Origin of the sequence: Mucilaginibacter sp. Bleaf8, assembly GCF_018390515.1 — a bacterium.
Taxonomy (GTDB): domain Bacteria; phylum Bacteroidota; class Bacteroidia; order Sphingobacteriales; family Sphingobacteriaceae; genus Mucilaginibacter.
The window spans coordinates 114996-230338 of sequence record NZ_JAHBBK010000004.1 but is presented as its reverse complement, the minus strand read 5'-3'; the positions used below and the strand labels follow the sequence as shown (position 1 = coordinate 230338).

General features: G+C 43.8%; 104 protein-coding genes and 5 tRNA genes (2 of these 109 cut by a window edge). 38 read left to right on the top strand and 71 right to left on the bottom strand.

Features of this window, described 5'->3' with window-relative positions:
* The 12 genes from secE to KHS38_RS18660 form a co-directional block, all read right to left on the bottom strand.
* Nucleotides 1–172, bottom strand: the 5' portion of a protein-coding gene (gene secE / locus KHS38_RS18715) for a preprotein translocase subunit SecE (protein ID WP_213490080.1). The gene continues 23 nt to the left of window position 1, outside the view; only the first 172 of its 195 coding nucleotides appear in the window; it begins with the start codon at nucleotides 170–172; its stop codon lies beyond the left edge, outside the window.
* A 23-nt stretch (nucleotides 173–195) separates the two neighbouring features.
* A tRNA-Trp gene (locus KHS38_RS18710) sits at nucleotides 196–266 on the bottom strand.
* Between the two features lie 102 nt (nucleotides 267–368).
* Nucleotides 369–1556, bottom strand: a complete 1188-nt coding sequence (gene tuf, locus KHS38_RS18705; protein WP_213490079.1) for an elongation factor Tu — start codon at nucleotides 1554–1556, stop codon at nucleotides 369–371.
* Between the two features lie 55 nt (nucleotides 1557–1611).
* Nucleotides 1612–1686: transfer RNA gene (locus KHS38_RS18700), tRNA-Thr, on the bottom strand.
* Between the two features lie 83 nt (nucleotides 1687–1769).
* Nucleotides 1770–1842 (bottom strand) — tRNA-Gly (locus KHS38_RS18695).
* A 111-nt stretch (nucleotides 1843–1953) separates the two neighbouring features.
* Nucleotides 1954–2034 (bottom strand) — tRNA-Tyr (locus tag KHS38_RS18690).
* Nucleotides 2035–2136: 102 nt separating this feature from the next.
* A tRNA-Thr gene (locus KHS38_RS18685) sits at nucleotides 2137–2209 on the bottom strand.
* A 160-nt stretch (nucleotides 2210–2369) separates the two neighbouring features.
* On the bottom strand, nucleotides 2370–2720 hold the full coding sequence (hpf, locus tag KHS38_RS18680) for a ribosome hibernation-promoting factor, HPF/YfiA family (RefSeq protein ID WP_213490078.1): 351 nt from the start codon (nucleotides 2718–2720) through the stop codon (nucleotides 2370–2372).
* A 12-nt stretch (nucleotides 2721–2732) separates the two neighbouring features.
* Nucleotides 2733–3623, bottom strand: a complete 891-nt coding sequence (locus KHS38_RS18675; RefSeq protein WP_213490077.1) for a tyrosine-type recombinase/integrase — start codon at nucleotides 3621–3623, stop codon at nucleotides 2733–2735.
* A gap of 71 nt (nucleotides 3624–3694) precedes the next feature.
* Entirely contained in the window at nucleotides 3695–3886 is a 192-nt protein-coding gene (gene rpsU / locus KHS38_RS18670) for a 30S ribosomal protein S21 (protein ID WP_213490076.1), read from the bottom strand.
* Nucleotides 3887–4058: 172 nt separating this feature from the next.
* Complete coding sequence (locus KHS38_RS18665) at nucleotides 4059–4586, bottom strand: adenine phosphoribosyltransferase (RefSeq protein ID WP_213490075.1); 528 nt, start codon at nucleotides 4584–4586, stop codon at nucleotides 4059–4061.
* Nucleotides 4583–5458 (bottom strand): ComEA family DNA-binding protein, encoded by an 876-nt coding sequence (locus KHS38_RS18660; protein ID WP_213490074.1) that lies wholly within the window; start codon nucleotides 5456–5458, stop codon nucleotides 4583–4585. The genes KHS38_RS18665 and KHS38_RS18660 overlap by 4 nt, the downstream gene beginning before the upstream one ends.
* A gap of 66 nt (nucleotides 5459–5524) precedes the next feature.
* On the opposite strand from KHS38_RS18660, the gene KHS38_RS18655 reads away from it, so the two are divergent.
* Nucleotides 5525–7279 (top strand): bifunctional lysophospholipid acyltransferase family protein/GNAT family N-acetyltransferase, encoded by a 1755-nt coding sequence (locus KHS38_RS18655; RefSeq protein ID WP_213490073.1) that lies wholly within the window; start codon nucleotides 5525–5527, stop codon nucleotides 7277–7279.
* A gap of 161 nt (nucleotides 7280–7440) precedes the next feature.
* On the opposite strand, the gene KHS38_RS18650 is transcribed toward KHS38_RS18655, so the two are convergent.
* From KHS38_RS18650 to KHS38_RS18600, 11 genes are all read right to left on the bottom strand, one after another.
* The gene (locus KHS38_RS18650) at nucleotides 7441–8808 is read right to left on the bottom strand and encodes a beta-helix domain-containing protein (protein ID WP_213490072.1); all 1368 of its coding nucleotides are present in this window, start codon (nucleotides 8806–8808) and stop codon (nucleotides 7441–7443) included.
* Nucleotides 8809–8880: 72 nt separating this feature from the next.
* Nucleotides 8881–11727, bottom strand: coding sequence for a TonB-dependent receptor (locus tag KHS38_RS18645; RefSeq protein WP_213490071.1), 2847 nt, complete (start codon nucleotides 11725–11727; stop codon nucleotides 8881–8883).
* A 98-nt stretch (nucleotides 11728–11825) separates the two neighbouring features.
* Nucleotides 11826–12338: a DUF962 domain-containing protein gene (locus KHS38_RS18640; protein WP_213490070.1), complete on the bottom strand. Its 513-nt coding sequence runs from the start codon at nucleotides 12336–12338 to the stop codon at nucleotides 11826–11828.
* Nucleotides 12339–12406: 68 nt separating this feature from the next.
* Nucleotides 12407–13969: a ribonuclease Y gene (gene rny / locus KHS38_RS18635; RefSeq protein WP_213490069.1), complete on the bottom strand. Its 1563-nt coding sequence runs from the start codon at nucleotides 13967–13969 to the stop codon at nucleotides 12407–12409.
* 226 nt (nucleotides 13970–14195) lie between these two features.
* On the bottom strand, nucleotides 14196–14489 hold the full coding sequence (locus KHS38_RS18630; RefSeq protein ID WP_213490068.1) for a cell division protein ZapA: 294 nt from the start codon (nucleotides 14487–14489) through the stop codon (nucleotides 14196–14198).
* A 22-nt stretch (nucleotides 14490–14511) separates the two neighbouring features.
* Entirely contained in the window at nucleotides 14512–14802 is a 291-nt protein-coding gene (locus tag KHS38_RS18625; RefSeq protein WP_213490067.1) for a hypothetical protein, read from the bottom strand.
* A gap of 78 nt (nucleotides 14803–14880) precedes the next feature.
* Entirely contained in the window at nucleotides 14881–17283 is a 2403-nt protein-coding gene (gene pheT, locus KHS38_RS18620) for a phenylalanine--tRNA ligase subunit beta (RefSeq protein WP_213490066.1), read from the bottom strand.
* A gap of 449 nt (nucleotides 17284–17732) precedes the next feature.
* The gene (locus KHS38_RS18615) at nucleotides 17733–18317 is read right to left on the bottom strand and encodes a hypothetical protein (RefSeq protein WP_213490065.1); all 585 of its coding nucleotides are present in this window, start codon (nucleotides 18315–18317) and stop codon (nucleotides 17733–17735) included.
* Entirely contained in the window at nucleotides 18301–18780 is a 480-nt protein-coding gene (locus tag KHS38_RS18610) for an RNA polymerase sigma factor (RefSeq protein WP_213490064.1), read from the bottom strand. Before KHS38_RS18610 ends, KHS38_RS18615 begins: the two co-directional genes overlap by 17 nt.
* Before the next feature lie 112 nt (nucleotides 18781–18892).
* A complete protein-coding gene (locus KHS38_RS18605) occupies nucleotides 18893–20065 on the bottom strand; it encodes an FAD-dependent oxidoreductase (protein WP_213490063.1) in 1173 nt (390 codons plus the stop codon).
* A gap of 12 nt (nucleotides 20066–20077) precedes the next feature.
* Complete coding sequence (locus KHS38_RS18600; protein ID WP_213490062.1) at nucleotides 20078–20674, bottom strand: TetR/AcrR family transcriptional regulator; 597 nt, start codon at nucleotides 20672–20674, stop codon at nucleotides 20078–20080.
* Between the two features lie 336 nt (nucleotides 20675–21010).
* Here KHS38_RS18600 and KHS38_RS18595 point away from each other — a divergent pair, with 336 nt between their 5' ends.
* The gene (locus tag KHS38_RS18595) at nucleotides 21011–21382 is read left to right on the top strand and encodes a response regulator (protein ID WP_213490061.1); all 372 of its coding nucleotides are present in this window, start codon (nucleotides 21011–21013) and stop codon (nucleotides 21380–21382) included.
* A 54-nt stretch (nucleotides 21383–21436) separates the two neighbouring features.
* The gene (locus KHS38_RS18590) at nucleotides 21437–21979 is read left to right on the top strand and encodes a low affinity iron permease family protein (protein ID WP_213490060.1); all 543 of its coding nucleotides are present in this window, start codon (nucleotides 21437–21439) and stop codon (nucleotides 21977–21979) included.
* 50 nt (nucleotides 21980–22029) lie between these two features.
* On the opposite strand, the gene KHS38_RS18585 is transcribed toward KHS38_RS18590, so the two are convergent.
* Both KHS38_RS18585 and KHS38_RS18580 read right to left on the bottom strand, forming a co-directional pair.
* The gene (locus KHS38_RS18585; protein WP_213490059.1) at nucleotides 22030–22497 is read right to left on the bottom strand and encodes a MarR family winged helix-turn-helix transcriptional regulator; all 468 of its coding nucleotides are present in this window, start codon (nucleotides 22495–22497) and stop codon (nucleotides 22030–22032) included.
* A 37-nt stretch (nucleotides 22498–22534) separates the two neighbouring features.
* Nucleotides 22535–24127, bottom strand: coding sequence for a DHA2 family efflux MFS transporter permease subunit (locus tag KHS38_RS18580; protein WP_213490058.1), 1593 nt, complete (start codon nucleotides 24125–24127; stop codon nucleotides 22535–22537).
* A 123-nt stretch (nucleotides 24128–24250) separates the two neighbouring features.
* On the opposite strand from KHS38_RS18580, the gene KHS38_RS18575 reads away from it, so the two are divergent.
* The 4 genes from KHS38_RS18575 to KHS38_RS18560 all read left to right on the top strand — a co-directional run bounded on the left by KHS38_RS18575 (nucleotide 24251) and on the right by KHS38_RS18560 (nucleotide 28403).
* On the top strand, nucleotides 24251–25453 hold the full coding sequence (locus KHS38_RS18575) for a DUF763 domain-containing protein (protein WP_213490057.1): 1203 nt from the start codon (nucleotides 24251–24253) through the stop codon (nucleotides 25451–25453).
* A gap of 175 nt (nucleotides 25454–25628) precedes the next feature.
* On the top strand, nucleotides 25629–26834 hold the full coding sequence (locus KHS38_RS18570; protein ID WP_213490056.1) for an MFS transporter: 1206 nt from the start codon (nucleotides 25629–25631) through the stop codon (nucleotides 26832–26834).
* A gap of 138 nt (nucleotides 26835–26972) precedes the next feature.
* Complete coding sequence (locus KHS38_RS18565; protein ID WP_249665473.1) at nucleotides 26973–27656, top strand: hypothetical protein; 684 nt, start codon at nucleotides 26973–26975, stop codon at nucleotides 27654–27656.
* A 12-nt stretch (nucleotides 27657–27668) separates the two neighbouring features.
* Nucleotides 27669–28403 carry a hypothetical protein gene (locus tag KHS38_RS18560; protein WP_213490055.1) on the top strand — a complete coding sequence of 245 codons (735 nt, stop codon included), beginning with the start codon at nucleotides 27669–27671 and terminating at the stop codon, nucleotides 28401–28403.
* Nucleotides 28404–28493: 90 nt separating this feature from the next.
* On the opposite strand, the gene KHS38_RS18555 is transcribed toward KHS38_RS18560, so the two are convergent.
* Entirely contained in the window at nucleotides 28494–29489 is a 996-nt protein-coding gene (locus tag KHS38_RS18555) for a YhdH/YhfP family quinone oxidoreductase (protein WP_213490054.1), read from the bottom strand.
* Nucleotides 29490–29680: 191 nt separating this feature from the next.
* Between KHS38_RS18555 and KHS38_RS18550 the strand changes: the two genes are divergently transcribed.
* A complete protein-coding gene (locus KHS38_RS18550; RefSeq protein ID WP_213490053.1) occupies nucleotides 29681–30340 on the top strand; it encodes a hypothetical protein in 660 nt (219 codons plus the stop codon).
* A 17-nt stretch (nucleotides 30341–30357) separates the two neighbouring features.
* On the opposite strand, the gene radC is transcribed toward KHS38_RS18550, so the two are convergent.
* The 3 genes from radC to KHS38_RS18535 form a co-directional block, all read right to left on the bottom strand.
* Nucleotides 30358–31056, bottom strand: coding sequence for a RadC family protein (gene radC, locus KHS38_RS18545; protein WP_213490052.1), 699 nt, complete (start codon nucleotides 31054–31056; stop codon nucleotides 30358–30360).
* Nucleotides 31057–31139: 83 nt separating this feature from the next.
* Entirely contained in the window at nucleotides 31140–31394 is a 255-nt protein-coding gene (gene rpsT, locus KHS38_RS18540; protein WP_213490051.1) for a 30S ribosomal protein S20, read from the bottom strand.
* A gap of 141 nt (nucleotides 31395–31535) precedes the next feature.
* Complete coding sequence (locus tag KHS38_RS18535) at nucleotides 31536–32231, bottom strand: DUF4397 domain-containing protein (protein ID WP_213490050.1); 696 nt, start codon at nucleotides 32229–32231, stop codon at nucleotides 31536–31538.
* A 281-nt stretch (nucleotides 32232–32512) separates the two neighbouring features.
* Here KHS38_RS18535 and KHS38_RS18530 point away from each other — a divergent pair, with 281 nt between their 5' ends.
* On the top strand, nucleotides 32513–33418 hold the full coding sequence (locus KHS38_RS18530; protein ID WP_213490049.1) for a zinc dependent phospholipase C family protein: 906 nt from the start codon (nucleotides 32513–32515) through the stop codon (nucleotides 33416–33418).
* On the opposite strand, the gene KHS38_RS18525 is transcribed toward KHS38_RS18530, so the two are convergent.
* From KHS38_RS18525 to KHS38_RS18490, 8 genes are all read right to left on the bottom strand, one after another.
* Nucleotides 33389–34036, bottom strand: coding sequence for a DedA family protein (locus KHS38_RS18525; protein ID WP_213490048.1), 648 nt, complete (start codon nucleotides 34034–34036; stop codon nucleotides 33389–33391). The genes KHS38_RS18530 and KHS38_RS18525 overlap by 30 nt on opposite strands.
* 46 nt (nucleotides 34037–34082) lie before the next feature.
* Complete coding sequence (locus KHS38_RS18520; RefSeq protein WP_213490047.1) at nucleotides 34083–34658, bottom strand: DUF4397 domain-containing protein; 576 nt, start codon at nucleotides 34656–34658, stop codon at nucleotides 34083–34085.
* 145 nt (nucleotides 34659–34803) lie between these two features.
* Nucleotides 34804–35508 (bottom strand): DUF4397 domain-containing protein, encoded by a 705-nt coding sequence (locus KHS38_RS18515; RefSeq protein WP_213490046.1) that lies wholly within the window; start codon nucleotides 35506–35508, stop codon nucleotides 34804–34806.
* A gap of 121 nt (nucleotides 35509–35629) precedes the next feature.
* Nucleotides 35630–36754, bottom strand: a complete 1125-nt coding sequence (dnaN, locus tag KHS38_RS18510; RefSeq protein WP_213490045.1) for a DNA polymerase III subunit beta — start codon at nucleotides 36752–36754, stop codon at nucleotides 35630–35632.
* A gap of 33 nt (nucleotides 36755–36787) precedes the next feature.
* Nucleotides 36788–39187, bottom strand: coding sequence for a gliding motility-associated ABC transporter substrate-binding protein GldG (gene gldG / locus KHS38_RS18505; RefSeq protein WP_213490044.1), 2400 nt, complete (start codon nucleotides 39185–39187; stop codon nucleotides 36788–36790).
* A 54-nt stretch (nucleotides 39188–39241) separates the two neighbouring features.
* Entirely contained in the window at nucleotides 39242–39772 is a 531-nt protein-coding gene (locus tag KHS38_RS18500; protein WP_213490043.1) for a hypothetical protein, read from the bottom strand.
* 40 nt (nucleotides 39773–39812) lie between these two features.
* Nucleotides 39813–40520: an ATP-binding cassette domain-containing protein gene (locus KHS38_RS18495; RefSeq protein ID WP_213490042.1), complete on the bottom strand. Its 708-nt coding sequence runs from the start codon at nucleotides 40518–40520 to the stop codon at nucleotides 39813–39815.
* 168 nt (nucleotides 40521–40688) lie between these two features.
* The gene (locus tag KHS38_RS18490) at nucleotides 40689–41024 is read right to left on the bottom strand and encodes a magnetosome magnetite crystal formation protein family (protein WP_213490041.1); all 336 of its coding nucleotides are present in this window, start codon (nucleotides 41022–41024) and stop codon (nucleotides 40689–40691) included.
* A 241-nt stretch (nucleotides 41025–41265) separates the two neighbouring features.
* Between KHS38_RS18490 and KHS38_RS18485 the strand changes: the two genes are divergently transcribed.
* The 3 genes from KHS38_RS18485 (at nucleotide 41266) to KHS38_RS18475 (ending at nucleotide 45983) form a co-directional block, all read left to right on the top strand.
* A complete protein-coding gene (locus KHS38_RS18485) occupies nucleotides 41266–43152 on the top strand; it encodes a helix-turn-helix transcriptional regulator (protein ID WP_213490040.1) in 1887 nt (628 codons plus the stop codon).
* Between the two features lie 133 nt (nucleotides 43153–43285).
* The gene (locus tag KHS38_RS18480) at nucleotides 43286–44767 is read left to right on the top strand and encodes a glycine--tRNA ligase (protein ID WP_213490039.1); all 1482 of its coding nucleotides are present in this window, start codon (nucleotides 43286–43288) and stop codon (nucleotides 44765–44767) included.
* 118 nt (nucleotides 44768–44885) lie between these two features.
* Nucleotides 44886–45983 carry an AI-2E family transporter gene (locus KHS38_RS18475; RefSeq protein WP_213490038.1) on the top strand — a complete coding sequence of 366 codons (1098 nt, stop codon included), beginning with the start codon at nucleotides 44886–44888 and terminating at the stop codon, nucleotides 45981–45983.
* 5 nt (nucleotides 45984–45988) lie between these two features.
* Here KHS38_RS18475 and KHS38_RS18470 read toward each other — a convergent pair whose 3' ends face one another.
* The 3 genes from KHS38_RS18470 to KHS38_RS18460 form a co-directional block, all read right to left on the bottom strand.
* Entirely contained in the window at nucleotides 45989–46576 is a 588-nt protein-coding gene (locus tag KHS38_RS18470; protein ID WP_213490037.1) for a DUF4230 domain-containing protein, read from the bottom strand.
* A gap of 147 nt (nucleotides 46577–46723) precedes the next feature.
* Complete coding sequence (locus KHS38_RS18465) at nucleotides 46724–47146, bottom strand: OsmC family peroxiredoxin (protein ID WP_213490036.1); 423 nt, start codon at nucleotides 47144–47146, stop codon at nucleotides 46724–46726.
* A gap of 38 nt (nucleotides 47147–47184) precedes the next feature.
* Nucleotides 47185–48252, bottom strand: a complete 1068-nt coding sequence (locus tag KHS38_RS18460; protein ID WP_213490035.1) for an NADH:flavin oxidoreductase/NADH oxidase — start codon at nucleotides 48250–48252, stop codon at nucleotides 47185–47187.
* A gap of 121 nt (nucleotides 48253–48373) precedes the next feature.
* Here KHS38_RS18460 and KHS38_RS18455 point away from each other — a divergent pair, with 121 nt between their 5' ends.
* The 3 genes from KHS38_RS18455 (at nucleotide 48374) to KHS38_RS18445 (ending at nucleotide 53155) form a co-directional block, all read left to right on the top strand.
* Nucleotides 48374–49081 carry a dienelactone hydrolase family protein gene (locus tag KHS38_RS18455; RefSeq protein ID WP_213490034.1) on the top strand — a complete coding sequence of 236 codons (708 nt, stop codon included), beginning with the start codon at nucleotides 48374–48376 and terminating at the stop codon, nucleotides 49079–49081.
* A gap of 13 nt (nucleotides 49082–49094) precedes the next feature.
* Nucleotides 49095–50291 (top strand): cation:proton antiporter domain-containing protein, encoded by a 1197-nt coding sequence (locus KHS38_RS18450; RefSeq protein ID WP_213490033.1) that lies wholly within the window; start codon nucleotides 49095–49097, stop codon nucleotides 50289–50291.
* 122 nt (nucleotides 50292–50413) lie between these two features.
* Nucleotides 50414–53155, top strand: a complete 2742-nt coding sequence (locus tag KHS38_RS18445) for a M14 family metallopeptidase (RefSeq protein ID WP_213490032.1) — start codon at nucleotides 50414–50416, stop codon at nucleotides 53153–53155.
* A gap of 322 nt (nucleotides 53156–53477) precedes the next feature.
* Here KHS38_RS18445 and KHS38_RS18440 read toward each other — a convergent pair whose 3' ends face one another.
* Nucleotides 53478–54860 (bottom strand): pectate lyase family protein, encoded by a 1383-nt coding sequence (locus tag KHS38_RS18440; protein WP_213490031.1) that lies wholly within the window; start codon nucleotides 54858–54860, stop codon nucleotides 53478–53480.
* Nucleotides 54861–55271: 411 nt separating this feature from the next.
* Here KHS38_RS18440 and KHS38_RS18435 point away from each other — a divergent pair, with 411 nt between their 5' ends.
* Nucleotides 55272–55634 (top strand): response regulator transcription factor, encoded by a 363-nt coding sequence (locus KHS38_RS18435; protein ID WP_213490030.1) that lies wholly within the window; start codon nucleotides 55272–55274, stop codon nucleotides 55632–55634.
* A gap of 100 nt (nucleotides 55635–55734) precedes the next feature.
* On the opposite strand, the gene KHS38_RS18430 is transcribed toward KHS38_RS18435, so the two are convergent.
* On the bottom strand, nucleotides 55735–56853 hold the full coding sequence (locus tag KHS38_RS18430; RefSeq protein ID WP_213490029.1) for a hypothetical protein: 1119 nt from the start codon (nucleotides 56851–56853) through the stop codon (nucleotides 55735–55737).
* Nucleotides 56854–57064: 211 nt separating this feature from the next.
* Between KHS38_RS18430 and KHS38_RS18425 the strand changes: the two genes are divergently transcribed.
* Genes KHS38_RS18425 through KHS38_RS18400 form a run of 6 tightly spaced genes read left to right on the top strand, consistent with a single transcriptional unit; the run spans nucleotide 57065 to nucleotide 65228 of the window.
* On the top strand, nucleotides 57065–60115 hold the full coding sequence (locus tag KHS38_RS18425) for a tetratricopeptide repeat protein (protein ID WP_213490028.1): 3051 nt from the start codon (nucleotides 57065–57067) through the stop codon (nucleotides 60113–60115).
* A 30-nt stretch (nucleotides 60116–60145) separates the two neighbouring features.
* Nucleotides 60146–61957 (top strand): porin family protein, encoded by a 1812-nt coding sequence (locus KHS38_RS18420; protein WP_213490027.1) that lies wholly within the window; start codon nucleotides 60146–60148, stop codon nucleotides 61955–61957.
* A gap of 43 nt (nucleotides 61958–62000) precedes the next feature.
* On the top strand, nucleotides 62001–63293 hold the full coding sequence (locus KHS38_RS18415; protein ID WP_213490026.1) for an HU domain-containing protein: 1293 nt from the start codon (nucleotides 62001–62003) through the stop codon (nucleotides 63291–63293).
* On the top strand, nucleotides 63290–64003 hold the full coding sequence (locus KHS38_RS18410) for a MotA/TolQ/ExbB proton channel family protein (RefSeq protein ID WP_213490025.1): 714 nt from the start codon (nucleotides 63290–63292) through the stop codon (nucleotides 64001–64003). Before KHS38_RS18415 ends, KHS38_RS18410 begins: the two co-directional genes overlap by 4 nt.
* On the top strand, nucleotides 64000–64398 hold the full coding sequence (locus KHS38_RS18405; protein WP_213490024.1) for an ExbD/TolR family protein: 399 nt from the start codon (nucleotides 64000–64002) through the stop codon (nucleotides 64396–64398). Before KHS38_RS18410 ends, KHS38_RS18405 begins: the two co-directional genes overlap by 4 nt.
* 8 nt (nucleotides 64399–64406) lie before the next feature.
* Nucleotides 64407–65228, top strand: a complete 822-nt coding sequence (locus KHS38_RS18400; protein ID WP_213490023.1) for an energy transducer TonB — start codon at nucleotides 64407–64409, stop codon at nucleotides 65226–65228.
* A 53-nt stretch (nucleotides 65229–65281) separates the two neighbouring features.
* Here KHS38_RS18400 and KHS38_RS18395 read toward each other — a convergent pair whose 3' ends face one another.
* The 9 genes from KHS38_RS18395 to KHS38_RS18355 all read right to left on the bottom strand — a co-directional run bounded on the left by KHS38_RS18395 (nucleotide 65282) and on the right by KHS38_RS18355 (nucleotide 76839).
* Nucleotides 65282–65494, bottom strand: a complete 213-nt coding sequence (locus tag KHS38_RS18395; RefSeq protein WP_213490022.1) for a cysteine-rich CWC family protein — start codon at nucleotides 65492–65494, stop codon at nucleotides 65282–65284.
* 74 nt (nucleotides 65495–65568) lie between these two features.
* Nucleotides 65569–67947, bottom strand: a complete 2379-nt coding sequence (locus KHS38_RS18390; protein WP_213490021.1) for a ribonucleoside-diphosphate reductase subunit alpha — start codon at nucleotides 67945–67947, stop codon at nucleotides 65569–65571.
* 63 nt (nucleotides 67948–68010) lie between these two features.
* Nucleotides 68011–68985, bottom strand: a complete 975-nt coding sequence (locus KHS38_RS18385; protein ID WP_213490020.1) for a ribonucleoside-diphosphate reductase small subunit — start codon at nucleotides 68983–68985, stop codon at nucleotides 68011–68013.
* 488 nt (nucleotides 68986–69473) lie between these two features.
* Nucleotides 69474–69854 (bottom strand): methionine-R-sulfoxide reductase, encoded by a 381-nt coding sequence (locus tag KHS38_RS18380; protein ID WP_213490019.1) that lies wholly within the window; start codon nucleotides 69852–69854, stop codon nucleotides 69474–69476.
* Nucleotides 69855–70035: 181 nt separating this feature from the next.
* On the bottom strand, nucleotides 70036–72249 hold the full coding sequence (locus tag KHS38_RS18375) for a putative Ig domain-containing protein (protein ID WP_213490018.1): 2214 nt from the start codon (nucleotides 72247–72249) through the stop codon (nucleotides 70036–70038).
* 400 nt (nucleotides 72250–72649) lie between these two features.
* Nucleotides 72650–73528 (bottom strand): succinate--CoA ligase subunit alpha, encoded by an 879-nt coding sequence (gene sucD, locus KHS38_RS18370; RefSeq protein WP_213490017.1) that lies wholly within the window; start codon nucleotides 73526–73528, stop codon nucleotides 72650–72652.
* 143 nt (nucleotides 73529–73671) lie between these two features.
* Nucleotides 73672–74235: a PPC domain-containing DNA-binding protein gene (locus KHS38_RS18365; protein ID WP_213490016.1), complete on the bottom strand. Its 564-nt coding sequence runs from the start codon at nucleotides 74233–74235 to the stop codon at nucleotides 73672–73674.
* A 92-nt stretch (nucleotides 74236–74327) separates the two neighbouring features.
* Nucleotides 74328–75248: a 3-keto-disaccharide hydrolase gene (locus KHS38_RS18360; protein WP_213490015.1), complete on the bottom strand. Its 921-nt coding sequence runs from the start codon at nucleotides 75246–75248 to the stop codon at nucleotides 74328–74330.
* Between the two features lie 328 nt (nucleotides 75249–75576).
* The gene (locus KHS38_RS18355) at nucleotides 75577–76839 is read right to left on the bottom strand and encodes a dicarboxylate/amino acid:cation symporter (protein WP_213490014.1); all 1263 of its coding nucleotides are present in this window, start codon (nucleotides 76837–76839) and stop codon (nucleotides 75577–75579) included.
* A 256-nt stretch (nucleotides 76840–77095) separates the two neighbouring features.
* Between KHS38_RS18355 and KHS38_RS18350 the strand changes: the two genes are divergently transcribed.
* Together KHS38_RS18350 and KHS38_RS18345 are read left to right on the top strand one after the other, a co-directional pair.
* Nucleotides 77096–80020 (top strand): leucine--tRNA ligase, encoded by a 2925-nt coding sequence (locus KHS38_RS18350; RefSeq protein WP_213490013.1) that lies wholly within the window; start codon nucleotides 77096–77098, stop codon nucleotides 80018–80020.
* 303 nt (nucleotides 80021–80323) lie between these two features.
* Entirely contained in the window at nucleotides 80324–82885 is a 2562-nt protein-coding gene (locus KHS38_RS18345; RefSeq protein ID WP_213490012.1) for a TonB-dependent receptor, read from the top strand.
* Between the two features lie 99 nt (nucleotides 82886–82984).
* Here KHS38_RS18345 and KHS38_RS18340 read toward each other — a convergent pair whose 3' ends face one another.
* Nucleotides 82985–84799, bottom strand: coding sequence for a MutS-related protein (locus KHS38_RS18340; protein ID WP_213490011.1), 1815 nt, complete (start codon nucleotides 84797–84799; stop codon nucleotides 82985–82987).
* A gap of 64 nt (nucleotides 84800–84863) precedes the next feature.
* Here KHS38_RS18340 and rlmH point away from each other — a divergent pair, with 64 nt between their 5' ends.
* On the top strand, nucleotides 84864–85337 hold the full coding sequence (gene rlmH / locus KHS38_RS18335) for a 23S rRNA (pseudouridine(1915)-N(3))-methyltransferase RlmH (protein WP_213490010.1): 474 nt from the start codon (nucleotides 84864–84866) through the stop codon (nucleotides 85335–85337).
* A 143-nt stretch (nucleotides 85338–85480) separates the two neighbouring features.
* The gene (locus KHS38_RS18330; RefSeq protein ID WP_213490009.1) at nucleotides 85481–86416 is read left to right on the top strand and encodes a cation diffusion facilitator family transporter; all 936 of its coding nucleotides are present in this window, start codon (nucleotides 85481–85483) and stop codon (nucleotides 86414–86416) included.
* 18 nt (nucleotides 86417–86434) lie between these two features.
* Here the strand turns inward: KHS38_RS18330 and KHS38_RS18325 are convergent, their stop codons facing one another.
* Both KHS38_RS18325 and KHS38_RS18320 read right to left on the bottom strand, forming a co-directional pair.
* Nucleotides 86435–86878 carry a DUF5606 family protein gene (locus KHS38_RS18325; RefSeq protein WP_213490008.1) on the bottom strand — a complete coding sequence of 148 codons (444 nt, stop codon included), beginning with the start codon at nucleotides 86876–86878 and terminating at the stop codon, nucleotides 86435–86437.
* An 88-nt stretch (nucleotides 86879–86966) separates the two neighbouring features.
* Nucleotides 86967–87404, bottom strand: coding sequence for a peptidylprolyl isomerase (locus KHS38_RS18320; protein WP_213490007.1), 438 nt, complete (start codon nucleotides 87402–87404; stop codon nucleotides 86967–86969).
* A gap of 148 nt (nucleotides 87405–87552) precedes the next feature.
* Between KHS38_RS18320 and KHS38_RS18315 the strand changes: the two genes are divergently transcribed.
* Together KHS38_RS18315 and KHS38_RS18310 are read left to right on the top strand one after the other, a co-directional pair.
* Nucleotides 87553–88812: an asparagine synthetase B gene (locus KHS38_RS18315; protein ID WP_249665472.1), complete on the top strand. Its 1260-nt coding sequence runs from the start codon at nucleotides 87553–87555 to the stop codon at nucleotides 88810–88812.
* An 86-nt stretch (nucleotides 88813–88898) separates the two neighbouring features.
* Nucleotides 88899–90308, top strand: coding sequence for an alpha/beta hydrolase family protein (locus KHS38_RS18310; protein WP_213490006.1), 1410 nt, complete (start codon nucleotides 88899–88901; stop codon nucleotides 90306–90308).
* A gap of 73 nt (nucleotides 90309–90381) precedes the next feature.
* On the opposite strand, the gene KHS38_RS18305 is transcribed toward KHS38_RS18310, so the two are convergent.
* From KHS38_RS18305 to KHS38_RS18290, 4 genes are all read right to left on the bottom strand, one after another.
* On the bottom strand, nucleotides 90382–92541 hold the full coding sequence (locus tag KHS38_RS18305) for a putative porin (RefSeq protein WP_249665471.1): 2160 nt from the start codon (nucleotides 92539–92541) through the stop codon (nucleotides 90382–90384).
* A gap of 6 nt (nucleotides 92542–92547) precedes the next feature.
* Nucleotides 92548–93396: a purine-nucleoside phosphorylase gene (locus tag KHS38_RS18300; protein ID WP_213490005.1), complete on the bottom strand. Its 849-nt coding sequence runs from the start codon at nucleotides 93394–93396 to the stop codon at nucleotides 92548–92550.
* Complete coding sequence (gene lpxK / locus KHS38_RS18295) at nucleotides 93359–94423, bottom strand: tetraacyldisaccharide 4'-kinase (RefSeq protein ID WP_213490004.1); 1065 nt, start codon at nucleotides 94421–94423, stop codon at nucleotides 93359–93361. Before lpxK ends, KHS38_RS18300 begins: the two co-directional genes overlap by 38 nt.
* Before the next feature lie 75 nt (nucleotides 94424–94498).
* Nucleotides 94499–95065, bottom strand: coding sequence for a hypothetical protein (locus tag KHS38_RS18290; protein ID WP_213490003.1), 567 nt, complete (start codon nucleotides 95063–95065; stop codon nucleotides 94499–94501).
* Between the two features lie 160 nt (nucleotides 95066–95225).
* On the opposite strand from KHS38_RS18290, the gene KHS38_RS18285 reads away from it, so the two are divergent.
* Together KHS38_RS18285 and pruA are read left to right on the top strand one after the other, a co-directional pair.
* The gene (locus KHS38_RS18285; protein ID WP_213490002.1) at nucleotides 95226–95615 is read left to right on the top strand and encodes a nuclear transport factor 2 family protein; all 390 of its coding nucleotides are present in this window, start codon (nucleotides 95226–95228) and stop codon (nucleotides 95613–95615) included.
* A gap of 106 nt (nucleotides 95616–95721) precedes the next feature.
* Entirely contained in the window at nucleotides 95722–97356 is a 1635-nt protein-coding gene (gene pruA, locus KHS38_RS18280; RefSeq protein WP_213490001.1) for an L-glutamate gamma-semialdehyde dehydrogenase, read from the top strand.
* Between the two features lie 147 nt (nucleotides 97357–97503).
* Here the strand turns inward: pruA and can are convergent, their stop codons facing one another.
* The 3 genes from can to KHS38_RS18265 all read right to left on the bottom strand — a co-directional run bounded on the left by can (nucleotide 97504) and on the right by KHS38_RS18265 (nucleotide 99591).
* Nucleotides 97504–98172 (bottom strand): carbonate dehydratase, encoded by a 669-nt coding sequence (gene can / locus KHS38_RS18275; RefSeq protein ID WP_213490000.1) that lies wholly within the window; start codon nucleotides 98170–98172, stop codon nucleotides 97504–97506.
* Between the two features lie 25 nt (nucleotides 98173–98197).
* Nucleotides 98198–98959, bottom strand: a complete 762-nt coding sequence (locus KHS38_RS18270; protein ID WP_213489999.1) for a YoaK family protein — start codon at nucleotides 98957–98959, stop codon at nucleotides 98198–98200.
* A 338-nt stretch (nucleotides 98960–99297) separates the two neighbouring features.
* The gene (locus tag KHS38_RS18265) at nucleotides 99298–99591 is read right to left on the bottom strand and encodes a hypothetical protein (RefSeq protein ID WP_213489998.1); all 294 of its coding nucleotides are present in this window, start codon (nucleotides 99589–99591) and stop codon (nucleotides 99298–99300) included.
* A gap of 169 nt (nucleotides 99592–99760) precedes the next feature.
* Between KHS38_RS18265 and KHS38_RS18260 the strand changes: the two genes are divergently transcribed.
* The 5 genes from KHS38_RS18260 (at nucleotide 99761) to KHS38_RS18240 (ending at nucleotide 106407) form a co-directional block, all read left to right on the top strand.
* Complete coding sequence (locus tag KHS38_RS18260; protein WP_249665470.1) at nucleotides 99761–100174, top strand: GNAT family N-acetyltransferase; 414 nt, start codon at nucleotides 99761–99763, stop codon at nucleotides 100172–100174.
* 213 nt (nucleotides 100175–100387) lie between these two features.
* Nucleotides 100388–101503 carry a M42 family metallopeptidase gene (locus tag KHS38_RS18255; RefSeq protein WP_213489997.1) on the top strand — a complete coding sequence of 372 codons (1116 nt, stop codon included), beginning with the start codon at nucleotides 100388–100390 and terminating at the stop codon, nucleotides 101501–101503.
* A gap of 100 nt (nucleotides 101504–101603) precedes the next feature.
* Nucleotides 101604–102503, top strand: coding sequence for a nucleotidyltransferase family protein (locus KHS38_RS18250; RefSeq protein WP_213489996.1), 900 nt, complete (start codon nucleotides 101604–101606; stop codon nucleotides 102501–102503).
* A 190-nt stretch (nucleotides 102504–102693) separates the two neighbouring features.
* Nucleotides 102694–104049 carry a BamA/TamA family outer membrane protein gene (locus KHS38_RS18245; protein ID WP_349627939.1) on the top strand — a complete coding sequence of 452 codons (1356 nt, stop codon included), beginning with the start codon at nucleotides 102694–102696 and terminating at the stop codon, nucleotides 104047–104049.
* Nucleotides 104050–104145: 96 nt separating this feature from the next.
* On the top strand, nucleotides 104146–106407 hold the full coding sequence (locus KHS38_RS18240) for a glycoside hydrolase family 31 protein (RefSeq protein WP_213489995.1): 2262 nt from the start codon (nucleotides 104146–104148) through the stop codon (nucleotides 106405–106407).
* A 147-nt stretch (nucleotides 106408–106554) separates the two neighbouring features.
* On the opposite strand, the gene dnaK is transcribed toward KHS38_RS18240, so the two are convergent.
* A complete protein-coding gene (gene dnaK / locus KHS38_RS18235) occupies nucleotides 106555–108462 on the bottom strand; it encodes a molecular chaperone DnaK (RefSeq protein ID WP_213489994.1) in 1908 nt (635 codons plus the stop codon).
* A gap of 207 nt (nucleotides 108463–108669) precedes the next feature.
* Between dnaK and KHS38_RS18230 the strand changes: the two genes are divergently transcribed.
* From KHS38_RS18230 to KHS38_RS18220, 3 genes are all read left to right on the top strand, one after another.
* Nucleotides 108670–109197 (top strand): GNAT family N-acetyltransferase, encoded by a 528-nt coding sequence (locus KHS38_RS18230; protein WP_213489993.1) that lies wholly within the window; start codon nucleotides 108670–108672, stop codon nucleotides 109195–109197.
* Nucleotides 109198–109226: 29 nt separating this feature from the next.
* Nucleotides 109227–109796, top strand: a complete 570-nt coding sequence (locus tag KHS38_RS18225; RefSeq protein WP_213489992.1) for a Crp/Fnr family transcriptional regulator — start codon at nucleotides 109227–109229, stop codon at nucleotides 109794–109796.
* Between the two features lie 107 nt (nucleotides 109797–109903).
* Entirely contained in the window at nucleotides 109904–110338 is a 435-nt protein-coding gene (locus KHS38_RS18220; RefSeq protein ID WP_213489991.1) for a carboxymuconolactone decarboxylase family protein, read from the top strand.
* Nucleotides 110339–110417: 79 nt separating this feature from the next.
* Here KHS38_RS18220 and rplQ read toward each other — a convergent pair whose 3' ends face one another.
* From rplQ to secY, 9 genes are all read right to left on the bottom strand, one after another.
* Nucleotides 110418–110969 (bottom strand): 50S ribosomal protein L17, encoded by a 552-nt coding sequence (gene rplQ, locus KHS38_RS18215; RefSeq protein WP_213489990.1) that lies wholly within the window; start codon nucleotides 110967–110969, stop codon nucleotides 110418–110420.
* Between the two features lie 126 nt (nucleotides 110970–111095).
* Entirely contained in the window at nucleotides 111096–112088 is a 993-nt protein-coding gene (locus KHS38_RS18210; protein ID WP_213489989.1) for a DNA-directed RNA polymerase subunit alpha, read from the bottom strand.
* A gap of 120 nt (nucleotides 112089–112208) precedes the next feature.
* Nucleotides 112209–112817, bottom strand: coding sequence for a 30S ribosomal protein S4 (rpsD, locus tag KHS38_RS18205; protein WP_213489988.1), 609 nt, complete (start codon nucleotides 112815–112817; stop codon nucleotides 112209–112211).
* 66 nt (nucleotides 112818–112883) lie between these two features.
* Entirely contained in the window at nucleotides 112884–113273 is a 390-nt protein-coding gene (gene rpsK, locus KHS38_RS18200; protein ID WP_213489987.1) for a 30S ribosomal protein S11, read from the bottom strand.
* Between the two features lie 124 nt (nucleotides 113274–113397).
* Nucleotides 113398–113775 carry a 30S ribosomal protein S13 gene (gene rpsM / locus KHS38_RS18195; protein ID WP_213489986.1) on the bottom strand — a complete coding sequence of 126 codons (378 nt, stop codon included), beginning with the start codon at nucleotides 113773–113775 and terminating at the stop codon, nucleotides 113398–113400.
* 73 nt (nucleotides 113776–113848) lie between these two features.
* Nucleotides 113849–113965 carry a 50S ribosomal protein L36 gene (rpmJ, locus tag KHS38_RS18190; protein ID WP_074487407.1) on the bottom strand — a complete coding sequence of 39 codons (117 nt, stop codon included), beginning with the start codon at nucleotides 113963–113965 and terminating at the stop codon, nucleotides 113849–113851.
* Between the two features lie 7 nt (nucleotides 113966–113972).
* A complete protein-coding gene (gene infA, locus KHS38_RS18185) occupies nucleotides 113973–114191 on the bottom strand; it encodes a translation initiation factor IF-1 (protein WP_022833270.1) in 219 nt (72 codons plus the stop codon).
* 64 nt (nucleotides 114192–114255) lie between these two features.
* Nucleotides 114256–115047: a type I methionyl aminopeptidase gene (gene map, locus KHS38_RS18180; RefSeq protein WP_213489985.1), complete on the bottom strand. Its 792-nt coding sequence runs from the start codon at nucleotides 115045–115047 to the stop codon at nucleotides 114256–114258.
* Nucleotides 115048–115054: 7 nt separating this feature from the next.
* A protein-coding gene (gene secY, locus KHS38_RS18175; protein ID WP_213489984.1) for a preprotein translocase subunit SecY crosses the window boundary here: on the bottom strand, nucleotides 115055–115343 show its end. The gene runs 1070 nt beyond the window's last position; 289 of the gene's 1359 nt are visible here — the last part of the coding sequence; the start codon falls outside the window, past its right edge — the gene reads right to left on this strand; it ends in the stop codon at nucleotides 115055–115057.

Sequence of the window (115343 nt, the reverse complement as noted above, 5' to 3'; positions counted from 1 at the left end):
ACTTAAGCACATAACCGATTATCCAGTCCATACCAAATATCATCAAAGCGATAATAAGTGCTGCTACTAAAACGAGCACTGCGCTGCTTTGCAGCTCGCGCCATGTTGGCCAGGTAACCTTTTCGGTTAACTCGATGTATGACTCTTTGATATATTCAGCTACTGAAGACATTGGCTTGCTTGACTAAAAAGAAGCACGGGAACAAGGATTCGAACCCTGATCAAAGGTTTTGGAGACCTCTATTCTACCGTTGAACTATTCCCGTGTATGTTTAAGATTTTAAAACAAAGTACTTAGCTTTTACACCAAGTACTTTGTTTTTAAATTAACCTTACCTAATTGTTCTCGCTATGGAGTTAGGAGGCTATTATTTTAAGATTTCAGTTACCTGACCAGCACCTACTGTACGGCCACCTTCGCGGATAGCGAAACGTAAACCTTTTTCCATTGCGATAGCGTTGATTAACGATACAGTGATAGTAACGTTGTCACCAGGCATAACCATTTCTACGCCTTCAGCTAATGCAATCTCACCAGTTACGTCAGTGGTACGGAAGTAGAATTGCGGACGGTATTTGTTGAAGAATGGAGTGTGACGACCACCTTCAGCTTTTGATAATACGTAAACTTCTGCTTTGAAATCGGTGTGAGGAGTTACTGAACCTGGTTTACAGATAACCATACCACGACGGATATCAGTTTTCTCAATACCACGTAACAATAAACCTACGTTGTCACCAGCTTCACCACGGTCAAGGATTTTGCGGAACATCTCAACACCAGTTACGGTTGATTTTAAGTTCTCAGCACCCATACCCAGGATATCTACAGGATCACCAGAGTTGATAACACCACGCTCAATACGACCGGTAGCAACTGTACCACGACCAGTGATTGAGAATACGTCCTCAACTGGCATCAGGAATGGAAGATCAGTCAGACGTGGAGGAATTGGGATGTAAGCATCAACTGCATTCATCAATTCCATGATTTTTTCAACCCATTTAGGCTCGCCGTTAAGACCACCTAAAGCTGAACCTTGGATTACTGGAATATCATCACCAGGGAAATCGTAGAATGATAATAACTCACGGATTTCCATTTCAACTAATTCTAATAACTCAGGATCATCAACCATGTCAACTTTGTTCATGAAAACAGTCAAAGCAGGTACACCTACCTGACGAGCTAACAGGATGTGCTCACGAGTTTGAGGCATAGGACCGTCAGTTGCAGCAACAACCAAGATTGCACCATCCATCTGAGCAGCACCAGTAACCATGTTTTTCACATAGTCAGCGTGACCTGGACAGTCAACGTGTGCATAGTGGCGGTTTGAAGTTGAATACTCAACGTGTGCAGTATTGATTGTAATACCACGTTCTTTTTCTTCAGGAGCAGAGTCGATTGAATCGAAAGAACGAGCCTCAGATAAACCTGCATCAGCTAATACTTTGGTAATAGCTGCGGTAAGGGTTGTTTTACCGTGGTCAACGTGACCGATAGTACCGATGTTTAAGTGCGGCTTACTGCGGTCAAACTTTTCTTTTGCCATGATTTATAAAATATTTGTAGGTTAATTTATTCTTTAACTGCCGTAATTTAATACGTGGAGCCAACGAAGGGATTTGAACCCTTGGCCTCTTCCTTACCAAGGAAGTGCTCTACCCCTGAGCTACGTCGGCTAATATCTCTTTCTAAACAAAACCCATTCGTTAATTAATATTAGCAATTCACTAACACAAAATTAACTCCTGAGCACTACCGGAGCGGAAGACGAGGTTCGAACTCGCGACCTATAGCTTGGAAGGCTATCGCTCTACCAACTGAGCTACTTCCGCGGCTTTAATTTGCGAAGGAGTGAAAGATTGATTGGCTGGATTTAAAACAACCGGTGATTGTTTTTGTAATCTATTCAATCAATCCATCACTCCTTCACGCATTTTAACCTGTGGAGAGGGAAGGATTCGAACCTTCGTAGCCGAAGCAGCGGATTTACAGTCCGCCCCATTTGACCGCTCTGGTACCTCTCCAGGCTCTTTTATTTCGCTTTAGAGTTTTCAATCATGAACCCCTTGCGGAGCGCAAAGATAGATTCTTAATTGATATTCCAAAACTGAAATTTTAAAATTTTGAGCCTCCTATCGGGATCGAACCAATGACCTACTGATTACAAGTCAGTTGCTCTACCAGCTGAGCTAAGGAGGCTTTTATTTTTATATTTTAAAGAACCGTTTCCTTTTCGTTAATGTCCTTTCCGAAAGGGAATGCAAATATACACAGTTTTAAACCCACTCCAAATATTTTTCACAAAAAAAATCAGCGGGCTTGTAACCCGCTGATTTTGACGACTATTAATTTTTAGTTTTTAGAATTCATCTTCATCAACCAGCAACGTACTTGGTTTTACGCTGGCTTCTTCTTGCGCGGCTTTCTTCTCTTTATGTTTCTGTATTTGTTTACGGAGGCTTTCAATAGCTAAATCTGTTCCTTCCTCAAAGCTTTTACATTGATGGCGGGCAAATAATTGGTTACCCGGAATGTTAAGCCTGATTTCGGTTATTTTATTCGCAGCATCTTCTGTATTCTCTAACTTTAAAAACACTTCACCGCTAACAATCTTATCACTGAATAATTCGAGCTTATTCGTTTTTTTCTGGATAAAGTCTAATAATTTCTTGTCAGCACTAAAGTGCACAGCTTGAACGGTAATTTTCATGTTTCCTCCTTTTTACGCCTTTGGATGGGCTTGTTTATAAATAGATTTAAGTCGCTCAACGGAATTGTGTGTATAAACCTGTGTTGCACTTAAACTGGCATGCCCTAACAAATCTTTAATTGCATTTAAATCTGCGCCCTTATTTAGTAAACTGGTAGCAAATGTATGCCGAAGCACATGCGGGCTTCTTTTAGTTTGGGTTGATACATAGTTTAAATACTTCTGAACAATCAGGTAAACCATTTTTGCGTAAGCATTGGCTCCTGTATTTGTAACGATTAATTTTAAAGATTTGTTAGCAAAAACTTCACTTTTTTTTAACGCAAGGTATTCTTGTATGAGTTGCTTCAGCTCTTTATTCAGCGGAATTATACGTTGCTTGTTGCGTTTACCCAGCACGGTAACCGTTCCCTCATAGGTATTTATATCGCTTTCGACCAGGCCCAGTAGCTCGGCCAGGCGCATCCCGGTTCCAAACAACATTTCAACCACCAGCTTATCACGCATCCCTTTAAAATCATTTGTAAATATGGATTCATTATCCAACAGCCTGGAAAGCTTTTCTTCTTCTACTACTACCGGCAATTGCTTACCTATTTTGGGAGACTGGATACGTGCGGTTGGATTTACGGTGATGATACCTTCCTGTAACAGGAACTTAAAGTATTTGCGCAAGGTTGCCACCTTACGGTTTACAGACCGGCTGGTTAACTTATCATCCATCAACGATACCATCCAATTACGAATGTGATGATGTGTTACCTCCGATGGATGAGCAAGTACGCTATAAGGATGATTTAAAAAAGTGTGGAATTGAGCCAAGTCAGACTCATAGGCAGTTACGGTATGTGGGGAATACCGCTTTTCATATTTAATATACTGTATGAACTGCGCTAAAAACATAAAAACTATTTGAACAATGCCAGGGTGGCAAAGTACAAATAGTTTTATTATATCAAAACAGGAAGTTTAAATTAAACAGTTTCCTGGTTTAAGCCTTGTTTGTAGATGGCATGTTTCACCACATTTCTGCGGGTAACTGATTTCTTTTCAAAAGCCTGACGACTGCGTAGTTCACGCAAAACACCGGTTTTTTCGAATTTCTTTTTGAAACGTTTCAGCGCTTTATCTAATGATTCGCCGTCTTTTACATTGATAATAATCATAATCCTTCTATATACCTCCTTTCAGGAAGGGCAAAGGTAATAAGAAAGATGATTATTATAAAATCTTTTTTTATCAGTCGTTTATAATGTAATAACGAGTCAACTAACAGTAAATCAAAACACTATTACTTATAATCAGCTTAACTGATGTTATGTCTTTAATCAACAAGCATTAATACTCAGCCAATACAATGATTTTATCAGATAGCGGTGCAATCTTTTCGCGCCCTTTCAAAAAGCCTAAGCCTACTACAAATGAAAATCCGGCTACCTCGCCTCCCATTTCCTTGATAAGCTCACTGGCTGCAGTTACTGTACCACCGGTGGCCAGCAAATCATCGTGTATCAATACATGCTGACCGGGTGCAAAAGCATCGGTATGTAATTCAATAGTGGCTTGCCCGTACTCCAGCTCATAAACTTTTTGTTTAACACTATAAGGCAATTTGCCTGCTTTGCGTACTGGTATAAAAGGTACACCTAACCTGCAGGCCAATTGCAAACCAAACAGAAAGCCCCTGCTTTCAACTCCGGCAACTACATCTATACGGGTGCCGGCCAACTGCACAGCAAAAGCTTCAACTACAGATGTACACAGATCAGGATCTTTTAATATGGGCGTTATATCTTTAAAAACGATGCTTGGTTTTGGAAAATCAGGTATATCACGTATGGCCGATTTTATTCGTTGCTCTATCATTTAAACACAAAATAAGGCGCAATTTTACGCAAAATTTCATCATCCAGAATAGCAATGTTATGCAGTTCTTTTAATGATTCATAGTTGCCATGCTGTTTACGATACTGAATTACCGCATTGGCCTGCTTGTAGGTAAAGTATGGAAAATCTTTCAGCTCATCCAGCTCGGCACGGTTAATATCGATCTTATGCACCTTGCGGGCATTCACCGCAACGTTATCTTTTACATCCGCATACTTTCCCTCGTCAAATCCAAAAACTTCCTTGAGCTGTTGCTTACTATGAAAGCCGCCTAACCGCTGCCGGTAACGGATGATACGCATAGCGAAACCCGGACCAATTCCACGTAGTCTTGTAAGTTCGGCGGAATCAGCAGTATTTAATTCAACGGTTATATACAACCTGTTCTCTTTGCTCTTGCCAGCAGGTATATCAATGTACGGTTCTAAACGGCGATAGTCGGCATCAGATAGCGTATACATTTTCTGCACATCTGCCTTGGTGTAGAAACGGCCGCCTTTGGCCTCATAGTTTTTAATGCCCTTAATCTGCCGTTCGCTCAGACCCAGCTTTTGCCACCGTGCCGCCGATAAATGGTTAGGGTTAAAGTGAAACAACTCAACAGGCTGCTTGCTGTAATTGCTATTCGTTGCAGAGTCGGCTTCGTCATCCTGCATGTAGGCTTTGCCCCCGGCTTTATTAAGCTGTGCAGCAGCAGCTTCAAAGTCCTTAAAATTTATTATTGTATCTTTGTGATATAACCAACTCACATGAGGGATTGCCAATACCAGCCCTATTAGTATTACCAGTACAATTATACCACTCCATTCGGTTTTTGTTATCGACAGGTAATTTTTAACTGGGCTTTTCAAGATTAAGGCAATAAAGGCGTTAAAATATAAAAAATTAATAATTTTATACGGATACATCCCGATACCATGAAGATTATAACCACTGACGAATTCGCTAAAGCTACCAAACTGAATAAGTTAAGGATGCCCGGACTGGCAGCTTTACTGATGGAGTTAATGAAAATAAACCGGGTGAATGAATTGTTTGCCCAGGCACAGCCCAAGCAAGGTCCTGAATTTGTGGATGCAATTTTAGAAGGCTGCGGCGTAAGTATAGATTTTGACGAAAACGAACTGAAGAATCTGCCAGCGAATGGCAGCTTTGTTGCTATTGCCAATCACCCTTATGGCGGTATTGAGGGCATGGTGCTATTGAAACTGTTGTGTATGGTTAGGCCCGATGCCAAGCTGATGGCCAACTTTATACTGAAGAAGATCCCGAACCTGAGCGATTATTTTATTGCTGTAAACCCGTTCGAAAACATTGAACATTCATCCAGCATCAGTGGCATCAAAACCACGCTGGAGTTATTACGGGATGGCACACCTATTGGTATATTCCCAGCAGGAGAGGTTTCCACTTACAACTTGGACACCAAGCAGGTAACCGACCGTATGTGGCACCCTGTTGTGGGTAAAATTATAGCGAAAGCCAAAGTGCCTGTGGTACCTATTTACTTTCACGGTAACAATGGCCTGCTGTTTAATCTGCTTAGCCTCATCCACCCTACCCTACGCACAGCTAAGTTGCCTTCCGAATTGTTTAACAAACAAGGGCACACCATTAAGCTGCGCATAGGTAAGCCTATCTACGTGCAGGATATACCTTATTATAACAACACCACCAAACTGCTCAACTTTTTAAGAGCCAAAACATATGCTTTAGGAGCAGGCCTTGAAAATGAGAAAAGGATATTCAATCCGCGCGGACTGTTTAAAATATGGAAGAGCGCCAAGGATATTGTTCCGGCAACTGAGGCCGACCTGCTTGAGCAAGAGGTTGTGCCACTACGTGATAGTTACCGGGTATGGACCGAAAAGAACTACGAGGTGTTTATTGCGCCCACCGCATTGATTCCGAATATCATCCGCGAAATTGGCCGACTACGTGAAGTAACCTTCCGCGAAATTGGTGAAGGCACCAACAACAGCACCGATCTGGATGAATATGATATTTATTATCAGCACTTATTCATATGGGACGCCAAGACGCGTATGATTGTGGGTGCTTATCGCATAGGCATGGGCGATGAGATTTTTGACAGCATGGGCAAAAGCGGCTTTTATACTGCCAAGCTATTTAAAATAAAACCCCAGTTTACAGAGGTACTTAAAAACAGCCTGGAGCTGGGCCGTTCATGGATACGCAAGGAATACCAGCGCAAGCCATTGCCTTTATTCCTTTTGTGGAAAGGCATTTTAAAATACCTGATGGAAAACCCGCGCTACCGCTATTTGATTGGCCCGGTAAGTATCAGCAACACCTTCTCAAAATTCTCCAAGTCGCTTATAGTAGATTACATTACCCGCCATCATTTTGACCATGAAATGGCGCAGTATGTAAAGCCTCGTAAACAATTTAAGGTTGATTTTTCAAGTATTGATACCGATTTGTTGCTGGAAGGCGATGATACATTCAAAGCGCTTGACAGCCTGATATCAGAAATTGAAACGCATAATATTAAGGTGCCCGTGCTGCTACGCCAATACATTGCGCTAAATGCCAAGATTATATGCTTCAACATTGACCCAAAATTCGCCGATTGCCTGGACGGCTTTTTAGTACTTGACCTACAGAAAGTACCGCAGGATATTCTGGAAAAGCTGGGCAGAAGTATGTAAAGCAGCTTTAAAGTCTATAATAATAACAGCCGCTTACTGAAATAAGCGGCTGTTATTGTTTCTGTAAGATTTATCTTTTTTTAAAGCAACTATATGACTTTCACATACTAAAAAAGGCCGCCTCTTAAGAGACAGCCTTTTTTAGTATTGTTAGTGAATGATTATTTGTTAAATACTGCCCAACCTGAAGTCCAGTCGGTAGTACCTAAAGCACCTTTGAAAGCTACGTTAGTTTCGAAACCATTAGCTGTAGTGAAGTTACCTGTAAAGCTGGCACCTGCCAATAATGGAGAACCAGTTTGAGGCATCAATTTCGGTGATGCTACGTTAAATGCATCAGTTAATTTAGCATCAGCAGGGTTAGTTAAGATAGATAAACCAGTTGCCAAGCTTTGCATTTCCTCTACAGTGATACCTGCGTCAGCACCTGCATTGAATGGAGAAGCAGCACTTGACTGAATTACGTTGTTTTTGAAAATGCTGGTACCATTTTTATAAGCAGCACCTGTTTCAGCAACTTCTAATGAGAATGCAGCTAAACGAGTACCCAAAAATACTGAGTTTACTATTTCGAATTGTGAACCTCTTCTGAAACGGGCACCATAACCGTAGTTGGTTAAAACGCTTGATGAAACGTTGTTAGGACCAATAGCAGTTAAATTAGAGATACGTGCATGAGTGATAGGAGGCGTAGCATAACCTTTAGAGCTTGCACTTACGTTATCCCATTCCAGGTTATTTGAAAAGTCGCCGCCTGATTTAGTGTCGGTAAACGCAGGATCTTTGAATGAAATCAAATACTGTAAGTTACCATGGTAACCGTCATCAAAGTCAAAATCATCATCAGCACAGTTATAAGCGATCAGGTATTTAGCATTAAATGAACCACCGAAGAATTCGAAAGCATCATCCAAACCACGGCTTACCTGAATGTGATCAACAGTAGTACCGCTACCTACACCGTACATACTTAAACCATTAACCTCATCGTTAGGGTTAGCTGTTTTACCAGCATATTCAATACGGATATATTGCAAAGTACCTGAGTTATCGGCATCATTAGTACCACCAAATTTGTTATAATTAACATCGGTTACACCTTCCATCTGTGCGTGGTTACCGTTGGCAGTAGCACTACCGGCTACAACTACACCGCCTAAATCGCCTGGGATTGGGCTTGCCTCTGCAGAGGTAAACACGATAGGCTCAGCAGCTGTACCTTTAGCTTCAATTTTAGAACCTCTGGTAATAACCAGTACACCAGCATTGGCTCTTTTGCTCACAATTTTAGTACCTGGCTGAATAGTTAATGTAGCATTGTTAGTTACATATACAAAGCCGTCTAAAGTCCAAGTCTTATCTTTAGTCAAAGTCATACTTGACGAAATAGCGCCTGTCAAAGTAGTGCTTGTTGGTACAGGAGTTACTGGTTGAGTGCCGCCATTGTCATTGTTATCATCTTTACCACATGACGCCAGCATGCTGGTAGCAATTAAGCCAGTAAGTAAGTAAGAGCTAAATTTTTTCATTTTTATTTTTTTTACAATTTTCAAGTATTGTTGTTAACTGATTAGTAACTTGATATTAAGAATTTGTTACGATTAGAAGTTGTATATGAATTGCAAGCTGATATTACGACCAGGCTTAGTTGCCTGTATAGTCCTATCGTTTGTAGAATCAAATGTGGTTTTTGAATCGTAGTTATAGTACAACCTGATCTTTTGAGCAAAAATATCAGACACATTTAACTTGATTTCCCCTTTCGATTTGATAACACGCTTGCTGATTTGGAAATCAACTAAATCACGAGGCTTTTCATAAGTATCCAAGCCACCATTCTGTCCAACAAATGCCAGCCTTTGGCCAATGCGGTTGTATAATAAATTCACACCAAGTCCGCTTTTAGCGCCTACATAAGTCAATCCGCCGTTTAAAATATAAGGCGATTGTCCTTGCAGTGGTCTGATATTGTCTTCCCGGTCCAGTTCACTTGCTGGTATTTTAACGCGTGATTGAATAACTGAAGCATTAGCATAAAAAGTGAGGTTGTTAAAGAAAGCGCCAGCATCAAAGAAATTCAAGCGTCTTCTAAACTCAATCTCAGCTCCGTAGTCATAAGCATTGGCTGCATTAGCAAAGGAAAAGGTATTATTACCTTGGTTGGTTTGCTCAATGGCATTGCTAAATTTCTTATAAAATGCCGATACGGAGAAAATCTGGCCGGCATCTGGAAACAACTCATAACGTAAATCCAGGTTTGTATTTAATGACCTTTTCAGATTAGGATTACCAGTTACTACAAAGTCCGTAACGAAATCATAATACAGGAATGAGGCAAGTTCACGCAATTCCGGGCGGTTAACTGTTTGTGAGGCTGCAAAGCGTACGTTTGATTTAGTATTGATTGCATAAACCAGATTTAATGATGGTAATATATCTGTATTAGTATATTTCTGAGTTAATCTGGCTGGATTATACGGGAGGATCTTTTGTGAATAGCGTTCTACTCTTGCCCCTAAAATCATTTTTAACTGGTCGCCGAATTTGTTTTCGGTCATCAGATAACCTGCCTGTAAATCTACTTTACCATTATAGCCAAACGAATTATCGTTTATGGTATTCAGCACAATACGGTTTTGAGCTATGCTTGAAGAACTGAATATGTTTTCCAATGTCCAACCATCGCTTTCATAGAAATTGCTACCCTGTCCTTTACTAAACCCAGGCGCTAATGCATAACCTAATGCATCAATAGAGAAATTACGGTCACGATAGTTAGCTAAAACACCCGCTTTGACTTTGTTAGTTTGGTTAAACAATTGATAAGGAGCGCTTATATTGAATCTGCCACCATAGATATTTTCTTTTAAATCCGAAAAGAGGCGACCTGCGTGCTGTATAGCTGGCTGGTTAAATCCTGGGATATCAATGAACCACCTTGGGTCGCCACTGTTTGGACGCTGAGTTTGGAGAGCAATACGCTGATCCGGTTGGTTTCTGTAAGAATAACCATACGATACGTTATAATCAATATTGATTTTGCTCTCTGGCAAGAAGTGCTGCCCTTCGAATACAGAACTCAACAAGCCGTTTTGAGTAACCTCTGTCTGGAATCCTCTGATGTTAGCAATATTTTGAGAGGTTTCGTCGGATGACTCATTATACAAACCTTGGCGTTCTGTGAAGTTGTTGCTGAACGAATTGTTAAATAAGTTCTTTAAAGAGTATTTACTGTTCTTGTAAGAATAAGCAATGTTAAATAAGGCTCCCAGATTAGTCGTTGTATTATACAATACGTCGTTAAAGCTAAAAGTCTGATTACCATTGCGGTCATAGTTATCACGAGTACGGTAAAATCTTTCAAAGTTATTGCCGTAAGTTACAGAAGCAATGTAACCTAACTTACCTTCATTATTGTAGGTTTTAGTATTACCAAAGGTAAACTGCAGGTTTTGGCCCGGATAAGCGCTAAATTGATGCTTTACACCATAAGTGTTTTTAAACTGTTGAGTGATACCCACCATTTGATCATCGGAATAGCTTACATAACCAGTTTTGTCACGGTTTGCCCAAGCAGCAGGCTGTTTTCTGGAACCATTATCAAATCCCAAAAAATCAAGTTTAGCTCGTGAACCTTGTTTAAAATCTTTAAAGGTTGTTTGAGTATTAAACATAGTTCCAACCTGTAAAGTTATAAACTTACGATCCGGAAAGTCTTTGGTTGATACTTGCACGGCGCCACCTGCAAAATCGGCAGGTAAATCAGGCGTTGCAGTTTTACTGATTACAATGTTGTCTACAAGAGCAGAAGGTACGATATCAAAGGAAAAAGCTTTTTTATCCGGCTCTGAGCTCGGCATAACAGCGTTATTTAATAACGTGGTATTGTAGCGTTCACCTAAACCTCTTACAACTACAAACTTATTATCCTGCACGGTAGTACCGCTTACACGTTTTAAAACCTCACCGGCATTACGGTCTGGGCTGCGGCGTATCGCCTCGGCCGATATACCATCTTGTACACGGCTACTCACCTTTTGCTGCGCATATAGTGCATTAGCTGATTCCTGGCGGTAAGTAGCTGTTACTGTTACAGCTTTTAAGGTTTGCGATGAAGCTTCATCCAATGTTGCATTTAGCGGCGTTGTAGCACCTGCTTTTACATCCACATCAGATACTAATTTGTTTTGATAACCAACATATCTGATAAGAATATTATGTGGTCCGGCAGGTACATTATTAATAATATACTCACCATTTACGTTAGTGGCTGCGCCGATAGTAGTTCCCTGTACTAAAACAGTAGCACCAATCAGGCTTTCACCGGTTTTGGTATCGGTAATTTTACCAGCAATCTTTCCAATGGATTGCGCTTTAACCGAAATAAAGCTTACGCTAAAAACTAGAAATAAAAGAAAAGATAAAAGGCGGGGCGTTGAATTTTTCACTTTTAACTGATTAATTTCAGCAAAAGTATTACCTCAACATTAGGTGAATATTACTTTAACATTACGCGTACCTATACGAATTGTTAATTTAATGTTAATCAGTATCTGACTTTTAATTTCCTCAAAACAGAAGTTAGTATCCACAACGGCGCGATTATAAAAGTTTTTACTGAGAGCAGTGTTTGGTTGGCTATTCTGCTACTTCGAATAACTGAAACGTATACAGCTATACCTATGCCGATAGCAATAACACCTACAGACCATAAAGGCATTCCTCCTATCTTTTGCCACTTTTCTAACTGTATAATTATATAAGAGAAGCCAAACAGCATAAAAAGCATCAGGTAAGATACCGGCGGCGAGAGCCTTAAATAGTAATAAATAATAATTGCAATTAAAAACGATGCCCAATTAACAAAACCATTGTACTTGCCTAAAAATGCAAGATGCGGAAAAGGAATGGCCCATACAAAAGAGACCAGCCCAAACAACAATAATACAATACCTGTATACAACAATGCCGGGTAGCGTACCTGCCGGGCTAACTGATTATATGTTTCATAATACTGATCTATCGGTCTTTTTTCGGGCTCCTGCTTTTTAGGCTTCATAATACGTATTAAAAAAAAGCGACAAGGAGTGCCTTGCCGCTTTCGGTGTATTTAATTAATTGATGATGTTACTTGGCAAATGCTACCGAACGGGTTTCGCGGATAACGGTAACTTTGATTTGACCCGGATAGGTCATTTCGGTTTGGATACGGTTAGATATATCTGCCGCCAGTATCTCTGCCTGCGAATCGGTTACCTTTTCGCTTTCTACCACTACGCGCAACTCGCGGCCGGCTTGTATAGCAAAGGTCTTCTCAACACCAGGATATGATAATGCCAGCTCTTCCAGCTCTTTCAAACGCTTGATGTAACTTTCAACCACCTCGCGACGTGCACCCGGGCGGGCACCAGAAATGGCATCACAAGCCTGGATAATCGGCGAAATCATGGATGTCATCTCAATCTCGTCGTGGTGGGCGCCGATGGCGTTGCAAACTTCCGGGTGCTCTTTATACTTTTCGGCCAGTTGCATACCTAAAATTGCGTGTGGCAATTCTGGGTTATCATCAGGCACTTTACCAATATCATGCAGTAAGCCGGCACGTTTAGCCAGTTTCACATTCAACCCTAACTCAGCAGCCATGGTAGCACAGAAATTGGCCACCTCGCGCGAGTGCTGTAGCAGGTTTTGGCCGTATGATGACCGGTAACGCATACGCCCAACCATCCGAATCAGTTCTGGGTGTAAGCCGTGTATACCTAAATCGATCACGGTACGCTCGCCTATCTCTACAATCTCTTCTTCGATCTGCTTACGGGTTTTGGCAACAACCTCCTCAATACGGGCCGGGTGAATACGCCCGTCGGTTACCAGACGGTGCATGGCCAGGCGAGCAATCTCGCGGCGTACAGGATCAAAGCCTGACAAAATAATCGCCTCAGGTGTATCGTCAACAATGATTTCAATACCGGTAGCAGCTTCCAGTGCACGGATATTACGACCCTCACGACCAATGATACGACCTTTGATCTCATCATTTTCGATATTGAAGATGGATACCGTGTTTTCGATAGCGCTCTCAGTAGCCGTACGCTGAATGGTTTGAATTACTACTTTTTTAGCTTCTTTGGTAGCGGTTAGCTTAGCCTCGTCCACAATGTCTTTTATCTGCATCATGGCTTTGGTGCGGGCTTCTTCGCGCAGGGTATCCACCAACTGGTTTTTCGCCTCTTCGGCTGTTAAGCCGGCAATGGTTTCCAGTTGCTGTACGTGCTGTTGTTTTAAGTGCTCTACCTCTTCCTGCTTTTTAACAACTACTTCTGTTTGTTTTTCCAGGTTTTTGCGGGTATTATCCAGCTCATTCTCCTTGCGGTTGGCATTCTCTAATTTAGCATTCAGCGATTGCTCTTTTTGCTTCATCGAGTTTTCGCGCTGGTTCAGTGAATTGTTGCGGGCGTTTACTTCCTGCTCGTGTTCTGCTTTTAGTTGCAAAAACTTTTCTTTCGCTTCAAGCAATTTGTTCTTTTTCAGAATCTCCGCATTGTTTTCGGCATCCTTCAGTATCTTTTTTGCTTTGTTTTGTGCTGCTATGTCCCGCTCCTTGAATAATTTATTGAGCAGGTACCGCCCGACCGCGAAACCAATGATGGCTCCGATCAGCAGACCGATTATAATTTCCAGTATGTTCATATTTTAGTGTGTATATATAAAAAAACCGCAACTAAAATTTCAAGTATCATGTATACTAAAAATCATTGCTGCAAGTTAATATTACTACAATAGGGCCGAATATACACAAACCTGCCTATTTTGCCATATAGTAATAGCATCTTGCCCGCAAAGCTTTCAGCTTTTCAGTGAAACTCAAAAATTTAACTGCGGTTAAATTTCAAATGCTCTCTATTTTAAAGAACGTTTATTGCTTTGAAAAAAACTCGTTCAGCATATGGTCTAACTGATAAACTTTCTCGGCCACGGTTGTATCCTCAACCGTTACCTTGCGCTCTGCCTTTAATGATGCCGTTGCATAATGCAATACACACATTGACAGCAGATCCTGTTTATCTTTAACCGCATAATTTTCCTGAAATTCTTTTATGCGGTCGTTAATTAATTTTGCTGCTCTTCTAATCAATTCCTCTTCCTCCATGCTTACCTTTAAAGGATAAACACGATCAGCAATATTTATTTTTATGGAGATTTCTCCCATTTGAGCTGTTCACTTATAAGTATTACTTTTTAAGTAATACGATACATTTATCTATTTCCCGCACAAATTCGTTAATTTTTTGCTTGATGTCAAGGCTTTTTTCATTTGTATCCGCAAACGACTTGGCCAGCTTCAATACACGAATTTTCTCTTCCAAATCCGTAATTTTACCTTTGCTTACATCCAGCGCTGTGCTTAACGACTGGTTTTCAAGCTTTAACAGGTCATTTTCTTCCTGCAACGCACTACAGAGCTCTATCAGGCGCTCTGTTTTTTCAACTACTGTATTTAACTGTTCAGTTACTGAGGGCATTGTTAGTTATTAGTTATGGTTATTAAGTTATAATGTACCTGATCGTCTTAGCAACATGCTAACTCAATAACCCACCCCTTACTTCCGGATTTCAGCTCCGGCTTCTTTACCAAAATTATGGATTAACTTTTGCATAATGGCATCAATCGCTTTATCGGTAAGCGTTTTTTCTTCATCCTGCAAAACAAAGCTCAGCGCGTATGATTTTTTGCCGGCAGGTAGTTTATCACCCTGGTATACATCAAACACGTTGACATCTTTCAACAACTTACGCTCTGTTTTCTGAGCGATGCTTTTTAATTGGCCAAAAGTAACCGCAGTATCTACCAGCATGGATAAATCGCGACGCACAGCCGGAAACTTGGATATCTCCTGGCTTACAATGCGGTTTTTGCGTACCAGCGTCAGGATTGTATTGAAATCAAAATCTGCGTAGAACACCTCTTTTTCTACACCAGCTTTTTTCAACGCATCCGGATGCACGGCGCCAAACTTTACTAAGGTTTTGCTGCCGCGGAAATTATATTGCAGACCATAGGCAAGCTCATTATTCATAAGCTCATCAGTAGTATAATCTTTCAGATTAAGGCGGCTCAGCAAGCCATCCACAATTGCTTTCAGGTTATAAAAAGATACCGGCGTGGTTTGCTGATTCCATTGCTCGGCCTGGTTTGCACCGGTAATGAACAGCGCCACATGCTGGTTCTCGATATACTTGCCATCCTCATGCAGATAAGTTTTACCAAACTCGTAAAATTTCAGATCAGCAGCACGACGGTTTTGGTTGTAGGCAATAGCTTCCAGACCTGAATATAGCATCGTTTGGCGCATAATATCCAGATCGCTGCTCAATGGGTTAAGCACCTTTACCGCGTTATCCAAGCTACCTGCGTATGATGAACTGGTTAATGAGTTAGATAAAATTTCATTGAACCCATTAGCAGTCAGCAAATCAGAAATAGCATTTTGTACCGTATCCTTTTCCGGCCGCACTGAGGTGTTCAGCGATGCTCGGATTTGGGTAGGTATTTCGATATTGTTGTAACCGTAAATACGCAGTACCTCTTCTATCACATCTACCTCGCGGGTTACATCTACACGGTAAGGCGGCACTTTTAAGGATAAGCCTTCGGTCGTTTCGTTCACCACCTCAATATCAAGCGCCTGGATGATTGATTTAATTCTGTCGTTGCCGATAGCTTTACCAATTAGGCGGTCAACGTTACGGTAAGTAATATCAAAGGCAAACGGCTCGATAGACGTTGGATAGATATCTGATATCTCGGAAGAGATAACGCCACCGGCTACTTCCTGAATAAGTAATGCAGCACGCTTTAATGCATACACGGTAATATTCGGATCGATGCCACGCTCGAAGCGGAAAGAGGCATCTGTTTTTAAGCCATGCCGTTTGGATGTTTTACGCACGGATACCGGGTTAAAGTAGGCGCTTTCCAGAAACACCGCAGTAGTTGTTTCTTTAACACCCGAACTTATACCACCAAATACACCGGCAATACACATCGGCTCATCTGCATTACCTATCATCAAATCATCCGCAGAAAGCTTGCGCTCTGCTTCATCCAGGGTAACAAACGGCGTACCTTCTGCATAGGTTTTCACCAGTACCTGGTTACCTTTTATGGCATCAGCATCAAAAGCATGTAAGGGCTGGCCCAACTCGTGCAGTACATAATTGGTTATATCAACTATGTTGTTAATTGAACGAACACCAATAACCGCCAGGCGCTCTTTCAGCCACTTTGGTGAATCCTGCACCTTTACGCCACTAATGGTTAAGCTGGCGTAGCGCGGGCAGGCATTCTGTGCTTCAACAGTTACCGGTACAGTACGCTCCTGATTATCTACCTTAAAGGCCGATACATCAGGCTTGTTGATACCAATTTGCAGGAAAGCTGCAATATCGCGCGCCGAGCCTAAGTGCGAAGCCGCATCGGCACGGTTAGGCGTTAAACCTATCTCGAACAGGTAATCATCGTTCAGTTTAAAATATTCTTTAGCCGGGGTACCAATCTGGGCATCGGCATCCAGTTCCATAATACCGGCATGCGATTCGCCTAAGCCAACCTCATCTTCCGAGCAGATCATCCCTTCGGATACCTCACCCCTGATTTTAGATTTATTGATTTTAAAAGGTTCGCCATGCGTAGGGTGCACGGTAGTACCAACCACAGCAACCACTACCTTTTGACCGGTGGCTACGTTTGGCGCTCCACAAACAATTTGCAAATCTTCTGCACCACCAACATCAACTTTAGTTACACGCAGGCGGTCGGCATTAGGATGTTGCTGGGCATCTTTCACGTAGCCAATCACCAGGCCTTCCAGTCCGCCGGGAATAGCTTGTACCTTTTCCAGGCTTTCCACTTCCAGTCCAATGCCGGTTAATATATGTGATAATTCTTCAGGCGTTTTATCAGTTGTGATAAATTCCTTGAGCCAATTGTATGAAATTTTCATTTTACAGAGTAATCGGTCAAAGATAGGAATTTTTTAAAGTGCTGGCAGCGGTAATAAAGATGTTATGAAGCGGTGAGATAATGAATAAAGCATCTCTAATTTTATAAGATATTGAGATATCCTTCATGAAGCAGATCAGCCATAATTCAAGACCACTTCTAAATGCATAAAGCCGAACAATATCTTGGCCTAAACGCAAAGTATTAGTCGGCTTTATTAATCTTTCGTTGCTTAACAAACAGTCAGGGCTTTACACAGGCCTCGTTGCTTTTATGACGAGTATTTTTATGAGCGCAGTCATTTCAAGTGTTAAGCCCAATCCTATTGAAAAGCCTCTTACAAAATCGGGAATAGTAATGTATCGGCCAATAATAGGGATCAGGCTGGTTAATAACAGGCCCACTATCAAACAGGATATTGCTGTCTTAGGTATGGAATTCCGTTTCATATTATTCTAATTGCTTATGTATGTTTTTTAGACGTTCTTCAATGGCATTGAGCTTTTTTGCATCCTTTTTAAACGTGTAGGGCCGAACCCACAACCATATAACGAGCAGATAAATTACTGCCGGTACGTACACCCACATAAATAGCCCACCAGTTATAATCACAATTTCATATAGGTACAAGAGCCAGCCTATACAACAGGGCAGCATAATCATATACTCTTTCTTTTTATAATACTGAAGCTGATTTTGGCGGGTTTTTTCTATAAATGATACAAACTCCTTATTGCTGCAATTATCAAGCTGTTGAAAACGCTTCATCGACCTGATGTTATCAATCATCAAGGCTAAGCTTGACAATATAATGAGCACCTCTCCTGCCCAGGTTGTAAATAACTGTGAGCGATGGAACAACATTACGGCTACCATAGACAGTGCCGTTACACCGGCCAAAATGATAACCAGCCGCTTCTTTTTCAGCCTTTGCTGCCTGAACTTTTTTATGATTTGCAACATCTCGGCTGATGTGGGCAAATCGTCTGTTTTGGCTGTAAGCCACAGGGCCTTCAAATCATTCAAATTGTCCATACGCCTTAAATTTTTGAGCCAGTTTTTCTTTAATCCGATGAACTTTTACCCGTACGTTTACATTACTGAGACCAACAATTGCGGCAATCTCAGCCTGTGGCAAATCTTCCAGTACCAGCGATATAATAATCCGGTCAGTTTCTTCCAGTTCAGCAATACAGCGGTACAGGAAACCCAGCTTTTCTTCCGGCGATTCTTCTTTTACCTCTGCCAGGTTAATTGGCAATTCGCCGGCCGGCATGCGTTTGGCTACTTCAATTGCACGCAGGCAGTTGTTGGTAGCTATCCGGAAAATCCAGGTGCTGATATGCGACTGATTGCGGAAGGTTGACAAATTTTTCCATACCGAAATAAACGTTTCCTGCACCAAATCTTTAGCTTGATCTGCATCGTTAGTATAGCCCATGCATACCCTGTAAATCTGGGGTGCATACCGGTTATATATTTCGTCGAAATCTGTCATACTACCAAGGCCATTAAAGCCGTGCTATTCATTTTTGCCCGGTTAGATACGAGGTGCTACGGAATGTTACAGCGTAATTACAGGTATTAAATATATTCTGGATACACATTTCCTAATTGCCGCTAACAATCCGGCTCAGGAACGGAATGGCATCCGGAGAGTGCAAAGCTTTGGTGGATTCCAGTGTAATACCTGCTATTTCGGATGCTCTTGTCCGCATTTGCTGTTCGTAGGCTGCAATAGCCGATTGCAGGTCAGGATAGGCATCGCTCAGCAAGCACGCGCTTAACTCCAGCGCATCAAGCATAGCCATATTTACACCTTCGCCTGCATAAGGAGGCATTAAGTGCGCAGCATCGCCTATCATGGTCAGGTTTGGCAAAGCATCCCAGGTTTGATCGAGTGGCATACAATATTGCGGGCGGGGCGTAAACCTTACCGCATTTGCAAATAACTGCAGCCATAAATGATGCCAACCGGCAAACTCCTGTTTAAACCAAGCCTGCACTTGTTTCCCGTCGGTAAAATCAATACTGCTTTCGCGCACCCAGTTCTCGTTGGTTTTGCAGCCTGCATAGAAGTACAAACTACCATCACCTTTTGAACTTATGATTAGTGTTTTGCTATCACCCATGGCAAATATCTTTCCTCCTTTCAGCAAAGCAGCTATCTCCGGACAGTTTTTTTCCGCATCATATACCATGCCTTCTACCACCGTTACGCCTGCAAAAAATGGCTTGATGGGAGTGATATAAGGGCGAACTTTCGAATTGGCGCCGTCCGCTGCTATCACTACATCAGCAGTAACCGTATTACCGTTTTTGAATTCCAGCTGCCATTGGGTACCATTTGCCGCTATGCTTAGCAGGTGGCTATTCCACACTACTGTTTCTGGCTGCAACGAGTCCAGCAGGATGGTTTGCAGTGGGCCGCGATCTATTTCGGGCCTGAACCACGGATCACCTGCATCCAGCCGCGTTTGATCGTCTTCTTCTTTATCCTGGTCTTCCCATATAACGTTAGCCTGTTGATCCACAACGCGTAGCATATCGGCACCGGGCCGGTAGTGAGCCTTGAAAGCCTCCATTAAGCCTGCAGCACGCAGGGCTTTCAAACCCGATTCATCGTGCAGATCCAGTGTGGCACCTTGCGCACGCGCATTACGACTGGCGTCGCGCTCATAAACTTTAACATCGGCGCCTTGCATTTGCAATAAACGGGCAAGGGTTAAGCCGGCGGGGCCTCCGCCCACAATGGCTATCGTTTTATTTTGAATATTCTTCATGATAATTATCTGTTATTTAAGCATCCCTTTAATTAATATATTGCAGCAAGCCATCAGTACATCCGGTGTTATGATTTGCCGGTCGCGTGTTGCATAGTCAAAATACTCGCTCACCAAACTTATGAGCGGCGAAAACAGCATTGCCCGTTGTGCATCAAAAGGTAAATGGTGAATGCAGCCCTGCGCTTTTTGCTTTTCCAGAAATTGATGGATGGGGGCAAAAAAATCGCCTTGCTGTATGTTGGCCTGCTGAAATGCCTTATTGAGCAGAGGTGACGAATTACCATACTGCATCAATGCAAAATGAGGCCGGTTATTTGTGAGATAGGCAAAGGCATTTTGCCACAAGCATTGAACACCTTCTGCAAAATCCATATCTGAATTGAAGTTCTGCAAAACCGCTTTTTCGTAGTTACCAAGCACTTCTTCAATAAACAGCTTGATTAACAGGTCTTCCTTATTTTCGTATTTGATGTAGATGGTACGTGGTGATACATTCGCAGCTTTTGCCAGCTTTTGCATGCTTAAGTTCTCCAGCCCCTCTTCGGCAATAATTTGCAGGGCCATGGTACGTAAGGTGGCTTCCTTCTCCAGATTTTTAGGTCGCATAAGTTTATTAAATCGCTACAAATATAAATAAACGTTCATTTACTTATAGGTATTAATTTTAAATATTTTGTGAATAGTAAGGCTATGGCACCCGACCGGCTAATTGAATAAATTATTATTTAATACTATAATGATACAATACTCCTTACACTTAAAAAGCTCTTGGTTAGCTTATTTGATATCAAGCACTCAGATCTAAAAAAATCCTATTAACTTTTACTTAACAACACAGCCAGTTCCCCTACAACTAAAGCGACTAAAAGCTACTTTTATTTAAAATAATTTACCTATAGATTTATTTTATTTATTTTTGTAGAAATTTTACCCCCCTAATTAATGGCACTAAAAATACTGGTGATCGAAGATGATCAGGATATTTTGGACATACTGGAGTATGTACTGAAAGATGATGGCTATGAAGTAATATCTTCACTTAGCAGTTCGATCATAGCAGATATTGAAAGTATTCAGCCCGATCTGATATTACTGGACGAGTGGCTGAAAGCAGAAGAAAGAGGCAGCGAACTGTGCCGACAATTAAAAACCTGTCCCAATACCGCCGATATTCCGGTGCTTATTCTATCAGCTGTAAATCCAATTGAATTGGTAGCAACCGAAGCCATGGCCGATGGCTATATCAAAAAGCCTTTTGATATTGACGAGTTGAGCCGCAATGTAAGGCGGCACATGCAGGTATCCGAATCTTAATTTAAACCAACATATTAGCTATCGGACTGTTATTCGCGAAACAATATTCGCCGTATGACTAATTCAAAATCCGATACTAAAGAAAAGAACAGCTTCTTTGAGCGGTTTTCTAACAAAGTAACCACCTGGACAGGCAGCTCAACTGCATTTATTATGGCATGCTTGGTGGTTATAGTATGGGGTGCCAGCGGCCCGGTGTTTCACTACTCCGAAACCTGGCAGCTGGTAATCAACACCGGCACAACCATCATTACTTTTTTGATGGTATTTTTGATTCAAAAAGCGCAGAACAAAGAATCGAAAGCCATACAGCTAAAGCTAAATGAGCTGATTGCAGCTAACCGGTTTACCAGCAACCGCATGGTGGACATAGAGGACCTGACCGAAAAAGAACTGGACGACCTGCGTAAGTTCTATGCCAAGCTGTCGGACATGGCTGAGGAAGACGACGATATCCACCAATCGCACTCTATTGATGCAGCCGAAGATCTGCAAGAAAAGAAAGAGAAAATTCAGGCCGCCACTTCAAAACGTAAACGGCCTTTCAAGAGCAGGCACAGACCGAATAACGATACCGGGAATAACTCGGATAGTTAATCTCCCCTTGATAACTCAAATAACCTTTATGGGTTGGATGTAATAACCAATCACACCTCCACCTTTTTCAGGTTATCAATCATTTCCTTCAACACATTAACGCTGCTTTGCAGGTCTTCTAACCGAAGAGTTGCGGTAGCTTTAATATACTCTTCGGTTACCCAAGGGTATAATTGCTCCTTAACACGATTGCCATCCTCTGTTAAAAAGATGAGCTTGTTGCGCCGGTCTTTTTCATCTTCTACCCTTTTTACCAGCTTACGCTTCACAAGGTTGTCGATCAGATAGGTCATGCTGGATTTATCGCGCAAGGTAAGGTCGGCTATCTCCTGCTGGTTCCGCCCATCGCGTTTCCATAGTACTGACATAACTTCAAGCATTTCGAAAGTGATATCAATATTATGTTCTTTAATTTTGGTTTGTATAAAATGGCGGATCAGCATTCTTAGTTCATGCATTGCATGTCCAAGATCCAGCGCAAGCTGCGTTTTTTGATCTGCCTTCAAGTTTTCGGCCATTACAGGAACAAATCTAATATAATCTTACAAATTACTTTTAGTGGGCTGCGTCAGCGAGGCTAACTTTACTTTTCGCTGTTTTTATAAAAAACAACACAATCGGCACACATACCAAAAACATAACACCCACCCATAAAAATACATCCATATAAGACAGTAAGGTGGCCTGCTTGTTTACCGAACCATCCATAGCTGTAAGAGCCATTTGCCGGGCGGTATGCTCATCAAAGCCCCGACTTTTAAAACCAGCTGCTATTTGAGTGATGCGCTGTTGTACATCCAAGCTGTTTACATTAAGGTGGCTTACCAGCGTACTACGGTGCACCTGCGTTTGCCGGGATACAAAAGTAGATATCAGCGCCACGCCAAAAGACCCACCCAACTGCCGCATCATGCCCGAAAATGCAGCTCCCTGCCCTATCTCCTTACCTTTCAGGGTTGACAAAGACATAGTGCTTACCGGTACAGATAAAAGTCCTAAACCAAAACCGCGTACAATGAGCGGCCAAAAGAAGTCGCCACTGCTGGTATACGGCGTAATAATACCGTAAGACATATAACTATAGATAAAGAAAACGACCATACCCACTGCAATAAGGTACTTTTGCGGCACGCCCCGTTGTATTAGTTGGGCCACTACCGGCATCATGAAGGCCACAAACAATGTACTGGGCAGCTGCAGCATGCCCGATTGCTGTGCCGTCCACCCTAATAAGGACTGCGTATACAGCGGTATAACGAAAGTAGAACCGAATAAACCAAAGCCCATAATAAAAGATAGCAGCACTCCAATACGCAGGTTATTATCTTTAAGCACCCGCAATTCTACAATGGGGTAAGCATAAACCAGCTCACGCCATATAAATAACAGGATACCTAATACCGCGGTAACGGTAAGGATGGTAATTACTTCGCTGCTATACCAGTCTTCTTCCTGACCTTTTTCAAGCACATATTGTAAGGACGAGATACCGACGGTTAGTAAACCAATGCCCCACCAATCTACCTGGCTAATGGGCCGCTTTACGTCATATTTGGGGCTGCGTACATATTGCAGGGTAAGGATAGCTGCAATGATACCTACCGGGATGTTAATGTAAAAGATAAACGGCCACGAATAATTATCCACAATATAACCACCCAACGGCGGCCCTAATGTTGGGCCCACAATTACACCTAAGGTATAGATGGCCTGGGCCATTGCCCGCTTTTCAACCGGCCAGCTTTCGGTAATGATGGTTTGCGAAGTTACTAGCAAGGCACCTCCACCTATACCCTGTATAAAACGGAATACTACCAGCTCCCAGATATTAGTTGCATTACCACATAAAAAGGAACATATGGTGAATAAAATAACTGATGCTGCAAAATAGTTACGCCGCCCGAATTGCTGTGACAGCCAGCTGGTCATGGGAACAATGATTACGTTAGCCAGCGAGTAAGCGGTAATAACCCAGCTGATCTCGTTCAGCGTAGCGCCCAGGTTGCCGCGCATATCGTTTAGCGCCACGTTTACAATAGTGGTGTCAATAATTTCGAGCAAGGCACAAAACACCGCGGTGATGGTTATGATAACCCTGCGTGCGCCATACTCAACCAATGAATTAGATGCTACTTGAGCCGTTGCCATAGGTAAATAATAATTGCTCCAACAAAGTTAAATACTTAATAGTTTAAATTCAAACCATTTTTATTATTGAGTTATCAGGAGCACCTTAAAGCTGTTAAATCTTTTTTAACTAAATTTGTTAGCATGAAACGTTCGGGCAGTGCTGATTTACCTTTACATTATGGGCAGGTGCCGGCATGGCTGCACGAGCGCATGTCGAAACTTGGGCTGGCGGTGGTAGAGACCATGGCAATGGAATATGGCCCGGGCGAAGTAATAGCCCGCTTTAGCGATCCGTTCTGGTTCCAGAGCCTGGGTGCTGTAATGGGCATGGACTGGCATTCATCCGGCATTACTACTTCGGTGATGGGTGCACTTAAAAAGGCAATTAACCCGCATGCCAAGCAATTAGGTATTTATATATGCGGCGGCAAAGGCAAGCAATCTACCCAAACACCGGCCGAGTTACTTAAGCTTAGCGAGCTAACAGGGCTTGATGGCGATTACCTGGTTAAATGCAGCAAACTGAGCGCAAAGGTAGATAATACCGCCGTGCAGGATGGATTTCAGCTTTACCTGCATAATTTTATTGTTAGCAGCCAGGGGCAATGGACGGTGATACAGCAGGGCATGAATGCCAACAGCCGCACGGCGCGGCGCTATCACTGGCATTCAGGTGCATTGACCTCCTTTGTGAGCGACCCGCACACTGCTATCTGCGGGCAAAACACCGGCCGCATACTCAATATGGCCGATGCCCGTGCTGATAGTTCCCGCGCTGCCATCATGAGCATGGCAGCTGAAGATCCCGACCGCATGCTAAAGGAGGTTGCCCACTTGGTACTGCCTTCACACCATGAAGTAACAGCTAAAGATGTTGACCTAAAACGTTTGGGTGCGGTGTTGTGGCTGGCGCATGAAAAACAACCCAAAGATTTTGAAGAGTTACTGCTTCTGCAGGGCGTTGGTCCGCGTACGCTGCAATCATTGGCTTTGGTTAGCGAAGTAATATATGGCACACCGGCGCGCTTTACCGACCCAGCCCGTTACTCTTTTGCCCACGGCGGTAAAGACGGGCATCCTTTCCCGGTACCTACCCGTGTGTATGATGAAACCATCAGCGTGTTGCAAAAATCCATACAGCAAGCTAAAATAGGCAACACGGAAAAAGCCCAGGCCATTAAGAGCCTTACGCAGATAGCGCAAAAAGCAGAAGCCGGCTTTACACCGAACGCCGATTTTGATAAAGTTATAGAAAAGGAACGTGCCGAATCATGGCGCTATGGCGGTCGCACCGTTTTTGGTGAAGCTAAAAAGGCGGGCAGCCAGCAGTTAAAGCTATTTTGATCAATTATCAGACTAACAGCCTGATCACTCTATCAATAACGCAGTCTGCTATCTGCTCATTTATCCATAATATAATCACCTTTTGAAAAACAAATCCTTAACTATACGTTAATTAAACATAGTTTTTGCCGATAAGCGTTGTTATACCTACTGACCACACCTGTATGCTATTCAAATGTCAGACAAGCCGACAAAACGAAGCTCTATTGCCTTAAACTGGTTAAATTTTTTTGCTGCCGATGTTAGCGATGGCGTAGGCCCATTTTTAGCGGTATACCTGGCTACCAACCTCCATTGGAAATCCGGACAGATTGGTATGGCCATTGCCGCTACAACATTTTCAATGGTTATAGCGCAAGGGCCAGCTGGTTATATAGTAGATAAGATACGCCGGAAAAGACTGCCCATTATTATTGCTTCGCTTATATCAGGCGTGGTCGCATTTTGTTATCCGTTTTACCAAAGCTTTCTGCCTATCATTATTAGCCAGGTAGTACTTGGGCTATCGGCTTCTTTTTACATACCTACACTGGTAGCGCTGGCATCTGTTATGTCGGGCAAAGGTGAGTTTGACCGCACCATTAGTAAAAACCAAAGCTTTAACCATGCCGGCAACGTAGCCTCGGCCGTGTTTACCGGGGTGGTGGCCCGCTTTACCAACAATGCCGGTATATTTTATGTAATGATGGCACTAGCCGTCATGTGTACGGTAAGCGCATCCTTCATCGCCCAAAAAGATGTGGAAGATAAGCAGCCCAAAGCTGAGAACGCACAGGAAAAAGAAGACAAGAAGGGCTTTATAAAACAACTGTGGAGCAATAAGCCATTCCTTATATTTTTACTATTAACAGTTATCTTCTACTTTTCGAACGGTGCACTACTACCCCTGGTAGCGCAAGAGATCACCAAAACAGCCAAAGGAAATTCAACGCTCTACTTATCGGCCTGCATAATTATTGCCCAATTGGTGATGATACCCACCGTATACATATGCGGCAAACAAGCAGGCAAAGGCCGCAAAAAACTGCTCATGATTGCTTTTATGCTATTGGCCGCCCGTGCGTTTATTTATGCTTTTACCGATAAAACGTGGCACTTGCTGGTACTGCAGGTTATGGACGGCATGGCCGCAGGCGTATTCAGCGTGGTGGCTATTATGGTAGTTGATGATTTAATGGGCAACTCGGATGTTGCCAGCTTTGCGCAAGGCTTACTGGCCACTTCACTAAGCCTGGGATCAACACTCAGCAACCTATCAGCAGGATTTATAGTAGACGCAGCAGGATTTAAAATTGGCTTTATATTTTTATGCGCGTTAGCGTTAGGGGCACTTTTTTTGTTATGGAAAGTAATGCCTGAAACAAAAAAGGCAACTGATTAAAAGAGAGACAGCGACGATTACTTACAAAAACAAGAACCAAATGCTTATATCTGTTTAAACAAAAAACGAATAAATTTCAATATCTTCAACCCCTGTAAAATTTAATTGCAGATACTTTAAGCTAACAGGGCTTTTGATATGAGATTTTCAACCATCATTTTTCTTACCTTATTACTTTTTTGTCAGTACACAAAAGCTCAGTTAACAGAAGGTTACAATTCTTCACTATCACATAAAAAGCAAGTAACCCTTAACATTGGCAGCCAGGGTGCCGGTGCGGAGTTTGGTTATGGCATTGTGCCACGTGCTGCGGCAAGGCTGGGTGCTAATTTTATTCCGGTAACGGCTTATAATGTTTATCGTGTAACCGGTTTCAACTCCACCTCTAAGGCTTCAGCCAAATTTAACAACATTCACCTGCTGGGCGATTTCATTCCCTTTAAAACACATTCCGGCTTTCGGCTGGTTGGTGGTGTAGCTTACTTTTTTAAAGCAAGCGGCGATTTAACAATTATCCCATCCGAACACTATACGTATGGTGACATTGAACTTTCTGAAGAGCAGGTTGGCACCGTAACAGCCAGTGCCGATTGGGGCGGTATAGCGCCTTACTTAGGTTTAGGACTAGCTAATTTATTCCCTACCGGGCACTTTAATATTAATTTTGATCTTGGTACCTATTACTTAGGCAAGCCAAAAGCCCGCATGGTTGGCACTGGTATTTTAGAAAGCAACGCTTCGCAAACGGGCCAGTTTCAGACCAATATTAATAACTACCGCTTTATGCCGGTGCTGCAGTTAAATTTCAACTACAAACTTTAATTTTCCGTATTTATGCGCGTTGCTTACAAAATTATACTTTCCGTACTACTGTTAGTGGCTTCGGCCTGTACCAAGCCCACTGAGGATATCAAAATCATTGTTGATACCAATATCATCAAATACACGGCACTCATACATGTAACAGATGGCGCTACAGGCGGGATTGCACCTGCCGGCGCCCAAATTAAGATATCAGGCGGTGCCGCTCAGCAGGTATATGAGTTATCGGGTAAAAAGGATATTCATTTAACCGCAGGTACGGTTACCATTGGCTTGGGCCCCGATGTACACCCTGCTGCCAACCAGCCGATAAGCATCACGGTAGAAATCAGCGCTGCAGGCTACAAAACGGTTAGCCAGCAGGTTACATTTACAGCCAATCAATTGCAACAAATAATCAATATTGGCTTAATCAAAACCGGATCAAACCAGGAACCGGTTTCATTACCGCCACCGACTGTATACATGCCGGTGAGTTTAAATTTTACCGGCACTTGCGCCAGCCGAAACAATTTACAGATCAGGCCCAGCGTATATGTATTCTTTAAAGAAACCGGATCTGGCATGCCTTTCCAATATTTGGGATATGTAGATAAAGGCGACATCACGACTTCCTACCTGGCCTTGGGCAAAACCTATGATTTTCAGATTACCTATGGCGGCGAAAGCCACCAGGTACGTCAAAAAATTGAGCAGGCAAGCTATAACCTGACCATTGATATGGGCAATGCCTGCAATAACTTTTGATAGGCTTTGGTTTATAAGCCACTGCCAAGAGATTCAATAAAGGCCTGTAAGTAATATTACAGGCCTTTATTTTGGTTTATATTTTGGATTCTAATCGTGTACGAGTACATATCTGCCCTTAGCTTGTCCGTGCAAAATATCGTTTAGCTTAGCGGGTAATTCAGGTAGACGGATGTTTTGGATGAGGCTACTCAAGTTTGCGGGTTTCCACTCGCTGGCCAATAGTTCCCACAAAGGCCGGCGCTGCTCGAGCGGTACCATAACCGAATCAATACCGGCCAAATGCACGCCACGCAAAATAAACGGAAATATGGTAGTGCTCAGCTCTGTGCCTGCAACCATTCCGCAACAAGTTACTACTCCTCCGTATTGCGTAGCTTTCAACATGCCCGATAAAATAGCTCCACCCGTGGTATCTATTGCAGCAGCAAAGGCGGGTGTTGCTAAAGGCTTGACATTATATGTATCTGTAAATTCTGCACGGTTAATAATGCTACTGGCACCTAAAGTATTGAGCAAAAAGCTTTCGTCGTTTTTACCCGATATTGCCGTTACTTCGTACCCTAACTTAGCCAGTATAGCCGTGGCTAAACCACCCACCCCACCTGTAGCACCACTAACTGCAACAGGGCCACGCTCAGGCTTGATACCGGCTCTGATTACTTCGTGAACCGACAAAGCTGCTGTTAAACCGGCCGTACCGTAGCTCATGGCTTCATGCAGTGATAATCCGGCAGGTAAAGGCAAAGCCCAAGCAGCAGGCACGCTAATGTATTCGCCAAAACCGCCCCAGGTATTCATACCCATATCAAAACCTGTTATCAGCACTTCATCACCTTCGGCAAACTGAGCAGATTTAGATTTAATAACTATCCCGGCTGCATCCACACCCGGTACATGCGGGTACTTTTTGGTAACACCCTTATTACCCGATGCCGACAGCGCATCCTTAAAATTAATACATGAATACTTTACCTGGATCAACAAATCGTTGTCAGGCAGCTGTGCCAGGTCAAGCGGTTTAATTTCTTGAGTAAATTCGCCTTCTGCTTCGGTAACCAGCAGGGCATTAAATAATGTATACATAGGCGGTTGCTTGTTATAGCTAAAGTAGTTACTTTTTAATGCAACCTATATTATGGCTGGTCAGTTTGAATTCATTTTACAGCTTATTCATAAAAGGATTAGTTGTCATTCGATTAAACCCTAATTACCAAACATCATCTTACTGTTGTTTAATTAGCATTTCAACCACTTTATTTAACTTTACTCACACCATGAAACCTAAACATTCTATACTCCTTCTGTTAACGCTATGCTATTGCCAGCTCATTCAGGCACAAGCTTTACTTCATGTAAACCTGGTTGCAAAAAGCAATAACGCCTACATCCAGTCTATAGATTTCAAAACAGGAAGCCTATTGCTTCGACTTAGTTCAAAAGGAACTATCAAGCTGAATACTTTACGCAACAATGCCAGTTATGAGTATTGGGATAGCATAGATGGCGCTTACCGTAACGGAAAGTTAAAAGCTATAAACAATATTGCTATCGACTATTATGATGAATTCAATATGGATGGGAACACCGGAAAACTTAAATGCGTAGGTAGTTTGCCGGTTACTTATTATGATCGCTTTGATATGAATGGCAATACAGGTAAAGTAAAATCGATAGGAAACATCACCTTCACTTATTATGATCGCTTTGATATGAACGGCAATATCGGCAAGCTTAAATCAATTGGCGATATGGCTGTAACCTACTATGACAGATTTGACATGAATGGAAATGAAGGAAAACTCAAATCAATCGGTAACGCCACCATTGTCTATTACGACAGGTTTAGCAGCAGCAACGATTATGGTAAAATTAAATCCATTGATGGCAAGAATCCTTTTTTACATGTAATTGATCGCTCGGATAATCGATTTTGAGCTGATACTGTATTTGTCTACAGCAAGCCTTCATCTGCGAAGCTAAAGTAACCACCATCAGTAATAATCAAATGATCTAACACGCCGATATCGAGTATGCGGCCTGCCTGATGTATTTTTCGGGTGAGATCTATATCTTGCTGACTGGGTTTCAGGTTACCCGATGGATGATTATGTGCCAGGATGATGGAGGAAGCCTGGTGCTGTAATGCTATGTGGAAGATGATCTTAGGATCGGCAACAGTACCCGACAAACCGCCTTTGCTAATAAGTTCCTTTGAAATAATTTTACAGCTACGGCTCAATAGCAGTACCCAGAATTCTTCATGATTCAGATCAACTAAATGGCGGCGCAGTACTTGATATACACTATGGCTGCCGTTCACTACTTCAGGCACTTTTATTTCAGTATCATTACGGCGGCGGCCCAACTCCAGGGCTGCAATGATGGAGATAGCTTTAGCTTCGCCAATACCTTTAAATTTTGAAAGCTCTGCCACAGAAACCTTACCCAGCTTTTGCAAATCATTATCGTAATGGTGCAGAATGCGTTTACTCAACTCCACTGCCGACTCTGTTCGGCTACCCGAGCCAATTAGTATAGCAATCAGTTCCGCATCGCTTAATGCACGGCGGCCTTGTGCCGCCAGCTTTTCGCGCGGCCGGTCTTCCTCGGCCCATGCCTTGATACTGATTTTGGTTTCGCACACTTCCATGCCGTTAAACTATTTAAAAAACTGCACAAAACAAAAAAGGCTGCACTTTCGGGCAGCCTTTTAAAATGACACTAAAACTAATATTATTGTAAGCCGTTAACGAATTTAGTCAGTTTTGACTTATTGTTAGATGCTTTATTTTTATGAATAACGTTTTTCTTAGCTAAACGATCCAGCATAGAAATCACTTTAGTTAATAAAGGAGCAGCGTCAGCTTTGCTTGTAGTGCTTCTTAATTTTTTAATAGCGTTTCTGGTTGTTTTAGCCTGATACCTGTTACGCAGACGCTTCGCAGCGTTGGCTCTGATTCTTTTAATTGCTGATTTATGATTTGCCATTTTAGCTAATATTCTTTCTTTATTTTTCGGACTGCAAATATATAGCAAAAAAATATATTTGGCAAGTACATATTAAATTTTCTTAAAGCAACTTCTCACAGCGGTACCAGCGGCTGTAATTCTTTAGCGGTTAGCTATCAGCTAATTATTCTTAAATACGCCTACGCTAAAAGGTGCATTTGCACTACCGCCTATCAGTCCCTTAGCGTATACGGTGTAAATTTTGCCACTTTCAAGCGTAACATTGTTCAAAGTAGCCGAACGGGTATTGCCGTTAGCAACATTAAAAAAGTAAGTTCCCGCACTTAGTTCTGTATACGTGGTTGCCGCACGGTAGGGCTGATCTGTATACACGGTACTGTTATTAACCAATAAACGGGCCGATGTAGCACTTGGAGATGCATTTACAAAGCGAATTTTGACTTTCCCTGCTGCAGGCGCCGTTAAATCGTCAGTAACCGTAACCAAGCCTAAAGCCGAGCTTTGACCAACCATAAAAACGGTATAGTTTCCGTTGGCATCAAATTGTCCTTTTGAGCTAACCAAAGTATTTTCCGATGCGTTTTTTGCGGTAATGTCCTGTTCACCCAAAAATGTTTTATTGTAGCCTGATGCATTACCAAAGCTTACCAATTGTGGCGTTCTCAGAATATTTTCTACGTACAAACCGGCATCTCCGGCATCGGGGCTTGCATTAATAAAGTTTACATTTGCGGCAATGGTATCCTTAAAATCATAAGGGTCGTCCTTTTTGCACGACGAGAATAAAGTAATGCCTAAAAAGCCAAAGAGAGCGCAGATCATCACCTGCTTCAAGGTAATTGTAGATAATTTCATAGATAGGATTGATATGTTAACAATTGTTGGTATGTGAATACCACTGCGAATATATACGCGAAAATGTACGTTTTGGTACATGAGTTTCTTAATTTTATAGCATAACAAGTTGCCAAAAACTGTAAACAGGCCAAACATCCTCAAAACCAAACCATTAAAGCTTGATTAGATCTTTAATAAAATTTGCACTCAGTATATTACTAATAACCATTTGTTCGGCCTGGGGATTCTATGCGCATTACCGATTTAATAGGATGGCGGTATTTACTTTACCCAAGGGCATGAGCGATTTTTACCAGCGCCATATCGACTACCTGACTGAGCATGCCGTTACCCCGGATAAGCTACGTTATATAGATTCAACAGAAATACCGCATCATTTTTTCAATGCAGACCATTATGGTAAAGATCCGTTTCATACCGTTCCGCAAAAATGGAATGATGCTGTTTTGAAATACTCTGCCGATACACTGAACAAATACGGCACCTTGCCCTGGAGTATACAATACCAGTATTACCGGCTGGTGAATGCCTTTAAAAATCACGATACCAGTGCAATATTGCACGCTTCTGCATTTTTAGGCCATTATGTGGCCGATGCCTGTGTACCCCTGCACCTTACGCAAAATCATGACGGACAGCTTACCCATCAGGAAGGCATACATGCGTTATGGGAAAGCCGCCTGCCCGAACAGTTTGGCAATCAGTACAATTTTTATGCAGGCAAGGCTCACTATCTGGAGAATCCGCTGTGGCAGGCTTTTATTATTTGCCGCAGCTCATATAAATGTGTAGACTCAGTCTTGCGTATTGAACGACAGTTGAGCAAAACCTTTCCGGCCGACCAAAAGTATACTACCGTTATGCGTGGTAAGCGTAAACTTACCGATTACTCTCCTACCTATTGCCGCGCCTATCAAAAAGCTTTAAATGGGATGGTACAGCGGCGTGCACGCATGGCTATTGCAAACATCGGCAACTATTGGTATTCGGCATGGGTAGATGCCGGACAGCCCGACCTAAATAAACTGATTGATACGCCGCTCACGCTGTTGCACAAACAGGCCTTAGCCCATGAAGCTTTATTATACCGTCAGGGTAAAGCAGGCATGCTACCCAACCATGGCTTGGTTAATAAAACAATTGCAGATGAAAAATCAGGCAGACTTACGAAAACGGCCCCTTAACGCAGCATAAATTGGCGGCACGATGGATGCCAGCACAATAGCCAAAGCAATCAGCGAAAAGTTCTTTTTGAAAAATGGAACAGTACCCAGTAAATAACCCAAGGCCAAAAAAGTAACCACCCAGGCTACGCCGCCTACAATGTTATATAAACTGTACTTTCCAAGCGGCATACGGCCAACGCCTGCCACAAATGGAGCCACCGTACGAATGATAGGCATAAAACGGCTAAAGATAACCGCTTTACCACCATGCTTATCAAAAAAGGCTTGTGTTTGCAGGTAGTAATCTAATTTGAGAATTTTATTCTGCGGCTTAAATACTTTGGGCCCTAAGTAATTACCCAATAAATAATTTACAGTGTTACCGGTAAAGGCAGCCACAATTAACAGTAAAGCCAGTATAAAGATGCTTAACCCTGTATTACCACCAGCAATAAGTGCACCGGCTGCAAACAACAGCGAATCGCCGGGCAAAAACGGCGTAACCACAAAACCTGTTTCGGCAAAGATGATCAGAAAAAGGATGAGGTAAGTCCATCCGTGGTACTGGCTCATTATTTCGGCCAGGTGCTTATCAATATGCAGTATAAAGTCTATCAGGCTGTGTACGTATTCCACTGTTCAAAAATTTTCACCAAAAATAGAAATACATTTCAAACCGGCATCATTTATTCGTAATGTAAGCCAGGCTTAGCCGAGCCGTATCGTTTGTAGCACGGTTGGGAATCCCCTTTGAGTACATGGTATATAAACCGCCATCGCGAATGGTTACATTTTGCACATTAGCCAGTTCTGTTGAGTTACCCGCAGCATAGGCTTTAAAAGTGTAGTTACCGGCCGGCAGTACCACATAAGGAGATACAGTATTAAACTTTATTGCTTTAAGTACAGGCGTACCATTTGCCCATAAATCAAACGCCGTGGTTGTTGGCGATGCGTTAACAAAGCGAAGTTTACCACCCTTACCTATCGGCGCCAGCGTAGCCGTATCATCAGCTAAAAATAAATGATATATGGAATCCGTAAATAAACCGGTTACAAATAAGGAGTATCTGGTATTGGACCTTAGTGAGTCGGTGATATTAAACAAAACATTACCGTTACGCAAAGAGCGGATTTGCAGCCCCCGGTTAGTGATACCCACAGATGCATAAGCGGGTGTTGAATTGTAACTATAACCCGTAGTGGTTTGCCTTACATCATTAATAAATAAATTAACTGGGTATAAATCCGGACTCATATTAGCGATGAGTAACTGCACATTTGATGGACTGGCATTTGTATTTTCTTCCTTACTGCAAGATGCTGTAACTACGATGAAAAACACACAGCATCCGGTTGCTATGTAATACCAAAACCTACGTGTAATATGTAACATACAACTTTTATTGATTAGTGATCAATTTTGCTTCGAATGCAGCATCGCCTGTTCCGTTTAACGATCCTTTTACAAACAAAGTATATAACCGCTGCGCTGCTAATGTAGCAGTGAGGGTAGCAAGCGGCGATGTAGCACTGCCGTTATAAACTTTAATAGTTTTTAATCTGGCAGTTACCCGCTTAAATGTACTTACAGACTTGTACGTGGCATTGTCAAACACCAGCGTATCATTCATGGTAATGCGCAGGGCCGGAACATTAGCCGCCGCATGCACAAATCTGATTCTCGAAATATTCCGTGTTGTATCAGTAATTAACGTATCAACGGTAACTATGGCCCCACTACGATTGTTAGTACTGGCAAATACGGAATACCTGATATTTGGCAAACTATCAAGCTTAAGCGGTAACGTAAATAAAGTATCTGTATTGCTTAAGTTTACCCTGTCAAACCCTTCTTTAAAAGCGAATTGCTGATTACCAAATGGTACAGTTAAGTATCCTGTTGATCCAGCAGGCAAGATACCGGCCGTATTTTGCCGCACGCCGTTCACATAAAAATCAATGGTTTCACTGGTTGTATTAACCACGTTCAGTAATGGGCCGGTTGATACCCGAGGCACTGAATCATCACCTTTTTTACAAGACGAGATAATGCCGACAGCTATGAAAACAATTAGCAGATAATATATAGACGAGATACGGTTCATGCGGCTTTTAATCCTATAACTCCTTATTTTTTTATTTGTTATATGGAGTTAATTAAAAAGTCCGGCCATAAGGTGATGGGCCGGACTCAAAGTATGATTAGTTTTAAAATCGGTTTTATAATTATGCGTAGCTATTAAGCATTACCGGCATCACCAGCATTAATATATCCTCGTTCTCATCGCCTCCCTGTGGCAGCAATAAACCTGCACGGTTAGGTGTAGACATATGTAACGATACTTCTTCGCTGCCCAGGTTTTTCAGCATCTCGATCAGGAAACGTGCATTAAAACCAATTTCCAGATCGTCGCCCTCATACTGGCAGCTCAAACGCTCATGCGCTTCATTTGAAAAATCTATATCTTCTGATGAAATATTCAGTTCGCTCCCGCTTACTTTTAAACGCACCTGGTGGGTGGTTTTATTGGCATAAATAGCCACACGCTGCAATGAACCCAAGAATGACTGACGGTCAATAGTTAATCTGTTCGGGTTGCTTTGCGGAATAACGGCTTCGTAATCCGGGTAACGCTCATCAATCAAACGGCAAACCAGGTTGATATTTCCAAAACGGAAGAAGGCACTGGTATTGTTATATTCAACAGATACATTCACATCGTCACTCGGCAGGGCTGATTTAAGCAGGTTAAGTGCTTTTTTAGGCAGAATGAAGGAAGTATTGCTGGCTGCATGCGCATCTTTACGACGGTAACGCACCAGTTTATGTGCATCAGTTGATACGAAGGTTAATGATTGCGGAGCTAACTGACAGAATACACCTGTCATAGCCGGGCGCAACTCATCATTACTTACAGCAAAAATAGTTTTGTTTATGGCTTCGGCCAGTACCGATGCCGGCAGGTTTACCGATGAAGCATTTTCAACTACCGGAATCTTTGGAAAATCCTCGCCATTCTCGCCGCTCAGCTTGTACTTACCATCACCAGCGCTAATCTCTATTGCAAAAGTTTTATCGTCTACCGAAAACGCAATAGGCTGTTCCGGCAATGATTTTAAAGTATCCAGCAATATGCGCGAAGGTATAGCGATACGGCCGTTCTCTTTAGCCTCAACTGCCAGCGAGGTGGTCATGCTGGTTTGCAGATCGGTAGCTGATATAGTCAGGTTACCTTCTTTGATCTCAAATAAAAAGTTTTCCAGTATAGGCAATACGGTACTGTTGCTTAACGCGCCGCTTACCGACTGCAATTGCTTCAGTAAAGTTAATGTCGAAACAATGAATCTCATAAACTATAATTAATCAAACCAAAAGTAGGAAAATTAATGAGCATACTTTCGCTTACGGTAATAATGTTGAAAAATAGCAAATATTAACACTATACCCAGCGGCACAACCGTGTTCACTACCTGCCAGTATAATTTTTCGTTACGTACACGAGCACGGTTAAGCAAACGCAGCTTTACTTCTTTGGCGCGCAGGTCAATCAACTTGGCATTGCCGGCCAGATAATCAACCATATTTAACAGCAGGTTTTTGTTACCAAAAGTTTGCTGTGTATAGCGATCTAATCCTAACGGGAAAGGCGAGCCATCCGATGCAACCTGATTTTTAAACACGTCACCATCGCTGATTACGATTATTTGCCCCGGCTTAGCGCTGTTATTCAGAACCTGTATTTGTTCATTCAGCCCTTCGGGCATGGGGCGGTTTTGAAAAGCCGAAACAAAATTACCCTCCAGTAAAACACTCACTGTTTTAACCGGGCTGCGAAACTGGCGCGGGTCGGGTTCCTGCTCAAGCGATTGTAGCGACAATGTGTATGGCGTTGTGATACCTTTATTATATGGCGACGAAGTAAGCAGTATCGTTTTCGTAGTGCCTTTAACGGCCAGCGTATCAATAGTACCGGCAAATTCACTGCGAATACCTTCCAGGTTTTTAACCAGCGGATGTTGGGCTATAGGCACAAATATGGGGTAAAACAGCCAGGGCACCATTTGTATTTGTGCCTGCCCGCCTACGTTGCCGGTAGCAACGGGTATTTGCCCGCAGTTCAGGTCGGCAATCAGGTCATAATTCAAACGCACGCCATAGCGGAACAGTTGATCATCCAGATTCAGCTGCTTAGGGAAAGCCAGCTGCTCGCCGCCATGCCCGCGCAAACTGTCCAGCTCGGCACTTACCTGATCGATGGTCCACAAAATATGGCCGCCCCGCATCAGGTACTGGTCTATCTTAAACTTTTCAATTTCGGTAAAAGCTTTATCAGGCTTAGGGATCACCAGAAGCTTGAGCTTTTCCATACCAGCAAATGGGATAGTCTGCAAATTTACCCTTCCTACCTCAAAGCCATCCGCCATGCTTTTCATAGCATCATTCAGCTGAACATCATTCAGTTCATTATGCCCTTCGGTAAAACCTACACGCGGCTTGCCCCCACTGGTCACTTTTTGAATAGCGGATGCAAAAGCATATTCCAGGTTTTGGATAGAATTGTTCAGCACTTCATCTGGCGAAAGGCCGATGCGGGTTTGCAGCAGCTTCACTCCTATCTCACGGTCACCTGCTTTTATCACCGCGGCGGGGAAGATAATTTTTTGGGAGAGGCCATTATCTGTTTTAACACTCAGGTTGGTAGGCTCAATACCTTGTGCCTGCATGCTCTGTATGGTTTGCTCCTGCTCTTGCTGATTTAGTCCCTCGAGCGGGTTAGCAAATTCAAAACGCAGTTTGCGGTGGCTGTAAGCCTGCAAATCGTTCAGCATATCGCGGGTGGCACGTTGCAGACGTTTCATGCCGCCGGGCAAGTCGCTACCCTGCAAGTAAACGGTTACCTGCACCGGTTTTGGCAGGCTATCCATCACACCCCGGCTAACGTTGGATAGGGTAAACCGCTTTTCGCTGGTAAAATCAAAACGGGTAAAGGTTAGGGCTGATAATACCCCGATCAACACTAATCCGGCCAGCAGTGCAGGCAAAGCCGTATAGCGCAGGTTTTTTTGCCTTTGCCGGGTAATAACCAATAATGTTAACCCCAAAAATAAACCAGATAGAATAATAAAATAAACCAGATCACGCGTATCAAGCACGCCGCGGCTCACCGATTCATAATGCCGGGCTATACCCAGCTCCTGCACATCCCAGTTTTGCAGGGATAGCAACTGACTAATGGAATCGAACCCGCTATAAAAAAAGTAGCAGATAAAAACAGCAATGGTAAAAGCAATGATCTGGTTTTTACTAACAGATGAGGCAAATAGCCCTATGGCTACAAATGCGGCTCCTAATAAAAACAAACCGATATAAGAGCCAGTTACCGCTCCGGTGTCCAAATTTCCCTGCGGAGTGCCCAAAACCGATACCGAGTATACATATAATAATGTAGGCAGCAAGGCAAACAACACCAGCACCACGCAGGCCAGGTACTTACCCAAAACAATTTGCCAATCGGTAAGGGGGCGGGTTACCAGCAGTTCAAAGGTACCCTCACGGCGTTCTTCGGCCAGTGAGCGCATGGTAACGGCGGGTATCAGGAAAATAAACAGGTACGGCGCTGTACTAAACAGGCTTTCCAGGCTGGCGTACCCGTATTCCAATATGCTCGATTCGGGGAACACCCATAAAAACAAACCCAGCACCAGCAAAAACACGCCGATGGTTACATAAGCGACCAACGAACTGAGGTAGGATGATATTTCTTTTTTCAGGATACTGAGCATACCAATTATAAATAAATCAAAGCGTTAAGTTGTTTGCTGATTTTTTTCGACACCTTACCTACCGAGGCGGTAAGCCACCCGAATAGCCACCTGTTGCATACGGTTGCGCGACCAGCTTTCGTACCGGAAACTGATATCCAGCGCACTGGCACTGCCATCACTTTTTAATGGCGTAACAAAGCCCGGCCCTATGGCATAAGCAAACAGTTTATCATGATTGCCATTGATCTGAATAGCGGCACCTAATTCGCCCTCGCCGTAAAAACCGGGGCCTAAAAAGTAACGGGCGCCTGCCCTTACAGGCACATAGGTATCGGTGCCGCCGGTGCTTCGTACCTGACCAAAATTAAAACTTTTGATATGCATAAAGTCTATCCCGCCGGTAAGCGTAGCACTTAATGTAGCTGCCACCGGAATTTCGAGCTTGGCGATAGCGCCATAGCTGGTATTATACAAGCTACGCTGCACAAACCCCACCTCGGGCCCCAAGCTAACAGCCGGACGTACATGCGCCATATCACCGCTTTGCGCAAAGGCGGCACCAAACCAAAAGCAAGCGCTTATGATGAGTAAAAGTTTCTTCATGTATCAATACTAATTTCAGGGAATAAGGGCCAAATGTAGTTTATCGGTTGGTTAAATTAACAAAGATAGCTTCAAGGGATTGACCGGCATGCGCTGCTTTCAGCCCCTGTAAACTATCATCAGCTACAATATGCCCTTTATTGATGATGACTACCCGGTTGCAAACGGCTTCTACTTCCTGCATAATATGCGTAGAAAGCACTACCGTTTTTTTTGCACCCAAATCTTTAATTAACTGACGGATACCAATGAGCTGGTTTGGATCCAGCCCGGATGTGGGCTCGTCCAGTATTAAAACCTCAGGGTTATGCAAAATAGCCTGTGCCAGGCCCACCCGCTGCTTGTACCCTTTTGATAACTGCCCTATCTTTTTGTGCTGCTCGGGGCCTAAGCCGGTTTGCTCAATTACCTCGGCAATACGTGCAGCCGGATTATGCAAGCCATGCACATTAGCTATAAAACCCAACGACTCTTTCACGTACATTTCGGCATACAGCGGGTTACTTTCGGGCAGATAACCAATATGCCTGCGCACGTCTAACGATTGTTTAGCAATATCAAACCCGCATACGCTGGCCGTACCCGAAGTTTGCGGCACAAAGCCAGTGAGCATTTTCATGGTGGTTGATTTACCGGCGCCGTTGGGCCCTAAAAAGCCCAGCACGCCAGGCTTTGCACTAAAGCTAATGGCATCTACCGCTTTTTGCGTACCGTAAATCTTAGTCAAACCTTCAACCTGAATACTCATAGCTGGCTAAATTATAAATGTGATTCAATATAACTAAATCAAACAGGCGCTTTTTGTTTGATGTTTGGTTATAAACATCTTGCTACAGCATCAGGTAACTATGCCTTAAAGCAAAAAAGAGGATTCCTTACGGAACCCTCTTTTGTCCAGGATAAGATATTAGGTATGTTAACTTTTCGAAAAATCAAATTTGCCTTCAAATAATCTCCCAACTATAGGCAGCGGCTTAAATGCTTCATTGTTAGCTGCAATTACACCCATCAATAAAAGTACTAATGACAAAATACTGATGATATAAGAGACGATATACAATCCCGGTATTACTGCAACCAGCACGCCCATAACTATTCCAAGCGCAAAGGATAAAATAATTAACCCGAGCGACTGCCCCAGATGGTAATTAACCAAAGGACTTTTATCTACGCTTTTTTTATACTCCAGATAAGATACTACCCAACCGATGATAGTGATGTAGGCAACTACGGCCATTGTTTTTTTTGACATAGCTTTTGTTTTTTATGGTTAATGATGTCCAAAATTAAGCGCTTGCTTATTAACTGCTTAAAATCAGCCGTCTACACTGCGTCTACACCTTAGCAGGTCCGCGTCTACAAATTATCTACAACATTTTTGTAAACTACTGTGTTACAATTAGCAAAACCTTTAAAAAGTACTATACTTTAACTACAACCTTATTAATATGTGCTGTAAAAAGACTACTGCTTTCTTTTTTGTCCTTATCTGTATGCATGCTGTAAATGCTGCAGCACAAACACTTTATATTGACTCACTCAAAAAGGCATTATCCCAAGCACCTAAAGAAGAGAAGCCTGTAATTATGGCCGAACTGGCACGTGTTGGTTATGAGAAAGACATGAATCGTGCTATTAATTCTGCACAAAAGGCATTGCTAACAGCCCGGCAAAATAAAGATGAGGGCGCTACGGCATTTTGCTATGCCACGCTGGGCTACCTGTTCATCCAAAAAGACCAGCAGCGACGTGCCGAACTGTATATTGACAGTGCGGTAAAAGCAACAAGTAACACCTCAAATCCGGCATTAGCATCCTACGCCTGGCTTAGAAAAGGCTGGTTGGAGATGGTGAAAGGCAACAACGAAAAATCTATCGCCGGTTTTTTAAAAGCCGAACAACTGGCAAAACAGCAGAATGACCAGCGCTCTTTAAGTTACCGAACGTTGATATACCATTACATTGCCAGTATTTATGCGTATGGCAGCGATACACTTAAGCAGCGTAAATATGCAAAGGCCTGCATGGCAACAGCAAGGCTTAGTGGCAATGCCGATAATATGTTATTAGGCTACATGACCATAGCACACGGTTTCTTTTCTGCTTTTGAAAGAGATACAGCTAAACGAATGTTGCTTGATTCCTCTTTAGCTTATTACCGGCAGGCGATAAACCTTTACCGGCGAAACAAAGAGAAGGTTTTAATTCAAAGCAATGCCTCGGCTATTGCTTTAAACATGGCCAACAGCTACTTTAAATACTTCCCCACCAGCTGTAAAGATAGTGCCTACCGGTATGTTAACCAGGCCTTGACTATCGGACGGCAAACCAATAGCAAAGAAGTTATTGCAAACAGCTATGGCATACTGAGCGAGTATGCGCTGCGCGAAAAGAACTTTACCCGAGCCGAGCAATATTTGCAAAAAGGCATTGCTGAATTGAAGAGCGCAGCACCCGGCGTTGATCTTACCCGGAGCAGATTGATGCTTGGACTGGCCAACGTAGCCGAACAAAGCGGCAATACAGCTAAGGCTTTGGCCTACTACAAGCAATACACCGTCTTTTATACCAGAGTTTTTGATGCCCAAAAGCTGGCCATAACCCAGCAACTCGAAGAAGAATACCAGTCGGTACAGCGAGAGAATGAGATAGCCAGGTTGCGTGAACGTGCTGATTATAACAAACAACTGAATTGGTTGTATATAGCCATTGGATCGGCAAGCATTATCTTATTGATCTTGTTGCTTAGCTCATACCATTATAAGTTAAAGGCTTCGCTGCAGCAAAAGCAACTATCAGAACAAGAGAGAGAAGAAGCCAAGCTGCTGGCACTTTTACAACAAGCCGAAGCACAGCAATTAGCGCTCGAAAAGCAGGAAGCGGAATTAAAGGCTACCTTACGCGAAGAAGAAAGCGCACGCCTGCAGGCACAGCAGGAATTATTGCAAGACCGTACGGAATGGCTGGAAAAAGAACTACTGGCAGGTACGTTAAAGCTGGAAGAAAAGAATGTTATACTGGAACGGCTCAAGAAAAAATCGCTTGATGCGGATTCTCCTTCCGTAGCACGGCAGATTGGCCGTATTATAAACCAAAATTTGCGGATGGACAGAAATCTGACCGAGCAGCAACAGACATTAAGCCAGATCCATCCCAGCTTTTTTGATGCCCTGCAAGAACGCGCAGATAACAGCCTCACCCGGTTGGATCTGAAATACTGCTCCTACATTTTAATGGGGTTGGATAATAAAGAGATTGCCAACCGGCTGGGTGTCGAACCTAAAAGCATTCGCATGGCACGCTATCGGTTAAAGCAAAAGTTGAAGTTGAACAAAGATGACAATTTGGATCAGGCTGTACGTTCTATTGAAAAAGGCTGATACGTAAATACAGCTTTGTATTACACTCATAAATTGTATATAAGCTTGCCTGATAAACATCCTTTTTTATTTAAAATAAAATCCCTCAATCAAAATTCCGAATTCCAAATTCAAAAAATATCTTTGCAAGGTTATGAGTAAAAATACCGACGAACTGTTTAAGAATGTGATTGCCCATGCCAAAGAGTATGGTTTTGTATTCCAATCAAGTGAAATATATGATGGTTTAAGCGCCGTTTATGACTATGGTCAGTTTGGTGCCGAACTGAAAAACAACATCAAAACCTACTGGTGGAAAAGCATGGTGCAGTTGAACGATAACATCGTGGGTATAGACTCGGCCATATTTATGCACCCTAAAATATGGAAAGCCAGCGGCCACGTGGATGGTTTCAGCGACCCGATGATCGACAACAAAGATTCAAAGAAACGCTACCGTGCCGACCAGTTACTGGAAGACCGTATTGCCAGCTATGATAAAGAAGGTAAAACCGACCAGGCCGAAGCTTTACAGCTGGAAATGGACAAAGCCCTGAATGCAGAAGACCTGCCCCGCCTGCGCGAATTGATCATTGAGCAAAATATTGTTTGCCCGGTTAGTGGTACTGCTAACTGGACCGATGTACGCCAGTTTAACCTGATGTTCAGCACCCAAATGGGTGCCGTAGCGGATGATGCCGATGTAATTTACTTACGTCCTGAAACCGCCCAGGGTATCTTTGTGAATTACCTGAACGTACAGAAATCGGGCCGGATGAAAATCCCGTTCGGTATTGCCCAAATTGGTAAGGCTTTCCGTAATGAGGTAATTGCCCGCCAGTTCATCATCCGAATGCGTGAGTTTGAACAAATGGAAATGCAGTTCTTTGTACGCCCCGGCACACAGCGCGAGTGGTTTGACAAATGGAAAGAAACCCGTTTGAAATGGCACCTGGCCCTGGGCACCGCTCCTGAAAAATACCGTTATCACGAACACACCAAACTGGCTCACTATGCTGATGCTGCTTATGATATTGAGTTTGAATTTCCGTTTGGCTTTAAAGAGGTAGAAGGTATACACAGCCGCACCAATTTCGACTTAAGTCAGCACCAGGAATTTTCAGGCAAAAAGATGCAATACTTTGATCCTGAAGTTGACCCGGATACCAACAAGCCTTATGGTAACTATATCCCTTACGTAATTGAAACGTCTATCGGCTTAGACCGTATGTTTTTGCTTACGATGATCAATGCTTACGAAGAGGAAGACTTAAGTACTGAAGATAAGCAAGACAGCCGTACCGTACTGCGCCTGCACCCTTGCCTGGCACCTGTAAAAGCAGCCATTTTCCCGCTAACCAAAAAAGACGGCTTGCCCGAAAAAGCGCGTGAAATTATGGACCGGCTGAAAGTCGATTTTAATCTGCAGTACGAAGAAAAAGACGCTATTGGTAAACGCTACCGCCGTCAGGATGCTATTGGTACGCCATTCTGCATTACGGTTGATCACCAAACCCTGGAGGATAATACCGTAACCATCCGTCACCGCGACAGCATGGCCCAGGAACGTGTTCCTGCCGATCAGCTGGATAAGATTATTGGCGATCTGGTAAGCTGGAGAAATGTGCTGAAATAATAGCCTCTCCCCGGTAGAGAATACTTAAATAATAGAAAAAGCTGTTCTGTTCAGAGCAGCTTTTTCTATTTCAAAACTTTAGTAAATATTATTGCTTATGTAAATATCAACACACACTATGGAAACCAGAAAATACCCGTTTTTCCTTCAAGCCACCGTTATTTTATTCGGATTAATACTATTTGTTTATGTATTAAATAGCCTGGCCGATATATTAATACCATTGGCTTTTGCTGCCTTTATTGCGGTGCTGCTTAACCGGCTGGTGAATAAACTGCAAAAGGTGGGTATACCCAAAGTTTTTTCCATTATATTATCCATGCTGCTGGCATTAATTGTGATTGCCGGGCTGTTCTATTTCCTATCATCGCAAATTGCCTCATTCAGCGACACGCTGCCTACTTTGAAAGCCAAATTTGCACAGATAGTAAATGACCTGAAGAATTATGTTTATGCTCATTTTGGTGTAGATACCCAACGGCAGGCTACCTTCGTTAAGGATACCATGAACAACAGCAAGGCTTTGGTGGGCAAAACTATTAATACCGTGCTGGGTACCTTGAGTGTGGTGTTCCTGATACCGGTGTATGTATTTTTAATGTTGTTATATAAAACGCTCATCATCAATTTCCTGTTCGAGGTATTTTCGGAAGAAAACTCTATCCGCGTTGCCGAAATACTGCAGGAAACCAAGGCTGCCATACAAAGCTATATCATAGGGTTGCTTACTGAAACGCTGATTGTGGCCGTTATGAATTCCATAGCGCTTATGATCCTGGATGTGAAATATGCTATACTATTAGGCGTTATTGGGGCTTTACTGAATATGCTGCCTTACATTGGTGGTATTATTGCCATTGCTTTACCTATACTAATGGCTACTGTTACCAAGGATGGTTATTCGACCCAGCTGGGCGTAATTGCCGCTTACCTGTTTATCCAGTTTATTGATAACAATATATTGGTACCGCGCATCGTATCCTCTAAGGTGCAAATCAACGCTTTAATTTCTATCGTGATTGTACTGATGGGCGGCGCTTTGTGGGGCATATCGGGCATGTTCCTGTCTATCCCGTTTATTGCGGTGCTTAAGATTGTCTTTGACCGTATTGATGACCTGAAGCCGTGGGGTAAACTGCTGGGTGATAACGTGCCAACGCGCAACATAGGCCACATCTGGCTACGGCGACAACAGCGGGCGCAAAATGCCAGCTAAGCCGTTTACTTGAATTGCAGCATAACGGTTTTACCGGATATATTTTCGAGCAGGGGTTTAAAAATGGTTTGGGCATTTTGTCGGGCTTTGCCTGTTATGTCCATTTCACGGGCATTATCCAGCAAGCGTTTTTCGGCCACCTTGTAAATATCCTCTACCATAGCTTTGCTGGTGCTGGGTAAAATAACGCCGCTAATGTCGTAAACTTTAGACCGCTGATGGTCCAGTTTTACGTAGCATATCTCCGGCTTTGGCAGTTTAACTATAACGGTGTCTTGCCCCGCACTGCGGCTAATATCCTGCTTGGTGATTTTGGTTAAATCTATACACGCCGTTACCTCACCTACTGCCACAAACAGTACGCGCTCGTCGGGCAGCAGGGTGTGTACTTGTTTTTTTTCAATCACATCCTTCATGCTGTATTTAACCAGCTCCAGCTTGCCCATGCTGGTAATCTTCTCTACCATTACATCTTCAGATACCTCGGTACGCACGGCCGTAAACTGGTGCTTCATGTAAAAGAACATAAATATCAGGAAGCCGAAAATAGCAATAAAAAAAACGAGAGTTAACGAGATGCGTGAACGTGCCATAAAGCCCCCTCTAAATCTCCCCCGGTAGGGGAGACTTTCAATATTATAGTTTAGAAAAATTAATACCGAAGTGTAAAGCTTCGGTATTCTAATACATAACGATATGTTTTTCAAAGCCCTCCCCTTCCGGGGAAGGTTGGGTGGGGCTTACGCGCCGTAAGTTACATTCAGTGTAAATGGAACGCTTAGAGCTTTAGAAATGATACAGTTCTTTTTAGCTTCTTCGGCTACGGTTTTGAACTGCTCTTCTGATACGCCTTCAATTTGCGAAGCTTTCAGCTCCAGGTGAATACCGGTAATGCTCAGGGCAGCCATATCCAAGTCCAGGATTGCATCGGTGGTCAGGTCGCCGGGTGTAAATCCTTGTTGGCTCAAAGCAGCGCCAACCGCCATGGTAAAGCAACCGGCATGGGCAGCAGCGATCAACTCTTCAGGATTGGTACCTACGCCTTCTTCGAAACGGGTTTTAAACGAGTACTGTGTTTTATTTAAGGTGGTGCTTTGGGTGGTTAATTCGCCTTTACCATCTTTTAAAGTACCATTCCAATGTGCATTTGCTGTACGTTTCATTGTTTTTGTTTTAGTTTATGTATCGGTTTTAAAATTGTTTAATGCCATTTGGCGCGCTCGTACTGTACCGGCCATTTAATATCATAACCCAGCTCATGGGCTGCACGCAACGGAAAATGCAAATCGCGCAGAAACTCGCGGGCGATGAAAACCAAGTCGGCCTGGCCAGACTGGATAATTTCGTCGGCCTGTTGCCCGGTGGTAATCATACCTACGGCCCCGGTCATCAGACCAGTCTCTTTGCGAATCTGCTCTGCAAACTCCACCTGGTAACCCGGCCCTACCGGAATCTGCGCATGCACATTGCCGCCGGTGGAGCAGTCTATCAAATCTACACCTTTCTCTTTTAAAATACCAGCCAGCTTAACCGACTCTTCGGGCATCCAGCCGCCTTCAGTCCAATCGGTTGCCGAAATGCGTACAAACAGCGGATAATCCTGCGGCCAAACTTCCTGTATACTTTCAACCACTTCCAAAACCAGTCGTATCCGGTTCTCGAACGAGCCGCCATACACATCAGTACGCTGGTTGCTTAAAGGCGATAAAAACTGATGCAACAAGTAACCATGTGCAGCATGCACTTCAGCTACCTTAAAGCCAGCCTGTAAAGCGCGTTGGGCAGCCACCTTAAAATCAGCTTTTACTTTGGCTATACCGGCTTCATCCAGTGCAACGGGCGCTTCGGCATCATGGCCAAAAGCAATGGCACTTGGCGCTACTGTTGCCCAGCCGTTAGGCTCATTTGAAGGAATTTGCTTACCACCATTCCAGGGCTCTGTATGGCTGGCTTTACGGCCGGCGTGGGCCAGTTGTATACCGGCTACACAACCCTGCTGTTCTATAAAATCAACTAATTGTTTTAGTTTTGGCAGGTGCTCGTCTTTCCATATGCCCAGATCGGCAAAGGTAATACGGCCTTCGGGCGATACTGCGGCAGCCTCGGTGATAATTAAACCAGCACCGCCAACGGCCATGGAGCCTAAGTGCACCAGGTGCCAGTCGTTAGCAAAACCGTCGGTACTGGAGTACTCGCACATAGGCGAAACCACAATACGATTTTTGAACTCAATGTTCTTTATTTTTAAGGGAGAAAATAGATTGGCCATAATGTTGTCAAAGCTATAATCCAAACTAATATAAGGCTTTAGAGTTTTGTCAAAACAGTAATCTTGTCATTCAAATGATATTTTAAGCTGAACATTTAAATCTTTTCCCGGTTTGACCAGTATGACCCACACACAAGAAAGTTATATAAACCTACAGGTAAGTGACGGTACTACTATGGCTGCGTATGTAGCTTACCCACAGGAGCGTAACGAGCAAACACCAGCTATCCTGGTTTTGCAGGAGGCATTTGGTGTAAACAGCCATATCCGTAACGTGGCCGATAGGTTTGCGCGTGAAGGTTATGTTGCCATAGCGCCCGAGCTGTTCCATCGTACGGCACCCCAGGGCTTTACAGGCAGTTACAGTGATTTCCCGGCGGTAATGCCGCATATGCAGGCACTAACCAATGAAGGCATGTCAGCAGATTTGCAGGCTGCTTATAACTGGCTTGTACAGCAAGACATTAATAAAGATGCTATCTACAGCGTAGGGTATTGCCTGGGTGGGCGGGTATCGTTTTTAGCTAACGGAGTATTGCCGTTAAAAGCTGCGGTATCTTACTACGGCGGGCGCACTGAGCAACTGGCCGATCAAGCGGTTAACCTGCACGGGCCGCACTTGTTTTTCTGGGGCGGATTGGACAAGCACATCCCGGATGAAAGCATCAACACGGTAATTAAGGCTGTAAAAGATGCAGGTAAGGAATATGTGAATGTAAAAATATCTTATGCCGATCATGGCTTTAACTGCGACGAGCGCGACAGCTTTAACGAAAAAGCATCACGACAGGCATGGGCCCTGACGCTGGAGTTTTTGAGAAGCCAATAAACTTACCTGTAATTTGAGCACCTATACTATTTTAATTGTCCTGAGCGGACTGATTATATTTTCATACCTGTTTGATCTGTTTGCGGGCAAAACCCGTATACCATCGGTATTACTGTTGCTTTTTTTGGGCGTAAGCATCAAACAGCTGGTTACCTATTTTGATATTAAGGTATTTAACATAGGCGCCATACTACCTACGCTGGGTACCCTAGGGTTGATACTGATTGTATTTGAGGGCGCGTTGGAATTAAAGTATTCGCCGCAAAAAAATGCAGTGATAAAAAAGTCTTTCTTTTCGGCACTTATTATTTTGCTGTGCACTACGTTTACCATTTCGTGGATATTCTGGCAACTGAGCGGCAGTGATTATTACCGGTGTTTTCTGAATGCTATTCCGTTTTGTGTCGTAAGTTCGGCTATTGCCATTCCATCGGCCGCCAGCATCAATAAGCAAAAAAGGGAGTTTATTATTTACGAATCCTCATTCTCGGATATCCTGACGGTAGTGCTATTCAACTTCATACTCAGCAACAAGCATATCAGTATAGGGTCTTTCGCTAAATTGGGTGCCGAGCTGACTACCATACTTGCCTTTGCTGTAGGTGCTTGCCTGTTTTTACTGTACCTGATTGGCCGTATAACGCACCATGTTAAGTTTTTCCTGATTATTGCCATCTTGATTTTGGTTTATGCCATCGGGCAGTCGTACCACTTGTCGTCGCTTATCATTGTGCTATCATTGGGGTTATTTTTAAACAACGCCAATCAGATCAGGGTGCCCTGGTTCAGGAAATACTTTATCTACCCCGGCCTGTCTATCGACTTGAAACAACTGCACCAGCTTTCGGCCGAGAGCGCATTTCTGATGCGTACGTTCTTTTTTGCCATTTTTGGTTTCACCATGGATATCGATCAATTACAAAAATGGTCGGTACTAACCATTGGCGGGCTTATTTTACTGGCTATTTATGTAATCCGCTTTATATACATCAAGCTGGTATCCAAAACCGACCTGATGCCCGAACTGGTGATTGTGCCGCGTGGCCTGATAAGCGTACTGCTATTTTATAATTTACCTGCCAGTATGAAGCTGCCGGGTATTGAAACAGGTTTGCTGTTTGTAGTAGTACTGGCTACCAGCATTATTATGAGCGTTGGCCTGTTCTTTTCAAACCGCAGGGTGGGTAATAAAGAATTTGAGAATGTTTAAAATCCGGTAACTCTGCTTCTTTTTATATGCTGACATTCAACAGCATCTCACAAAAAAGTTACATACTATTGTAACTGCAGAAAGTTAAATTGTGCTTTCCTGATCACTCTTTAACTTTCTGAATGAAACACCGCTACTTAGTTACAATGGCTGTTGCTGCATTGCTGCTTTCGGCAGGCGTACAAGCACAAACCATACCCACACCAAAAGCACATTTTGGCTTCGACATTGGCGACGATTACAGCCTGGCCAACTATACACAAACCGAGGCTTATTTTAAAAAGCTGGCTGCATCCAACCGGGTTAAGTTGGTTGATATTGGCTTAACCGAAGAAGGCCGGCATCAGTACATGCTCATCGTATCCTCGCCCGAAAACATCAGGAACCTCGACAAATACAAGGATATTTCACGCCGGCTGGCACGCGCCGAGAACCTAACCGACGAGCAGGCCCACAGCTTGGCCGCGCAAGGTAAAGCCATTGTTTGGATTGACGGCGGTTTACACGCCAACGAAACCGTAGGTACACACCAACTTATTAAAACCGCCTACGAACTGGTTACCCGAACCGATGCTGAAACCATGCGTATACTGGATAACACGGTCATCCTGATGGTACATGCCAATCCCGATGGCCAAGAAATTATCTCGAACTGGTACATGGGGCAGCCTGATCCTAAAAAGCGGAATATGAACATTCCGCGGCTATATGAAAAATACATAGGCCATGATAATAACCGCGATTTCTATATGATGAACATGAAAGAAACGCAGAACATAGCCCGCCAGCAGTATTTGGAATGGTTGCCGCAGATTGTGTACAACCACCATCAAACAGGTCCGGCAGGATCAGTAGTGGCCGGGCCACCTTATCGCGATCCGTTCAATTATGTGTACGATCCTTTGCTGGTAACCAGTATTGATGCGCTGGGCGCTGCCATGAGCAGCCGCCTGAATGCCGAAAACAAACCCGGCTATACGGAACGGAACGGCACTATGTTCTCGACCTGGTGGAACGGCGGCTTACGTACTACCACTTACTTTCATAACATGGTAGGCCTGTTAACCGAGATAATAGGTAACCCTACGCCTGCCGAAGTACCGTTGGTATCCGAGCGATTACTCCCCAACAGTAACACACCTTATCCCGTTACACCACAGCCCTGGCATTTTAAGCAATCCATTGATTACTCGGTATCTTTGAATTATGCCGTGCTGAACTATGCTGCGCGCCAGCGCGATATACTACTGTACAATATCTACCGAATGGGCAAAAACTCTATAGAACGGGGCAGCCATGATAACTGGGCACTATCGCCCAAACGTGTAGACTCCATCAACGCAGCGTATAAAGCCGACCAGGCCGCTAACCCTTCCTCGGCAACAGCGGCCAACCGAGGTACCGTGCCGGTAAAGTATTACGAAAAAGTATTGCAAGATCCTACCTTGCGCGATCCGCGTGGGTATATCATACCGGCCAATCAAACTGATTTTCCCACAGCAGTTAAGTTTATCAATACACTCATCAGGGCGGGTATTGTGGTTCACAAGGCCAGCGCCGATTTTACGGTTGCCGGCAAAAAGTACCCGGCCGGATCTTATATTGTGAAAACGGATCAGGCATTCCGTCCGCATGTGCTGGATATGTTTGAACCGCAGGACCACCCGAATGATTTTCAGTATCCGGGGGGCCCGCCCGTCCGCCCGTATGATAATGCCGGATGGACGCTGGCCTTCCAAATGGGCGTGCAGTTTGACCGCTTGCAGAATGCTTTTGACGGACCATTTACCCGCCTGCCTTATGGCGAACTGCAATCACCATCCAAAGTATTGATGCCTGTCATTAGCAAAGGTGGCTATATGCTGAATACGGGTACAAACAACAGCTTTATTGTAGTGAATGACCTGATTAAAGCCGGGGCCGAAGTATACCGGATAAACAAAGCAGGCAAGGATGCAGGAGCTTTTTATATTCCCTACTCAGCCACGGCCAAAAGCACATTAGCAATGGATGCAGGTTTGGGTATGCAAATTAAAGCCGTAAATAAAGCACCTAAAGGCACCGTTAAAATAGCGCCGCTACGTATTGCGTTGTGGGACACGTATGGCGGCAGCATCCCGTCGGGATGGGTGCGGTGGATGATGGAGCAGTATCACTTTCCATTCAAATTGATTTATCCGCAGGAAATTGATGGCGGCAATTTAAAAAGCAAGTACGATGTAATTGTATTTGTGGGTGGCGCTATACCAGCCCCACGCCGTGAAGGCAATACTGCAAATGAATACTTTAACCGCCAGCCCGCAGCCCAGGACTTGCCACAGGAATATCGCAGCTGGACTGGCCGTATCACTCCCGAAAAATCAATTCCACAACTCAAAGCATTTTTGGAAGCGGGGGGTAACATCGTCACTATCGGCAGTAGTGCTAACTTGGCTTACCAACTAAACCTGCCTGTAAGCAATGCCCTTACAGAAACGGTAAACGGAAAAGAAAAACCGCTGCCGGGCGATAAGTTTTATATTCCGGGCAGCGTATTGCAGGTAAGCTATAACATTACGCAGCCTGCCACGTGGGGTATGCCTGCCATTGGCGATGTGATGTTTGATAACAGCCCAGTATTTAAATTAGGAGCAGACGCAACCTCACAGGGCATTAAACCTTTAGCTACTTATACCAGTGATAAGCCGCTGCGCAGTGGTTGGGCCTGGGGGCAAAAATACCTAAAAGGTAATGTGGCTGCTTTTGTAGCACCTGTTGGCAACGGAAAGCTATATGTGTTCGGGCCCGAAATAACTTTCCGGGCACAGTCGCACAGTACATTCAAGCTACTGTTTAACCAATTGTATACGGCTTCAGCTAAATAATGAACGGAAGCTTAGGAAATAAAATAGCACATCAGTATTTATTGGGTTCGATTTTGATCAGATGCAAAATAGACAATTAAAAAACTTTCTATTTAATTAAACAAAAGGCACACAGTTTGCATTTATATAAACAGTAATGTGGGTATGAATGAAGTGCAGAGTGAAGCAGTTGTGCAATTAGCATAACTGCTTTTTTTATGGTGCTATTTTACTGTTTAAAAGCTTATGTAAGCAGTTTACGTCAAAAGCTAAAACAGGTAATTACAGCAATTTATAATCAACAAAAAAGTCCGGCGCTATTGCGTACCGGACTTTTCTATTTTTACTTGCTTCCTGGCTTATTACTAAAAAAAGTATTGGAGCCGCTGTTAATATATTCGAATATCTCGGTCGGTTTAAACCGCTTATCTTCGGATACTACGCCACCGTTAATAATAGCACTTGAAACAATAAATCGCCCGGGACGCTGGTTGGCATTTCCTTGCAAATATATACTCCGGTCTGCAATCAGGTTAGAAATGGTTATAGAACCACAATTAGGCGCAATTGATAAGGCATATGCCAGGCGATCGCGGCTGTCACGCACGGTTAAAGCCGAAAAGTTCACCTCGTCGCAATTGTTTAACTGCACTGCTGCGTTAGCCGGGTTGTTTCCCGAACCTACACCATGCACTTTAAAGCCGGTTACATTGCTAAACTTTAAACCGTTAAAGGCTACTTTACCCTGCGCATCCAGGTTGGCTATATTCCAGTAATCGTTACTGAAATCTCTACCGCTCGATACAAATTCCACATTACCCGGGCCGCAAAACACATTGCTCATTTTACCAAACTGGCTCGACTGGATAGACATGTTCATGGGCGATTGCTCGAATACGCAATTTGCAATCATTGGCGTATACAGTCCTTTCATTTTTAAATTGTACTGGGTACTGGCGTTCGCAACACTGTTTACAATACACACATTACCGTCAGATCCGGCATTATTCACACCCTCCAGCGTAAAGGCCTTGTCGCAACTGTAAGCATGGCATCCATCAATGTAGCTGTCTTTGCAGCGGTAAGTTTTAATACCATCAACACAGCCCCAAAAATAGCAATCGTTAAACCGGCACATTCCAGCATAGTCAAACTTTACGGCAGTAGCCAACTGGTAAAAAACGCAGTTGTTGATACTTGTAAAACAAGCGTATGAATTATAGATGCCATTAGGGCGGTTTACATTATCGGTAAAGAACCAAATATTGTTGATATTGAACTTGGTATTTTGTTGCGGCCGCGCGTCGGTAAGGATATTAAATGCAAAATAACCACGATTGCCGCCTTTTACCGCCAGGAAAATGGATGCACCGTTTCCGTTTACCTGTACGCCTTTACGCTCCAGCTGGCCTTTACCACGATAATCAATATTTATACTTTCGCTGATGCGGTATTTTTTGCCGCTGCCCAGTTCTACAACAGATAAACCATGATCGCGGGCGTAAGTAAATGCGGCCTGAAATGCTTTGGTATCATCGGCTACCTGGTCGCCTACGGCACCAAAAGATTCAACGGTAATAGCATCAGTAGATTTATCGGGCAAAGCGGCTGTAACTTTAGCAGACCATTCTTTGTAACTTACTCCCTGTGCATAAAGCAAATCACTAAATAAGCAGCCATATACGGCAGCAATAAGATAAGCCAGGGCAAATTTTCTTTTTATCATAGTTTATATAAGTAGTTGTTACAACTGCAAAGCTATGCAATTGTTCAGTGTATATTAATTATACACCCCTTAAGCGGAAGTGTATGAAATAGCTGTCTAAAAAAGTGAACATCCAAGAATTACTCCTCTTACCGATAAAAATTCTACAAATGTTAATAACTCATCATTTCGTGTGAATAAACATGACCGTTATTACCAATATTTTTCAATAGGCGCCTATATAATAACGATATCACCTACAACGGCGGGTTCGGTTAATTATTTCGTTAGCAGCGGGTGTATAAAAGTGAGTTATTAAAATAATGTTAAAATCGTGGCTTACAATTTGTAAGAGTAGGCACAGACAACACTAAATACAGTGGTTTCAACCTATGCTGATTTAGTTATTATTAGATACATTTTCAGACCAATATGAGCAGAATATTAGCAGTGGATGATGACCGAGACATTTTAGAGGTACTGCAATTTATCTTGGAAGATTCTGGTTACGAGGTTGAGACGTTGTCAGACGGAACACAACTTTTAGACAAAATAAAACAGCGACTTCCTGATTTAATTTTGCTGGATATTATGCTTGGCAATATAGATGGCCGTGATTTGTGCAAAAATGTAAAGTTGCAAAACCATACACACAACATCCCGGTAATAATGATTTCGGCAAGCCACAACGTTTCGGATGTACTGAAACAAGATTGCGCTCCCGATGATTTCATTGCCAAACCATTTGATATCAACAATCTGCTAAATAAGATTAAACGGCAGTTAGCCGCATAATAAGTTTCTACATCCATCTACCTATAAAAAGTAAGGGTTAACTGGTAAGGTTAACCCTTTTATATTTTCTTGCAAATTTATCCATGCACCAGCGCTGAGGCTATTTGATAACACCCAGGCTTTTCAACTCTTTATCAATCCGCTCATTCCATTGCGCTTGAGCAGCCTGATTGATACCATGCTGGGTTTCATCATCATACTGTTGCTGCATATTATTCATGTCCCTAAAAGCATCCAGATAATCGGCATGTATGGCACCATCAAAATTGGTAATGGGCAGTTGTTGGGTAAGTAAGTGCCGCTTATAATGCTCGGCCGCCAGCTTTACAATATCAAAGTGCCGCTGCTCATGGTTCAGGGTGTAATCATCCCGGTAACCATTACGTACCCAGCTGGCACTTTTAGGCAGGTAAGGTTTCATGCGCAACCTAACTTCAATTACACTGTTTACAACCGCTACCTCTTCGTCAAAAGCAATACTTGGAAAAACCTCTGCAGCATACTTGCCACCTGTAGCTGGCCTGGCTTTAAAATCATCCCAGGTAAGCGGGCGCTTAGGGCTATAATAAATCGTATCAGGATCGGTGTTATCTGTATAGTCGGTAATGGTAAGCTTTACGCGCTTAGCCAGTTTTGGATTGGTATCAGCTTCCCGGTTCATCCAGGTGTTAAGGTATACCAGTCCGTTGACGAGGGTGCGGCGTAAGGTGGCCTCTATTACATCCTGCTGTTTATCGGGCCGAATGTACCGGGCCGAGCCTTTGTAGCTCAACAGATAAATATAATCATCGCCCAGCTTACGGTCAAAGGCCAGATTGATGCTTACTTTACCTTCTATCCTGCCCCCCGGCAAAGCCGTTTCGGTAATTTTGAGTTCGTTGATACGAACTACCACTGGCCTCAACGCGGTATTAGCCGGCAGGTTATGACTAATAAACTTACGTATCGCTACTGCCGTTCCGCCTTCCAAATCAACGGCTTGCTTTTGTGCCGTTGTGGCATCAGTAATTAAATTGGCCACTGCCCGGCCTGGGCCGCGCTCATCCGTTACCTGCTGTATGTAAAATTCCTGCGGATTTACCGTAAGGCGCTCGTCTTGTAAAATAATTGTATTTACAGGCTTAACAGGAATAACAAACGCACTGCAAAGTAAAATCAGTACCGGGGCTATCCATCGGCCCAGAAAAAATCTTTTAGGGGTGAAAATATTTTTAATCATTAATTAATATCATAACGTAACTGATTATAAATATGATACGCCACAAAAAATGCTTTACAAATTATTGACAAGAAAGGCACTTGCAGCAAAGTTTTTCATCATCTATACCATCTTATAATTACCTTCGTTTAAAAATATGCTTTGCGGTTTGTGATTATATGCCGCGGATTGCATTTTTGTATTTGCTACTTTGCAGTATTTACAGCCTATTATGATTAAACTCAAACCCATTGCTACATGTGCTTTGCTGCTTGGCGCTTATGCGGCCGAAGCCCAGCAAAATCCTTCAATTGAACTTTACAGAACCTATCATACGGCTACCACACTGCTCAATAATGGCCAGTACGTAGCTGCTGCCGAGCAGTTCAGGCAAATTGAGCACAACCGGATCAAGCCTGCCACACAGCCGCAGTTTGAATCGGAGATATCTTTAATTAAAGAAAACTCACAGTATTACGAGGCCGTTTGCGCCCTGGAACTGGGTAATGATGATGCGGAAAGCCTGCTATTACGCTTTATTAAGGAGCACCCTGAAAATCCGCTGGCCAAGCTGGCTTATTTCCAGATCGGTAAATCCTACTCTAAACAAGGCAAGTATGAGGATGCCCTCCGCTGGTTTAATAAGATTGATGCGAATGAGCTGAACGGCAAGGAGGCTACTGAGTATAAGTTCAGGAAAGGTTATGCTTACTTTTCATTGAATGACTATAAAAATGCACAGGTATTATTTAGCGAGGTAAAAGATAAAAAATCAGCTTTTACCGAAGATGCTACTTATTACTATGCCTACATCGCATACCTGAACAAAGACTATCATATTGCGCTGGTGAACTTCGAAAAACTTAAAAACTCGAAGAAATATGAAAACAGCTATCCGTATTACATCACCGCCGTTTATTTTTTAGATAAGCGTTATGATGATGTATTAAGCTACGCCATCCCGATCCTGAACACTACGCACCAGCAGCACGAAACTGAAATGCTGCGCATTGTAGGTGCATCATATTTTGCAAAAGGCGATTACGCAAAGGCACTTAAATACTACACCCGTTTTCAGCAGGGTGATAAAGGCCGTACCCAGAGCTCGCAGGACAGCTACCAGATTGGTTACGCCTATTATAAAACAGGCGACAATGCCAACGCAGCCATTGAGCTGGAAAAACTGATTGATAAAAGCGACGAATACAGCCAGAGTGGTAACTACACTTTAGGCTCTATATTTTTAAAGCTGAACAACAAACAAGGTGCACGCAACGCCTTCCAGGTGGCATCAAAGCTGGATTTTGACAAACAACTACAGGAAGATGCGCTGTATGAGTACGCCAAATTATCATACGAGCTGAACTTTAATACGCAGGCACTGGAAGCAGCCCGCCTGTATCTGAAAAAGTATCCGCGCTCTACCCGTACTGATGAGGTAAAAACCCTGCTAGGCGAAGCTTTACTGAATTCAAAAAATTACCGTGAGGCTGTTGAGATTCTGGAACCGATCGTAGCTACCTCACCGAACGCGGCTGAAGCCTACCAGCGTGTAACTTACTACCGCGGACTGGAATTTTATAACGAACGTGCTTTTGAAAATGCCATAGGCATATTTTTACGCTCGCTTAAATACCAGCGCGATGAGAATATCACCGCGTTAACCACCTACTGGCTGGCCGAATCTATGTTCGAGGTTCGCAAATATGGCGAATCTGTTGAGCAGTTCGAGTCGTTCTTGAGTATGCCTGCTGCTAAAAGCTCGGGCGTTTTCAACTACGCTAATTACGGCTTAGGTTATGCTGCATTTGGCGATGAGCAATATCGCAAGGCTGCAAACTACTTTGAACGCTTTTTAGCCAGCGAGCCGAAAGATAAAAACACCATCAACGATGCTACAGCTCGTTTGGGCGATAGCTATTTTGTATTGAAAAGCTACAGCAGCGCTTTGCAATATTATGACCGTATTATTGCCGGCGGCAGTCAGGGGCAAGATTATGCCTTATTTCAGCGTGGTATGATACAGGGCTTGCAAGGCTCGCCGGATGCCAAGATCAGTACGTTGAACGATGTACTGAGACGCTATCCTAACTCTGATTTTGTGGATGACGCTTCATTCGAGATTGCTTACACTTACTTCTTGAAAAATCAGGGCGATGAGGCTAAATCAGGCTTACAGAACCTGATTCAGCAACATCCGCAAAGCAGTTACATACCACGTGCGTTGGTTACTATTGGTTTGATAGATTACAACAACAACCAGGACGACCAGGCGGTTGAATCGTTCAAAAAAGTAGTACAAACCTACCCGCAAACCGAAGAAGCTAAACAAGCGCTTAAGCAGATCGAAAAGATCTATACTGATAAAGGTGATGCGCAAACATTTATTAGCTACGCAACCACTACACCTATAGGTAACTACAGCGCGGCCGAGCAGGAAAGCATCATGGCGAATGCAGCAAACAACCTGTACCTGAAAGGCGATTGGGCTGGTACCGTAGCTGCAGTAAATGCTTACTATGATAAAGCTACCAAGCCTATTTACGACAAGCAAATGCGCTTCATCAGGGCACAAAGCTTAGTGAACCTGAACCGTACAGAAGAAGCCGTAGCCGATTATAACGTGATACTGAATGACTGGACCAGTGCTTACACCGAGAAATCACTGATCAGCATGTCTAAGCTGTACATGGCACAAAAACGCTATAATGAAGCCGTAGTATTCTTGAAACGCCTGGAAACTAATTCGGAATACAAGGCCGACTACAGTTTCGCTATCAATAACCTGCTTACCTGCTATGCAGAAATGGAAATGGCTGATGATGTACTGCACTATGCGCAGTTGGTTCGCGAAAATGAAAAAGCATCAGAAGAAGATAAATTCAGAACCGGCTTATATGCAGGTAAAGCACAGCTAATGCGCAGTGACACCACTGCGGCGTTAAAAGAATTTAATTATACCGTTAACAATACCAAAACTATAGCAGCTGCCGAGGCTAAGTACAACGTTGCCCTTATTGAGTACTCAAAAGGACAATACAAAGCAGCACAAAAAACCTGCTTTGATATTGCTAACAAAATGTCTAACTACGATTACTGGGTAGCTAAAAGCTTTATACTACTGGCAGATTGTTATGCAGCGCAAAAAGATGCGTTCCAGGCAAAAGCCACCCTGCAAAGCTTAATTGACAACTACAAAGGCAACGATGATATTTTGCCTGCAGCAAAAGAAAAGCTGCAAAAGCTAAGCGCATTAGGCAGCACATCATCAGGCAAACAGTAATCATTGATAACGCATTTATACCGAACTGTAATGACAACCCGATATATTTATTTACTGCTTTCAGCTACTGTAACACTTGGTGCGGCCTCTGCGCAGGCACAGGTAAAACAGCCGGCTAAAACCACTACTACTAAAAAGCCGGTAGCTAAACCCGCTGCTAAAAAACTGGGCGATGCTGCGGCTAAAGTAAAACAAGATACCACTAAAAAAGGTGGGCAAAATGCGGCTAATCAACCGGCAAATAATGGTGGCAGCCTCTCGGAAGAGATTGTGGTAACCACCGTATATAAACCGGTACTGGCCGATGCGGTTAAGATTCGTCGCAACCCTAACCTGGAGGACACACAGCCTTACAAAGCGCCGTTAAGCTATACCACACTTGACAGGAGATTGGAACGCAACAGCGATATACGCCAGTTAGAGGCAATGAAAATGCCTGCCGAGCGCGACTCTATCCCTGCCAACAACTTTGTGCGTGCCGGTTTTGGCAGCCTTAAAACCACTTTTGGCGAAGCATTTATTAACAATGGCAACGACCCTGCCCTGCAGGTAGGCGCTTACCTGAAACATTTTGCTCAGCAGGGCAGCGACCTGCCAAAGCAAAATCAAAGCAAAACCGAGGTAGGTGCATTTGGTAAAGTAATTACCGGCGACAACACACTGCGTGGTCGTATTGATTACAGCCGCCGTGGAACCTACTTTTATGGCTATAACACATTCGGCGTAACACCGGTTACCGATCCGCTGAAACAGCATTTCAATACCTTGAGCGCTGAAGGCGAACTGGCCAAAAATTACCAGGATACCAGTCGTGCATTTACTTATGCATTGAAGCTGAACGGCTATATATTCAATAATGCTTATGCTGCCAAAGAGAACAACGTTGTATTAACCGGCTTTTTAAACCAAACCATTAACCAATTTTATGCTGGCTTAGGTGCATCATTGGATTTGAGCAGCCAAAAAGATAGTGCATATTCTTTCAACAACAGCTTACTGCGCCTTAATCCTTACCTGAAGTTTCAGGGCGATAATTACAAGATTGATGCGGGCCTGAACATCGTTAAAGAGTTTGGTTTTTCATCACGCTTTTATATCTTCCCGGCAGCCAAGCTGGAATTGCAGGTGGTACCAAAATACATACGCCTGTTTGCCGAAGCTAAAGGTGATGTAAACAAATCATCGCTGCGCAACTGGTCTGAGATTAATCCATTCATCGGCCAAAACCTAAGTATCAAAAACTCGGTAGATAAACTGGATATTACCTTGGGCTTAAAAGGACAAATTATCGCCGGCTTAGGTTTCAAGGCAGCCGTATTCCGCAACAGCATACAGGATTTGCCGCTGTTTGTGAGCAACTTTGATAACACCACCAGCTATAACCGTTTTGATGTGATGTATGCAGAAGGCCGTACCCGTGTAACCGGCTTTAACGGCGAGCTTGACTACAAAGCATCTGACAACCTGGACCTGTTTGGTCGTGTTGAATTTAAGGATTATAACCTGAAAAACGAGCAACAAGCCTGGAACCTGCCTAAGTTTAAACTGACTGCCGGAACCGCTATTCACATTGGTAAAAAAGTAGATATCAACGGCTCGTTAATGATACGCAGCGAGGTTAAGGACAGAATATTAGCCGACCCAAGCAGCGGTATAGCAACACCAACAATTGTTACCCTGAAATCATTTGCTGATTTGAATGGTGGCGTGAGCTACAAAGCAACCAAACAAATATCTGTATTTGTACAGGCAAATAACATCCTGAACACGAATTACCAAACCTGGTTATATTATCCTAACTATGGTTTTAACATATTTGGCGGTGCAGGCTTTACTTTTTAATTATATTTGCTGATACGTTTAATTTAAACAGAGGTAGAGTATAATGGATTTGGCTGTTTACATCAGTGAACTACTTAAAGAGCACGGCACAGTAATTATACCGGGATTGGGTATTTTTAATAAGGTGCGTGTAGCCAGCTATTATAACAAAACCGAAGGCCAATTTTACCCGCCTCATTATCAGGCCGGCTTTACGCATCAGCCCGGTGTTACAGATCAGGCACTGGCGCAGTACATTAGTGCTAAAAACAATGTATCCTCTGCCTCGGCCCGCTTTTTTATTAACAAGTGGGTGGCCGACGTAACACAACAGGCCGAAACGCAAGAGGTAGCTATCAGCAAACTTGGCGCACTATACAAACAAAACAACGAGCTAAAATTTAAACCCAATACGGCAGACATTACCATGTCTGCCATTTATGGCTTTAGTGCGGTGAGCTTACGCCAAGAGGCCGAAAAGCTGGCCATACCTGTTGCTCCTACGGTTATAGACGCGCCGGTGGAACAACAACCGCAAGCAACGCCAGTTGAAGCAGCGCCAGAGCCGGCACAACCAAAGGCTACTGAACCTGCCTTGCCAGTGCAACAGGCTGTAATACCACAACCAGAAATTGCAGCGCAAACAGTAATCATACCTCCTGCACCGGTAAAGCCGGCAGAAGAGCCGCTGCCTGAACCGCAAGCTGCAGCTCCCATTCATTCTGCGGAGGCGGTATCAGAAATTGCATCCCCTACTACGATCAGCGAGGAGACTGAAACAAACACACCATCGCGCAATAGCAGCAGCCGCTGGATTGTAATTGCTGTTATACTCCTTATTGCTATTGGCGCCGGCTTTGCAATTTACCAAACGCAGCGCAATCAAAAAGGCAGTGCTACAGAAGCTGCGGCTACATCATCTGCATCCGGAAACACCAAACCCGTAGCAGACACGGTAATCATTAACAAACCAACTGTAACTGATACGCCTGTAACCACAACAGTACCTGCAACAGATTCTGTAAACCAACATGCCCCAGCCCAGGTTGTGCAACCCACTGCCGCAAGCCAGGCATCGGCATTAATGGTTAACAATAAAAATTATAAGTATACGCTATTAGGCGGCGCGTGCAGCACCATGGCCGAGGCTACTGCTATCACCAACCGCTATAAGGTACAAGGTGTAAACGCAGGCGTTTTAAAAAATCCGCCGGGCGACAAATACTTTAAAATAAGCTTCGGCTTTTTTGAAACATTTACCGCAGGCCAGCAGGCCAAACAAAAGCTGGTAGAAACCAAGCACCTGGAAAGGTCAAAACTATACGTAGAAACCATAAGACAAAATCCTAAAAAATGATGTTATTACTGCAGATTACCGACACTGCTCAAAAACTAACTGATACTGTGAACCGCACGGCGCAAGCTGCCGCTGCTGCTGCACCTGCTGATGATTTACGTTTTGGCGACCTGCTGATTAAAGGTGGCTGGGTAATGATCCCGATTGGTATACTGGCCGTACTGGGCCTGGTTATATTTTTCGAACGCTTTTTTACTATCCGCAAAGCTGCCAAAGATGAATCGAGCCTGATGGCCCAAATTCGCAGCAGCATTACAGCAGGCAAGCTGGATTCGGCCATTGCCGTTGCCCGCAATAGCAACTCACCATTGGGCCGCATGCTGCAAAAAGGCTTACTGCGTATTGGCCGCCCTATTAAAGATATTGAGGCAGCTATTGAAAACGTTGGCAAAATTGAAGTAGCTAAGCTTGAGAAAAACATTGGCATTATTGGCATCGTAGCGGGTATTGCACCAATGTTCGGCTTCCTAGGTACTATTGCCGGGGTTATCAAGATCTTTTATGATATCTCCAAAACCGATAATATCAGTATGGGTGTAATTTCCGGCGGTTTGTATGTAAAAATGGTAACCTCTGCTGCCGGTTTGTTTGTGGGTATTGTGGCGTATGTTTGCTACCACATCCTGAACATGATGGTTGAGCGGGTTATTCTGAAACTGGAAACCGACGCTGTTGAATTTATTGACCTGTTAGAAGAACCCAGCAAATGAACCTGAGAAAAAAATCAAGCCGTGCATCAGCTGAGGTACATACCTCGGCCATGAACGATATTATGTTCTTCCTGCTGTTGTTTTTCCTGATTGCATCAACAGTAACCAACCCCAACGTAATTAAACTGATGCTGCCTAAATCGTCATCCGGGCAGGCTATGTCTAAAAAGACCATCACCGTTTCTGTTACACAGGATTTGCGCTACTATGTAGAGAAGAAAGAAGTGCCTGTAGATGCGCTGCAAGCAACGCTTGAAGGTTACAAGAATCTGGCATCTGAATTGACCATTGTATTACACGTGGACCGTACGGTTGCTATACAGGATGTAGTGCAGGTAATGGATATTGCACAAAAGCTGAACATTAAACTGGTACTGGCCACCGAGCCTAAATAACTAATGCTATGGACTACCGCCAGCAAGATAATAACTATCCCAAAGCCTTTTTAGCCACCGGTATTATACTGGCTGTGCTGATTGGCCTGAGTTATTTTATCGTATTTCAAACACCGCCAAAAGAAGAAGATGGCACCGGTGGTATACTGGTAAACTATGGTACTGTTGATGAAGGTATGGGCGATGATTATATGAGCACTGAAGAGCCATCAGTAGCTGAGCATGCCAATCATACCAAGCCTGATAAGGTAACCCCTGCCCCTCCTACCGAGGAGCCCACGCCTACCGAAAACAGCAGCAAGGATGTAGTTACACAAAACAACGAGGATGCGCCCGAAATTAATGCTACCAAAAAAGCAACCGCTAACGTAGCTACACAGCAGGAAGTAACTAAGGCTACACCAAAACCTACTGTAAATCAAAACGCTTTATACAAAGGCAAAACCAACAACGGAACCGGCGAGGGTGATGGTACAGGCAGCACGCCGGGCAACCAGGGTAAAACTACAGGTACTACACTTACCAATAATTACAACGGAACCGGTTCTGGCAATGGCGGTAACTTAACCGGTATGCCGCAACGCAACTTTTTGAGCAAACCGTCAGTTAGCGATGCTGGCCGCCATACAGGTAAAGTGGTGGTGGACATTCGTGTGGATAAAGACGGCAACGTAACCTATGCCCGTGGCGGTGCCCGCGGCACTACCATTACCGATCAGGATCTGATTGATAAATGTGAGGAAGCAGTAAAGCGTGCCCGGCTTAATGCACAGGAAACGGCTCCTGATATGCAACAGGGCACGGTGATATTTGTATTCAAGGTACAATAACGTTTATAAACTCCCTTATATACTAAAAAAGCCTGCATAACCTGCAGGCTTTTTTAGTATCCGGATTCTTGGTATTCTTTTTGGAGCTCGATCAGGCAGTTTACGCATAAACAGCCATCATACAACTCACTTACATACTGTACCTCGTTAATAGTAAGCTGTACTTTACTGCACTGGCATTTGGTATAAGCATTAGCCTTGCATTCAAAAGGCATACGGCAGCGCTCGCATTGAACAATTTCGTGCTTTTGAAAGGTAACAGACATGGGTACAAATATAAAAAGCCCCGAAGCATAAAGCTTCAGGGCTTAGTCATTTTAAAATTGAGAAAGGTATTTCGTTATGCAGAGCAGGTTACGCAACCCTCTTCCATTGAGCAGCTTGGACCGGCAGGCACATCATCAGCTACCTGAGCAACTTCTGAAGGAATAACCGGATCCATGTTTTTACCGCCCTGGTTCTCTACCGTAAATTTAACAGCTTGAGATGCAGCCTGGGTACGCAGGTAGTACATACCGGTTTTCAACCCTTTTTTCCATGCATAGAAGTGCATTGAAGTAAGTTTAGAAGCGTTAGGCGCATTGATGAACAGGTTCAATGACTGTGACTGACAAATGTAAGCACCACGATCGGCAGCCATATCAATGATGTTACGCATCTTGATCTCCCAAACGGTTTTGTACAGATCCTTGATGTTCTGCGGAATTTCTGCAATATCCTGGATAGAACCATTTTTGCTGATGATCTGATCTTTCATGCGGCTGTTCCACAGACCCAAGTCAACCAAATCGCGCAGCAGGTGCTTGTTTACAATAATAAACTCACCGCTCAGTACACGGCGGGTATAGATGTTTGAGGTATATGGCTCAAAGCACTCGTTATTACCCAAAATTTGCGAAGTTGAAGCAGTAGGCATTGGTGCTACTAACAGCGAGTTGCGTACACCATGGTTCATTACATCCAGGCGCAGGTTTTCCCAATCCCAACGGCCGCTCTCTGGCTTAACGCCCCACAGGTCGAACTGGAACTTTCCTTGAGATAATGGCGAACCTTTGAACGTTTCATACGGACCTTCCTTAATAGCCAGATCTTTTGAAGCTGTCATGGAAGCAAAGTAGATGGTTTCAAAAATCTCTTTATTCAGTTGCTTGGCCTCTTCACTTTCAAAAGGCATACGCAAACAGATAAAGGTATCAGCCAAACCTTGCACACCTAAACCAATTGGGCGGTGGCGCAGGTTTGAGTACTCAGCCTCTTTAACCGGATAATAATTATGGTCAATAATCTTGTTCAGGTTTAATGTAGCCTGATAAGTTACTTCGTATAATTTTTCGTGATCGAATTTATTATCGCGAATAAAGCGTGGCAATGCCAGCGAAGCCAGGTTACAAACTGCTACCTCATCAGCCGAGGTGTACTCCATAATTTCGGTACACAAGTTTGAGCTTTTAATAGTACCCAGATTTTGCTGGTTTGATTTGCTGTTGGCAGCATCTTTATATAACAGGTAAGGCGTACCAGTTTCAACTTGTGCATCTAAAACGGCAAACCAAAGTTCCTGTGCTTTTACTTTGCGGCGGGCACGGCCTTCTTTTTCGTATTTTTCATACAAAGCTTCAAACTCGGCGCCAAAGCAATCGGCCAGACCTGGTGCTTCATGCGGGCAGAACAAGCTCCAGTCTTCGTTGGCCTCTACGCGTTTCATGAACAGGTCAGATACCCACAGGGCGTAGAATAAATCGCGTGCGCGCATTTCTTCTTTACCATGATTTTTACGCAGATCCAGGAATTCAAAAATATCGGCATGCCAAGGCTCCAGGTAAATAGCAAACGCACCTTTACGTTTACCGCCGCCCTGGTCTACATAACGGGCAGTATCGTTAAACACGCGCAGCATTGGAATAATACCGTTGCTGGTACCGTTGGTACCGCTGATGTATGAACCAGTTGCACGCACGTTGTGAATGCTTAGACCAATACCACCTGCGCTTTGTGAAATTTGTGCAGTTTGCTTCAAAGTATCATAGATGCCCGAAATACTGTCATCTTTCATGGTCAGCAAAAAGCATGATGACATTTGTGGTTTTGGTGTACCAGCGTTGAACAGCGTAGGCGTAGCGTGAGTAAACCAGCGCTCGCTCATCAGGTGGTAAGTTTTGATAGCGCTTTCGATATCCTCTTTGTGGATACCAACAGATACACGCATAAATAAGTGCTGAGGGCGCTCGGCAATGCGGCCATCCAGTTTCAGCAGGTATGACTTTTCTAAAGTTTTGAAACCGAAGTAGTCAAATCCAAAGTCGCGATCATAGATGATGCTGCTGTCTAAAATCTCGGCGTTAGCTTCAATTACATCCCAAACATCATCAGCAATAAGCGATGCATTTTTGCCAGTTTTAGGGTCTTTATACTCATACAGCTTACGCATCGTTTCGGAGAACGATTTGATGGTATTTTTGTGCAGGTTAGATACCGCAATACGTGATGCCAGTAAAGCATAATCGGGGTGCTTGGTAGTTAACGAAGCCGCGGTTTCTGCAGCCAGGTTGTCCAGCTCTGAGGTGGTTACGCCATCGTACAAACCTTCAATTACTTTTTTGGCTACATCAACCGGGTCAACCAGGTTAGGATTTAATCCGTAGCACAATTTCTCTATACGTGCGGTAATTTTATCAAATTTTACCGACTCCGTTCTTCCGTCTCTTTTTATTACAAACATGGCAGTGAGCAGTTATGGATGAATAATGTCTTTAATTATAGATAGATGATATTTATACATTTTTTAGAAATCCTCGTCAAGTGAAAATGCCTGGCTGGATGGCTGTGCGTTCAATACGCCGCTCTTTTGATAATCGCCTACGCGTTTCTCAAAGAAGTTGGTTTTGCCTTGCAGCGAAATCATTTCCATAAAGTCGAACGGATTGGTAGCGTTGTAAACCTTATCATAACCCAGTTCTTGTAACCAGCGGTCGGCCACAAACTCGATGTACTGGCTCATCAGGGCGGCGTTCATACCAATCAGCTTTACCGGTAAAGCTTCGGTGATAAACTCTTTCTCAATTTCTACCGCATCAGTAATAATTTGGGTAGCTTCTTCCTTGCTCAGCTTGTTTTCTAACATGCTGTACAGCAAGCAGGCAAACTCGCAATGCATACCTTCATCTCTGGAAATCAGCTCATTACTAAAAGTTAAGCCCGGCATTAAGCCACGTTTTTTAAGCCAGAAAATAGAGCAGAAACTACCGGAAAAGAAGATACCCTCAACCGCAGCAAAAGCTACTAAACGCTGAGCAAAAGTACCGTTGTTGATCCATTTCAAAGCCCACTCCGCTTTTTTACCTACACAAGGCACTGTATCAATAGCGTGGAACAAACGATCTTTTTCAGTTGGGTCTTTTACGTAAGTATCAATCAGCAGGGCGTAAGTTTCGGAGTGGATGTTTTCCATCATGATCTGGAAACCGTAAAAGCAACGAGCTTCGGGCACTTGCACCTCACTCATGAAGTTTACGGCCAGGTTTTCGTTCACAATACCATCACTGGCTGCAAAGAAGGCAAGCACGTGCGAAATGAAGTGCTTTTCGCCGCTGTTCAGGGATTCCCAGTGTTTCAGGTCGTCCGACAGATCAATCTCTTCGGCAGTCCAAAAGCTGGCCTCATGCTTTTTATACATTTCCCAGATAGCCGGGTAATTAATTGGCAGAATTACAAACCGGTCCTTGTTCTCTCTTAATAATACTTCGTTTTCCTGACTCATATGCTTACCTCTTTAATATTTTTGTTCACTTCAATTTACTGACAGCCAGCCCACTTACCCAGCTTTAACTGAGCTTATCTGCATGCTGTATGGTATCGATTGTTCTTATCACCCACACTTTTCGCGGCCAGCAACAACAGATCGTTGTGCTACCTTTTTAATCTTAAGCCCCTTTCAAGCCCCTTGTAAGGGGCTTGTTTAACAAAAGTACAGACCGGAGGGCTTAGAAGTTTAAAAGAGTTATAAACACGGGCTGATAGTTATTAACATTGCTAAAAGATTAATTTAGACATCACCCAACATTTTGTTGGTAACTAATTAATAACTAGTCATTTAAATCCATCATCAGAATGTCAGGCCAGATACCCGGCAGCTTATCCACAGTTGGGTTGTTTTCAAAAGCCTGATGTTTTAAACCTAACCTGCTGAAAATTAAAACCATAAAAAAAGCCCGGCATGCCGGGCTAAATGTTAATAACTTTTGTGGATTATTTTGCGTCCGCAAGAGGTACAAATTTCATAGAAACGGAGTTAACGCAATGACGGGTATTTTTAGCCGTAAAGCGCTCGCCCATAAACACGTGCCCCAGGTGCGCTCCGCAGTTGGCGCACAATATTTCTGTGCGGCTACCATCTGCATCGGTTTCGCGACGTACTGCGCCCGGTATCTCATCGTCAAAGCTCGGCCAGCCGCAAAATGACTCAAATTTATCTTCCGAACGGTATAGCGGCGTATCGCAACGGCGGCATAGGTACAGCCCCTGCGCTTTGTTGTTCAACAATTCGCCAGTAAAAGGGCGCTCGGTGCCTTTGTATAAAATAATGCGTTCTTCTTCGGGTGTCAGGTCGTTATATTTTTGATCAGCCATAAATGTTTTTGTTTGGGGTGATTATTGGTCACGGATGTATAAATATACGATTTTATGGTGGCTTGGTTTTGAATACAAACGGCTATTTACATATCACTGACGCATTGTTACTACCCCATTCCATTTACGGGTAACACACCAATACTGGCAAAATAGTCTCAACAAAACGCACCCATGCCAACTACTGCACCTTTAGCATTACCGTTCCATGCGGCGCCAACATATAGCTAAAAGCTGGCTTTACTGCGGTCATATTTTTTTGCCGCCATAAATCACGTACCTGCTTTACCGAACCAATATGCAGATCACGCCAATTGACTGTTACAGGCTTATATTTTTCGGACAGGTTGAATATACCTACGGCTTTACTTCCATCAGCAAGTTCTTTTACATAAACCTGGTAATCAGCACCCTTAAAAGCCAGGTGTGCTTGTTTTCCCAGCACATCCTGGTTAACGGCTATTACCTCGTCGTTAGTAAGCAGGCTGATGGTAAAATCATCTATTTGACTAATGTCGCAGCCTATCAGCAGCGGCGAGGTCAGCAAGCTCCATAAGGTTATGTGCGTATATTGCTCATTGGGTGTAAGCCTGGTTGTACGCAGGTTACCGCTCCAGCCTACCTTGCCCACTGTCAGCATATCCGGATCGTTCCATCTTCCAGGTTGTGCATAGTCCGAAACTTTATACTGGCGGAAGCCGATATCATACAAACTGCCCCAGGTATCGGTTATATCGCCGGTGGTGCGCCAGCTATTGGCATCAACCTCAGCGCCCCACTTCCAAACATCGCCCATGCCGTACTGGCAAAGGCTGTAATAGATATCCCTCGGTTGTGCCCGAAGCGCCTTTTGCATAACCTGATAAGGTTTCATGTAAGTAGCGCGCGAGGTATCACTGCCGGCCACTTCGGCATAAGCACACCAATCATACTTTAGATAATCAACGCCCCAGGAGTTATACGTTTCCGCATCATGCAACTCATGGCCCAACGAACCCAGGTACCCGCCGCAGGTAAGCCGGCCAGGCGAAGAGTAAATGCCAAATTTAAGACCATGCCCGTGCAGCCAATCGCTCAGCGCTTTCATATCCGGAAACTTTGCATTTGTACCAATGGTACCATCAGCATTTCTTTTATCCGACTCCCATCCATCATCAATGTTAATGTATGACCAACCATGATCGATAAGCCCTTTATCAATCAATGCCTGCGCCGAGCTTTTAACCTTGTCTGTAGTTACAGATAGGCCCCAGCAGTTCCAGCTATTCCAGCCCATAGGTGGCGTAAGCGCCATCAGGCTACCGGCTTTGATGGTAAGCGTGCACGCTGCCTTGCCCAGTGCATTGGTTACGCTAAGCTTTACAGGATAATCGCCGGCTTTGGTTAATTTACCACTGATGATACCGGTTGCCTTATCAAACGTTAAACCCTCTGGAAGCGCTGCTACACTGTACTGCAATGGCCTTTTACCCGTAGCCGCTATCTTGTACAAAAATGGAGAACCGGGACGCACGCCGCTTACCCGTGCGCTATTTATGCGCGGCTTAGCCGATACCGGTGGCGTAAGTATGTAAGGCATCGGGTCGTTTACCGTAATTTTTTTGCCGGTCAGCTTTTCCGTAAAAACGTATGATAGCGTAATGCCTTCCCGGTTTTCTGCTTTAACGTTCAGCGTTTTACTGTTGCCCGCAGGCAAACTGATGTTGTACTGATTTTGGCTGGTTATTTTGCCGGTCCGATCTTCGCGGGTAAGCACATTTAATGTACCGTTAACCGCCATTTTGTTATGATTAACCACACTGATATCTTTTGATGCGCTGGTGGCCTTAAATGCGAAACCCTTGCTGTTATTGATTGCTACACCATCAATTATATCCATAATATTGATGTAGGGTGCAGCATTGTTGATGCCACCGTTGCCCCCGCCATCATATACCCTAACGGCCACTACGTTATCAGCATCCCAATTAATTTTTGCCCGGTTGAGCGGAATACGGTAGCGTCGCTCCGCATCATACGCTGTTTTGTACTCCGTGTTTGGGGCAGGCATCGTGCCGGTTTTGCCAATCGACGTTCCATTGAAGTAACTTTCGTCGCAATCATCAATATTGGCCAGGTAAATTACCAGTGTATCTTTCAATACAGATTGCTTTTTTAACGAAGACGGGATGGTTACATGAAAGCGATACCAGGCATAGCCGTTATACTCGGCACCCAGTTGCTGCTCCCAGTATACCGTAGTTTTGAGCGTTTGCCAGGCAGCATCGTTAAACTTAGGATTCAGCCAAGCGGCATCATCGCCTGTTTTAAACTTGGCTTGTGTCATGAACAGCTTACTTTGCGCTTTAGCTGCCACAACAGCCAGCAAGCAAAAGATGATTAGTAGTTTGTGCATCGATTTATAATTGGTGACACAACATACTAAAAATATTGAAATATTAGTTAAGCGAAATTGCTTGGTTAGAATAGAACCTGAGATGGTAGTGCACCCAAGTTTTGCGAATACTTTCACATTGTTTCTGCGGAGGATATACAGTAGTGGTTATTTACTTTTTGCAGTCCGCTCATTGCCGGGGAGACTACTTACTTTGTCATAGCCAAAAAGTAAGCAAAAGGCCTAGCTGTTGTGATCACCTGTCTGCCCGCAAGGCCATCGCTGGCCCGGGCGCAACAGCGGGCCTTTGAGCCTTAAAATAAAGAAATCCCGGCCAACCTGACCGGGATTTCTTTATACCTAAACCTTTGCCCAAAACAAAGAATCTTGTTTCCTGGCTTTGGGTTCTTGTTTCTAATACTTACGCTAATTTAGCCAGTTCTTCTGCCATGGCAGCACCAATTTCGGCTGGTGATTCTACCACGCGGATACCGCACTCGGCCATGATTTTCATTTTAGCAGCAGCCGTATCGTCAGCACCACCTACAATAGCGCCAGCGTGACCCATACGGCGGCCCGGAGGCGCAGTTTGGCCAGCAATGAAACCTACTACCGGTTTAGTACCGTGTTCTTTGATCCAACGGGCAGCTTCAGCTTCCATGCCACCACCAATTTCACCAATCATGATGATACCGTGAGTTTCAGGGTCGTTCATCAGCAGTTCAACCGCTTCTTTGGTTGGGGTACCAATGATAGGGTCGCCACCAATACCGATAGCAGTAGTGATACCTAAACCGGCTTTAACCACTTGATCAACCGCTTCGTAAGTTAAAGTTCCTGATTTTGATACAACACCAACGTTACCTTTTTTGAAGATAAAACCTGGCATAATACCAATTTTAGCCTCGTCAGCCGTGATCACACCCGGACAGTTCGGACCGATCAAACGGGATGATTTATCTTTCAGGTATTCTTTCACCTGGATCATATCCTTGGTTGGGATACCTTCAGTGATACATACAATCACTTTGATACCGGCTTCGGCAGCTTCCATAATGGCATCGGCCGCAAAAGCAGGAGGCACAAAAATGATAGATACATCGGCACCGGTTTGGTCAACCGCATCTTTTACGGTATTGAACACCGGACGCTCCAGGTGTTGCTGACCGCCTTTACCAGGCGTTACACCACCTACTAACTGAGTACCGTAGGCAATCATTTGCGTAGCATGATAAGTACCTTCGTTACCGGTAAAACCCTGAACAATAACTTTTGAATCTTTATTTACGAGAACACTCATGGTTTTTGCTTTTGTACGGCAAAGCTATAAAAAAAGAAATAAGAAAAAAGAATAGCCCCCGCTAAATCTCCCCCGGCAGGGGAGACTTTCAAAAAAATTAATATAAACTTAAAGCCCTCCCTATCGGGCAGGGTTGGGTGAGGTTACTGCTTCGCATCAATAATAGTGGCTCCAGCCTCGGGATATAGCTTTTTGTACATGGTTTCTGGCTCAACGGTAAGGCGCACTTCCAATGTCGGGAAGATATAGGCTTCCAGCAAATGGCCGCCGCGTACTACACCATCCTGCCCTGCCAGGTTGATGTGTGCATGCACCACGGGCTTGCCATTATACACAGCAATATCGCCCACCAGTGAGGTAATTTCGGACGGCTCGTTAATCGGGATCACTTTGAACATTTTGCGGTTTTCATCATACCAACCCACACGTGCATGTTGGGCATCACCAATGGCGGTAAAGTGAGCGCTGGTAATGTTGTTTTTCTGGGCAAACTCCGTAAGACCCGATAGTATTTCATCGCCCTTAGCAAACACCAGCATATAGGTTTTCACGTTGCCGTTCTGGCTCAGTAACTGCGCTTTTACACCCGGAGATTTCCCGGTTTTGGCCGGATTAGTGGGCGACACATACTCCTGCGCACGGGCTTTGGCATGAAACATAAAACAGGCAGCAAACAAAGCAAGGGCTAATACGAACGAATTTTTCATAACAATGACTTTTATAAACTAAGTAACTGTTCAGAAAAGTAAAAGTTCATGCATCGCCTATACTTAGCCACTCAACTTACTTTTATTACACTTTAATTGAAATATGTTTGATAAGCGCCCGGCATGGTTGTTAGGTTTTTAATTTGTACTTCTTTAAAATAAGCTTCGCAGCCTTCGCTCTGCAGCTGTATTTTACCTTTGGTTAGCGGCTTACGCTGGCCTTTTTCCACATAATGTGAATTTTGCAGTACCATCACCACATGGCCGTTAACAATGTGCAGGCTTTTACCCTGATAACAGATCAGCTCTAAAGTGTTCCATTCACCGGGCTTTTCGTGATTTTCACTCCGCAAACACATGCCCTCGGGCGCTCCCGTACCGAAGTGTAAAAAGGGCTGCGTGGTGCTGGCGATGCTGTTCATTTTACCTTCGGGCAGGTAGGCCCTTATGTCTACCGCCGAATTGGCTATGTTCCAGTAATCGCCCATGTGACCTTCCATTATCTGAAACTCCTGCGATAGCATCCAAGCACGCCAGTAATCTACCCCGGCCTCACCCTGCGAGTAGTATAATATACCCGAATCTTTCAGCTTGCCTACCCGCGGGCCATAAGCCTTATCGCCCCACTTAACTTTAAGTTTTAAATGAAAGTTCTCGTAATCCTGTTTGGTATATACGCAACCATACAATTCGCCGCTTACATGCAGTACCGGCTGGCCCTGCTGCTCGGTCATGGTAAATACTTTTTGGGTGGGACTGTTATAACCTACCGGCGCAATTACTTTTCCGCTGGCATCAACCGGTGGCTTACCGGCATAGTCAGGCTGGTGATTATAGCTTAAATAGGTACCCCACCTGGATAGATTTTTATCCAGCAGGTTGATCCACCCCTGCTCTGCGGTCTTTTGCTTTTGATTGATTTGACAGCAAATAGGATTTGATGGTGTATAAGCGCTGGGTAGTACTGCGCAGGCTATTAGTAGTAGTTGTTGGGTAGATTTTAAGTTTATCATAGTGATGGTATTGTTTTGTGGGCTAACTTCCTTTAGTGCCAAATTACTTCTTGCAGTCCGCTCATTGCCGCGGAGGCTACTTACTTTGTCATAGCCACAAAGTAAGCAAAAGGCCTAGCTTTCGCAATCCCTGCCAATGCTACAGGCCATACGCCCGGCCGGGTGCGAAAGCAACCCTACGCTCGTTTGAGGAATGAGGTTTGAGGTGCGGAGAGCGTTAGTTCCTGAGGTAACTAATGCCTTAATTTTACTTTGTTTAAAGACAAAAAAGCTCCTGCAGTAATAAGCCGACAAAGGTTCTTAAGCACAAAAGTGAAACTAAAAGCAACTATTTAGTCATCTTCTCTCCATTTACTGCCAGTTCATACTTCTGTTTGTCAAACTCTTTTTCGCTGATGGCAATTACCATAGTGGCTACGCCGTTGCCGATTACATTGGTGATGGCACGGGCTTCGGACATAAAGCGGTCTACCCCCAGCAGCAATGCCACACCCTCAACCGGGATTACTTTAATGGCAGCCAGTGTGGAGGTGAGTACAATAAAACCACTGCCCGTTACCCCGGCGGCTCCTTTGGAGGTTACCATTAGTATACCGATAATGGTAAGCTGCTGCGCCAGTGTAAGCGGCACCTGAAACACCTGCGCCAGAAATATAGTAGCCATGGATAAGTAAATGGTGGTACCATCCAGGTTAAAAGAGTAACCTGTCGGGATTACTAAGCCCACTACCGACCGGGCACAGCCCAGCTTTTCGAGCTTATCCATCATCAGCGGTAAAGCCGGTTCGGATGATGATGTACCCAGCACGATAAGGATTTCCTGCCTGATGAATTTAAGATACTTCCACAGACTGAATTTAAACAGGTAACAGATCAAGTTAAGCACCACAAAGATAAACAGCGCCATGGTCATGTATACAGATGCCATCAGCATAGCCAGCGGCTTTAAAGTCTGCAAGCCATGCGTGCTGATGGTATAAGCCATTCCGCCAAAAGCCCCCAACGGCGCGGCCCGCATTACGATATGCATAATGTTGAAAAACACTTTTGATAACTTATCCAGGCTTTGTATCAGCGATTGGCCGGTGCTACCCATCCGGCTCAAACCAAAACCGAATAGAATGGCAATCAGCAGTACCTGCAATACATCGCCTTTGGCAAAGGCTTCCACAAAATTGGAGGGAATGATGTGCATAAAAAAATCACCCCAGTGCATTTCGCCGGCCTGCTGCTGGTATTGAGCCACCTTGCTTACATCGCCATTTGCATGATGCGGTGACATGCCCGCTCCCGGCTTAACCAAATTAGCCACAGCCACACCGATAATGAGAGCAAACGTGGTTACCAGCTCAAAGTACAGTAACGCCTTGCCACCTACCCTGCCTACCTTTTTCATATCGCTCATGCCGGCAATGCCCAGCACAATGGTAAAAAAGATAATAGGCGCAATCAGCATACTGATGAGACTGATGAACATTTTGCTGATGCTTTGTGCTACCGGCGCAAAGCCCGGAAAGTACAAACCTACCAGCACCCCCAATATAATAGCTGCAATTACCTGGAATGTTAGATTAGAAAAGATGCGTTTCATCAGCCGTATACATTATTGTAGAACTACAATGATATAAATATTTTCGAGTGCATAAGCTTTACCTGCGGGTAAAAATGCCGGTATGTTTGTAACTTGTTTGCCGCAATAGGTAAAACCATGCCTCTTTATTAGAGAATGTTGCTGTTAATTATATTTTACCGGCTAACTACACAGGCGCATAACGCATTCCCTTAAAAGATAGCGCCTTTTTAATCATTTTTTGTAGTTTAGCAACCTATTTTTGAGCACCTGCGCAATGGATTATCAGTTTAAAGACATCGAGAACAAATGGCAGCAGTTTTGGGCTGACCATCAAACCTATAAGGCCGACAATCAATCGGCCAAGCCTAAGTATTACGTGCTGGACATGTTCCCTTACCCTTCGGGAGCTGGATTGCATGTGGGGCACCCGCTGGGCTATATCGCTTCTGATATTTTTTCGCGGTATAAACGCCTGAAAGGTTTTAACGTATTGCACCCGATGGGTTACGATTCGTTTGGCTTACCGGCCGAGCAGTATGCCATACAAACAGGTCAGCACCCGGCTATTACCACCGAAGAGAATGTAAATACTTACCGCCGCCAGCTGGATCAGCTGGGCTTCTCGTTCGATTGGAGCCGCGAGGTGCGCACCAGTTCGCCCGATTATTATAAATGGACACAATGGATTTTCATGCAGTTGTTCAACTCATGGTACAACAAAGCTGATGAGAAAGCTGAATCTATAGAAAAACTGATCACTCATTTTGCAGCTAACGGCTCAAATGGCATTACTGCCGTTTGCGACGAAGACACTTTAACCTTCACGGCCGAGGAGTGGAATGCCATGAGCCAGGAAGCCCAGCAAACTGAACTGTTAAAGTACCGCCTTACCTATCTGCGCGAAAGCACCGTGAACTGGTGCCCGGCTTTGGGTACCGTTTTAGCTAACGATGAGGTTAAGGACGGCTTTTCGGAACGTGGCGGCTATCCTGTGGTGCAGAAAAAAATGATGCAATGGAGCATGCGCATTACCGCTTATGCCGAACGCCTGTTGCAAGGTTTGGATACCATTGACTGGCCCGAGCCGTTGAAAGAGATGCAGCGCAACTGGATTGGCAAGAGCGTAGGTGCAAGTGTTAAATTCCCGATTGAGAGCCACGAGAGTGCCATTGAGGTTTTCACTACCCGTGTAGATACAATCTTTGGCGTAACCTTCGTGGTGTTGGCACCCGAGCATGAGTTGGTAACTTCATTAACCACGCCAGAGCAAAAGGCTGAAGTGGAAGCTTATATCGCACAAACCAAAAAGAAATCAGAGCTGGACCGTATGGCCGATACCAAAACGGTATCCGGCGCCTTTACCGGCAGCTATGTGTTAAACCCGCTCAACGGCGAGCGCATCCAGCTTTGGATTGCCGATTACGTACTGGCCGGCTACGGAACTGGTGCAGTAATGGCTGTGCCGTCAGGTGATCAGCGCGACTACCTGTTTGCCAAGCACTTCAACTTGCCAATTGTTCCCATCATTGATACACAGAACATCGAAACAGAAGCCGACCCTACCAAGGAAGGTAAATACATTAATTCTGATTTCATCAATGGTTTAACTTATAAGGAAGCAGTAGCAGCCGTTGTAGCCAAGTTGGAAAGCATTGGCGCAGGCAAGGCTAAAATAAACTTTCGTATGCGCGATGCCATTTTTGGCCGTCAGCGCTACTGGGGTGAGCCGGTTCCGGTTTATTTTAAAAACGGCTTGCCATACCTCATCAGCGAAAGCGAACTGCCTTTACTGTTGCCAGAAATTGATAAATACCTGCCAACCGAAACCGGCGAGCCGCCACTGGGCCGCGCCGAAGGCTGGAAATATCAAAATGAGCATGAATACGAATTGAGCACTATGCCTGGTTGGGCGGGCAGCAGCTGGTACTGGTACCGCTACATGGATGCGCACAACGGCCAGGAGTTTGCATCGAAAGAAGCAGTTGAGTATTGGAAAGATGTCGACTTGTATATCGGCGGTTCAGAGCATGCGACCGGCCACTTGCTATACAGCCGCTTCTGGAACAAGTTTTTGAAAGACTTGGGTGTTGTGTTTGAAGAGGAGCCGTTTAAAAAGCTCATTAATCAGGGCATGATCCAGGGCCGGTCTAACTTTACCTACCGCCTGGCGCCGCTTATTTTAAATGTGGATGAGAACTATGCCAAGCCGGAGGTTTATGTATCTAAAGGCGTATATGAGTTGTACAAAGAAGGCGATTTTGACACCATCGAGCAAATAGCCCTCTTTTACAAAGACCTGCTGCCTGAAGGTGCCGAGCTGGGCGAAATGGAGTTCAGCAAATTGCATGTTGATGTAAACATTGTAAACAACGATGTACTGGATCTGGCTGCATTCCGCCAGTGGAGATCAGAAAACAAAAATGCGATCATTATTTTGGAAGATGGCACCGTAGTTTATCCGAACGACAGTACTGAGCAGGAAAGCAAATACATTTGCGATTCGGAAGTCGAAAAAATGTCGAAATCCAAGTTCAATGTAGTAAACCCGGATAACATCATTGAGCGCTATGGTGCCGATACCTTGCGCATGTATGAGATGTTCTTGGGGCCGCTGGAGCAAAGCAAGCCATGGAATACCAATGGTATTGAGGGCGTGTTCAAATTCCTGCGCAAATTCTGGCGCCTGTTCCACAATGATCAGTGGGAATTTACCGTATCGAACGAGGCACCAACCAAGGCCGAGCTGAAATCATTGCACAAAATCATCCGCAAGGTGGAAGAGGATATCGAGCGTTTCTCGTTCAACACGTCTGTTTCCAGCTTCATGATTGCGGTGAACGAACTTACCGACCTGAAATGCAACAAGCGCGCTATTTTGCAGGACATGGTCGTGATCCTGTCATCCTACGCGCCGCATATTTGTGAAGAACTTTGGGCATTGCTGGGCAATGAGGCAGGTACGCTATCCTACGCCGCATATCCAAAATTTAACCCGGATTATTTGGTGGAAGATGAATTTGCCTACCCTGTATCCATCAACGGCAAAACTAAAATGAACCTGAGCATTGCACTTACGCTGGAGCCTAAAGATGTGGAAGCTTTTGTATTGGCTAACGCCGATGTGCAGAAATATCTGGATGGCAAAACACCTAAAAAAGTAATTGTAGTAAAAGGTCGTATTGTAAATATTGTGATTTAAGACATCACTAACTAAAAGCTGAACCGGCTCGGTTAACTGCTCCCTGTAACATAGCATTTAACCGGGCCGGTTTGTTATGAATAACTATTCTAAGTACCACTCACCCTGCAAAAACTGCCGTTCACCGAAATGTACTTGGATAGCAACTACACACGCTGCACCTTTACATCATTATGAACACAGGGCCGCCAATTTGCAACAATACTGATACACACAGCAGTAAAAGCATTTCACACTAAAAAATTACAATCGCATCTGTAACAACTAAACCATATTTACATCTTATTTCCAAAATCCTTATTAATGAAACATATTTTTACATTTCTTGCTCTGCTTTGCTCTATTGTAGCCGCTAAGGCGCAAATACCAGGCGGCGGTTCAAGCATTACCGGCAAAATATCAGGTACCGTAATTGATTCGGTTACAAAAAAGCCGTTGGATTACGCCACGATCAGCGTTTTCAGAAGCGGCGGCAAAGCACCGCTGAACGGCGTACTAACCGACGAAAAAGGAAAGTTCAGCCTGAACAATATTGCACCCGGCAAATATAAAATTGCCGTATCCTTTATCGGTTACCCAACCAAAACCATCGATCCGGTTGAAACCACGCCGGGCAAGCCCGATAACAATATGGGCACTATCGTTATATCACCAAGCAGCCGCGCGCTTAAAGAAGTAGTGGTAGCAGGCCAGGCACCGGTAGTTGAAAACCGCATTGATAAAATTGTATACAATGCCGAAAAAGACGTAACATCTGCCGGTGGCAACGCTACTGACATTTTACGTAAAGTTCCGTTAGTATCGGTTGACCTTGAAGGCAACGTTTCATTACGCGGCGACCGTAACGTACGTGTATTAATCAATGGTAAGCCATCGGGTGCTTTATCAAGCAACTTGGCGGATGTGTTACGCACCATTCCTGCTGATCAGATCAAAAACATTGAGGTTATCACCTCACCATCTGCCAAGTATGATGCCGAAGGCTCAGGTGGTATTATTAACATTATCACTAAAAATAAAAATGTATCGGGTCTAAGCGGCTCTATCAGTGGCGGTATTGGCACACGTCAAAACAATGGTAATGCCAATATCAATTACAAACAAAATCGCTTAAGCATTGGCGCTAACCTGGGAAGCAACTTTGCATGGCCGCAAACTTCATTGGTTGAACTTAATCAGGTTTCCACAGCACCGGCCGCTACATTAAGACAAACATCATCTGCTGAAACTAAGCGCTATGGCACCATTGGTTCTGCCAACGTTGGTTATGATTTCAATGACTTTAACAGTATCACTACCAATATTCGTGTTAACGGTGGCGGTTTTAAAACCAATGGCGAAACACAAAACTTTAATACTGAATTACCAAACAGTCCGAACTATTTCAGTAATAATAACAACCAGATTTCATTCAGCGGATTTGACTGGAACGCAGATTATACTCGCAAGTTCAAAAAACAGGGAGAAGAGCTGACTATTGCCGGACAGTGGAGCCATAGCAAAATTGCAAATGACTACAACACAAACTTTAGTGGCCTGGCCAACGAATACTTTGTAAGGTTTCCTAACCAAAAAGGCGATAACGACGGTAAAAATGATGAATACACAGCACAGGCCGATTATGTATTACCTATAAGCGCTAAAGTAAAGCTGGAGGCTGGTGCAAAATCTATTTTCCGTAGAATAAACAGTGATTACAATATTTACCAGCAATATAATGAACAGGGTATTGTAGATAACGAGGGGAACTATACATTGAATCCTGTAGCATCAAACAAGTATGATTACAGCCAGGATGTATATGCGGGTTACTCTGTATTAAGCTTTACGCTGCCTAAAAACTATGCATTACAGATAGGCGGCCGTTTAGAGAGTACGCACATTAATGGTGATCCAAGTAACGCAACTCAGGCAAGCTTAACACCATTCTCTCAAACTTATAACAACTTTATCCCAAGCTTTATACTATCAAAAACGGTAAAAAACACACAAACCTATAAGCTGACTTACAATAAGCGTATACAACGTCCAAGCTTACAGTATTTGAATCCGTTTATTAACAGAGCAAATCCTAACGTTCAAACACAAGGCACACCTGAACTCTCTCCTGAGATTACCCAAACAGTGGAGTTAGGTTATAACACGTTTATCAAATCATCTGTAATTAACTTTTCTGTCTACTATAAGCATACCAGCGATTTAATTGAAGGTATTGCACAAAGCATCGTAGATCCGGAGTTGGGCGATGATCCGTCAGATCCAAACGCGGTCAGACGCATTCGTACTACTTACCAAAACATTGGTACAAACAATTCGGTAGGTGCCAGCTTCTTTGGCTCTATCAACCCATGGAAGCCGCTTACCATTCGCGGAAGCCTTAATGGGTACACTTATAACCCAAATGCATCGGGTGCTCAGCGCAGCCAGCAAAGCAGTACTGGTACCTACTTCCAGTATAACGCCTTTATGAGTGCATCGGCTGTTATTAAAGGTGGCTGGACAGGTGAGTTCTTTGGAGTATTTAACTCTTCACGTCGTACCATTCAAGGTGAGAACCCTGCATTCAACCTGTTTGGCTTTGGTTTGAAAAAAGAGATCATCGAGAAAAAATTCACTTTAGGATTAAACGCATTATCTCCGTTTCAGAAATATCTGCGCTTAAACACCAATATTACCGGTAATTCATTTACGCAGAGCCAAAAAGTATCTTACCCATTACGCTCCTTCGGTATTTCATTTACTTACAACTTTGGTAAAATGAACTTTAACCAGCAAGGCAAAAAGAAAGGCGTTAAAAACGACGACTTAATGCAAGGCGGCGACCAAGGCGGTATGGGTGGTGGCCCAGGCGCTGGTGGCAGATAAGCTTCACTCGAAAAGTTAGGTTTGAGAAACCTTAACTATATAAACAGAAAGGCCGGGCATATACATGCCCGGCCTTTCTGTTTATACTCAACGGCTAATTCAGTCACTAAGTGGGATACCTATCTGCTCTAATAACAGCGATGCATTAAAGGTTTTACACTCGCCGGGCTTTAGCTTATAATCGAACAGCATTTCGCCATTCAATACTTGTATATCGAAATAAAAGTTGCGTACATAATCAGGATATTGTTTTTCCAGTTCGGCCAGCTGCAGATCATGCGTAGCCACCAGCCCTACCCCATGCCGGGCAATCAGCTGTTCTATTACCGCTTTTGAGCCGAGGTATTTATCTACCGAGTTGGTGCCACGCAGCATTTCATCTATCAAAAAGAAAATCTTGTTGTTTTGATTAACAGCTGCCAGTAGCATCTGCAAACGATCCAGCTCGGCTTTAAAGGTAGAGGTACTTTCGTTCAAGGAATCTTTGATGCGCATATAACTGAACAGCTGCACAACCGATACCTGCATAGCCGACGCACATACCGGTGCACCGGCCAGCGCCAGCACCGTGTTGATGCCCAACGTTCGCAAAAAGGTACTTTTGCCGGCCATATTGGAGCCGGTAATGAGGTCTATTTTAAAAGTATCAGCTAACTCATAATTATTAGCTACACGTGCACTACTTTTGATAAGCGGATGGGCAATAACCTTCGCCGTTAAGGTATAAGACTCACCTTCTACAATCTCAGGCATGGTCCAATCCGTATTATTAATCTGCAAGCCGGCTAAGCTAATCAGTGCTTCAAATTCTGCAACGCTGGCAAAGGCAGCTTCTAAATTTTGATGATTATCGCGTTTCCATTCCTCTATGGCAATTACCTGCCTGATATTCCATAATAGAAATACATTAAGTAAAAAACCAAGAACCATATTGAGGCGCTGATTAAGGTTATTAATTAACCCGGCCAGCTGTCTTATACGGGCAGAGATAGGTTTGCCTTGCGCCTGTTTAATCTTCTGAGCTAAAGCTATGGCTAATTCCGAATACCATTCCTGCTGCTCAATTTCCTGAAATGCATCAGCATAGCTTTTTAAGCCATCACCTATTTTACCGGCAATCAAATCGGCCTTGTTTACCTCTTTTGACCGGGATGAAGTTAAGCGGTTGTTGAATGCCATGAATAACGCCGTAGCATACCGGGCCTCTGCAAAGTAAAACGATAGCACAATGCCCAGTAAACTTAACCAGGGAACAATCTTGCTATAAAGCTTTAGCCACTTTACGCTCTCCAGTTCAACCGGCATTTGCAGGTAGGTAAGCAAGCGCTGTAACTGCTGGGTATCTTCTTTAAGGGCAAACAACAGGCGGGCTTGCAAATCCAGTTTCCAATCATTTTTTCCGGTCAGCTCTTTCAAAGCCGCCTGTCTGCTTAATATAGTGGCCTTTGGGGCAGGTGCATTAAACCATGCTGCCAGCACATGCCGCCCTGCCGGTGTAGCTGCCCGGTTGGCCAACTGAAACAGGGAGCCTCTACCAAAAATATCCAGATCGGCGGTATAGTAGTGCTTATCATCGGCAAATTCAGTCCCATCGGGGTAGATGTTTGAGCGGTTTTCGGCATTGTCCAGTTCATTCTTGTTTACGGCCTCATAACTTTGGTAATATGCCTTATCATGCTCAAACACATCCTGGCGGCGCACCAGCCAGTTAAAGAAAACGGCAAGCACAGCGGTGATAATTAAAAACAAAGCAACACTGCCAATATCAACCGATATATAAATGCCCACCAAAAAAGCACCGAATACAATTAAACGGTACAGGGAGTAGGTATTGATCTGCTTATCCATTTCAGTGGCCTTTTTTTGAGCAAAGGCCACGCGCTGCTGGTAATCGGTAATAAGGGTTGAATCCATAGTTAATTTTAACAAATTAAATCAATTTATCTGTATCGGGCCGATTTTCGCTTTTCTTTGCAGCATGAAAATTACGCTGCTGACCGTAGGCAAAACCGAAGACGCCTACATACGCGAAGGGATAGATAAGTTTGTGAAACGGTTAAAGCATTATATCAAGCTGGACATCATTGACCTGCCCGAACTTAAAAACACCAAAGCCCTTACCCAAGACCAGCAAAAAAGCAAAGAGGCCGAAATGATCCTTAAAAAAGTAACCAATACCGACCATGTAGTGTTGCTGGATGAGAAAGGTCTGGAATTCAACTCAGTACAGTTTGCCGATTATATTGATAAAAAGGGAATCAGCTCGGTACAAAATTTAGTTTTCGTGATTGGTGGCCCCTATGGCTTTGATGCGTCCGTATATCAGCGTGCTAATGACAAGCTGGCCCTATCTCGCATGACGTTTTCACACCAAATGGTGCGCCTGTTTTTTACCGAGCAGTTGTATCGTGCCTTTACCATCATTAAAGGCGAGCCTTATCATCACCAATAATCATACAGTCTCCTAAATACCTTTTAAGAACAACTTGTAACTACGCACAAGCTGGATATATTTTAATTATCACCTTAAACTCATTATTCTATATTAATCAATCTCTACTTTAAGCGACCGTGGGCCTTTCGTATCTTTGTGATATGGGCCACGATCATTCGCATCACCACCATCATCATCATGACCATGCTCCGAAGCTGGATCATCTGAACAGTGCCTTTATTATTGGCATTACCCTTAACCTGGCTTTTGTAATTATTGAAGCTGTGGTGGGCTTTGCACAGGGCTCGCTTTCGCTACTTACCGATGCCGGCCACAACCTGAGCGATGTAGCCAGCTTAGCGCTTGCCCTATTGGCATTTAAATTAACTAAAGTAAAAGCCAACCGGCAGTACACTTATGGATACCGGCGCTCAACGATATTGGTATCACTGGTAAACGCTGCCATACTACTGGCCGCTATTGGTGTTATTGCTTATGAGGCTGTTGTTCGCTTCCGCGATCCACATCCGTTACAGGGTACTACCATTGCCTGGGTGGCACTGGTGGGCATAGCCATCAACGGTTTTACTGCCTGGCTGTTTGTGAAGGATAAGGAAAAAGATCTGAATGTGAAAGGCGCTTACCTGCATATGGCCGTAGATGCGCTGGTATCATTAGGCGTGGTAATATCGGGCCTGGTTATCAACTTTACGCACTGGTATTGGCTGGATAGTGTTGTGAGTTTAATTATTGTACTGGTGATCATTACCGGTACCTGGAGCCTGCTGATGGATAGCCTGCGACTGGAGATGGATGGTGTACCTAAAGAAATGGATGTGGAAAAGATAAAGCAGGAATTACTGAAAGCGCCAGGCGTAAATGATATCCATCACCTGCATGTGTGGGCTCTGAGTACTACCGACAATGCGCTGACCGCGCATATTGTAATTAACCAGGATACGCTCACAGCATTTGACCGGCTTAAAGCCGATCTGCGTCATCGGCTGGAACATTTAAATATCAGCCACTGTACCTTTGAACCCGAGCTGGTAAGCGAGCAGTGCGCGCAACAGGATTGCCTGATTGCTGACAATTAAGCATAAAAAAGCTGAATATTATTCAGCTTTTTCTGTTTCTTGTTCACCTGCTGCTTCTGCAACCGGCTCGGCTGCCTGAGTGGCTTCGTTGAATATTGGCATATCTTTTAATATCTGGTACCAGGCAATTACCTTTTTGATATCAGATGAATATACTTTCTCTTCATCATGATCGGGTGCTACTTCTCTGAAAAAATCGCGAAGTGCTTTACCGTCAGCTTTGGTATCAGGCACTGATGATGCAGCTTTGGTACGTTCAAAAACGTCAGTTAATTTAATATCATCATCGTTACCAAAAATGGTGATCTCATCAAGCGCTGCTAATTTAGCGGTTGACAGGTTTACCACCAGCTTGTTCTTTTTCTTGTCCAGACTTTCCAGCACAAACCCGGTTTTGTTTTGGGCCAGCGCTCTCCACAGTCCCGGCTTGCCGGCTACCGATACTATTCCTTGTAAATTCATATCTTTTTAGTTGTCAGTTATCAGTTGTCAGTTGTGAGTGTATTTCCCAGATAACTGATAACTCACAACCGACAACTCACAACATTAATTATTCTTCGATTACGTCTACGCTCAAAATTTTATCGCCCTGGCGAATGGCGTCAACTACTTCTACGTTCTCGATCACTTTACCAAAGCAAGTGTGGTTGCGATCCAGGTGCGCAGTGTTGGCACGGCTGTGGCAAATAAAGAATTGAGAGCTGCCGGTGTTGCGGCCAGCGTGTGCCATTGATAATACGCCACGGTCGTGGTATTGGTTATCGCCGTCAAGTTCACAATCAATACGTGTGCCTGAGCCGCCCGCACCGGTACCGGTTGGGTCGCCACCCTGAACAACGAAGTTTGGAATTACACGGTGAAAAGTAACACCATTATAAAAGCCCGATTTAGCTAAACCTAAAAAGTTAGCCACGGTATTAGGCGCATCTTTATCGTAAAATTCGATAGTCATGTCACCTTTTTCGGTTCTCATTATTGCTTTGCTCATAATATTCTTAGTTAAACGGAACCACAAAGTTAATCATTTCCGGCATTACCGTAAACTTATAATAGCTTATGCCATTAATCGTTATATTTGAGAATAACGTAATACGGCATTTTCTTGTACAACCCGTGCCGGCTACCTAATACTCGTAATGAAATTCAAACACCTTTTAGCTCTAATCTTTTGCTTTATACCCTGCCTGCTCAAGGCTTCGTCGATATTAATACCCATGGATGAGGTGCAGAAAGACCACCTGAAATCGTACGGAATGGCCTACTGGGTACTAAGCCATAGCGAAGAGGTAGATTGGTTGCTTAATTACCGGGGTGGCAGCTTTTTAACCAAGTATGCCAAAGCCACCGAAGACGAATGCAAAATACGCGGGGTAAGCTACGAGGTGATTGCGGATGCCAAAGCCAGCGCCATCCTTACCGAGGTGACCGATCCATCTGTTAACATGGACATGGTAAAGCTCGAAAAAGCACCTAAAATGGCAGTGTACTCACCTAAAAGCAAAATGCCCTGGGATGATGCCGTTACCATGGTTTTAAAATATGCCGAAATCCCTTACGATGTAGTGTATGATGAAGAGGTGGCACACGGCGACCTGGCTAAGTACGACTGGCTGCACCTGCATCATGAAGATTTTACCGGGCAATACAGCAAGTTTTACGGTGCCTTCAGGATGATGCCCTGGTATGTGGAAGATGTAAAATTGCAGGAGGCTACCGCCCGCAAGCTGGGCTTTAAAAAAGTATCGCAAATGAAGCTGGCAGTAGCGCAGCATATTCATGATTTTTGCCAAAACGGCGGCTTTTTGTTTGCCATGTGTTCGGGTACCGATACTTTTGACATAGCGCTGGCCGCTGCTAAAACCGACATTTGCGAAAGCATGTTTGACGGTGATGCGGCCGACCCGCAGGCACAATCTAAACTGGATTTCAGTCAGACCTTCGCTTTTCAGAACTTTGCGTTGGATATGAACCCGATGTCGCACCAGTTTAGCGATATTGACGTAACGCTAAGTCGCCAGGTAGAGCGTACGCGCGACTTTTTTACCCTGTTCGATTTTTCGGCCAAGTCGGATGTAGTGCCGAGTATGCTTACCCAGAATCATGACAAAGTGATTAAGGGTTTTATGGGCTTAACCACCGCTTACAACAAAAAGCTGTTAAAACCCAGTGTAACCATTATGGGCGAAATGAAGAGCCAGAACGAGGCCCGGTACATTCATGGCGAATATGGTAAAGGCCAGTGGACGTTTTACGGCGGCCACGACCCCGAAGACTACCAGCATGCTGTTGGCGACCCGCCTACCGACCTTAAATTGCACCCCAACTCGCCTGGTTACCGGCTTATCCTGAACAATGTGCTGTTCCCCGCTGCTAAAAAGAAGAAACAAAAGACATGATAACCACATTTAAGAGCTGTACAATTATGTACAGCTCTTTTTTCGTTACCACAATCACTTAAATTGCTGAAGATTAATTTTATATCATGAAAAAACACCTGATAACCTTATTATTGATTGCATCGGTACATACGCTAATGGCCCAAAGTATTGCCGGCAACTGGTATGGCAACCTAAAAGTACAGGGGCAGGCCCTGCCTATTGTATTTCACATTACGCAAACCGGCAACACTTACACCACTAAATGGGACAGCCCCAGCCAGGGTGCCAATAACCTGGATACCAAAGCCACTACGCTTAAAAACAATATAATACAAATAGATGCTTCGCAGTACGGTATTGTATATACGGGCAACTTTTTGCCAGATAGCAATAAGATAAACGGCACTTTTAGCCAGGGTGGGCTAAGTATGCCCCTGGTACTTACGCCTAACAAGCAGGAAGCTGCCGCCCAAAAGTCAGACCGCCGCCCGCAGGATCCAAGCAGCTTTCCGTACAAACAGGAGGAGGTTACCTTTATCAATCCCAAAGGCGGCAATAAACTGGCTGGTACACTTACGTTACCAGCCAACGGCAAAGCCTCTAAAATTGTAGTGCTGATATCCGGTTCGGGTGCGCAGAATCGCAACGAGGAGCTGATGAACCACCGCCCGTTTTTAGTATGGAGCGACTGGCTTACCCGCCAGGGCATTGCCGTATTGCGGTATGATGACCGGGGCGTTAATCAATCAACCGGTAACTTCCAGACGGCCACTACTGCTGATTTTGCAGATGATGCTGAAGCGGCCGTTAACTTCATTAAGTCAAGAGAAGATTTAAAAGCATTACAAGTTGGCTTAATAGGCCATAGTGAGGGCGGTATGGTAGCGCCTATGGTGGCCAGCCGCAATAAGCAGGTAAACTTTCTCGTACTGCTTGCCGCACCAGGAGTGCCTATTGATCAGTTATTGATTAAGCAGAGCGCCGACCTGCTGCATGCCAGAGGCGTGAAAGATAGTATCATTAACCTGGATAAAGGCGTAAAGCAAACTATTTATAAAGCGGTAAAGCAATACAACAACTTACCTGCCGCAACCTTTAAGGGCAAGCTGGATACGATAACAGTTACGTATCTGCGTAAAATTGACCCGCAACCGGTAAGTGATAGCATTGCTTATAAAGTTGCCAGGAAACAATATACTGATGAACTGGCTACCCCGTGGTACCGTTACTTTATCACTTTTAACCCGGCACAGTATCTTACTCAAGTTAAATGCCCTGTACTGGCTCTTAATGGCACACTCGATTTGCAGGTTGATGCCGGGGCCAACCTACCGGGTATCAAAACCAGCCTGCAAAAAGCCGGTAACAAAAAGTTTGAAACAGTGCCCCTGCCCGGCCTTAATCACCTTTTTCAGAAGGCTACAACCGGCGATGTAAGCGAATATGCCAAGATTGAAGAAACCGTAAATCCGGCTGCCTTGCAAAAGGTATCGTCCTGGATCAATGGCTTATAATGCTGATAATTTATAACAACAAAGGCTCATCAAAATGATGAGCCTTTGTTGTTATATCTAAGTGGCAATTCCCTTAATTATAAAACGTCCATGATACGCCAAATTTCAGCTGCTTGTCGGGCATCGGGTAACGGTTAACCGTGTAATAGCCCTGACTTTGTAACCCTTGGTTGGCGTAATCATATTGTAAAAACAGGTTGGTGCGGTACAAGGTTGCTTTTACATAAGGCGTAATGATGGGATACGATGTAAAGGTAACCTCGGGCCCGTTATAAAACTGGCTGATGCCAATAGCGTAGGATGGCGCTACATAAGGTGTATTGTACCGGATGTTAACGCCTAACGTGGTATTCAGCACCCGGAAAAATAATTTATTATAGGCTATGCTGGCATAGTTGTAAAACTCAGGCGTGCGCAGGGTTGACTGGTAATCTGATTTCTGATAAACAAAATAATCTTCAAAACGCCAGTGCCCTACGTTGATGGTTTTGCCTGCACTTATTTTGAGCATGTTGATAGCCGAGCCTAACTGCGCCGGAACAACATCAATACCGCCCGGCGTTACCGATGCAAAGTACTGATAGCCGTTTATTAAAAAGTACTCGGCTTTTACGTCAAACTGCAGCTTGTCATTGATATAGTTAAATGACAGGCTGTTGGTTTTTTGTTTTCCTATATCCGTGTTTCGGAAAATGTAGTGATTGGATACCCAGTTGGTATAAATAAGCGGTGCCTTGTTGTTTTGTACATAGGCCCCCAGTATAATTCGGCCGGCACGCTCACCACCCGATAACGTAAGGCGGGCATCGTACAAATAGTCGCCAAAGTTATAGCCCTGTGCCACCTGCTGAAAATCGCCGTCCAGCCCTACTCTATCGCTAAAACGATAACTGAATTTGGCATTCAGCTTAATGTTATGATAGGTTTGCGCTCCGTTAGATACATTACGCTTTTGAAGCACATAAGCGGAATTTACAACAGCAGAATCGAGCACATATTGTTTAAACGTATACCAATCATCGGTCAACCCAACATCCAGCTTTACTTCATTTTTTACAAAGCTTACCGACTTGCCCCTTAAATAAAAACTGTAAGAAAACTCATTATGGATATTCCGGAAATAAACTGAATCGCCGGATAAGTTATTACTGAAATAGGCGTCCGGGAATACGCGGTAGGTATCCTGCTCATTTTGGGTAAACCTGTATTTACGAACATTATAATAAAATGTGTGCGATAAGCGCTGGGTAGGTAAAATCTTTATACCTTCTTTATCATTGGCATGCAGCGTATCAATACGGCCTAAGTAATAATACTGTTTCATGTACAAGCCATTATTACGTTGGTTGAGATTGGAACTGGCCAGCCGCACATTCTCATAATACCGGTTAAAGCTTGTTTGTGCGCCGGTTGCAAATAAATTATCGGTATAGGATCCGTTTTCGGGTGCCTTTAAGTTGTTGAACAACAGATTAGCCAGCATATTGTACCGCTTGCTGCGCGATTCATACCAGCTAAAAACACCGGCATTCAGGTGCCCTACGTTTTGCCGGCGGTGATAACCGCGTGAGCCAATAGTATTGAAAATAGCTCCTACATTCCAGTTGGGCTTTAAGTTTTGCGTATGTATGGCTCTGAAAACCTGTTCGGCCGTTGGATTAGTAAACGCACCGCCCACATAAAACAGCCGGGTGTAGGCTACACGTGTACGGTAATAGTCTATATCCTGCGGGTTTAGCACATAGGCATCCAACGAGTGCATGCCCACATCCAACCCTATGCTTTTTTGAGGTTCGAACAATAAGGAGCGTTGCGGCAACCCTAAGTTGCCCAGGTGTATGCGCGGACTACGCGGCTGGTTGATGGGACTGTAATTCTCGAACCCGTTAAGGCCGGTATCCAGCGGAAAAACCTGTGTGCTGTCTTTCAACAAATACTCATTCGTTATCTTAACAAACTTGGAAGTGTAAATTACGGTATCACGCTTATCTTCCTCACGTTTGCGCAGGGTATCCAGCAGCTCATCGCCGCTCAGCTTACGCCCCGCACTTCTGGCAGTATCATTAATGGGCGTAGTTTGCCCTGGGTTAGGCGAATACGGTCGCATTTGTGCCATAACCGGCTGCAGGGCAAAGGTCAGCAACAATACCAGCAGGTATGCCGTTCTTTTAACCATCAGCCTGCTTACGCTCCATTCCGGAGCTTCCATTCTCTTTTCCAGCGTATTGAACATTAAGGTTTAAATTCCCTCGGTTACTGCTTGGGCAGACGCGGGTAATTGTGCAATCAGTTCTTTTAATATCAGCGTTAATTTGGGCTCGGCTTTTTGCGCTACTTCTATAATTTCCTCAACGGATACCTTTTTCAGCGTTTCTGGGAAACCCTCATCTGTAAGCACAGAAATAGCACAAACCGGCAGCCCCATGTGGTTGGCCACTATTACCTCGGGCACGGTACTCATACCTACCGCATCGCCGCCAATAATACGCAGGTAGCGGTACTCGGCACGGGTTTCGAGGTTAGGGCCGGTTACTGCTACATAAACTCCTCTATGGCAGGTAATATTGTTGGCTGCTGCAATATCCAGCGCATTTTGTATCAGGTCTAACCGGTAGGGCTCGCTCATGTCCGGAAAGCGCGGACCCAGGTCGTCATCGTTTCCACCAATCAGCGGATTATCAGGCTGCAGATTGATATGATCGTCAATCACCATCAGGTCGCCTTTTTGAAAAGCCGGATTAAGCGCACCGCTGGCGTTGGATACAAACAATGTTTTGATACCCAGGATTTTCATTACCCTAACCGGAAAGGTAATTTCCTGCATGCTATAACCCTCGTAGTAGTGCAAGCGGCCCTGCATGGCCACAACTTTTTTGCCAGCCAGGCGGCCAAATATCAGCTTGCCGGAATGGAACTCCAGCGTAGCTACCGGAAAATCGGGAATATTGGCGTAAAGCAATTGCTTTTCCACCTCAATTTCGCTTACCAGTCCGCCCAGACCGGTACCTAATACAATGCCCACTTCGGGCTCGAAATCACCTATGCGGTTTTTAATGTATGCTGCGGTGCGTTGTATGTTCTCTAACATAATGGTTGATGATTTGATTAAACGGCTGCTTGCCGTTGTTTAAAAATTGTATCCCGATGGGCAACACCCAAACTGGCAATGCTTCTGTATACGGCAGCAATGCGGGTTCGCGCAGGCGCTGTGCATCCTTTTCGGTTGTAATAATAATCTTGCTGGACGTATTACAAACGTGGAAAGCCTCAGCAAGTTTAGTAATATTTTTCGGGCCGAATTGGTGATGATCAGGATATTTATGGTGTATAACATTTTGCGTAAACTGCCTGATGTGCTTTAGCAGAGGCTGTGTATTGGCAATACCAGTTAGTAAAAACACGGTAGTATCGGCATCTATTTCACCACTCACGGCCATGCCCTCCATATCCCGCATGGGCAAATAACTAATGGCTGTAAAAAACACCTGCTGATGCGCATAAGGACGGATGCGCTTTATAATTTCATCCTGCTGGTGCATGGTTATTTGAGGCGGGCATTTGCTTACTACCAGTGCATGGGCCCGCTGCCTGCCGCTAAAAGGCTCGCGCAGGTTGCCGGCCGGCAGCATTAAATGCGGCTCGTTTATGGTTGTGTAATCGAACAATAGAATACTCAGCCCCGGCTTTACCGCACGGTGCTGGTAGGCATCATCCAAAATTATAATCTCATGATTGGGTATTAACTCCTGTATGCCAACGGCGCGCTTTTCGCAAACAGCCACCGTAATGTCCGGAAACTTTTGCTTGAATTGTGCCGGCTCATCGCCTATGGTTGCGGCCGTACTGGCATTATCGGCTATTAAAAAGCCTTTGGTAGTACGGCCATAGCCCCGGCTCAGGGTAGCCAGTTTGTACTCGTTCTTTAGCAAACGTACTAAATATTCAGTCATGGGGCTTTTGCCGGCACCACCAACATTCAAGTTGCCTACTGATATGATTGGAAAGTTAAATTCTTCGCTCTTAAAAATACTTGTACGATAACACCAGTTACGGATGATAACCACCAACCCATAAACCAGCGAAAACGGAAAAAGCAACCAGCGCAGGTATTTCATACAGGGCGTAAAGATACGAAATGGCAGTGAGGCTATGACTGCATTTTGATACCGTGTAATTGTAACCGGCTTAAATCAAAACTCCAGCTTATCATGCCGTGCAGCCTGTTTACGGGCCGAGTCGCCTACCTCGAAATAGAAAAAGTTGGCGGTGTACCGGGGCGCAGGGGTAGCTTCCGTATTAGTGGTATCTATAACAGGCTGACCTTCGTCGGCCTTTTTGATACCGTACTTGGCGTACTGGGTACCTTTTTGCCATACACTAACCGGAATGTTATTTTGGTAAGTATCGTTCCGTTCAAAATTGGCGATCAGGTTTCGGCCACTTACTGGTTTATAACCGGCCTTTTGCTTGGCATTTTCCAGTTCACTTTTCAGATCGTCCATGGCATCGCTGATATCGGCCGGGGTTTCGCCGTATAATATAATAGCGCTGAGTTGTTTATAAATATTGTACTGGATAACTACATTAGCCCTTACATCGCGGTTACCGGCCTGGATTATTATGTGGTTTTGGTTCTTGTACTTCTGATACAGGCGGTCAACATCCAAAGTGGCAGTGGCCGGTACAGCGGTTTTCTTTTGCGCAAAGGCCAGGCTGGTTAAAAGTGTACAGATAAGTATAAGATAAGCTTTTTGCATGCTATTTTTGTATCAGTAAGATAGAACAAAAATAGCAGATTTGCAGGGATTAAGGAGCTGGATCGAGAAAATTAACCGCGATTATTACTACCACACAACCACTAAAAAGCACCATCAATTCGTCATAGCAGCACCTACCTTTACCTGCAAATTCTATTGTATGGAAAAGAGACATCCATTGCCGCCGTTTAACTTGGAGACGGCTACGCAGAAAGTGCAAATGGCCGAAGATGCCTGGAATACGCAAGACCCGGCTAAAGTAGCCTTGGCTTACACGGTGGATACCGAGTGGCGCAACCGCGATCAGTTTATTAACGGACGCGAAGCAGTAGTTGCTTTTTTAACTGCAAAATGGGAAAAAGAACTTCATTATAAACTCAGGAAAGAGCTGTGGGCTTTTATAGACAACCGCATTGCCGTACGGTTTGAATACGAGTATCAGAACCTGCAAGGCCAATGGTTTAGGGCATACGGAAACGAAAACTGGGAGTTTGATGAAAACGGCCTGATGCGAAGAAGATTTGCCAGCATTAACGACCTGCAAATTTAAGAAACGGAACGCCGTTTGTAATCAATATTATCATACTAATCACATACCATAGCAGGAGTACATTCATCCCCGGCAAAAATCTTATCTTTGCAAAAAATTAGTATCTATGTTAAAAGGATTTTTCAATGTGCCGGAGCCTGTAAATGAGCCGGTACTGAACTACGGCCCGCGCAGTGTGGAGCGTGCCGCCCTGAAAGCCGCGCTTGACGAAGCCCGCGCCCAGGTGATAGATATACCAATGTACATTGGCGGCCAGGAAGTACGTACCGGCAAAACGGTTGAAGTACGCCCGCCACATGATCATAAACACTTACTGGCTACTTTTCATGAGGGTGATGCCAGCCATGTAACCGCAGCTATTGATGCTGCCCTTGCTGCTAAAGAAGCCTGGGAAAATCTGCCCTGGGAGCAGCGTGCTGCTATATTTTTAAAAGCTGCTGATTTAGTTGCCGGTCCGTACCGCTCTAAAATCAATGCCGCTACCATGTTAGGCCAGTCTAAAAACGCCTACCAGGCCGAAATTGATGCTGCTTGCGAGTTAATCGACTTTTTGCGCTTCAACGGGCAGTACATGACCGAGATTTACCAGCAGCAGCCACAATCGAGCAAGGGTGTTTGGAACCGTTTGGAGCAGCGCCCGCTTGAGGGCTTTGTGTTTGCCATTACACCATTCAACTTTACGGCTATTGCCGGTAACCTGTGTGCCGCACCAGCCCTGATGGGTAACGTGGTGGTTTGGAAACCTGCCCCTACTCAAATGTATGCAGCTAATGTGCTGATGCAGATATTTAACGAAGCTGGCGTTCCTCCGGGCGTTATCAACCTGATTAGTGTTGACGGACCGGTGGCTGGTGACGTAATATTCAGTCATCCTGATTTTGCCGGTTTACATTTTACCGGTTCTACACATGTTTTCCAAAACCTGTGGAAAATCATTGGCAACAACATTCACTTGTACCGCAGCTACCCGCGCATTGTGGGCGAAACTGGGGGTAAAGACTTTGTACTGGCACACAGCAGCGCCGATGCGGATGTAGTAAACACAGCTTTGGTGCGTGGCGCATTCGAGTATCAGGGTCAAAAATGTTCGGCTGCTTCACGTGCTTACGTTCCAAAATCATTATGGCCTACAGTAAAAGAGAAAATGCAGCGTGATATTGCATCATTCAAAGTTGGTCCGGTTGAAGATTTTGAAAACTTTGTAAATGCCGTAATTACCGAAGCTTCTTTTGATAAGCTGGCTAAATATATTGATGATGCCCACGCTGATGCAAGCGTAGAAATTATAGCCGGTGGCAAATACGATAAATCGGTAGGTTACTTTATTGAGCCAACCGTAATACAGGTGCAAGATCCTTACTATTTGACCATGTGCGAGGAGCTATTTGGCCCGGTATTAACCGTTTATGTATACGAAGATGAGCAGTTTGAAGAGATCATGAGCATTATTGATAAAACCTCGCCTTACGCACTTACCGGTTCTATCATTGCACAAGATCGTTATGCTGTTGCTTTAGCTACACAGCGTTTGCGCAATGCTGCAGGTAACTTCTACATTAACGACAAACCTACAGGTGCTGTAGTTGGCCAACAGCCGTTTGGCGGTGCACGCGGATCAGGTACGAACGACAAGGCCGGTTCTTTACTGAACCTGCTGCGCTGGGTATCGCCACGCACCATCAAAGAAACCTTTGATCCACCGAAAGATTACCGTTATCCGTTCCTGACCAAGGAAGTATAACCATGCTATACATAAAGAGCCGCTATTTAATTATAGCGGCTCTTTTTATATTGATTATTATTTGCAATAAAAAAGCAGGCCTCGCGCCTGCTTTTTTGATTAAACACTAATTAAACACTAACTTATATAGATATTGAAGGGACGTGGTTATTCGAAGCGGAACACTTGGGTTAAGTGTTCGTTACTTTTACAGCTTACTTGCAGATCGGTAATTTCGCCACTGTTAAGTGCATACACCCAGCCATGAATGCTTAGTTCCTGGCCGTTTTTCCATGCGTTTTGCACAATTGACGTTTTACACAGGTTTTCAACACCATCTATCACATTCAGCTCCACTAAACGATCGCCGCGCTTAGCTTCATCTTCAATACCATCCAGTTCTTTGGCGTGGAAACGGTATACATCTTTAATATGGCGCAGCCAGTTGTCAATTAAGCCTACCTGCTTATTGCTCATGGCAGCAAGTACACCACCACAACCGTAATGGCCAACCACAATTACGTGCTTAACCTGTAATACATTTACTGCATAATCCAGTACCGACAGCATGTTCATATCGGTATGTACTACAACGTTGGCAATATTGCGGTGTACAAATATTTCGCCGGGGTTGGTATTGGTAATCTGGTTGGCAGGTACGCGGCTATCTGCGCAACCAATCCACAATACCGGTGGCTTTTGGCCATTGGCCAGCTTGGTAAAAAATTCAGGATCTTCAGCTAAAGCTTCCTGTACAAATGTTTTATTACCTTCCAGCAAGCCTTCATAAGTGATATGACTTGTATCGTGAATCTGTTTTGTTAAATGAGCACACATAGTTTATATATTTATTGTAAGTGAGTTAAATTTTAGATATCTGTTTCTTCCGTTCGCTGCTTGCAAATAGTTGTGTTAGTTTATGCAAAGCAATAGGCGAAAGATCGTAATACAAAATGGTAAGTAAAACAAGTGGTATGAAATAGAAGATAACCAGATCATACTTGTTAAAGAAATAACCACCAGCCAAACCGCCAATGATATAAAACAACAAGATGGTAAGCCTTACATAGATACGGTTTTGCACAGGCTTAGCTTCATTGGTTTTCCGAACATGCAACCACTCGGCAATATCGCTGCCCAAATCGGTAAACAAGCCGGTTAAGTGGGTGGTTTTGATGAGTCCGCCGGATATGTTAGACACCAGACCGTTTTGCAATCCCATCGAAAACAACAGGGCAGTTATTACAATAACACGTTCGCTTTCTGTTTCCTCATAAAAGTGATGTCCATAAACAGCTACCAGAAAGAGGACAATAACTTCGATAATGATAGGTGTAGCATGTGCCTTATACCTGCTGGTATCGCGAATAGACCGGGCTAAAAAGTTGGCCAGAAAGGCCCCGAAAAAGAAAGCGAATAACCATATGCTAAACACTACAATTTCATGAAAATCTTGTTCAACAATGTTTTTGGCCAGCGTGGCAACGTGCCCGGTTATATTGGCGGTAAACACCAAAAAGGCAAGCACACTGGCTACGTTGGTTACCCCCGATACAAAGGCTGTTGATGAAGCCAGCATCAGGTTTTCTTTAAGCGTCCGTTCGTCTTTAAATCGTCTCAGCATACATCTTTTCTATCAATACCCTTAAAAGGCAGGGCGCATTAGTTTTTAAAATTGTTTGTTACTTTATATTCTGGTGTTTTAAAAACACCCTTAATGTTTAAATTAACGAAGAAATTTTGCCGGATTTCTTATCCGGTTCGCTGTTATAAGCTATTGCTGAACATCAAACACAATGCCTTAAATAGCCGGTAAATCCATTGGCTCGTGATATAATCAGCACGTTACATTCAGCAGCATTTGCTGTATTGTTAAAGCTAATACATGGATAAATAGAACCTCGTGAATATCAAAATCACGAACAAAGAGGAAAGATGACGGAGCCTTGAGCACCGCCTTAATTACGCCAGTGAGTTGGGAGGAGGCGTAGGTACGTTAGGGTGATAAACCTGCGAGGGCAAAGCATGCTCCTGGTTGTGCAGGTGCTTAGTTTCAATAATTTCTACAATGTGTTCAAAAAGATGCAAATCCAAAAAGCTCTCGTCGCAAAACTTCTTATCTTTTACAGCATCTTTCTCCACATCATCCTTATCGTTTTTATTTTCCTGTTCAAGCTGCATAATAACCGCCCTTACAGTGTTGCTGTGTTTATCTTTACCAAAACTCATAAAGGCAGGCGCAACCGATATAACCATCTTTGTAAAAAAGATAATTAAGAATAATATGCAGATCCCTATTTTGTAGCCTTGCGGTTTCATTGGTTTATGTGCAATAATAACAATTTTTGTTAATAACTATTATCATACGCCACAAGATTACAATTCGTTTATCTTGTTGTTTTTATAAAATAAAAATACTGACATTTTGACTACAATACTGATAGAGCAAATACGTCCGGAGCTTACCTGGCGATTAAGGCGGGAGGTGTTATACCCTAATGAACCTATGCATGCCATGGAGATGGAAGAGGATAAGCAAGGCCTGCATTTTGGCGCTTTTACTGATGACAAACTGGTTGGTGTAATTTCCCTATTTCAGAACGGAGTGGATTTCCAGTTCCGCAAATTTGCAGTAGCTCCCGGGTTACAAGGACAGGGTATTGGCAGCTTAATGCTACAGCATATTACCGGCTTTGTGCAACAACAGGGCGGCAAACGGCTATGGTGCAACGCCCGCACTACAGCTATTAGCTTTTACCTGCGTGCAGGCTTTCATACCACGGGCCAAACCTTCGAGCGCAAGAGCGTTAGTTTTGAGATACTCGAAAAACTATTTTAAAAAGAAAAAGCCGGCTTCCCCAAAACCGGCTTTTCAATATTAACTTCAGAAAAAAATTTTACTGGTGCAAATCAACCACATGCATATAAACTAAGTATTAAGTGAATAATAATATTTATGTTGCAACGCACAAAAATTGGTTAAAACAAATCAATTATTACTGCTTTGTTATATTTGCTTATTTACTTATAAAAAACAACCATTTAAATTACTATGGCAGAACAAGATAACAATGCCCCACAACACCAAACTGTGGTAACCAATAATTCACTGGCTTTTTTTGAGAAATACATTAACAACCCTTCACCTACCGGTTTTGAATGGAAAGGCCAGGAACTATGGCTTGAATACCTGAAACCATACATTGATGAGTATTTTGTAGATAACTACGGTACTGCTGTTGGTGTGATTAATCCACAGGCTGAGTATAAAGTAGTGATTGAGGCTCATGCCGACGAGATTTCGTGGTTTGTGAATTACATTACCAGCGATGGTTTAATTTATGTAATACGCAACGGCGGTTCCGATCATCAGATTGCCCCATCGAAACGGGTAAACATCCATACCGATAACGGCATTGTAAAAGCCGTATTTGGCTGGCCGGCTATCCATACCCGCCAGGCTGGTGAAAAGGAAGAAGCTCCTACCCTGAAAAACATTTTCCTGGACTGCGGCTGCACCTCAAAAGAAGAGGTTGAAAAATTAGGCATTCATGTAGGCTGTGTAATTACTTATGAAGATGAGTTTACCGTGCTGAACGACCGCTACTACGTTGGTCGCGCGTTGGATAACCGTGCCGGCGGTTTCATGATTGCTGAGGTTGCCCGTTTGCTGAAAGAAAACAACAAGCAATTGCCATTCGGCCTATACATTGTAAATGCCGTACAGGAAGAGATTGGCTTGCGTGGCGCCGAGATGATTGCCCACCGCATTAAACCTAACGTGGCTATTGTAACCGACGTAACCCACGATACCCAAACCCCGATGATTAATAAAGTGGTGCAGGGCGATCTGGCCTGCGGCCGTGGTCCGGTTGTATCTTATGCGCCAGCGGTGCAAAATAATCTGAACAGGCTGCTGATCGAATCGGCTCAAAAAGCCGGTATACCGTTCCAGCGTCAGGCATCATCACGCTCAACCGGTACAGATACGGATGCATTTGCCTACTCTAACGACGGTGTGCCATCGGCCCTGATTTCACTACCTTTGCGCTACATGCACACTACTGTTGAGATGATACATAAGGAAGATGTGGATAACGTTATCCGCCTGATTTATGAAACTTTACTTAACATTGAGGCCGGTCAGGATTTCCGTTATATTAAATAATTAATTACTTTAAACAATTAAAGCTTTATATTGTATTTATGCTATCAAAAGCTTGCATACAATATAAAGCTTTACAATAATCTACTTTTACACTTTAAACATGAAACCTACACTACTTATCCTGGCCGCAGGCATGGCCAGCCGCTATGGCAGCATGAAGCAGGTTGACGGCTTTGGTCCTAACGGAGAAACTATAATTGACTACTCTATTTATGATGCTATTAAGGCAGGTTTTGGCAAAATAAGCTTCATCATCCGCGAGGAATTTGCAGAAGCTTTTAAAGCTAAATTTGAGCCTAAATTACAAGGCCGTGTGGAAACCGACTACGTTTTTCAAAGCTACGATCTGACACCTTTTGGCATAGATAAAACCGTAGAGCGCGCTAAACCATGGGGTACTGCGCATGCTGTATTAGCAGCACGCAACCAAGTGAACGAGCCGTTTTGCGTAATCAATGCGGATGACTTTTACGGTTATGAAGCGTTTGAAAAAATGGCGCAGTTTTTAACCACCGAGGTAGCCGATGATAAATACTCATTAATGGGTTACCAGATTGACCGTACTTTATCTGACTACGGTTCTGTATCACGTGGCGTATGTAAAGTTGATGAAAACGGTAATATGGTTGAAATCAATGAGCGTACCGAAGTTTACTTTAAAGACGGCGACGTATTTTTTAAAGATGCCGAAGGCGAGCACCAATTAGCACCAGATACCCGCGTATCGATGAACTTCTGGGGCTTTACTCCTGCAGTTTTCAAACAAAGCGAAGAAATGTTCAAACGTTTTGTTGAGGCTAATGAGAACAACCCTAAAGCCGAGTTCTTTATCCCGTTGGTGGCTGATGAACTGATTAAAAATGGTACTGCATCATTCAAAGTAATCCCAACCGGCAACAAATGGTTCGGTGTTACTTATAAAGAAGATAAGCCAATTGTACAGCAAAGCATTTCTGAGCTGGTTGAGAATGGTACTTATCCAAGCAATTTGTGGTCATAACCACCCGCTTTATAAACCTGCTAAAAGCCCGGCCTCTGTGAAAAGAGCCGGGCTTTTTTTATGCACGTGTCCCCAGCTTTACAGCTTAATGTGTTACAGATGACAAACATTTTAACTCTTTCAGGAGTTCAGGAATTAAGCTTTAGTTAAAAGCGAATTCTTGCATTTATTGGATTTAACATTTCTTAACGTGGCATTCAGCAAAAACACAGGCAAAGGTTTCCATAAGCATACTCAGGTAATGCTCTTGTTTACCTTGCTTATGTTTGTAGAAAACTTTGCTTTTAGCCAGGTAGCCGCACCTGCCGATTCGTTAAAAGAAGATTCATTACGTATAATGGCTGCCCGCCAGCTTAAGCTGAGGAACGATAGTATGCTGCGCACGCAGTACGATATAGGAAACTTATACAATGATTTGTTCCGCCCGCACCGTAAGCGGGATACTGTTAAGAAGAAATCATCAGGCATTACTGTAATACCCAATGTGGCAGCCAATCCCAGCATTGGATCGCAAATTGGCATCAAAGCCGTTGCCGGCCGGGTATTGGGTACCGATCCAACCACACTAATGTCGGTAGGTGCCACATCGGCTTCTATTACTACTAAGGGTATCATTTATTTCTACATCAACCACAACGTTTTTACCAACGCCAATAAATGGAACTTGCAAGGCAGCATCATTGCCGCCAAAACCGTAACGCCTGATTTTGGCCTCGGTATTGGCCGTGCAGCCAATGGCAGTACGGAAGACCAAATTTTGAGCGATCCTAATCGAAAAGGCTACGTGCTGCACTCCCAGTTTTACAGCCTACGCGAACGTGTGTATAAGCAGATAGAAGATAACTTGTTTTTAGGCGCAGGCGTTTCGTTTGATATCCGCCGCAAGATTGAAGACCGTGCCGCAACCAATAATCAGCTTACGCCCTACCACATTTATAGTGACCGGTATGGAATTGACCCGGATAATTATATGGCCAATGGCTTGCTCTTTAACGTTGAATATACTACCCGCGATAACCAGAACCGTGCCTACAAAGGCATATATGCCGATGCAGGTTTCCGCATCAATCAAACCTGGATAGGCAGCACCAAAAATGCCGTACAGTTTACGGTTGATGTGCGCAAGTACTGGAGCTTATCCAAACGTAATCCTGAACATGTACTGGCATTCTGGAACTGGGGTTCGGCCATTATCAGCGGTGCCGTGCCTTACCTGGAGCTGCCCGGTACAGGTAAAGACCCAAGCCTGCGTAGCGGCCGTGGTTATATCATCGGTTACTTTAAAGCGCCCCAGTTTTACTATTCGGAGCTGGAATACCGTTTCCCGATCACCAGAAACAAATTTATCAGCGGTGTAACTTTTGCCAATGTACAAACGGCTAATGATGAAATGGGCACCAAGATTTTTCGCCAGTGGCAACCGGCTGCAGGCGGAGGCCTGCGGGTATTGTTCAACAAAGCTACCCGTACCAACCTTTGTTTGGATTATGCATTTGGCCGCTACGGTTCAAAGGGTTTCTTTCTGGGGCTGAATGAAGCATTCTAATATAGGTTATAAATCCTGATTCAGCCAAACTAACCCGCTTATAACGCTGTTGATTTACTACCGGCCCTATCCACCCGGTAATAATCTATACGTGTTATGGAATTCAAAATCATCGGTAATACCCAAAGCATTAATCAGCGTAACGATACTTTGATTCTCGACACTGCCGAAGCGCAGGTGCAAGTGAGTATTTACAGTCCAACCATTATTAGGGTAAATGTAACCCGCCAGCCTGATAAGCCGGTCAGTTCGTTTGCCGTGATACGTGAAGCCTTACCAGATCTATCTTATGAAGAGAACTTGCATGAGCTTATTATAAATACATCGGCCCTGCAATTACGTATTCAGAAAGATCCGTTACGCATGGCCTTTTATACAGCCGACGGCAAACTGTTGAGCCAGGATGATGAACGATTTGCCATAAGCTGGCAGGATACGAAAGTGATGAATCACCGCAAGGTACACCCTGATGAAAAGTTTATTGGCTTGGGCGAAAAGACAGGGAACCTGAACCGTCGTGGCAGCGCTTATGTAAACTGGAATACCGATGCAGTGAATTATCAAACCGAAAGCGATCCGTTATATCAAACATTTCCTTTCTTTATCGGCATCCACAGCGGGCTCACTTATGGCCTGTTTTTAGACAATACCCATAAAACTTACTTTGATTTTGCAGCCTCGACCGACGACCAGTTTATGTGGCTGGGTGCCGATGCCGGTAACCTGGATTATTACTTTTTTGGTGCACAAACCGTAGCGGGTATTATTGAAGATTATACTTGGCTCACCGGGCGTATGGAAATGCCCCCCTTATGGAGCTTAGGTTACCAGCAATGCCGCTGGAGTTATATGAGTGCCGATGAGGTACTTGAAGTTGCCCAGGGCTTTCGAGACAGACAAATACCGGCCGATGTGATTTACTGTGATATAGATTACATGCAGGATTACAAAATATTTACCTGGAATAAAGAGGCCTTTGCCCGGCCTAAAGAATTTATAGATAAACTGAAGGATATAAATTTCGAGCTGGTTACCATTGTTGATCCGGGTATAAAGATTGAGAAAGGTTATCAACAATATGATGAAGGTGTGGAGCAAGGATATTTTGCCACTTACCCCAACGGTGAAAATTACACAGGCGAAGTATGGCCCGGCCGTTGCCATTTTCCGGACTTTTTTAGGGAAGATGTACGCGAGTGGTGGGGAGCTTCTTTCTGCGCCTTGACAGACCCCGGCGTTGCCGGTTTCTGGAACGATATGAACGAGCCATCGGCCTGGAACCAAAACGTGCCGTGGATTGTAAAGTTTGGCGATAAATTTATGCCCGAAGTACGCAATGCCTACGGTATGCAAATGGCAAGGGCAACTTACCACGGTACCCGCAAGCTGTTAGGGAACCAGCGTCCTTTTGTACTTACCCGTGCCGCTTATTCGGGCACGCAACGCTATTCGGCCGTGTGGACGGGCGATAACACCGCCTCAGATGCACAACTGCTTTTAGGGCAGCGCCTGGTAAACAGCTTGGGCCTTACCGGCATGGCTAATGTGGGTGTGGATATTGGCGGCTTTAGCGGCAACCCTACACCCGAGCTAATGGTGCGCTGGAACAGTTTAGGCACGTATACGCCCATGTTCCGCAACCACGCCATAAAAGGATCGGACATGCGCGAGCCCTGGCAGTACGGCGAGGGTAACGAAGCGCTTATTAAGCAGGCTATTGAACAACGTTACCGTTTACTCCCCTACCTGTATGCTACTTTTTATCAGGCTACTCAAACTGGCATACCAGTAAGCCGTACCCTGGCTATTGATTATGCACACAATGAGAATATATATAGCGTAGCTTACCAGAACCAATTTCTGTTTGGTGACGCGCTGCTGGTGGCACCGGTAATCAGTACTGTACAAACAGCAGATGTATACCTGCCCACAGGCAACTGGTACAGGCTAAGCACTGAACAAATGTACAATGGCGGCCAGAGTTACACTGTTGATGCACCATTGCATGACTTACCCGTATTTGTTAAAGCTGGCGCTATTATACCCATGCAAAGCGTAGTACAAAGCACTGCGGAAAAGGGCGATGGCATACTGCAATTACATATATGGAACAGCGACCAGGCAACCAGTTGTGTTTATTATGAAGACGACGGCAATACTTATGACTACGAACAGGGAACTTACTATAAAAGGCTGATCACTTTTGACCCAATAGCTCGCGAAATTAAGTTATCGGCCGTAGAAGGTTCGTTTGAATCCAGATATGAAGTAGTAAAGGTTATTCTGCATGCCTTCGATGTTGAGATTGCGAATAAGGAAGCGGATAATGTTAAGGCAGAATTTGTGGTTAAGTATTAAATATGGTAAGTGCAAACAGTGTAGGATAAGAATATATCCTCCTAATGAAAAACTAAGTAGACGCAAAGCACCAACCAGAAAAAGTCAGCGAAACAAAAGCCCCTACCAGTACGGTCAGGGGCTTTATCATTTATAAAAACTATATACTTATTTTACTTCTTCAAAGTCAACGTCGGTTACTGCGTCGCCACCGTTTTGGTTACCGGCACCGGCATCACCAGCACCTGGCTGACCGCCTTGCTGTTGTGCATCGGCTGTAGCTTTGTACATGTCTTCAGACGCTGCGCTCCAGGCATTGTTCAGCTCGTTTTGAGCTACTTCAATGTCTGACAGGTTTTTAGATGAGTAAGCAGTTTTCAAACGCTCTAAAGCTGATTCGATAGGTGCTTTTTTGTCAGCAGGGATCTTATCACCGTACTCTTTCAGTTGTTTTTCGGTTGAGAAGATCAGGGCATCAGCCGAGTTTAGTTTTTCAACTTCTTCTTTTGCCTTTCTGTCAGCATCAGCATTAGCTTCAGCTTCTTCTTTCATTTTCTTGATCTCGGCATCAGTTAAACCAGATGAAGCTTCGATACGGATTTTTTGTTCTTTACCGGTAGCTTTATCTTTAGCTGATACGTGCAGGATACCGTTCGCATCAATATCAAAAGTTACTTCGATTTGAGGCACACCGCGAGGCGCTGGCGGAATGCTATCCAGGTGGAAACGGCCTAAGGTGCGGTTTTGTGCAGCCATTGGGCGCTCGCCTTGCAAAATGTGAATCTCTACAGATGGCTGGTTGTCAGATGCAGTAGAGAAAGTTTCTGACTTTTTGCTCGGGATAGTAGTATTTGCGTCGATCAGTTTGGTCATTACACCACCCATAGTTTCAATACCTAATGAAAGTGGGGTAACGTCTAACAGTAACACGTCTTTTACTTCACCGGTTAATACACCACCTTGAATAGCAGCACCAATAGCTACCACCTCATCAGGGTTTACACCTTTTGACGGTGATTTACCGAAGAATTTTTGCACAGCATCCTGAATTGCAGGGATACGGGTTGAACCACCTACCAGGATAATCTCGTCGATATCTGAAGTGCTGTAACCAGCATTTTTCAATGCAGTACGGCAAGGCTCAATAGTACGTTTAATCAAGCTGTCGGCCAGTTGCTCAAATTTCGCACGGGTTAATGATTTAACCAAGTGTTTAGGCATACCATCGGCAGCAGTAATATATGGTAAGTTGATCTCGGTTTGAGTTGTGCTTGATAACTCAATTTTAGCTTTCTCAGCAGCTTCTTTTAAGCGCTGTAAGGCCATCGGGTCACGGCGCAGGTCAACACCTTCATCGCTTTTAAATTCGTCGGCCAGCCAGTCGATAATAACCTGATCAAAGTCATCACCACCTAAGTGCGTATCACCGTCGGTAGATTTTACTTCAAACACGCCATCACCTAATTCCAGCACAGAAACGTCATGTGTACCACCACCACAGTCAAACACAACAATTTTCATGTCTTTGTGTGCCTTGTCCAGACCGTAAGCCAAGGCAGCAGCAGTAGGCTCGTTAATGATACGGCGTACTTTTAAACCGGCAATTTCACCAGCTTCTTTAGTAGCCTGACGTTGCGCATCGTTAAAGTAAGCAGGAACGGTAATAACCGCTTCTGTAACTTCAGTACCTAAGAAATCTTCAGCAGTTTTCTTCATTTTTTGAAGAATCATAGCTGAAATTTCTTGCGGAGTATATTTACGGTCGTCGATTTCAACACGTGGGGTGTTGTTATCACCTTTTACCACGGCGTAAGGCACACGACCTGTTTCTGTAGTAACCTCGTTGAATTGGTTACCCATAAAACGTTTAATAGAGTAGATTGTCTTTTTAGGGTTGGTGATAGATTGACGTTTAGCAGGGTCACCCACTTTACGCTCGCCATTATCAACAAAAGCAACTACAGATGGCGTAGTGCGTTTACCTTCGCTGTTGGCAATAACTACCGGCTCGTTACCTTCCATTACAGCCACACAGGAGTTTGTTGTTCCTAAGTCGATTCCAATGATTTTAGACATATGATTGATTTTTCCTTTGATTAATATTTTGTGATTAACATTCACTATTTATCAATGCTTGTGCCAAGGCGTTAATGGCAGAAAAATATTATTTAAAATAAGACACGACCTATAATTTCGTCAGTAACAACAGACATTCCGGTGACAGCTTGGCAGAAAACCGGTCAAGTATTTGACCAGACGGCCATCATACTTATATTTACAACAATGCTCCATCTGGAAACCGACCGGCTGAAAATTATCCCGCTGAATTATACACAATTGCTATTGTGCAGCCAGAGCCGTGCAGCTCTTGAAGCAACGCTTGGTTTGCAACCGTCGGACATGAAGATCGATACTGCGTTCAGGGCGGAGATGGATCAAGCCATGCATAATTACTGGTTGCCAAATACCAAGGCTTATCCCGAACTTTATCCTTGGTATACCAACTGGGAAATAGTATTGAAGGATATTAATACAGCCATTGGAGGTATAGGGTTTGGCGGCTACCCTGACGATTACGGCACAACAAGCGTTGGTTATGTGATTAGCCAGCAACGGCAAGGAAAAGGTTATGCAACCGAGGCATTACTTGCCTTACTCGAATGGGGGTTTTCTTTCAGTGTATTGAAACAGGTAGATGCTGATACTACACCCGGTAATATTGCTTCGCAGAGAGTACTATTGAAAGCAGGCTTTAAGCAAATAAGCATAGAGCCGTCTGCCATACTTTATCAGCGTCGAAAAGGTATCTAAATAGTGATTAATTATTTTTTATAACCAGCATGATTAATTCGTTAATTGATCACATACAAAAGATAATTGCTCTAACCACAGAAGAGCAAACGCTTTTAAGCCGATATGTAAAACAGCAAGAGTTTAGCAAAAAAGAGCATTTGCTTACGCAGGGACAAAAAAAAACTGCATTATACTTTGTGGTACAGGGATGTTTGCGGATGTATTTTATCAAAGATAACGGCACCGAACAAATGGTACAATTTGCGATTGATAACTGGTGGATTGCCGACTATACAACACTCGACCAGCACAAACCAGCACAGTTCTACATACAGGCAGTTGAACATTCTAAAGTTTTAATATTAACGCAATCGGCACAAGAAGAACTATTAGAAAAGCTTCCCAAACTGGAACGCTACTTTCGGAAGATATTGCAACGCGCTTATGCCGCATCACAGATGAGACTCACTTATTTATTCGACCTCTCGGCTGAAGAAAAGTACAATCACTTTAACAGCCGTTTTCCGGAGTTTGTACAACGTGTACCTCAGTACATGCTGGCTTCTTATTTAGGTTTTTCTGCAGAACTTTTAAGCAGGCTAAGAGCGAAGGAATAGAAGTCTATTTCTTGATCTGGTTCAAGATTTTGAAAGATTTATTGGTACACCTTTGCTGTCACAACGCCGGCAATTCAATAACTAACAAACTATTAAATCTTAATCTCATGGAAACCAGAATCAATATAAACGAAGTACAACCCGAGGCTTACAAAGCCATGCTTGCACTGGAGGAATACATACAGAAAAGCGGATTGGATAAAAAATTATATGAACTCATCAAAATAAGGGCTTCACAAATAAATGGCTGCGCCTTTTGCCTGGATATGCATACCCGAGATGCACGCAGGTTAGGTGAAACCGACCAACGCATGCATCTTTTAAACGCCTGGCGGGAAACTACCCTATTTACAATAGAAGAAAGAGCAGCCTTAGCACTTACCGAAGAAGTTACCAAAATCCAAGGAGGGGTATCATCTCAAACATATCAAGAGGCCTTCCACCTATTTGGGGAAACAAAAACTGCGCAAATAATTATGGCTGCTATAACGATTAACGCATGGAACAGGATTGCGATTAGTACGCAGTTGCAACCACAATAGGTATAGTGGAATTAGATGCCAGGCCAACAAAAAAGCCCTGCTCATAAGAGCAGGGCTTTTCAATTTCTGTGATTAACGATTACTCGCCTTTTTCAGCGTTTTCTTCGTTTTGTGCCGGAGCATCTACAGTTGTAGTTTCGTCAGCGGCTACAGCTTCGTCAGCTGGAGTAACCTCGGCTGAAGCAGCAGGAGCAGCAGTTGCTTTAACTTTACCACCACGACGTGAACGACGGGTTGAAGCTGGAGCAGCAGTTTCTTTAGCACCGTATACAGTGTTGTAGTCAACCAGCTCGATGATCGCCATTTCAGCGTTGTCACCTAAACGGTTTTCTAATTTGATGATACGAGTGTAACCACCTGGACGGGTTGCAATTTTCTCTGCAATCTCGCGGAATAAGATAGAAACCGCATCTTTATTTTGCAGGTAGCTAAATACAGTACGACGAGAGTGAGTAGTATCGCTTTTTGATTTGGTTAACAAAGGCTCAACATAAACACGCAGTGCTTTAGCTTTTGCCAATGTAGTAGTAATACGCTTATGCAGGATAAGCGAAGAAGCCATGTTACCCATCATCGCTTTACGATGACTGTCGGTACGGCCTAAGTGGTTGTGTTTTTTACCGTGTCTCATTTTGTTGTTTGTTGTGGCACGTGCATACCGTTGGGCGGCGTTTAACCGTCAAGCCCGCGGAATTATGCCGGGTTATAAAAATAAAAAGTGAGCAATAACGTTGAATGTTATTGCTCACTCAATTGATTACTCTTCGTCCAGTTTGTATTTAGACAGGTTCATACCAAAAGATAAACCTTTTGATTTAACCAGGTCTTGGATTTCAGTTAATGATTTCTTACCGAAGTTTCTGAATTTTAACATATCAGCAACGTCATAAGATACCAGGTCTGCAAGGCTACGAATGTCAGCAGCTTTTAAGCAATTCAGTGCACGCACTGAAAGATCAAGGTCAACTAACTCAGTTTTCAGGATCTTGCGCATATGCAAGATTTCTTCATCAACCTCTTTGGTTTCCTCTTTAGCCTGAGCTTCCAACATCATATTCTCATCAGAGAACAGCATGAAGTGCTGGATAAGAATTTTTGCAGCTTCTTTAAGCGCATCTTCCGGGTGTATAGAGCCGTCTGTAGAAATATCCAGAACTAATTTCTCATAGTCTGTTTTTTGCTCTACACGGTAGTTTTCTATAGTATACTTTACATTTTTGATTGGCGTATAGATAGAGTCTACAGCAATCACACCTAAAGCAGCATCTGGATTTTTATTCTCTTCGCTTGGTACATAACCACGACCTTTACTAACGGTCAGCTCAACTTCCAGGGTAACCGCTGGGTCCATGTTGCAAAGCAGCAGGTCTGGGTTAAGTACAGAAAAGTTGTTAGAGAACTTGGTAATATCGCCGGCGTTGAAAGTATTCTGTCCGTTGATGATTACAAAGATTTTTTCTGTATCACCTGATTCACCGGTTTTTTGGAAACGCACCTGTTTTAGGTTCAGGATGATCTCGGTTACGTCTTCAACAACACCTTTGATCGTTGAAAACTCATGAGTTACTCCTGAAAAACGAACAGAAGTGATAGCATAACCTTCCAGTGATGACAGTAAGATACGACGTAAAGCATTACCAATGGTTACACCGAAGCCTGGTTCTAACGGACGGAACTCAAACGTACCCTCAAAGTCAGTCGACTTCTGCATGATAACCTTATCAGGTTTTTGAAATGCTAATATTGCCATTTATATGCTTTGTTTATTGGTTACTTATTAAACAGATATAAGACATGAAATGCCAGATATGAGCTTTCCCTTTTGGGGATAAGCCTCAAATCTAACATCTCATATCTCAAATCCAATTTCTTATTTAGAATATAACTCGACGATTAAGTTCTCTTTGATATTCTCAGGAATTTCGTCGCGGTTAGGATAGCTAAGCAACTTACCGGTAAGGTTAGCAGCATCCCATTCAAACCAGCTATATTTATTGATTTTACGACCAGCTACTGAATTAGAAATAGCTTCAAGTGATTTTGATTTTTCGCGTACTGCGATAACATCACCTGGTCTTAAAGTGTAAGAAGCAATATTTACCACCTCACCATTTACAGTGATGTGTTTGTGACCTACCAACTGACGAGCAGCTGAACGGGTAGGTGCGATACCTAAGCGGTATACGGCGTTATCTAAACGGGCCTCTAATAACTGAAGCAAGTTAGTACCGGTGATACCTTCACGTGCAGAAGCACGGTGAAATAAGTTCTCGAAGTAGCGCTCTAATACACCATAAGTGTATTTTACTTTTTGCTTTTCTTGCAACTGTACAGCGTACTCTGATTGTTTACCTCTTCTTTTTGACACGCCATGCATGCCTGGAGGGTAATTTTTTCTCTCTAACACTTTATCAGGACCGAAGATCGGCTCTCTGAATTTACGTGCGATTTTGGACTTGGGTCCGGTATATCTAGCCATTTTTTGTTGTTTTTAAAGTATCATGCAGCCTTTAACTGCAGAATCTTAGCTTTAAAAAATAATTAATTAAACTCTTCTTCTTTTAGATGGACGACATCCGTTGTGTGGTAACGGAGTAATGTCGCGGATGGTGGTAACTTCAATACCAGAAGTTTGCAAAGTACGGATAGCAGACTCACGGCCAGCACCAGGACCTTTTACAAATACTTCAACTTTACGCAGACCTAAGTCATAAGCAACTTTACCGCAATCGGCAGCAGCTTGTGATGCAGCGTAAGGAGTATTCTTTTTAGAACCTTTGAAACCCATTTTACCAGCTGAAGACCAAGAAATAGCTTGACCTTGGCTGTTAGTTAAGGTTACGATGATATTGTTGAAAGTAGCATTGATGTGTGCCTGACCTACCGGCTCAACGATTACAATGCGTTTTTTGGTTACTTTTTTAGCTTTAGCCATTTTTTTAATTATTGATTCAATGAATTACTTGATTACCGAATAATCAGGACTCATTGATCTTTGGATAATCGTTTTATTCCTAATAACAGGATCAGATTACGCCTCTCCCGCCATTAATCATTTACTATTTAGTAGCTTTTTTCTTGTTAGCAACTGTTTTACGTTTACCTTTACGGGTACGTGAGTTGTTTTTAGTACGTTGACCACGTAACGGTAAACCTTTACGGTGACGAGTACCACGGTAGCAACCAATATCCATTAAACGTTTGATGTTCAATTGAACTTCTGAACGCAGTGCACCCTCAACTTTAATTTGATCGTTGATGATACCACGAATTGCAGCTAACTGATCATCGGTCCACTCTTGTACTTTCGTATCACGAGAGATACCAGCCTGATCTAAGATAGCTTGTGCAGTTGAACGGCCGATACCATAAATGTAGGTAAGTCCGATCTCTCCTCTTTTGTTTCTTGGTAAATCAATACCTGAAATCCTTGCCATATTTTTTGATTGTTTTTAAGTTGAACGACCGAACGGCGGGCCACCGTTGTACGGCTCATTCCAATGTTTTTAATTAACCCTGACGTTGTTTGTACTTAGGGTTCTTTTTGTTAATAACGTAAAGCTTACCGTTGCGGCGGATGATTTTGCAATCAGCACTACGTTTTTTGATGGATGCTCTAACTTTCATCTCTTTGTTATTTATATCTGTAGGTTATTCTGCCTTTTGTTAAATCATAAGGGCTCATCTCCAGCTTCACCCTGTCGCCAGGTAAGATTTTGATGTAATGCATACGCATTTTACCCGATATGTGTGCAATAATCTCATGACCGTTCTCCAGCTCCACCCGGAACATTGCGTTTGATAATGCTTCCCTGATAGTACCGTCTTGCTCAATCGAGGATTGTTTCGCCATATTTTACTGATTATTACTAAATTAAGTCCGACCTAAATCGGGATGCAAAAATAAATAAATTATTTTAAATATTATTATTTTTCTCTAAAACTTCTTCTACGTAAGAGAAAGTGGATAATACATCAGGTTTGCCCTTTTTTACGGCCACAACATGCTCAAAGTGGGCAGAAGGTTTTCCGTCAACGGTTGATACCGTCCAACCATCTTTCCAAAACTTTACGCCGGCTTTACCTGCGTTGATCATTGGCTCAATACAGATAACCATACCCTCTTCCAACTTGGTGCCAGACCCGCGCTTACCGTAGTTAGGCACTTCAGGCTTCTCGTGCAGAGTTACACCAACACCGTGACCTACCAGTTCTTTAACAATACCAAAACCATGCTTTTCAGCATGTTCTTGTACAGCGTAACCAATATCGCCTACACGCATGCCGGCAACAGCCTTTTCAACACCGCGGCTTAAGCACTCTTTGGTTACACGTAACAAAGTTTTTGCAGTTTCACTTACCTCGCCAACAGCGAAGGTATAGGCGGAGTCGCCATAATACTTATTCAGGATCACACCACAGTCTACAGAAACTAAGTCCCCTTCTTGTAATACGTGATCGCTGGGAAAACCATGCACTACCTGATCGTTCATCGAGATGCATAGTGAATACGGGAAACCGTGGTAGTTCAAAAAAGCAGGAACACCACCGTTATCCCGTATATAAGTTTCAGCAGCCTTGTTTAAATCAATAGTTTTGATGCCTGGCTTAATCAGCTTGGCCATCTCACCTAAGGTTTTAGAAACAAGTAAAGAACTTTCCCTTATGAGTTCTATCTCTTCGACAGACTTATAGTGAATTTTTGACATGCTAAAATTAGATAGCCGGTGGAACAGTGCCCGCTGCAGTTGGTACCGCAGTACGGCCTCTCACACGGCCAGTTTTCATTAAACCGTCATAATGACGCATCAATAAATGACTTTCAATTTGCTGTAAGGTATCCAATACAACACCAACCAGAATGATCAACGACGTGCCGCCAAAGAAACGCGCAAATTGACTGTTAATATGAGCCATGTTAGCCAGCGCCGGAATAACAGCGATAATAGCCAGGAATATTGAACCAGGCAAAGTGATTCTTGAAATCACGTTATCGATGTATTCA

Coding starts and splice junctions, on each gene's coding strand:
- KHS38_RS18550 (WP_213490053.1), top strand. CDS start 29,681: ATGAAACCTAAACATTCTATACTCCTTCTGTTAACGCTATGCTATTGC.
- KHS38_RS18385 (WP_213490020.1), bottom strand. CDS start 68,985: ATGAGTCAGGAAAACGAAGTATTATTAAGAGAGAACAAGGACCGGTTT.
- KHS38_RS18565 (WP_249665473.1), top strand. CDS start 26,973: ATGAGATTTTCAACCATCATTTTTCTTACCTTATTACTTTTTTGTCAG.
- KHS38_RS18675 (WP_213490077.1), bottom strand. CDS start 3,623: ATGTTTTTAGCGCAGTTCATACAGTATATTAAATATGAAAAGCGGTAT.
- KHS38_RS18210 (WP_213489989.1), bottom strand. CDS start 112,088: ATGGCAATATTAGCATTTCAAAAACCTGATAAGGTTATCATGCAGAAG.
- KHS38_RS18515 (WP_213490046.1), bottom strand. CDS start 35,508: ATGAACCGTATCTCGTCTATATATTATCTGCTAATTGTTTTCATAGCT.
- radC (WP_213490052.1), bottom strand. CDS start 31,056: ATGGAAGTGTGCGAAACCAAAATCAGTATCAAGGCATGGGCCGAGGAA.
- lpxK (WP_213490004.1), bottom strand. CDS start 94,423: ATGAAATACCTGCGCTGGTTGCTTTTTCCGTTTTCGCTGGTTTATGGG.
- KHS38_RS18230 (WP_213489993.1), top strand. CDS start 108,670: ATGCTCCATCTGGAAACCGACCGGCTGAAAATTATCCCGCTGAATTAT.
- KHS38_RS18330 (WP_213490009.1), top strand. CDS start 85,481: ATGGGCCACGATCATTCGCATCACCACCATCATCATCATGACCATGCT.
- KHS38_RS18430 (WP_213490029.1), bottom strand. CDS start 56,853: ATGATTAAAAATATTTTCACCCCTAAAAGATTTTTTCTGGGCCGATGG.
- hpf (WP_213490078.1), bottom strand. CDS start 2,720: ATGAAAATTACCGTTCAAGCTGTGCACTTTAGTGCTGACAAGAAATTA.
- KHS38_RS18310 (WP_213490006.1), top strand. CDS start 88,899: ATGAAAAAACACCTGATAACCTTATTATTGATTGCATCGGTACATACG.
- KHS38_RS18625 (WP_213490067.1), bottom strand. CDS start 14,802: ATGCCCTCAGTAACTGAACAGTTAAATACAGTAGTTGAAAAAACAGAG.
- rlmH (WP_213490010.1), top strand. CDS start 84,864: ATGAAAATTACGCTGCTGACCGTAGGCAAAACCGAAGACGCCTACATA.
- map (WP_213489985.1), bottom strand. CDS start 115,047: ATGTCAAAAATTCACTATAAGTCTGTCGAAGAGATAGAACTCATAAGG.
- KHS38_RS18435 (WP_213490030.1), top strand. CDS start 55,272: ATGAGCAGAATATTAGCAGTGGATGATGACCGAGACATTTTAGAGGTA.
- dnaK (WP_213489994.1), bottom strand. CDS start 108,462: ATGTCTAAAATCATTGGAATCGACTTAGGAACAACAAACTCCTGTGTG.
- KHS38_RS18460 (WP_213490035.1), bottom strand. CDS start 48,252: ATGGCCAATCTATTTTCTCCCTTAAAAATAAAGAACATTGAGTTCAAA.
- KHS38_RS18630 (WP_213490068.1), bottom strand. CDS start 14,489: ATGGGAGAAATCTCCATAAAAATAAATATTGCTGATCGTGTTTATCCT.
- KHS38_RS18345 (WP_213490012.1), top strand. CDS start 80,324: ATGAAACATATTTTTACATTTCTTGCTCTGCTTTGCTCTATTGTAGCC.
- KHS38_RS18390 (WP_213490021.1), bottom strand. CDS start 67,947: ATGTTTGTAATAAAAAGAGACGGAAGAACGGAGTCGGTAAAATTTGAT.
- KHS38_RS18580 (WP_213490058.1), bottom strand. CDS start 24,127: ATGGCAACGGCTCAAGTAGCATCTAATTCATTGGTTGAGTATGGCGCA.
- KHS38_RS18220 (WP_213489991.1), top strand. CDS start 109,904: ATGGAAACCAGAATCAATATAAACGAAGTACAACCCGAGGCTTACAAA.
- KHS38_RS18255 (WP_213489997.1), top strand. CDS start 100,388: ATGGCAGAACAAGATAACAATGCCCCACAACACCAAACTGTGGTAACC.
- KHS38_RS18425 (WP_213490028.1), top strand. CDS start 57,065: ATGATTAAACTCAAACCCATTGCTACATGTGCTTTGCTGCTTGGCGCT.
- KHS38_RS18355 (WP_213490014.1), bottom strand. CDS start 76,839: ATGAAACGCATCTTTTCTAATCTAACATTCCAGGTAATTGCAGCTATT.
- rpsU (WP_213490076.1), bottom strand. CDS start 3,886: ATGATTATTATCAATGTAAAAGACGGCGAATCATTAGATAAAGCGCTG.
- pruA (WP_213490001.1), top strand. CDS start 95,722: ATGTTAAAAGGATTTTTCAATGTGCCGGAGCCTGTAAATGAGCCGGTA.
- KHS38_RS18315 (WP_249665472.1), top strand. CDS start 87,553: ATGAAATTCAAACACCTTTTAGCTCTAATCTTTTGCTTTATACCCTGC.
- KHS38_RS18305 (WP_249665471.1), bottom strand. CDS start 92,541: ATGTTCAATACGCTGGAAAAGAGAATGGAAGCTCCGGAATGGAGCGTA.
- KHS38_RS18240 (WP_213489995.1), top strand. CDS start 104,146: ATGGAATTCAAAATCATCGGTAATACCCAAAGCATTAATCAGCGTAAC.
- tuf (WP_213490079.1), bottom strand. CDS start 1,556: ATGGCAAAAGAAAAGTTTGACCGCAGTAAGCCGCACTTAAACATCGGT.
- gldG (WP_213490044.1), bottom strand. CDS start 39,187: ATGCTCAGTATCCTGAAAAAAGAAATATCATCCTACCTCAGTTCGTTG.
- KHS38_RS18380 (WP_213490019.1), bottom strand. CDS start 69,854: ATGGCTGATCAAAAATATAACGACCTGACACCCGAAGAAGAACGCATT.
- KHS38_RS18605 (WP_213490063.1), bottom strand. CDS start 20,065: ATGAAGAATATTCAAAATAAAACGATAGCCATTGTGGGCGGAGGCCCC.
- KHS38_RS18585 (WP_213490059.1), bottom strand. CDS start 22,497: ATGGCCGAAAACTTGAAGGCAGATCAAAAAACGCAGCTTGCGCTGGAT.
- KHS38_RS18440 (WP_213490031.1), bottom strand. CDS start 54,860: ATGATAAAAAGAAAATTTGCCCTGGCTTATCTTATTGCTGCCGTATAT.
- KHS38_RS18600 (WP_213490062.1), bottom strand. CDS start 20,674: ATGCGACCTAAAAATCTGGAGAAGGAAGCCACCTTACGTACCATGGCC.
- infA (WP_022833270.1), bottom strand. CDS start 114,191: ATGGCGAAACAATCCTCGATTGAGCAAGACGGTACTATCAGGGAAGCA.
- rplQ (WP_213489990.1), bottom strand. CDS start 110,969: ATGAGACACGGTAAAAAACACAACCACTTAGGCCGTACCGACAGTCAT.
- KHS38_RS18290 (WP_213490003.1), bottom strand. CDS start 95,065: ATGCAAAAAGCTTATCTTATACTTATCTGTACACTTTTAACCAGCCTG.
- KHS38_RS18465 (WP_213490036.1), bottom strand. CDS start 47,146: ATGAAACGTACAGCAAATGCACATTGGAATGGTACTTTAAAAGATGGT.
- KHS38_RS18485 (WP_213490040.1), top strand. CDS start 41,266: ATGCATGCTGTAAATGCTGCAGCACAAACACTTTATATTGACTCACTC.
- KHS38_RS18640 (WP_213490070.1), bottom strand. CDS start 12,338: ATGAAGCCTAAAAAGCAGGAGCCCGAAAAAAGACCGATAGATCAGTAT.
- rpmJ (WP_074487407.1), bottom strand. CDS start 113,965: ATGAAAGTTAGAGCATCCATCAAAAAACGTAGTGCTGATTGCAAAATC.
- KHS38_RS18595 (WP_213490061.1), top strand. CDS start 21,011: ATGGCACTAAAAATACTGGTGATCGAAGATGATCAGGATATTTTGGAC.
- KHS38_RS18500 (WP_213490043.1), bottom strand. CDS start 39,772: ATGAAGAAACTTTTACTCATCATAAGCGCTTGCTTTTGGTTTGGTGCC.
- KHS38_RS18360 (WP_213490015.1), bottom strand. CDS start 75,248: ATGATAAACTTAAAATCTACCCAACAACTACTACTAATAGCCTGCGCA.
- KHS38_RS18555 (WP_213490054.1), bottom strand. CDS start 29,489: ATGTATACATTATTTAATGCCCTGCTGGTTACCGAAGCAGAAGGCGAA.
- rpsT (WP_213490051.1), bottom strand. CDS start 31,394: ATGGCAAATCATAAATCAGCAATTAAAAGAATCAGAGCCAACGCTGCG.
- KHS38_RS18490 (WP_213490041.1), bottom strand. CDS start 41,024: ATGTCAAAAAAAACAATGGCCGTAGTTGCCTACATCACTATCATCGGT.
- pheT (WP_213490066.1), bottom strand. CDS start 17,283: ATGAAAATTTCATACAATTGGCTCAAGGAATTTATCACAACTGATAAA.
- KHS38_RS18415 (WP_213490026.1), top strand. CDS start 62,001: ATGGATTTGGCTGTTTACATCAGTGAACTACTTAAAGAGCACGGCACA.
- KHS38_RS18285 (WP_213490002.1), top strand. CDS start 95,226: ATGGAAAAGAGACATCCATTGCCGCCGTTTAACTTGGAGACGGCTACG.
- KHS38_RS18400 (WP_213490023.1), top strand. CDS start 64,407: ATGGACTACCGCCAGCAAGATAATAACTATCCCAAAGCCTTTTTAGCC.
- KHS38_RS18610 (WP_213490064.1), bottom strand. CDS start 18,780: ATGACAGATTTCGACGAAATATATAACCGGTATGCACCCCAGATTTAC.
- KHS38_RS18270 (WP_213489999.1), bottom strand. CDS start 98,959: ATGCTGAGACGATTTAAAGACGAACGGACGCTTAAAGAAAACCTGATG.
- KHS38_RS18570 (WP_213490056.1), top strand. CDS start 25,629: ATGTCAGACAAGCCGACAAAACGAAGCTCTATTGCCTTAAACTGGTTA.
- KHS38_RS18375 (WP_213490018.1), bottom strand. CDS start 72,249: ATGCACAAACTACTAATCATCTTTTGCTTGCTGGCTGTTGTGGCAGCT.
- KHS38_RS18395 (WP_213490022.1), bottom strand. CDS start 65,494: ATGTCTGTTACCTTTCAAAAGCACGAAATTGTTCAATGCGAGCGCTGC.
- KHS38_RS18320 (WP_213490007.1), bottom strand. CDS start 87,404: ATGAGCAAAGCAATAATGAGAACCGAAAAAGGTGACATGACTATCGAA.
- KHS38_RS18300 (WP_213490005.1), bottom strand. CDS start 93,396: ATGTTAGAGAACATACAACGCACCGCAGCATACATTAAAAACCGCATA.
- KHS38_RS18350 (WP_213490013.1), top strand. CDS start 77,096: ATGGATTATCAGTTTAAAGACATCGAGAACAAATGGCAGCAGTTTTGG.
- KHS38_RS18480 (WP_213490039.1), top strand. CDS start 43,286: ATGAGTAAAAATACCGACGAACTGTTTAAGAATGTGATTGCCCATGCC.
- KHS38_RS18445 (WP_213490032.1), top strand. CDS start 50,414: ATGAAACACCGCTACTTAGTTACAATGGCTGTTGCTGCATTGCTGCTT.
- KHS38_RS18265 (WP_213489998.1), bottom strand. CDS start 99,591: ATGGTTATATCGGTTGCGCCTGCCTTTATGAGTTTTGGTAAAGATAAA.
- KHS38_RS18325 (WP_213490008.1), bottom strand. CDS start 86,878: ATGAATTTACAAGGAATAGTATCGGTAGCCGGCAAGCCGGGACTGTGG.
- KHS38_RS18365 (WP_213490016.1), bottom strand. CDS start 74,235: ATGAAAAATTCGTTCGTATTAGCCCTTGCTTTGTTTGCTGCCTGTTTT.
- KHS38_RS18560 (WP_213490055.1), top strand. CDS start 27,669: ATGCGCGTTGCTTACAAAATTATACTTTCCGTACTACTGTTAGTGGCT.
- KHS38_RS18225 (WP_213489992.1), top strand. CDS start 109,227: ATGATTAATTCGTTAATTGATCACATACAAAAGATAATTGCTCTAACC.
- rpsK (WP_213489987.1), bottom strand. CDS start 113,273: ATGGCTAAAGCTAAAAAAGTAACCAAAAAACGCATTGTAATCGTTGAG.
- KHS38_RS18250 (WP_213489996.1), top strand. CDS start 101,604: ATGAAACCTACACTACTTATCCTGGCCGCAGGCATGGCCAGCCGCTAT.
- KHS38_RS18405 (WP_213490024.1), top strand. CDS start 64,000: ATGAACCTGAGAAAAAAATCAAGCCGTGCATCAGCTGAGGTACATACC.
- KHS38_RS18535 (WP_213490050.1), bottom strand. CDS start 32,231: ATGAAATTATCTACAATTACCTTGAAGCAGGTGATGATCTGCGCTCTC.
- KHS38_RS18340 (WP_213490011.1), bottom strand. CDS start 84,799: ATGGATTCAACCCTTATTACCGATTACCAGCAGCGCGTGGCCTTTGCT.
- KHS38_RS18470 (WP_213490037.1), bottom strand. CDS start 46,576: ATGGCACGTTCACGCATCTCGTTAACTCTCGTTTTTTTTATTGCTATT.
- sucD (WP_213490017.1), bottom strand. CDS start 73,528: ATGAGTGTTCTCGTAAATAAAGATTCAAAAGTTATTGTTCAGGGTTTT.
- KHS38_RS18520 (WP_213490047.1), bottom strand. CDS start 34,658: ATGAGTCCGGATTTATACCCAGTTAATTTATTTATTAATGATGTAAGG.
- rny (WP_213490069.1), bottom strand. CDS start 13,969: ATGAACATACTGGAAATTATAATCGGTCTGCTGATCGGAGCCATCATT.
- KHS38_RS18655 (WP_213490073.1), top strand. CDS start 5,525: ATGAAGATTATAACCACTGACGAATTCGCTAAAGCTACCAAACTGAAT.
- KHS38_RS18615 (WP_213490065.1), bottom strand. CDS start 18,317: ATGGACAATTTGAATGATTTGAAGGCCCTGTGGCTTACAGCCAAAACA.
- rpsM (WP_213489986.1), bottom strand. CDS start 113,775: ATGGCAAGGATTTCAGGTATTGATTTACCAAGAAACAAAAGAGGAGAG.
- KHS38_RS18665 (WP_213490075.1), bottom strand. CDS start 4,586: ATGATAGAGCAACGAATAAAATCGGCCATACGTGATATACCTGATTTT.
- KHS38_RS18495 (WP_213490042.1), bottom strand. CDS start 40,520: ATGAGTATTCAGGTTGAAGGTTTGACTAAGATTTACGGTACGCAAAAA.
- dnaN (WP_213490045.1), bottom strand. CDS start 36,754: ATGAGATTCATTGTTTCGACATTAACTTTACTGAAGCAATTGCAGTCG.
- can (WP_213490000.1), bottom strand. CDS start 98,172: ATGTGTGCTCATTTAACAAAACAGATTCACGATACAAGTCATATCACT.
- rpsD (WP_213489988.1), bottom strand. CDS start 112,817: ATGGCTAGATATACCGGACCCAAGTCCAAAATCGCACGTAAATTCAGA.
- KHS38_RS18590 (WP_213490060.1), top strand. CDS start 21,437: ATGACTAATTCAAAATCCGATACTAAAGAAAAGAACAGCTTCTTTGAG.
- KHS38_RS18475 (WP_213490038.1), top strand. CDS start 44,886: ATGGAAACCAGAAAATACCCGTTTTTCCTTCAAGCCACCGTTATTTTA.
- KHS38_RS18455 (WP_213490034.1), top strand. CDS start 48,374: ATGACCCACACACAAGAAAGTTATATAAACCTACAGGTAAGTGACGGT.
- KHS38_RS18410 (WP_213490025.1), top strand. CDS start 63,290: ATGATGTTATTACTGCAGATTACCGACACTGCTCAAAAACTAACTGAT.
- KHS38_RS18530 (WP_213490049.1), top strand. CDS start 32,513: ATGAGCGATTTTTACCAGCGCCATATCGACTACCTGACTGAGCATGCC.
- KHS38_RS18420 (WP_213490027.1), top strand. CDS start 60,146: ATGACAACCCGATATATTTATTTACTGCTTTCAGCTACTGTAACACTT.
- KHS38_RS18650 (WP_213490072.1), bottom strand. CDS start 8,808: ATGAAAAAATTTAGCTCTTACTTACTTACTGGCTTAATTGCTACCAGC.
- KHS38_RS18575 (WP_213490057.1), top strand. CDS start 24,251: ATGAAACGTTCGGGCAGTGCTGATTTACCTTTACATTATGGGCAGGTG.